Origin of the sequence: Peribacillus sp. NPDC094092 (assembly GCF_050279365.1) — a bacterium.
In the GTDB taxonomy this organism is placed as follows: Bacteria; Bacillota; Bacilli; order Bacillales; family DSM-1321; genus Peribacillus.
The window spans coordinates 1-115,343 of the sequence record NZ_JBNNUC010000005.1 but is presented as its reverse complement, the minus strand read 5'-3'; the positions used below and the strand labels follow the sequence as shown (position 1 = coordinate 115,343).

102 protein-coding genes, 1 rRNA gene, 1 pseudogene and 1 riboswitch (1 of these 105 running past the window's edge) are annotated in these 115,343 nt (G+C 40.1%); of the genes and pseudogenes, 70 read left to right on the top strand and 34 right to left on the bottom strand.

Annotation, left to right across the window (positions count from 1 at the left end; translation table 11 throughout):
• The 6 genes from ACQKNS_RS21210 to ACQKNS_RS21185 all read left to right on the top strand — a co-directional run.
• Window positions 1-2,988 carry the final stretch of an amino acid adenylation domain-containing protein gene (locus ACQKNS_RS21210; RefSeq protein WP_427645237.1) on the top strand. 4,551 nt of this gene lie to the left of the window's left edge, so the window shows 2,988 of its 7,539 coding nt (coding positions 4,552-7,539); the start codon falls outside the window, past its left edge; the stop codon is at window positions 2,986-2,988.
• An 11-nt stretch (window positions 2,989-2,999) separates the two neighbouring features.
• Window positions 3,000-3,266, top strand: coding sequence for a phosphopantetheine-binding protein (locus ACQKNS_RS21205; RefSeq protein WP_427645236.1), 267 nt, complete (start codon window positions 3,000-3,002; stop codon window positions 3,264-3,266).
• A 26-nt stretch (window positions 3,267-3,292) separates the two neighbouring features.
• Window positions 3,293-8,011 (top strand): amino acid adenylation domain-containing protein, encoded by a 4,719-nt coding sequence (locus ACQKNS_RS21200; protein ID WP_427645235.1) that lies wholly within the window; start codon window positions 3,293-3,295, stop codon window positions 8,009-8,011.
• Window positions 8,012-8,086: 75 nt separating this feature from the next.
• Window positions 8,087-15,766, top strand: coding sequence for an amino acid adenylation domain-containing protein (locus ACQKNS_RS21195; protein ID WP_427645234.1), 7,680 nt, complete (start codon window positions 8,087-8,089; stop codon window positions 15,764-15,766).
• Complete coding sequence (locus tag ACQKNS_RS21190; RefSeq protein WP_427645233.1) at window positions 15,763-18,666, top strand: non-ribosomal peptide synthetase; 2,904 nt, start codon at window positions 15,763-15,765, stop codon at window positions 18,664-18,666. The genes ACQKNS_RS21195 and ACQKNS_RS21190 overlap by 4 nt, the downstream gene beginning before the upstream one ends.
• Window positions 18,667-18,685: 19 nt before the next feature.
• Window positions 18,686-19,417, top strand: coding sequence for a thioesterase II family protein (locus tag ACQKNS_RS21185; RefSeq protein ID WP_427645232.1), 732 nt, complete (start codon window positions 18,686-18,688; stop codon window positions 19,415-19,417).
• Window positions 19,418-19,787: 370 nt separating this feature from the next.
• Here the strand turns inward: ACQKNS_RS21185 and ACQKNS_RS21180 are convergent, their stop codons facing one another.
• Window positions 19,788-21,179 (bottom strand): hypothetical protein, encoded by a 1,392-nt coding sequence (locus ACQKNS_RS21180; protein WP_427645231.1) that lies wholly within the window; start codon window positions 21,177-21,179, stop codon window positions 19,788-19,790.
• A 502-nt stretch (window positions 21,180-21,681) separates the two neighbouring features.
• Here ACQKNS_RS21180 and ACQKNS_RS21175 point away from each other — a divergent pair.
• From ACQKNS_RS21175 to ACQKNS_RS21085, 19 genes are all read left to right on the top strand, one after another.
• Complete coding sequence (locus ACQKNS_RS21175; protein ID WP_427645460.1) at window positions 21,682-21,855, top strand: DUF2283 domain-containing protein; 174 nt, start codon at window positions 21,682-21,684, stop codon at window positions 21,853-21,855.
• Between the two features lie 911 nt (window positions 21,856-22,766).
• Window positions 22,767-24,101, top strand: a complete 1,335-nt coding sequence (locus ACQKNS_RS21170) for an MFS transporter (RefSeq protein ID WP_427645230.1) — start codon at window positions 22,767-22,769, stop codon at window positions 24,099-24,101.
• 92 nt (window positions 24,102-24,193) lie between these two features.
• Window positions 24,194-25,327, top strand: a complete 1,134-nt coding sequence (gene phnW, locus ACQKNS_RS21165) for a 2-aminoethylphosphonate--pyruvate transaminase (protein ID WP_427645229.1) — start codon at window positions 24,194-24,196, stop codon at window positions 25,325-25,327.
• A gap of 158 nt (window positions 25,328-25,485) precedes the next feature.
• Window positions 25,486-26,289, top strand: coding sequence for a DeoR/GlpR family DNA-binding transcription regulator (locus ACQKNS_RS21160; RefSeq protein WP_427645228.1), 804 nt, complete (start codon window positions 25,486-25,488; stop codon window positions 26,287-26,289).
• 59 nt (window positions 26,290-26,348) lie between these two features.
• Entirely contained in the window at window positions 26,349-26,879 is a 531-nt protein-coding gene (locus ACQKNS_RS21155; protein ID WP_427645227.1) for an MgtC/SapB family protein, read from the top strand.
• A 289-nt stretch (window positions 26,880-27,168) separates the two neighbouring features.
• Entirely contained in the window at window positions 27,169-28,356 is a 1,188-nt protein-coding gene (locus tag ACQKNS_RS21150) for a saccharopine dehydrogenase family protein (RefSeq protein ID WP_427645226.1), read from the top strand.
• A 128-nt stretch (window positions 28,357-28,484) separates the two neighbouring features.
• Window positions 28,485-29,294, top strand: coding sequence for a phosphonoacetaldehyde hydrolase (phnX, locus tag ACQKNS_RS21145; protein WP_427645225.1), 810 nt, complete (start codon window positions 28,485-28,487; stop codon window positions 29,292-29,294).
• A gap of 92 nt (window positions 29,295-29,386) precedes the next feature.
• On the top strand, window positions 29,387-29,929 hold the full coding sequence (locus tag ACQKNS_RS21140; RefSeq protein WP_427645224.1) for a BMC domain-containing protein: 543 nt from the start codon (window positions 29,387-29,389) through the stop codon (window positions 29,927-29,929).
• Window positions 29,929-31,401, top strand: a complete 1,473-nt coding sequence (locus ACQKNS_RS21135; RefSeq protein WP_427645459.1) for an acetaldehyde dehydrogenase (acetylating) — start codon at window positions 29,929-29,931, stop codon at window positions 31,399-31,401. The genes ACQKNS_RS21140 and ACQKNS_RS21135 overlap by 1 nt, the downstream gene beginning before the upstream one ends.
• Window positions 31,402-31,425: 24 nt before the next feature.
• On the top strand, window positions 31,426-31,713 hold the full coding sequence (locus ACQKNS_RS21130) for a BMC domain-containing protein (protein ID WP_260287405.1): 288 nt from the start codon (window positions 31,426-31,428) through the stop codon (window positions 31,711-31,713).
• Between the two features lie 10 nt (window positions 31,714-31,723).
• On the top strand, window positions 31,724-32,509 hold the full coding sequence (pduL, locus tag ACQKNS_RS21125) for a phosphate propanoyltransferase (protein ID WP_427645223.1): 786 nt from the start codon (window positions 31,724-31,726) through the stop codon (window positions 32,507-32,509).
• 20 nt (window positions 32,510-32,529) lie between these two features.
• Window positions 32,530-33,342: a hypothetical protein gene (locus ACQKNS_RS21120; protein WP_427645222.1), complete on the top strand. Its 813-nt coding sequence runs from the start codon at window positions 32,530-32,532 to the stop codon at window positions 33,340-33,342.
• A gap of 1 nt (window position 33,343) precedes the next feature.
• Window positions 33,344-33,610 carry a EutN/CcmL family microcompartment protein gene (locus tag ACQKNS_RS21115; RefSeq protein ID WP_427645221.1) on the top strand — a complete coding sequence of 89 codons (267 nt, stop codon included), beginning with the start codon at window positions 33,344-33,346 and terminating at the stop codon, window positions 33,608-33,610.
• Between the two features lie 120 nt (window positions 33,611-33,730).
• Window positions 33,731-34,441: a GntR family transcriptional regulator gene (locus tag ACQKNS_RS21110; protein ID WP_427645220.1), complete on the top strand. Its 711-nt coding sequence runs from the start codon at window positions 33,731-33,733 to the stop codon at window positions 34,439-34,441.
• 232 nt (window positions 34,442-34,673) lie between these two features.
• Window positions 34,674-35,738: a C45 family autoproteolytic acyltransferase/hydolase gene (locus ACQKNS_RS21105; RefSeq protein WP_427645218.1), complete on the top strand. Its 1,065-nt coding sequence runs from the start codon at window positions 34,674-34,676 to the stop codon at window positions 35,736-35,738.
• Window positions 35,739-35,949: 211 nt separating this feature from the next.
• Window positions 35,950-36,240, top strand: a complete 291-nt coding sequence (locus ACQKNS_RS21100; protein WP_402842709.1) for a DUF3817 domain-containing protein — start codon at window positions 35,950-35,952, stop codon at window positions 36,238-36,240.
• 152 nt (window positions 36,241-36,392) lie between these two features.
• Complete coding sequence (locus ACQKNS_RS21095; protein WP_427645217.1) at window positions 36,393-37,160, top strand: ABC transporter ATP-binding protein; 768 nt, start codon at window positions 36,393-36,395, stop codon at window positions 37,158-37,160.
• Window positions 37,147-39,066, top strand: coding sequence for an FtsX-like permease family protein (locus ACQKNS_RS21090; RefSeq protein WP_427645215.1), 1,920 nt, complete (start codon window positions 37,147-37,149; stop codon window positions 39,064-39,066). The genes ACQKNS_RS21095 and ACQKNS_RS21090 overlap by 14 nt, the downstream gene beginning before the upstream one ends.
• A 5-nt stretch (window positions 39,067-39,071) precedes the next feature.
• Window positions 39,072-39,425, top strand: a complete 354-nt coding sequence (locus tag ACQKNS_RS21085) for a YxeA family protein (RefSeq protein ID WP_427645214.1) — start codon at window positions 39,072-39,074, stop codon at window positions 39,423-39,425.
• A 57-nt stretch (window positions 39,426-39,482) separates the two neighbouring features.
• On the opposite strand, the gene ACQKNS_RS21080 is transcribed toward ACQKNS_RS21085, so the two are convergent.
• Together ACQKNS_RS21080 and ACQKNS_RS21075 are read right to left on the bottom strand one after the other, a co-directional pair.
• The gene (locus ACQKNS_RS21080; RefSeq protein WP_427645213.1) at window positions 39,483-40,883 is read right to left on the bottom strand and encodes a sensor histidine kinase; all 1,401 of its coding nucleotides are present in this window, start codon (window positions 40,881-40,883) and stop codon (window positions 39,483-39,485) included.
• Window positions 40,880-41,590: a response regulator transcription factor gene (locus ACQKNS_RS21075; protein WP_427645212.1), complete on the bottom strand. Its 711-nt coding sequence runs from the start codon at window positions 41,588-41,590 to the stop codon at window positions 40,880-40,882. The genes ACQKNS_RS21080 and ACQKNS_RS21075 overlap by 4 nt, the downstream gene beginning before the upstream one ends.
• A 376-nt stretch (window positions 41,591-41,966) precedes the next feature.
• Here ACQKNS_RS21075 and ACQKNS_RS21070 point away from each other — a divergent pair, with 376 nt between their 5' ends.
• The gene (locus ACQKNS_RS21070) at window positions 41,967-43,142 is read left to right on the top strand and encodes an MFS transporter (RefSeq protein WP_427645211.1); all 1,176 of its coding nucleotides are present in this window, start codon (window positions 41,967-41,969) and stop codon (window positions 43,140-43,142) included.
• A gap of 71 nt (window positions 43,143-43,213) precedes the next feature.
• Here ACQKNS_RS21070 and ACQKNS_RS21065 read toward each other — a convergent pair whose 3' ends face one another.
• From ACQKNS_RS21065 to ACQKNS_RS21035, 7 genes are all read right to left on the bottom strand, one after another.
• The gene (locus ACQKNS_RS21065; protein WP_427645210.1) at window positions 43,214-43,951 is read right to left on the bottom strand and encodes an amino acid ABC transporter ATP-binding protein; all 738 of its coding nucleotides are present in this window, start codon (window positions 43,949-43,951) and stop codon (window positions 43,214-43,216) included.
• 29 nt (window positions 43,952-43,980) lie between these two features.
• Complete coding sequence (locus tag ACQKNS_RS21060; protein WP_427645458.1) at window positions 43,981-44,685, bottom strand: amino acid ABC transporter permease; 705 nt, start codon at window positions 44,683-44,685, stop codon at window positions 43,981-43,983.
• On the bottom strand, window positions 44,669-45,493 hold the full coding sequence (locus ACQKNS_RS21055; protein WP_427645209.1) for a transporter substrate-binding domain-containing protein: 825 nt from the start codon (window positions 45,491-45,493) through the stop codon (window positions 44,669-44,671). Before ACQKNS_RS21055 ends, ACQKNS_RS21060 begins: the two co-directional genes overlap by 17 nt.
• Before the next feature lie 312 nt (window positions 45,494-45,805).
• Complete coding sequence (locus ACQKNS_RS21050; protein ID WP_427645208.1) at window positions 45,806-47,395, bottom strand: S-layer protein; 1,590 nt, start codon at window positions 47,393-47,395, stop codon at window positions 45,806-45,808.
• Between the two features lie 220 nt (window positions 47,396-47,615).
• Complete coding sequence (locus tag ACQKNS_RS21045; RefSeq protein WP_427645207.1) at window positions 47,616-48,203, bottom strand: YjgB family protein; 588 nt, start codon at window positions 48,201-48,203, stop codon at window positions 47,616-47,618.
• A 260-nt stretch (window positions 48,204-48,463) separates the two neighbouring features.
• Window positions 48,464-48,934 (bottom strand): DinB family protein, encoded by a 471-nt coding sequence (locus tag ACQKNS_RS21040; protein ID WP_427645206.1) that lies wholly within the window; start codon window positions 48,932-48,934, stop codon window positions 48,464-48,466.
• Between the two features lie 440 nt (window positions 48,935-49,374).
• Window positions 49,375-49,785 (bottom strand): GNAT family N-acetyltransferase, encoded by a 411-nt coding sequence (locus ACQKNS_RS21035; RefSeq protein ID WP_283916820.1) that lies wholly within the window; start codon window positions 49,783-49,785, stop codon window positions 49,375-49,377.
• Between the two features lie 214 nt (window positions 49,786-49,999).
• Here ACQKNS_RS21035 and ACQKNS_RS21030 point away from each other — a divergent pair, with 214 nt between their 5' ends.
• The 5 genes from ACQKNS_RS21030 (at window position 50,000) to ACQKNS_RS21010 (ending at window position 53,355) form a co-directional block, all read left to right on the top strand.
• Complete coding sequence (locus ACQKNS_RS21030) at window positions 50,000-50,173, top strand: hypothetical protein (protein ID WP_427645205.1); 174 nt, start codon at window positions 50,000-50,002, stop codon at window positions 50,171-50,173.
• A 193-nt stretch (window positions 50,174-50,366) separates the two neighbouring features.
• Complete coding sequence (locus ACQKNS_RS21025) at window positions 50,367-50,909, top strand: DUF1731 domain-containing protein (protein ID WP_427645204.1); 543 nt, start codon at window positions 50,367-50,369, stop codon at window positions 50,907-50,909.
• Between the two features lie 62 nt (window positions 50,910-50,971).
• Window positions 50,972-52,168, top strand: coding sequence for an LL-diaminopimelate aminotransferase (locus ACQKNS_RS21020; protein ID WP_427645203.1), 1,197 nt, complete (start codon window positions 50,972-50,974; stop codon window positions 52,166-52,168).
• A gap of 252 nt (window positions 52,169-52,420) precedes the next feature.
• Window positions 52,421-52,693, top strand: a complete 273-nt coding sequence (locus tag ACQKNS_RS21015) for a phage holin (protein WP_063577356.1) — start codon at window positions 52,421-52,423, stop codon at window positions 52,691-52,693.
• A gap of 182 nt (window positions 52,694-52,875) precedes the next feature.
• Window positions 52,876-53,355: a C40 family peptidase gene (locus tag ACQKNS_RS21010; RefSeq protein ID WP_427645202.1), complete on the top strand. Its 480-nt coding sequence runs from the start codon at window positions 52,876-52,878 to the stop codon at window positions 53,353-53,355.
• Window positions 53,356-53,439: 84 nt separating this feature from the next.
• Here ACQKNS_RS21010 and ACQKNS_RS21005 read toward each other — a convergent pair whose 3' ends face one another.
• Together ACQKNS_RS21005 and ACQKNS_RS21000 are read right to left on the bottom strand one after the other, a co-directional pair.
• Entirely contained in the window at window positions 53,440-53,976 is a 537-nt protein-coding gene (locus tag ACQKNS_RS21005) for a GDYXXLXY domain-containing protein (RefSeq protein WP_427645201.1), read from the bottom strand.
• Window positions 53,969-55,027 carry a DUF2157 domain-containing protein gene (locus ACQKNS_RS21000; RefSeq protein WP_427645200.1) on the bottom strand — a complete coding sequence of 353 codons (1,059 nt, stop codon included), beginning with the start codon at window positions 55,025-55,027 and terminating at the stop codon, window positions 53,969-53,971. Before ACQKNS_RS21000 ends, ACQKNS_RS21005 begins: the two co-directional genes overlap by 8 nt.
• Window positions 55,028-55,260: 233 nt before the next feature.
• Here ACQKNS_RS21000 and ACQKNS_RS20995 point away from each other — a divergent pair, with 233 nt between their 5' ends.
• The 6 genes from ACQKNS_RS20995 to ACQKNS_RS20970 all read left to right on the top strand — a co-directional run bounded on the left by ACQKNS_RS20995 (window position 55,261) and on the right by ACQKNS_RS20970 (window position 64,618).
• Window positions 55,261-55,581, top strand: a complete 321-nt coding sequence (locus ACQKNS_RS20995) for a PadR family transcriptional regulator (protein WP_144527963.1) — start codon at window positions 55,261-55,263, stop codon at window positions 55,579-55,581.
• Window positions 55,578-56,132, top strand: coding sequence for a DUF1700 domain-containing protein (locus ACQKNS_RS20990; RefSeq protein WP_427645199.1), 555 nt, complete (start codon window positions 55,578-55,580; stop codon window positions 56,130-56,132). Before ACQKNS_RS20995 ends, ACQKNS_RS20990 begins: the two co-directional genes overlap by 4 nt.
• Complete coding sequence (locus ACQKNS_RS20985) at window positions 56,125-56,919, top strand: DUF4097 family beta strand repeat-containing protein (protein WP_427645198.1); 795 nt, start codon at window positions 56,125-56,127, stop codon at window positions 56,917-56,919. The genes ACQKNS_RS20990 and ACQKNS_RS20985 overlap by 8 nt, the downstream gene beginning before the upstream one ends.
• 383 nt (window positions 56,920-57,302) lie before the next feature.
• Window positions 57,303-58,265 carry a sensor domain-containing diguanylate cyclase gene (locus ACQKNS_RS20980; protein ID WP_427645197.1) on the top strand — a complete coding sequence of 321 codons (963 nt, stop codon included), beginning with the start codon at window positions 57,303-57,305 and terminating at the stop codon, window positions 58,263-58,265.
• A 313-nt stretch (window positions 58,266-58,578) separates the two neighbouring features.
• Entirely contained in the window at window positions 58,579-59,784 is a 1,206-nt protein-coding gene (locus tag ACQKNS_RS20975; protein ID WP_427645196.1) for an MFS transporter, read from the top strand.
• Between the two features lie 172 nt (window positions 59,785-59,956).
• Complete coding sequence (locus ACQKNS_RS20970; protein WP_427645195.1) at window positions 59,957-64,618, top strand: hypothetical protein; 4,662 nt, start codon at window positions 59,957-59,959, stop codon at window positions 64,616-64,618.
• A 517-nt stretch (window positions 64,619-65,135) separates the two neighbouring features.
• On the opposite strand, the gene ACQKNS_RS20965 is transcribed toward ACQKNS_RS20970, so the two are convergent.
• Window positions 65,136-66,062, bottom strand: a complete 927-nt coding sequence (locus ACQKNS_RS20965) for a hypothetical protein (protein ID WP_427645194.1) — start codon at window positions 66,060-66,062, stop codon at window positions 65,136-65,138.
• 247 nt (window positions 66,063-66,309) lie between these two features.
• Between ACQKNS_RS20965 and ACQKNS_RS20960 the strand changes: the two genes are divergently transcribed.
• From ACQKNS_RS20960 to ACQKNS_RS20940, 5 genes are all read left to right on the top strand, one after another.
• Window positions 66,310-66,540 (top strand): excisionase family DNA-binding protein, encoded by a 231-nt coding sequence (locus ACQKNS_RS20960; protein ID WP_283900766.1) that lies wholly within the window; start codon window positions 66,310-66,312, stop codon window positions 66,538-66,540.
• A gap of 220 nt (window positions 66,541-66,760) precedes the next feature.
• The gene (locus ACQKNS_RS20955) at window positions 66,761-67,780 is read left to right on the top strand and encodes an AI-2E family transporter (RefSeq protein WP_427645193.1); all 1,020 of its coding nucleotides are present in this window, start codon (window positions 66,761-66,763) and stop codon (window positions 67,778-67,780) included.
• Between the two features lie 340 nt (window positions 67,781-68,120).
• On the top strand, window positions 68,121-68,942 hold the full coding sequence (locus ACQKNS_RS20950; protein WP_427645192.1) for a basic amino acid ABC transporter substrate-binding protein: 822 nt from the start codon (window positions 68,121-68,123) through the stop codon (window positions 68,940-68,942).
• Between the two features lie 78 nt (window positions 68,943-69,020).
• Window positions 69,021-69,677 carry an amino acid ABC transporter permease gene (locus tag ACQKNS_RS20945; RefSeq protein WP_427645191.1) on the top strand — a complete coding sequence of 219 codons (657 nt, stop codon included), beginning with the start codon at window positions 69,021-69,023 and terminating at the stop codon, window positions 69,675-69,677.
• The gene (locus tag ACQKNS_RS20940; protein ID WP_427645190.1) at window positions 69,674-70,396 is read left to right on the top strand and encodes an amino acid ABC transporter ATP-binding protein; all 723 of its coding nucleotides are present in this window, start codon (window positions 69,674-69,676) and stop codon (window positions 70,394-70,396) included. The genes ACQKNS_RS20945 and ACQKNS_RS20940 overlap by 4 nt, the downstream gene beginning before the upstream one ends.
• Before the next feature lie 62 nt (window positions 70,397-70,458).
• Here ACQKNS_RS20940 and ACQKNS_RS20935 read toward each other — a convergent pair whose 3' ends face one another.
• From ACQKNS_RS20935 to ACQKNS_RS20925, 3 genes are all read right to left on the bottom strand, one after another.
• Window positions 70,459-70,830, bottom strand: coding sequence for a hypothetical protein (locus tag ACQKNS_RS20935; RefSeq protein ID WP_427645189.1), 372 nt, complete (start codon window positions 70,828-70,830; stop codon window positions 70,459-70,461).
• A 160-nt stretch (window positions 70,831-70,990) separates the two neighbouring features.
• Window positions 70,991-71,872 (bottom strand): cidABC operon transcriptional activator CidR, encoded by an 882-nt coding sequence (gene cidR / locus ACQKNS_RS20930; protein WP_427645188.1) that lies wholly within the window; start codon window positions 71,870-71,872, stop codon window positions 70,991-70,993.
• Between the two features lie 165 nt (window positions 71,873-72,037).
• A complete protein-coding gene (locus tag ACQKNS_RS20925; RefSeq protein WP_427645187.1) occupies window positions 72,038-72,499 on the bottom strand; it encodes a universal stress protein in 462 nt (153 codons plus the stop codon).
• Between the two features lie 127 nt (window positions 72,500-72,626).
• On the opposite strand from ACQKNS_RS20925, the gene ACQKNS_RS20920 reads away from it, so the two are divergent.
• The 5 genes from ACQKNS_RS20920 (at window position 72,627) to ACQKNS_RS20900 (ending at window position 77,983) form a co-directional block, all read left to right on the top strand.
• Complete coding sequence (locus ACQKNS_RS20920) at window positions 72,627-73,022, top strand: MerR family transcriptional regulator (RefSeq protein WP_427645186.1); 396 nt, start codon at window positions 72,627-72,629, stop codon at window positions 73,020-73,022.
• A gap of 74 nt (window positions 73,023-73,096) precedes the next feature.
• Entirely contained in the window at window positions 73,097-73,864 is a 768-nt protein-coding gene (locus ACQKNS_RS20915; protein WP_427645185.1) for a 3-hydroxyacyl-CoA dehydrogenase, read from the top strand.
• Window positions 73,865-73,942: 78 nt separating this feature from the next.
• A complete protein-coding gene (locus tag ACQKNS_RS20910) occupies window positions 73,943-75,088 on the top strand; it encodes an acyl-CoA dehydrogenase family protein (RefSeq protein WP_427645184.1) in 1,146 nt (381 codons plus the stop codon).
• 27 nt (window positions 75,089-75,115) lie between these two features.
• Window positions 75,116-76,267, top strand: coding sequence for a thiolase family protein (locus tag ACQKNS_RS20905; protein ID WP_427645183.1), 1,152 nt, complete (start codon window positions 75,116-75,118; stop codon window positions 76,265-76,267).
• 135 nt (window positions 76,268-76,402) lie between these two features.
• Window positions 76,403-77,983, top strand: coding sequence for a fatty acid--CoA ligase (locus tag ACQKNS_RS20900; RefSeq protein WP_427645182.1), 1,581 nt, complete (start codon window positions 76,403-76,405; stop codon window positions 77,981-77,983).
• Window positions 77,984-78,370: 387 nt separating this feature from the next.
• On the opposite strand, the gene ACQKNS_RS20895 is transcribed toward ACQKNS_RS20900, so the two are convergent.
• The 3 genes from ACQKNS_RS20895 to ACQKNS_RS20885 form a co-directional block, all read right to left on the bottom strand.
• Complete coding sequence (locus ACQKNS_RS20895; RefSeq protein WP_034306455.1) at window positions 78,371-78,553, bottom strand: YfhD family protein; 183 nt, start codon at window positions 78,551-78,553, stop codon at window positions 78,371-78,373.
• A gap of 108 nt (window positions 78,554-78,661) precedes the next feature.
• Complete coding sequence (locus tag ACQKNS_RS20890) at window positions 78,662-78,784, bottom strand: YfhE family protein (RefSeq protein WP_081088510.1); 123 nt, start codon at window positions 78,782-78,784, stop codon at window positions 78,662-78,664.
• Between the two features lie 53 nt (window positions 78,785-78,837).
• Window positions 78,838-79,758 (bottom strand): TIGR01777 family oxidoreductase, encoded by a 921-nt coding sequence (locus tag ACQKNS_RS20885; protein WP_427645456.1) that lies wholly within the window; start codon window positions 79,756-79,758, stop codon window positions 78,838-78,840.
• 125 nt (window positions 79,759-79,883) lie between these two features.
• On the opposite strand from ACQKNS_RS20885, the gene recX reads away from it, so the two are divergent.
• Both recX and ACQKNS_RS20875 read left to right on the top strand, forming a co-directional pair.
• On the top strand, window positions 79,884-80,681 hold the full coding sequence (gene recX, locus ACQKNS_RS20880; RefSeq protein WP_427645181.1) for a recombination regulator RecX: 798 nt from the start codon (window positions 79,884-79,886) through the stop codon (window positions 80,679-80,681).
• A gap of 75 nt (window positions 80,682-80,756) precedes the next feature.
• Entirely contained in the window at window positions 80,757-81,068 is a 312-nt protein-coding gene (locus ACQKNS_RS20875; protein WP_427645180.1) for a YfhH family protein, read from the top strand.
• 42 nt (window positions 81,069-81,110) lie between these two features.
• Here the strand turns inward: ACQKNS_RS20875 and ACQKNS_RS20870 are convergent, their stop codons facing one another.
• A complete protein-coding gene (locus tag ACQKNS_RS20870) occupies window positions 81,111-81,266 on the bottom strand; it encodes a small, acid-soluble spore protein K (protein WP_285768724.1) in 156 nt (51 codons plus the stop codon).
• A gap of 113 nt (window positions 81,267-81,379) precedes the next feature.
• Between ACQKNS_RS20870 and ACQKNS_RS20865 the strand changes: the two genes are divergently transcribed.
• Window positions 81,380-81,646, top strand: coding sequence for a YfhJ family protein (locus ACQKNS_RS20865; RefSeq protein WP_098370609.1), 267 nt, complete (start codon window positions 81,380-81,382; stop codon window positions 81,644-81,646).
• A 52-nt stretch (window positions 81,647-81,698) separates the two neighbouring features.
• On the opposite strand, the gene ACQKNS_RS20860 is transcribed toward ACQKNS_RS20865, so the two are convergent.
• Window positions 81,699-82,676: a metal-dependent hydrolase gene (locus ACQKNS_RS20860; RefSeq protein WP_427645179.1), complete on the bottom strand. Its 978-nt coding sequence runs from the start codon at window positions 82,674-82,676 to the stop codon at window positions 81,699-81,701.
• Window positions 82,677-82,881: 205 nt separating this feature from the next.
• Between ACQKNS_RS20860 and mutY the strand changes: the two genes are divergently transcribed.
• Complete coding sequence (gene mutY, locus ACQKNS_RS20855; RefSeq protein ID WP_427645178.1) at window positions 82,882-84,000, top strand: A/G-specific adenine glycosylase; 1,119 nt, start codon at window positions 82,882-82,884, stop codon at window positions 83,998-84,000.
• 375 nt (window positions 84,001-84,375) lie between these two features.
• Here mutY and ACQKNS_RS20850 read toward each other — a convergent pair whose 3' ends face one another.
• Window positions 84,376-84,600, bottom strand: a complete 225-nt coding sequence (locus tag ACQKNS_RS20850; RefSeq protein ID WP_427645177.1) for a hypothetical protein — start codon at window positions 84,598-84,600, stop codon at window positions 84,376-84,378.
• Window positions 84,601-84,668: 68 nt separating this feature from the next.
• Between ACQKNS_RS20850 and fabL the strand changes: the two genes are divergently transcribed.
• The 5 genes from fabL (at window position 84,669) to ACQKNS_RS20825 (ending at window position 88,941) form a co-directional block, all read left to right on the top strand.
• Window positions 84,669-85,418: an enoyl-[acyl-carrier-protein] reductase FabL gene (fabL, locus tag ACQKNS_RS20845; protein WP_063234820.1), complete on the top strand. Its 750-nt coding sequence runs from the start codon at window positions 84,669-84,671 to the stop codon at window positions 85,416-85,418.
• A gap of 82 nt (window positions 85,419-85,500) precedes the next feature.
• Entirely contained in the window at window positions 85,501-85,767 is a 267-nt protein-coding gene (locus ACQKNS_RS20840; RefSeq protein WP_427645176.1) for a gamma-type small acid-soluble spore protein, read from the top strand.
• Window positions 85,768-85,927: 160 nt separating this feature from the next.
• Window positions 85,928-86,182 carry a YgaB family protein gene (locus ACQKNS_RS20835; protein ID WP_427645175.1) on the top strand — a complete coding sequence of 85 codons (255 nt, stop codon included), beginning with the start codon at window positions 85,928-85,930 and terminating at the stop codon, window positions 86,180-86,182.
• 234 nt (window positions 86,183-86,416) lie between these two features.
• Window positions 86,417-86,947 (top strand): nucleoside tri-diphosphate phosphatase, encoded by a 531-nt coding sequence (gene ntdP, locus ACQKNS_RS20830; protein ID WP_063234823.1) that lies wholly within the window; start codon window positions 86,417-86,419, stop codon window positions 86,945-86,947.
• A 245-nt stretch (window positions 86,948-87,192) separates the two neighbouring features.
• On the top strand, window positions 87,193-88,941 hold the full coding sequence (locus ACQKNS_RS20825) for an ABC transporter ATP-binding protein (RefSeq protein WP_427645173.1): 1,749 nt from the start codon (window positions 87,193-87,195) through the stop codon (window positions 88,939-88,941).
• Between the two features lie 88 nt (window positions 88,942-89,029).
• On the opposite strand, the gene ACQKNS_RS20820 is transcribed toward ACQKNS_RS20825, so the two are convergent.
• The 5 genes from ACQKNS_RS20820 to ACQKNS_RS20800 form a co-directional block, all read right to left on the bottom strand.
• Window positions 89,030-89,950 (bottom strand): EamA family transporter, encoded by a 921-nt coding sequence (locus tag ACQKNS_RS20820; protein ID WP_427645172.1) that lies wholly within the window; start codon window positions 89,948-89,950, stop codon window positions 89,030-89,032.
• Window positions 89,951-90,234: 284 nt separating this feature from the next.
• The gene (locus ACQKNS_RS20815; RefSeq protein ID WP_427645171.1) at window positions 90,235-90,582 is read right to left on the bottom strand and encodes a hypothetical protein; all 348 of its coding nucleotides are present in this window, start codon (window positions 90,580-90,582) and stop codon (window positions 90,235-90,237) included.
• Window positions 90,583-90,595: 13 nt separating this feature from the next.
• Window positions 90,596-91,126: an NAD(P)H-dependent oxidoreductase gene (locus ACQKNS_RS20810; RefSeq protein WP_063234827.1), complete on the bottom strand. Its 531-nt coding sequence runs from the start codon at window positions 91,124-91,126 to the stop codon at window positions 90,596-90,598.
• 18 nt (window positions 91,127-91,144) lie between these two features.
• A complete protein-coding gene (locus tag ACQKNS_RS20805) occupies window positions 91,145-92,764 on the bottom strand; it encodes a DHA2 family efflux MFS transporter permease subunit (protein WP_427645170.1) in 1,620 nt (539 codons plus the stop codon).
• 40 nt (window positions 92,765-92,804) lie between these two features.
• Window positions 92,805-93,443 carry an HlyD family efflux transporter periplasmic adaptor subunit gene (locus ACQKNS_RS20800; RefSeq protein WP_427645169.1) on the bottom strand — a complete coding sequence of 213 codons (639 nt, stop codon included), beginning with the start codon at window positions 93,441-93,443 and terminating at the stop codon, window positions 92,805-92,807.
• A gap of 320 nt (window positions 93,444-93,763) precedes the next feature.
• On the opposite strand from ACQKNS_RS20800, the gene ACQKNS_RS20795 reads away from it, so the two are divergent.
• Entirely contained in the window at window positions 93,764-94,222 is a 459-nt protein-coding gene (locus ACQKNS_RS20795) for a MarR family winged helix-turn-helix transcriptional regulator (protein WP_081395760.1), read from the top strand.
• A 58-nt stretch (window positions 94,223-94,280) separates the two neighbouring features.
• Here the strand turns inward: ACQKNS_RS20795 and ACQKNS_RS20790 are convergent, their stop codons facing one another.
• The 4 genes from ACQKNS_RS20790 to ACQKNS_RS20775 form a co-directional block, all read right to left on the bottom strand.
• Window positions 94,281-95,372 (bottom strand): FUSC family protein, encoded by a 1,092-nt coding sequence (locus ACQKNS_RS20790; RefSeq protein WP_427645168.1) that lies wholly within the window; start codon window positions 95,370-95,372, stop codon window positions 94,281-94,283.
• A 320-nt stretch (window positions 95,373-95,692) separates the two neighbouring features.
• Window positions 95,693-100,165 carry a glutamate synthase-related protein gene (locus ACQKNS_RS20785; protein WP_427645167.1) on the bottom strand — a complete coding sequence of 1,491 codons (4,473 nt, stop codon included), beginning with the start codon at window positions 100,163-100,165 and terminating at the stop codon, window positions 95,693-95,695.
• A 336-nt stretch (window positions 100,166-100,501) separates the two neighbouring features.
• On the bottom strand, window positions 100,502-101,794 hold the full coding sequence (locus tag ACQKNS_RS20780) for a glutamate-1-semialdehyde 2,1-aminomutase (protein WP_427645166.1): 1,293 nt from the start codon (window positions 101,792-101,794) through the stop codon (window positions 100,502-100,504).
• 144 nt (window positions 101,795-101,938) lie between these two features.
• Window positions 101,939-102,259 (bottom strand): hypothetical protein, encoded by a 321-nt coding sequence (locus ACQKNS_RS20775; protein ID WP_427645165.1) that lies wholly within the window; start codon window positions 102,257-102,259, stop codon window positions 101,939-101,941.
• A gap of 150 nt (window positions 102,260-102,409) precedes the next feature.
• Between ACQKNS_RS20775 and ACQKNS_RS20770 the strand changes: the two genes are divergently transcribed.
• The 6 genes from ACQKNS_RS20770 to ACQKNS_RS20745 all read left to right on the top strand — a co-directional run bounded on the left by ACQKNS_RS20770 (window position 102,410) and on the right by ACQKNS_RS20745 (window position 106,432).
• Window positions 102,410-103,417: an ABC transporter ATP-binding protein gene (locus tag ACQKNS_RS20770; RefSeq protein ID WP_427645164.1), complete on the top strand. Its 1,008-nt coding sequence runs from the start codon at window positions 102,410-102,412 to the stop codon at window positions 103,415-103,417.
• A gap of 47 nt (window positions 103,418-103,464) precedes the next feature.
• Window positions 103,465-104,256 (top strand): ABC transporter permease, encoded by a 792-nt coding sequence (locus ACQKNS_RS20765; RefSeq protein WP_427645163.1) that lies wholly within the window; start codon window positions 103,465-103,467, stop codon window positions 104,254-104,256.
• 4 nt (window positions 104,257-104,260) lie between these two features.
• Window positions 104,261-105,046, top strand: a complete 786-nt coding sequence (locus ACQKNS_RS20760) for an ABC transporter permease (RefSeq protein WP_427645162.1) — start codon at window positions 104,261-104,263, stop codon at window positions 105,044-105,046.
• A 220-nt stretch (window positions 105,047-105,266) separates the two neighbouring features.
• Complete coding sequence (locus tag ACQKNS_RS20755; RefSeq protein WP_427645161.1) at window positions 105,267-105,752, top strand: DUF2975 domain-containing protein; 486 nt, start codon at window positions 105,267-105,269, stop codon at window positions 105,750-105,752.
• Window positions 105,753-105,787: 35 nt separating this feature from the next.
• Window positions 105,788-106,267 (top strand): DUF2975 domain-containing protein, encoded by a 480-nt coding sequence (locus ACQKNS_RS20750; RefSeq protein WP_427645160.1) that lies wholly within the window; start codon window positions 105,788-105,790, stop codon window positions 106,265-106,267.
• Window positions 106,268-106,303: 36 nt separating this feature from the next.
• Complete coding sequence (locus ACQKNS_RS20745) at window positions 106,304-106,432, top strand: helix-turn-helix domain-containing protein (RefSeq protein ID WP_427645455.1); 129 nt, start codon at window positions 106,304-106,306, stop codon at window positions 106,430-106,432.
• Window positions 106,433-106,604: 172 nt separating this feature from the next.
• Here the strand turns inward: ACQKNS_RS20745 and ACQKNS_RS20740 are convergent.
• Window positions 106,605-106,736: pseudogene (locus tag ACQKNS_RS20740) on the bottom strand (acyl-CoA thioesterase); the annotation flags it as partial.
• The gene (gene metE, locus ACQKNS_RS20735; protein WP_427645159.1) at window positions 106,733-109,039 is read right to left on the bottom strand and encodes a 5-methyltetrahydropteroyltriglutamate--homocysteine S-methyltransferase; all 2,307 of its coding nucleotides are present in this window, start codon (window positions 109,037-109,039) and stop codon (window positions 106,733-106,735) included. The pseudogene ACQKNS_RS20740 and the gene metE, both read right to left, overlap by 4 nt.
• Before the next feature lie 148 nt (window positions 109,040-109,187).
• Window positions 109,188-109,379: riboswitch (cobalamin riboswitch) on the bottom strand.
• A gap of 245 nt (window positions 109,380-109,624) precedes the next feature.
• Here metE and ACQKNS_RS20730 point away from each other — a divergent pair.
• From ACQKNS_RS20730 to perR, 5 genes are all read left to right on the top strand, one after another.
• Window positions 109,625-110,044: a potassium channel family protein gene (locus tag ACQKNS_RS20730; protein ID WP_034305333.1), complete on the top strand. Its 420-nt coding sequence runs from the start codon at window positions 109,625-109,627 to the stop codon at window positions 110,042-110,044.
• A gap of 62 nt (window positions 110,045-110,106) precedes the next feature.
• Window positions 110,107-110,577: a thioredoxin-dependent thiol peroxidase gene (gene bcp / locus ACQKNS_RS20725; RefSeq protein ID WP_427645158.1), complete on the top strand. Its 471-nt coding sequence runs from the start codon at window positions 110,107-110,109 to the stop codon at window positions 110,575-110,577.
• A gap of 10 nt (window positions 110,578-110,587) precedes the next feature.
• Window positions 110,588-111,697 carry an aminopeptidase gene (locus ACQKNS_RS20720; protein ID WP_427645157.1) on the top strand — a complete coding sequence of 370 codons (1,110 nt, stop codon included), beginning with the start codon at window positions 110,588-110,590 and terminating at the stop codon, window positions 111,695-111,697.
• A 148-nt stretch (window positions 111,698-111,845) separates the two neighbouring features.
• On the top strand, window positions 111,846-112,790 hold the full coding sequence (locus tag ACQKNS_RS20715) for a D-2-hydroxyacid dehydrogenase (protein WP_427645156.1): 945 nt from the start codon (window positions 111,846-111,848) through the stop codon (window positions 112,788-112,790).
• Window positions 112,791-112,946: 156 nt separating this feature from the next.
• Window positions 112,947-113,390: a peroxide-responsive transcriptional repressor PerR gene (gene perR / locus ACQKNS_RS20710; protein ID WP_427645155.1), complete on the top strand. Its 444-nt coding sequence runs from the start codon at window positions 112,947-112,949 to the stop codon at window positions 113,388-113,390.
• A gap of 100 nt (window positions 113,391-113,490) precedes the next feature.
• On the opposite strand, the gene ACQKNS_RS20705 is transcribed toward perR, so the two are convergent.
• Window positions 113,491-113,844, bottom strand: a complete 354-nt coding sequence (locus tag ACQKNS_RS20705) for a YgzB family protein (RefSeq protein ID WP_076371179.1) — start codon at window positions 113,842-113,844, stop codon at window positions 113,491-113,493.
• A 174-nt stretch (window positions 113,845-114,018) separates the two neighbouring features.
• Here ACQKNS_RS20705 and ACQKNS_RS20700 point away from each other — a divergent pair, with 174 nt between their 5' ends.
• Both ACQKNS_RS20700 and ACQKNS_RS20695 read left to right on the top strand, forming a co-directional pair.
• Window positions 114,019-114,894 (top strand): nucleotidyltransferase-like protein, encoded by an 876-nt coding sequence (locus ACQKNS_RS20700; protein ID WP_427645454.1) that lies wholly within the window; start codon window positions 114,019-114,021, stop codon window positions 114,892-114,894.
• Between the two features lie 279 nt (window positions 114,895-115,173).
• Window positions 115,174-115,343 (top strand): 16S ribosomal RNA (locus tag ACQKNS_RS20695); the annotation flags it as partial.

The window sequence follows — 115,343 nt, the reverse complement described above, 5'->3', positions numbered from 1 at the left end:
AATCATCTTCCCCAATATATGATTCCTTCTTATTTCATTAAAATGGACTCATTTCCGCTTACCGTTAACGGCAAAGTCGACGTGAAGAGCCTGCCGGATACAAAAACGGTCACGGAAAGAACCAACAATAAAAGTGCCATTAATGGAACGGAACAAAAATTGTTAAAGATATGGAAAGAGGTGCTGAATAATCAGGAAATAACCATCTTCGATAACTTTTTCGAATGTGGAGGAGACTCCATCCTAAGCATTCAAATTTGTTCACTTGCCAAGAAAGAAAATCTTTTCATTACTTCAAAAAACATCTTTGAAAAACAAAGTATCGAAGAGCTGGCAAAGGTTGTGGAATTGACTGGCGATTTAACGATAAATCAGTCTGATGTTTTTGGAAAGGCGCCATTAACACCTATTCAAAGTTGGTTTTTCACTCAACAAATAAATAATTATAATCATTGGAATCAATCTGTAACGTTAAAGGGATACCCGAAATTGAATGATGAGCGGCTGCAAAAGATCTTGGCTCATATCGTTAGACATCATGATGGGCTGAGATCAAGGTTCAATAAAAATGAAGCATTTTCAAAAGTGGAAAAGCATATCGACCCGTCTGAAAATTGGACTATGAATTACGTAAATCTATCGGATATGAATAAAGATGAACAGGAACGTGAAATAGCCAGACTCGGAACCGGTGCACAGCAGGGCATGAACATTTCAAACGGACCACTGATGAAAATTGAATGCATCAATATTGGCCAAAATGAGCATGTAATCATTTGGATCATTCATCATTTACTTGTTGATGGGGTTTCCTGGAGAATCTTGATCGAAGATTTTGACCGGCTATATATTCAGGATATCAACGATCAAGAACTAAAACTGGAAAATAAAACGACATCATATAAGGAATGGGCGAATAATCTAATCCAATACAAAAATAGCATTCCATTAGGCATTAAAGAGTACTGGCAGAATGAACATGAGGCATTAAACAAAAACGCCCTTGTCAAAACAGGGAATGTTTACGATGGAAAATCATTTGAATTGAAGCTGAATAAAGAGATTACAAACAAAATCTATAATGAAATGACAAAAGCGTATAAAGCATCTATCGATGAAATATATCTATCAATTTTTGCAACGCTAATCGGGAAGTATTTTAATAAAAAGGATATTCATTTCACTTTGGAGGGACATGGCCGCGAAGAATTATTTGCAGGTGTCGATTTGTCCAGGACAGTAGGATGGTTTACGACCATGTGCCCGGTTTATATAGAAAATAAAGAAACCATTTCGAACACGATTCAAGGTACGAAGAAAAAGTTAAGGACACTGCCTAATAAAGGGATTGAGTATGGAATCCTGACCGAATTATGTGGCGAGACACATATGAAACAAAATAGGCCGATTATCAGTTTTAATAATTTGGGTAGATTTCACCAAAGCAATGAATTGGCTGCAAAAGAGGTTATCTTTTTTAGTGAACAAGATATTAAACATAATTCCTATACCGAGCATGAAGTCGATATTGAATTGCTTGTAGTGAACGAAGAGCAGACTATAAAAATTAACTATAACAGACATTTCGTAAGAGAAGATTTTGAGAGATATATGCAACGCAATTTGCCGGGATTGTTACGGACATTGGAAGAAGAAACAAAATTGGTAAAACAGATGTACCGTCCGGAAGACTTTCCATTGTTGGATATGCCTGAAGAAGAACTAAACCAACTGCTGCGCAAAGAAACAGGAATTGTTGATATTTATGAATTGACTGCTTTGCAAAAAGGGATGTTGTACCACAGCTTGTTTGATAGTGAGAGCAGCCAGTATAAAGTTCAGCTCATATTTGATATTAAAGGTCTTCTGGACGTCGAAAAATTAAAGAATGCCATTGTGACAACATCAAGGAAACATGACATTTTAAAAACGAAATTATATTCAAGTAAAAAAGGTTTATTCTACCAATTGTTAATGGGTTCCATGGATCCCGAGATTGAATATGAAGAAATAATCAATCAACAAGTAAAGCTGGAAAAGTTGTTAGCAGATCAATATAAGATGATAGATATCGAGAACAATAGGTTGAATCGCTTCATGATCGTTAAGCTTACGGACAATGAATACCAATTAATATGGACATTCCATCATATTATTATGGATGGCTGGAGTTATTCGATGGTTATTAATGACATCCTTAATTCTTATCATTCCATACCAACATCATCATCCGGCAGTGCTTCATTTAAAGAGTATGTTGAATATATGAAAGATTATACGAGTAATAAGGAGCTGCAGGAATATTGGGCAGGGAAATTGGAAGGTGCCCGAAATTCCGGATCCAGTATAACGGGAGTGCTGGAAGGCGAAGGATACATTGAAAATAGTTACTTGAAAGTACTGGATGAGGAATTGGTTGATACCATTCAACGATTCTGTCAGGAATACAAGATTACCATGAATACTTTCTTTCTAACTATATGGCTAGCCACATTAAAAGAAGTAAAAGGTACGGAAAATGTATGCTGCGGAGTAGTGACATCCGGCAGGAATATCCCAGTCCGGAATATTGAGGCCATGGTTGGTCCATTTATCAATACTGTGCCATTTATTAAGCATATCGGCCAAGAAAAGACTTTCATTGAACTCCTCGATGAAGTTCAAAAAGAGTTTTTGGAACTAAGTGCCTATGAGAATACACCATTATCAGAGATATATGAGTGGGCTAATTTGGAGAATCATTTGTTTGAATCATTATATGCTTTTGAAAACTATCCCATGTTACTAGCCAATAATGATGAAATCAATGTGAGTTTGAAAGAAGGACGGGAAACGACCCATTATCCAATCGTCATTATCATCAACCCTGGTTCAAGTGTTCAAATTAAATTTAATGAGGCAGCGGTCAATCCAAATCTTAGGTCATCAGTCATTTCTATATTTAATCGAATCTTAAGCGAAACGTTAGAAAAAATGAAAGTTAAGTGAGGGGGATATATATGGAAACAACTATTGCTGTGAAGGAAAGGGTAATTGAGGAAAAGCTCATAGGATTTTGGAAAGAGATTTTAGAACAAGAAACGATAGGTACAGATTCCAATTTCTTTGACTTAGGAGGGAATTCCCTTTTAGCCATGCAATTCATTCAAATGGTGAAGAATAACATGGGAGTGAGATTACCAATCAAAGTGATGTTCGAACAATCAACCATCCAGGAACTATCCGTACTCATCAAACAATTGGATGATATTAATAAGTTAGGTTGAATGGAAAAGAATTGAGGTGTTTTTCTATGAACAGGATAATCAGTGAAACGGAAGATAGGCTATTAAACTTGATTTCAATTGTTATCAAACCTTTTGAAATATCACTAATGGAGAACATGAATGAGTCACTAAGCACAAATGAAAAAAAAGGTGAGTTCTTGTCTTCGATAAAACGGGAGTTTGGCATTCAATTAACATCGGAAATCATTTCAAGTCAGTGGAATATAGAAAAGCTGGCAAGTTTTCTGGACATGCTTATCAGCATGAGGGAAGTCGAGGTAAATAAGCCTTATAAACGTGGGGAAAGTGAAGGGATTCTATCTCATAATCAAGATCGAATGTATCTTTTTGACAGCCTGAATGAAAGGAGAATGCTCCATAATATGCCATTTAAATTCATTTTAAATGGCGTAGTGGACATTGATGACCTGCAACAGGCATTAGATTTCATGATTGAACGCCATGAAACTTTGCGTACCAATTTCAAGGGTGAAGAGCATCAAATCCTTCAATTCTTATCAAAAAAAAGCAGAAACATAATTGCCTATGAAGACTGTGGGGAATTAGATCCCGAAGCCAGTAATATAATGGTCACCTCCCATCTTACTGAAGAAATGGATAGATGTTTCGACCTGGAAAATGATCATTTATTTAATATGAAACTATTTCGAATTGACGAAGAAAAGCATTATTTAGTATGCAATTTTCACCATATCATTTTTGATGGAGTATCGTTTGTCACCTTTTTCGAAGAGCTAATGGAGATTTATGAAAGAATTCAAACGGGCAGGGTTGAGGATATTCCTCCTCTGGACATGCAATATTTAGATTATGCTGTCTGGCATAAAGAATGGGTCAAGGATAATACGCCAAGCCAAAGGAGGTTTTGGGAAAGTTATTTAGATCAAGAGGAAGAAGCATTGGAACTTCCATTTGACTTTCAACGTCCCAAATCCCCTTCATACTCAGGTGGAAGATTGGAAATGGCGATAACGGACGAACTTCGTATACTGATAGACAGGATTTTAAAGGAGAAGGGCACGACTTTATATGCTTTTATGATGACAGCTTATCAAGTGTTCTTAAGTCAATATACCGGGAAGAATCAAATCATTGTCGGGAGTACCGTGGCAAACCGCGGCCAGGCGGAATTTGCCCGGACAGTTGGATGCTTTGTCAATACGCTGCCATTGAAGCTGACCGTGGATGCAGCAGAATCATTTCATGAAATATTGGACCGAAATCGTAAAGTGATTTTGGAAGTATTGGAACATCAGGCCTTTCCATTCGAAAAAATAGTTGAAATCATTAATCCGGACAGGGATCTCAGCCATTCCCCATTGTTTCAAACAGCATTGGCAATGGAAGAAAGCTTTGTTGGGAACTTTAGCAATTCATTCTTCACTCTTGATCAAGATAAATTCGAAATTCCTTATTCGAATTATGACCTGACCATAAAAGTAAAAGGTTCCCAGAACCTAATCCTGGAGTTTGAGTATTCCGATGAACTTTTCAGACGGGAAACAATTGAAAGACTCATGTTGAGTTTTGAAAAATGGTTATTCCAAATTTGCAGAAATACAAATAAACCTATATGTCATTTAGAGCATTTAGATGACAATCAAATGCATCAATTGTTATTTGAGTGGCAAGGTGAGGTTTCGGATGCACATCAAAATGAGACGATCACCTCCATATTCGAAAGAATCGTTAAGAAGCATCCAAACAAATTAGCCGTTGCTGATAATGGTAAGTCGATTACCTATTCGGAATTAGATCAACGATCAAAAGTGATTGCGAAATTGCTTAGGAATAAGATCGAAAATGGCTCCAATAAGGTAGGGCTGCATGTAAACAGATCGATTGATATGGTGATAGGCATGTTGGGAATCATTAAAGCCGGATGTGCATATGTCCCGCTTGATCCTATGCTGCCAGCCGAAAGATTGGAATATATCATTAATGATTCGAAAATGGATATATGCATTACGAATCAAGCTGAGGTTCCTGCCATAAAAAAAATAGCTAAAGTGATTAATCTTGAATCCGTCCATTACGTGGATACCGAGTGGTGTAACGAATCGATTGCACCTTCCGATCTGGCTTACATAATCTATACTTCGGGAACGACAGGAAAACCTAAAGGTGTCATGTTATCCCATAGAGGAGTAGTGAATTTAATAATAAGTCAAAACAAGTACTTACAACTTGATGAGACCTCTAGGGTATTACAATTTGCCACTTTTAATTTTGACGCCTCTATCTATGAGATTTTTGGAAGCTTATTAAATGGTGCAGAACTGCGCATCGGGAATAATAAGGAGGAAATGTTTGATTTATTCGCTTTGGAAAATCAAATCAAAAGTGAAAAGTTAACTCACCTAGTATTGCCGCCTGCAGTTTTACAAGAGCTCAATATAGAGGGATCTGATGTGAAATTCGTTGGTTCAGCCGGATCTGAATGTCCAATAGCTTTGCTGGACCGCTATCGAAATGTAAACTTTTATAATGCCTACGGCCCAACGGAATATTCTGTATGGACCACGATTGAAATGTTTAAAGCGTTAGAAAACAAGGAGACGGCTAATAATAAAGTATCGATAGGCCAACCTATCTTGAATACTGACGTCTATTTACTGAGTCCGGAGCAAAGACTTGTCCCGATAGGTGCCGCAGGGGAAATATATATTGGTGGCGAAGGGTTAGCTGTTGGCTATGTGAATAATGATCATTTAACAAAAGAAAAGTTCATTGATCATCCTTTTAAAGCTGGAAAGCGTTTATATCGCAGCGGCGACCTTGCAAAATTCACGAGCGATGGTGAGCTGATTTTTCTGGGGCGTAAAGATAATCAAGTTAAAATAAGAGGTTTCCGAGTGGAAGTTGATGAGATTTCGGTCAATCTCAATGCGTATCCGCAAGTTAGTGACTCATTCATTAAGATTCAGGATCAGCCAAACTTAAATAAACAAATAATCGCCTATTTCACATCCAAACAACAAGTTGATTATGACCACTTAAAGGCATTTTTAAAAGAGAGATTACCAAGTTACATGATTCCTTCATTCTTTATGCAAGTGGACAAATTTCCGTTAAATGCTAATGGGAAAATTGATTCGGCGCTTCTTCCGGTACCCATAACTAGAAGCAATGCTTTGGAAGAACCTGAGACGGTCAATGAAAAAGTGCTTCTTCAGATTTTTAAGACTGTCTTAGGGATGGATGACATAAGTATCCGGGATAACTTTTTTGAACTTGGCGGCGATTCCATTCAGAGCATTCAAATATGTTCTCTAGCAAGGCAGGAAAATATAATCATCAGTCCAAAATCCATTTTTGAAAATCAAACGGTAGCAGAGCTGGCAGCAATCGCGAAAACCGAAAATAAGGTCATGATCCAACCTATAGCCACTAGGGGGAATGTGGAACTGACCCCTATCCAAGAATGGTTCTTTGCAGAACACACGACTTCCATCAATCATTGGAACCAATCCATTGTTTTTAGTAAAGATTACTGTGCCCAAATGGAGGACATTGAAAAAATTCTATCTCAAATCGTGGAACACCATGATGGATTGTTAACCCTATTTAAAAAACATGAAAATAAATATATCGGAAATATAGACTCAAATCATAAAACATGGGAGTTAGTCTTTAAGGATATACATCATTTAGATGAGGAAATGCGAATAAGGATGAGAGATGAATGGGAAAGCAAGGCTCAACGTTCATTGGACATAAGTAATGGACCGATCATGAAAATGCTTGTTCTAAAAGAACAAGCAAATAAGTATCGCTTCTTTTGGGTAATCCATCATTTATTGATTGATGCAGTTTCCTGGAGAATTTTGCTTGAGGATTTCAATGCTCTCCATGATCAAGCATTAAACAATCAAACAGGGAAGCTTGCTTATAAAACTTCATCATTCAAAGACTGGTCAAACTTCTTGAAAAAATATAATGAATCGTTGATGGATCCTGATACACTCCGTTATTGGGAACAAAAAACAAAAAGTGAAATAACGGATTTTAAGATAACGGAAGACTTTATAGCTAAGGAAGAAAGAACGGTGGAGAAATCATTCAGTGAAGAAGATACTGAATTTTTGATCCAGGAATTATCAAGGCAATCAAAAGCGACTGTGGAAGAAGTATTGTTGTCATTAATTGCAAAGAGTTTGAAAAAATCTTTTGAAGTGAAGAACTTGTGGGTGGAAGTAGAAGGGCATGGCAGGGAAATGGCGGACGAAACAATGGATGTTACTCGGACCGTTGGCTGGTTTACTGCGATGTATCCGATATTGCTGCATTCAGGAGAGACGTTTGATGACACTTTAAAAAACACGAAGAATGCTATAAGGGAAGTTCCAAATAAAGGTTTTGATTATGGCGTTATCAAATATTTACGCCCTGAGGTCATTAAGGAGCCGGATATCCACGTTACTTTTAATTATTTAGGAAGATTGGATTCCCAATTTGAATCATCCAATAGCAGGGATTTTGGTGAGTTTGAAAATAAACCAAAACTCCATTTCCTGGCATTGATCCAGGACGGAAAACTATTCATAAAAATCATTTCAAAATTAGCTGAAGAAAAGATGAACTTAATAATAGAAGCTATTGGTAATGTCGTCATGGAAATCAAGGGAAGTGGATTTGACCAAGCTTCTTTAATAGAAAGTGATTTTCCAGATGCGATGCTTACTGAGGAAGATTTGTTTCATATATTGAATTCCAATAAATAAGGTGATGAAGGGTTTAATAGAAGGATTGCAGTCAGCAGGTATGACACGAAGAAAATGGAATCGGGAGGCGCAAAATTGGAGAAATCTATTCAGAATATCTACTCATTAACTCCGCTTCAAGAAGGAATCCTTTATGAACTGGAAATGAACAATACAGCAGAGAACCTTTACATTTCTCAAATGCGAATCAGGATAACGGGCGCTCTTGAAGTACCTGCATTATTCCAGGCGTGGAGCCAGGTTGTAGAACGTCATGAAGCATTAAGAATGAAGGTCATCTCTAAAAATGTCGAAAACAATGTTCAGGTTGTATTCAATGCAATGGATTATCAACCAGAAATAATCGATATGACAGAGATGAGTAAACATGAGCAATTACATGAAATTCAGAGAGTGACATCCGAATCCCAGGAGATGGATGTGAATAACTCCAATTTGATGAAACTCCAGTTAGTGAAAATTGAAGAAAATCAGTATATCTTGATTTGGACTCATCACCATATAATTCTGGATGGCTGGAGTACAAGCATAGTCATCGATGAACTCTTCGATATTTACAGCCGAATTGTAGGAAAGGGCTCCAAACGCCTTATTGAAAAACCGAAGCAATATGGAGATTTTATCCGGTATATGAATAAAATCAATGCGGAAGATCTAAACAGTTTTTGGAAAGAACTGGCGAAGGATATTGAGCATCCGACAATCACATTCCCCGTTCTGAAGCATGTGGAGGAAAACCAGCAGGAAAATGATCTATTTTGGGAGCTGGATAAAAAACAGAGTGAGCTTTTAAGGGAATTTGCCGCTAAAAACCATGTAACGATTAATATATTATTGCAGTTAATTTGGTCGATCGTCTTAAAGGAAATGTCCAATCAAAATCGAATAGTCTTTGGAGTCGTAAGCTCTGGCAGGTCGAATAACTTATTCAAATCCGAAGAAATTGTTGGGCTGCTCATTAATACGATCCCGATGATAGCTGAAATGAAGGATACAGATAGCATTACTGAATTACTGAAACGGTTCCAGGAAACATTAAACAATATGCTGGATTACTCACAAATTTCTTTAGTGGATATCAAAAGGCATACGAAATTAAAGAAGGAAGATCCAATTTTCGAAACTTTATTTGTTTATGAAAATTATCCGGAAGCGAAAAATGAAGGGTTTGATATTAACTGGGAAGTTGAAGGCGGAAAAGAGACACATAGCTTTCCATTATCATTACAAGCCCAGGATAATAAAGAAACGATTAAATGCAAATTGTATTTTAATCGCTGCTTCATAGAGCGTTCACTAGTAAATGATATCCAATCAGCCTTCATGCAGATCGCCCATCAAATTACAAAAGTTCAGCAAATTGACGAAATATATGTCGATGTTGATTTTTCAAAACTAAAAAATAATGTAAGCAAGAACCAACAACCAACAAGTGACTATAAGTTCACATCCACAACCATTAATGAAGAACTTAAAGAAATATGGCAAGAGTTTTTCTTGAACAGTGAGATTAATGAGAATTCTGATTTCTTTCAATTGGGCGGGCATTCGATAACAGCCATGAAATTGGTGTCTAAAATAAATAAAAGACTTGATGCGAATATGAAATTAGCCGATTTGTTTGAAAATCCTACATTGAAATTGTTAAGTCATAAGATCTTCCCAGAAGTGAATACGCCTCCGAAAGATGAAACGGAAGCAGTTTCATATTTTGTGCAAAAGACATTTTTGGAAGTCTTATCAACAAGTCAAATCGATAAAAATGCCGATTTTTTTGAAGTGGGCGGACACTCGATTTTAGCCATGAAGTTATTGACGAAATTAAACAAAGAATACAATCAAATTCTAACGTTGAAAAATATTTTTCAACATTCAACAGTCGATTCGTTGACGGCCTTCATCATCAATGAAATGTCAGATCATGGCATAGATCAAAGTGAAGCGCAACAAAAAGATCATGTTTTATCCAGTAACCAAGAGGCTTTGTGGTTCAACGAAAAACTCAATGGTAAGACAACCAATTATAATATCCCCCAGAAATATAAAATTACTGGTGCAGTGGACACTTCAATACTGGAAAAATCGGTAAATCATGTTGTTAATAGACATGAGATTTTAAGGACCACTGTCCGTGAAAATGCCGGGAAAGGCTACCAGGAAATCAAGGAAGATTTGTACATTAAAATAAATGAAATCGACCTTTCTGCGTTAAAGCCCGAACAGCAATCGACTCGTATACTGCAAATCGAAGAAGATGTCCAATCGGAAATCTTTGAAATTGAAAAAGGCCCTCTCATGACAGTGAAACTGGTCAGATTGAGCGAAAAAGAGTCTGTTTTATTTGTGAATCTCCACCATTTCATTTTTGACGGATGGTCAGTAAGTCTATTTATAGACGAATGGTTATCTTTTTATGACAGTGAAGTGAATGAAAAGGAACTGATCCTTGAAAACGACTTTAAGCAATATAAGGATTTTGCCTTTGAGCAAAAAAACTGGTTAGAACAGAATATTAAAGAAGAATCGCTATTTTGGAAAACAAACCTATCTGGGGAATTACCTAAATTGGAGCTTCCTTTAGATGCGATACGTACAAAAGAAAACCGCTCCGATGGCAGTAGTTTCATAGTGGAACTAACAAGTGAAGAGCTCCATGGTTTAAAGCGGATGTCCCTTGAACAAAACTCGACATTATTCATGACACTGCTAACGATGTATCAGTCTTTTCTAGCTAAATATACTGGTCAAAACGATATCATCGTTGGAAGTCCTTTGGCGAATAGAATGATAGAAGGAACAGAAAAATCAATCGGTTATTTTGTCAATACACTGCCCTTTAGATTAAAGCTGGGACTTGAGGAAACATTCGAAGAGATTCTTGAAAGAAATACAAACCATATCATCGACATCTATGATCATCAGCAAATGACTTTGGAGAAAATTGTTGAAGTCATTAATCCTGAAAGAAATTTAGCGAGCACTTCATTATTTCAAACCGTCTTCATTTTACAAAATAATGCCAAAGCTTCATTTGAAAGTGAATACATAAAAATAACGCCTGAACTAATAAAATCAAAGGCGGCAAAATTCGATTTGAGTTTAGCTGCAGAGGAATATGAGGATAAGCTTTTATTCGCTTTTGAGTATAATTCAGGGATCTTCAATGAACAAACGATTCAAATACTAGCTGAAAATTTCTTAGAGTGGGTCAGGAAAATTACCTATCAGCCTGAACGATCGATTGACAAGGTATCCGTCGTGAGTAAGAGGCAGGAAAAAGTATTATTGGAAGAATGGCAGGGAGAAACCATTCGCTTTGAGGGAATCAATGACTCCATCCCAGAAGCCTTCCATAAAATTGTTGAGCGGTTTCCTGATAAGATAGCCATTGTTGATGGTCCGAGAACCATTACATATCACGAATTGAATGTTAAAAGCAATCGCCTTGCACACTATTTATTAAGCAAAGGGATTTCCAAAGAAGAAAGAATCGGAATTTATGTGAATCGATCAATTGATATGGTGACAGGGATGCTGGCAGTAATTAAAGCTGGCGCAGCGTATGTGCCTTTGGATCCTCATTACCCTGATGAGCGATTAAGCTACATGGTTGAAGATTCGTCCATTTCCTATTGCTTGAGTCACAAAGGACTTGGGAAAAATGGTTTGATTGACTCATCCAAATTAATATATTTTGAAGATATTGAAGAAGAATCGGATCTGTTAATGGAAGCGAATCTTTACATTGCGGAACAGAGAGACTTAGCATATGTGATTTATACCTCGGGAACGACAGGCAGGCCAAAAGGGGTCATGTTGGAACATAGAGGAATCATTAACTTAGTTTATAACCAAAATGAAATGATGTGTTTGGACACGTCAGCTAAAGTGCTGCAATTCGCCACGTTTAATTTTGATTCATCCGTCATAGAGATATTCAGCACACTATTATTCGGTGCCGAGCTGCATATAAGCGTAGATAAAGAAAATCAATTTGACATGAATAAACTTGTTGAACAAATTAAGCGTGAAGGAATTTCTCATATCATTTTACCGCCGGCTGTGTTGAAGGAACTGCCAATCAATGAATTGAGCACGATAAAAGTATTGGGATCAGCAGGTTCAGAGTGTCCAGTTGAGCTCGTTTCAACGTTTAAGCATATATCGTTTTTCAATGGCTACGGGCCTACGGAATATTCGGTATGTACAAGTTTTAAAATGTTTCCCCCGAATGAGGACGTTACAGATGAATTCGCTGTATCGATCGGGAAGCCTTTGACCAACACGGTTGCACTTGTGCTGGATGAAAACCGGAAACTAGTTCCGGCAGGAGCGGTTGGTGAGCTTTACGTTGGAGGAATTGGGTTAGCAAGGGGATATTTGAATAATGAGAGCCTGACAAATGAAAAATTCATATCCAATCCATTCAACCCTAACGAAAAAGTATACAGAACTGGGGATTTAGTTAAGCATAACAAAGCTGGGGAATTAGTTTATATAGGCAGGGCGGACGATCAAGTGAAAATAAGGGGGTACCGTGTTGAACTATCGGAGGTTAATGTTTCATTACGAAAAATAGCAGAAATCAAGGATAGTTATGTAACGGTAATGGAAGATGGGAATAAAAGGCTAATTGCTTATTATACGGTGAATGATGAGGTTTCGGTGGATTCAATCAGAAGAAGACTGAAAGAAACACTGCCTGATTTCATGATTCCTGCTCATTTTATGCGATTGGATAAATTCCCTTTGACGCCGAATGGAAAAGTTGATCGGAAATCCCTGCCGAAATGGACGGAACAGGTGGATGAGAGGAAAGAAAAAGTGCTGGATGTGCAAGAATTGTCAAAAACTGAAACGGAACTTCTGACAATATGGAGAAATGTTTTAAACGATCCCACTATAGGACCGGAAGATAACTTTTTTGAATGTGGCGGTGATTCAATCATCAGTATTCAAATATGCTCTGCTGCAAAAGAAAAAGATTTATTTATAACTCCTAAAGATTTATTTGAGTACCAAACGGTCCGTGAGCTAGGGGATATTGTAAATGAGCTTGAGCAAAAACAAGTGGTTCAAGAAAAAATATCAGGTGATGTACCGCTGACGCCTATTCAATCTTGGTTTTTTAATGAGAATCATGCGAATATCCATCATTGGAATCAGTCAGTCGTTTTGATGAAGGATAATGCGTTGACGACTGAACAATATAAAAAAATCATCATGAAATTAATTGATCATCACGATGTTTTAAGGACGTTATTTAAAAAACATGGTAATTCATATATTGGAAATATTTCAAATGCTGATACGGCATGCGGTTTTCATGAGTATCATGTATCAAGTTTTAAAGATGAAAAAAGCTTGAAGCAAATTAATGAGCTGGAAGAAAACGCCCAACAAAGCTTGAATATACACAATGGCCCCTTGATGAAGTTCCTTTTATTCAGGGACCAAAGGGAGGTAAGGGTTTTTTGGGTGATTCATCACCTTGTGGTTGATGGTGTTTCGTGGAGGATACTTCTTGAACATTTCGAAAGATGCTATCAACAGATAAAGAATGAACAAGAACCATCACTGCCTTTAAAAACGACTTCTTATAAACAATGGGCCGAAAAACTAAATGAATACAAGAACACTGACCTACCGGAAGAGGCCGTTCAATATTGGGAAAAGGAAATGAATGTTCCAGTTTCTCCGCTTTCGGAAGACTTAGGTGAAACGTGTGATTTTGAAAACATGTATAAAATAGAAGTGGATGAGGTCCAAACACAAAACCTCATTAAAAATACTTTAAGAAAACATAAAACGACGATTGATGAAGTTTTATTATCCGTTATCGCACATGCACTTTCCAATCGAATGGGAATCGATGAATTTTGGCTCGATTTAGAAGGACATGGCAGAGAGGATATTGAGGATGGTATTGATTTATCAAGGACGGTAGGGTGGTTCACCTCCATTTACCCGGTAAGGATTAAAGGAATGGCGTCATTGGGCTCAACTTTGAGAAATACAAAAAACATATTAAGAAATGTGCCAAACAAAGGGTTTGACTTTGGAATACTAAAGTATATTTCCAATCGGAATCATAACTATCCAGATAGCCTTGTGAGTTACAACTATCTAGGTCAGTTTAATAACACTGGTGATATGGCACAAACCACTAGCAGCAATATCGATTTGAACTATCAATTTCCATATAAACTCAATTTTGTCGCCAGCATCGTAAACAATAGACTCCTGCTGAATATCATTGGCGATAGCAACAATGAGAACTTCCGAAAGATATGTAAAGAAGTTGAAGTACACTTAAACAAAATTTTAAGTGGGAGTGCAGATTTGAATGATTCCATTGTCGTAACGGATTTTGAAGCTGAGAAAGTGGTCGATGGAAGCACGATCACCCATTTCATTAATAAGTTTACTAACATTGAAGAGATTTACCCAGTGACATCACTTCAAGAAGGAATGTTATTCCATAGTGAAGTAACCCAAAGTCCTGAATATATTTCACAGCTATCCATTGATCTAGTAGGTGATCTGGACCTGGTCAAATTAGAAGAAGCCTGGAATGAAACCTGTAGAAAATATGACGTTCTAAGATCCGTATTCAGGCGCAATCAATGGGGGGACCGTTATCAGATCATACTTAATGACATTTATTATGTGTTTAATCATGTGGATTTAACGATGTTTAGTGAAGACGAGTCAGAATCCAAGATAGAAAACCTATTGGAGCATAGCAAAAACAGACAAACGGATTTAGAGAATGGCCCGCTCATGAACATCACTTTGATCCAGCTATCGGATCATCGCTATAAATTCATATGGACACATCATCATGCTTTAATAGATGGCTGGAGCCTGCAAATTGTCATTAATCATTTTTTGGATAATTACCGAAACCCATCCAATACGGCAAAAGACAGTGATGAACATAAGATTGCTTATAAACAAGTCATGAATCATGTCAGGAATATTAATAAACAGGAAGAAGCAGCTTTTTGGAATAAAGAATTGAGGGATTTCGAACAAGTAAAAGCACTTGTGAGTAATAAAACGGATAAGGTAGCTTTTACATCGGATAAAGTTATTGAATATAGCTTACCTGAAGAGCTTACCGAAAGATTAATAGAATTATCCAAGCGGCATAGAAAGACCATTAATACAATTGTTCAAGGAGTTTGGAGCATCGTTCTATCCTATCTCAGTGAAAGCGACTCAGTATGCTATGGGGTGACAAGCTCAGGAAGGAACCTCAGCATTCCGCATATTGAATCAGCTGTAGGCTTATTGATCAATACACTGCCATTCTCTTTGAAACCCGATTGGGATGATGATTTTCAATCCTATCTAACTGATATACAAAACAAGCAATTGCAAATGAGAGAGTATGAGTTCAGTTCACTTACGGATATAAAGAGATACGCTGAAATTCCATGGGATAAGGAATTATTCCAACATATATTTGTATTCGAAAATTATCCTAGCACAGAATTGGCAGAGGATTCGCAAATCATGATCGAAAATTCAGTTGGAAGTGAATCGACCAATTTTGATCTTACGTTCTCTGCGGCTGTAGTGCAATCCAAGCTGCATTATAAAATCATTTATAAAGAAAGTAAATTCGATGAAAATGAAATTTTACGTTTTATGGATTCCATGAAGGAAATATTCCTAAAACTAACAGAAGATGAAACATTACTATCTATTGGTAAATTAATAAATCACTTGAAAGTTGGGGCCCGATGATAAGTAAATCGATGACGACGAATAAATTGATGTCAATAACTGAAGTTTTTATGAAAATCGTGGAAGATAATCAGTCGAAAGCGGCACTTTGTGAAAATGACAGGCAAATTACTTATAAAGAATTAGATATTCTTTCAGATAATCTTGCTAAAAGGATCATTGATTTGGGGATTCAAGAAGAAACAATGATCGGAATTCCAAGCAAAAGGTCCATTGAACTAATCATCGGGATGCTTGCCATAATAAAGTCAGGCTGTTGCTATGTTCCGATAGACGAAAAGAACCCATTAAAAAGATTGGAATATATGCTTGCGGATACGGATATGAAGTTCTTTTTATCGTTTAATGGCCAAGAAGGGAAGCTCCGTGAATTGGATATTGAGCCAATCCCATTTGAGATTAATGAACTAAGCAAGGAGGGGCACATTCCCGTTAACCGTTCTTCGGAGAATGGTCTCGCATATGTTATCTATACATCAGGAACGACTGGAAAGCCAAAAGGTGTAATGATAGAGCATAAGAGTGTAGTCAATTTAGTATTGAACTCTGCAATACTTGAAATAAACGAAAATAATAGGGTGGCTCAATTTTCCAACCCATGCTTTGACGCCGCAACTTTTGAGATATGGGGAGCTTTATTGAATGGCGCAACCTTATTCTTGATGTCGAATGAGTTCACTTCTTTTGATGATTGGAAAGAAGCGATATCCGTTGGAAAGGTTGATGTAGCTTTTTTTACGACAGGTCTTTTCAATGCAATGGTTGATGAGGATCCATTAATTTTTGAAGGATTAAAGAAAATTGTGGTTGGCGGAGATAAAATCTCGGTTTCCCATGTGAAAAGATTGAAGCAAACAATCGGTCATTTTTCCTTGATTAATGGATACGGACCAACTGAATGCACGACTTTTGCCATTTGCCATGAGGTCGAAGACAAAGATGCAGATGTTATTCCTATTGGAAAGCCGTTGAGCAATGTAGAAATCAAGATTCTATCTGAAGAACAAGTAGAGGTTGCGGATGGGGAGATAGGCGAGATCTACATTGGCGGACATGGAGTCATGAGAGGTTATTTAAATCAGCCGCAATTAACGGAACAAGCTTTGATCATGGATGATTTGAATCAGGCGAAGTGGTACAAAACAGGTGATCATGGCGTCCGGTTACACAATGGTGAGATCCTGTACAAAGGCCGAAAAGACAGTCAAGTGAAAATTCGCGGCTTTAGAATCGAACTGAATGAAATTCAGGAAAAGCTTGATAAATACATGAAGATTGAAAGTTCAGTAGTTGCTGTTAAAAACATCAATGGTGAGAATTATGTTATCGCTTATTACAAACATAAAGATGAAAAAGCGGAAAATGCTGAAAAGGATATTAAAGACTATCTGAGCAATGAATTGCCGAATTATATGATTCCCCATTTTTTTGTCAGAGTGGATGATTTCCCGCTTAATGCAAACGGTAAAGTGGATAAAGACAAATTATTGGAAATGGATATCATGCAAAATAAAAATTCCTTAGCCAATCAAGAGACTGGAAAGAAAAAAGAAGTATTGGAGATATGGAGAAAAGTATTAGGAAATCCAAGTCTAGGATTGGACGACAACTTCTTTGAAAATGGAGGCCATTCCATTTTAGCTACAAAACTGGTCTATGTAATGAAGGAAACCGTACTTCCTGAGGCCACTTTACAAATATTATTGGAAAATAACACAGTCAATAAATTTGTGGAAGCACTTGAAGTCGATTCAACTGGCAGCATGGAAGCAGTGATGGAGAAGGATTCCATGCTTGCTCCAGCATTGATGGAGAAGATTAGGGGAATATCCACTAAACCAGTTCAAATTGAAAAAAATATGATGATTACAGGTGGAACGGGGTTTTTAGGGGCACATCTATTAAATAAATTGTTACGTGAATTGGAAGATGTCAAAATCTATTGTTTGGTTAGATTTCCTTCAAGAAATAGATTGAAGGATACCCTGATGAAATATGGCCTTTGGCAGGATGAATTCGTAAGTAGAATCGTTGTAATAGAAGGAGATCTTAGTAAACACCAATTCGGTCTGGATGATATGACATATGAGAAATTAAGCAATGATGTTTCTCATGTGTATCATGTCGGTGCCGAAACGAATTTCTTCGAGCCGTATAGCCAATCAAAGATTTCAAATGTTGATGGTGTAGTGGAAATCATTAAGTTTGCTTCATCATACAATCGGAAAAACATTTATTATGCATCAACGCTTTCTGTCTTGACCGGAGAAAGGAAATGGGACGAGGAAGACGAATTGGTATACTCCCCTGATTTAATGATCGGGTACAGCCAGTCCAAATGGGTTGCCGAAAAATTGCTTCTTCAAGCAAGGGAACTTGGACTGACAATCGATATTTTCAGATTAGGAAGGATTTCATCTAATTCAAACGGGGTTTGGAACGAGAAGGATATGTTGTATAAGGTTTTTGAATCATTTATTGAACAAAGGATATTGCCATTTAAAGAGGAAATTCATTTTGAATTGATGCCAGTCGATTTTGTAAGTGAGTTTATTTACAAAATTTCAAGATTGAAAGAGGATCAGAAGCTCGGGATCTATCATATGTTCAATGATCAGAGAGTTTCAAGTGAATTCGTAACCGCCTTTTTCGAAAAAAATGAAATACCTTACTCCAATATGGATTTGGAAGAATGGTTACAATCTTTAAAAGAAAAGACACAATCTAACGAGATTCATTCATTAAGTGCTTTGTCCCAGTTAATAGATGAATCAACTAAATTAAAAGAGTCGGAAATCCTGCAATCCAAAACCAAGAAGGAAATGGAATGGCTATCAATGAAAATGCCGGAAATCGATTCAGGGTATGTTGAAAGCTTTATGAAGTTCATGCTGAAATAATCGATCATGGAGAAGGGGGATGGAAGGGCTGAAGAAGACACTTTTTTGTTTCCCTTATGCCGGGGGGAGTGCATCATTTTATAGAGAATGGAAATTTGATGATGATGTGATAGAGGTAATTCCACTGGAATACCCAGGACATGGAAGTAAATATAGTGAACCATTATGTGACCATATGGCGGATTTGACAGATATATTAATGAAAGAAATGGAAACGAAACATCAAATGGATACACTGGGAAGCATCTCATTGTTTGGACATAGCATGGGTGCGATCGTAGCCTATGAAATTGCGGCAAAATTAGAAGAGAGATATGCTAAAAAAGTAGAGCATTTATTCATTTCAAGTAAATCGTCTCCAAATTATAAAGTAGATCAAATCGATTGCTCTAATGCAAAACATTTAAAACAATCGCTTGAAAAAATCGGGGGAACGAACAAGGAACTCCTGGAAACCGAAGATTTCATGAATATATTCCTTCCGATAATCCAGTCGGACTTGAATGTTTTAGCCAACTATCACCATGAAAAAAAGCGCGATAAAAAGGTGGGAAATAAAGCCGTTTTGCTTTTGGGCTCGGATGATACCGTGACGAAGGAGAGTATCGAAAGCTGGAATGAATACATTGAACATATTGAAAGATTGCATATATTGAAGGGTGATCATTTCTATATAAAGCAAAACCAGGCTATCGTTTTAAAAATCATTCAAGAGTATTTACTCAATAGTCGTTGTGAAGTTCTGATTTAAGGTTGCTGACTGTCTTGAATACATCCGAAATTCGTTCCGCCAATTAGTTTCAGAAGTCAAAATCATTTAATATAACGTGAGTTTGGCATGATCCGCTTGGATAAGCATGAAACCTGGTTTATATCTAAAAAAGGACTGATTTACTCAGTCCTTTGAAACTGTAGATAAACTCAAATGAAAATTGAGTATATCTACAGTTTTTTATTGGTTTTAGCATTTGGACGTTGATTGGAACGAAGGGCACTCTCAATCCGGGGCGGTCCGCCCTCGGCTTACGACTGTTGGGTCTCCTCTAGACGCGCTATTCCCGCAGGAGGCTCGCTGCCGTTCCTCCCATGCTTTAGAATCGATAAAAATCGATGCAGATCAATTAAATGAGAAACATCGCGACTATCGTAGTCACTGCCAAACCAATGGTTACCGGAAGCAGATTCCGGCGGGCAAGTTCAAAGGGACTTACGTTACATATGGCAGCGGCTGGTATCAATGCCCAGGGAATCAGCGTACCTCCGCCAACCCAAATCGCGGTTATTTGCCCGAGTGCAGTCAAGGTGGCGGTTCCGCTTCCGATTGCCGTTCCAAATAGCTTGGCGACAGATCCGGCTAAAGAAATGCCTGAGAAGCCGGATCCATCCAAGCCAGTGATGGCACCGATGCCGGTTAATGTGACGGCGGCTATTTCTTTCGTTAAAGGAACGGAGGCCGCTAAGGCTGCACCGAGGTCATTGACGATGCCAAGTGACGTTTTTGGTAAGTAGTCACCGATGATCTGATTGAATCCAGAATCACCTAAATAGAAGAATGCGGCGATTGGAATCACAGGTCCGAATACCTTGAAACCAAATTGAAAACCCTGAATCAAATAGGCGGTTGATTTTTCAAGTCCTTGCTGTTTATGTGCGACAAGGGATAAAATCAGCAAAATGAAAACGGCTGTACCGCCAACCAACGCCGTGGCATCTCCGCCTTGCAACTTCAAAACCGACAATGCCACAACATCCAACAGAAAGGCGATCGGAATGAAAACGGCAAAAAACTTCTTTTGTCCCAGTGTGAGCAGATCTTCACTGATTGTTTGATCTTGGACGATTCCCTCATTGTCCGCCCCCTTGATTCTTCCAAGCTTCATATCCCGCTTTAAAAGGATAAAGGCGGAGAGGGTGGTGACGACCCCCATTGTAATGACAAGGGGAATGCTCGCAGTGATGACATCACCGACTGGTATGGAAGCGGCATCCCCCGTAAGTTTAGGAGCAGCCTGAATGATGAAATCCCCTGATAATGCGATACCATGACCAAAAAGGTTCATCGCCATCGCCACGCCAAGGGCAGGTAAACCAGCCCGTAAGGCAACGGGGAGCAGGACTGCCCCAAGTAAGGCAACGGCAGGTGATGGCCAGAAAAACCAAGATATTATCATCATGACGATTCCAATTACCCAAAAGGCGAGTGTAGGATTCTTAATGAATTTTGCAAACGGTGCAATCATGACATCATTAATGCCGGACCTCGTTAAAACCGTGCTCATGGCAACGATGATTGAAATGATTAAAATCGTGGACATTAATTCCGTTATTGCGAAAATGAAGCTGTTGAATATCCCGCTTACGGATGAGGCTAAACTGCCTGTAGCCACTAAGGCCAAAAGGAAAATGCCAATTATGCAGATGAGGGTAGTATCACGACGTTTTACCATAAACCCGATTATCAATGCAATAAATACAACATAAATCCAATGGAGTGCCGTTAATTCCATCTCCATGATCCGTCCCCCCCATAAATGTGCCTAGTTACAGATTATGAGGGAGATATAGGGTGGTGAGTTGTTTCAAAAATTTTAAAGGCTTATCTTATTTTCAACTTATGATGTCCGTATCGAGTTTAAGAAGCAGTAATTCCGAAGGCGGTTAACTATTGTGATTATATTAACAATTAACCATGATCATCATACTTTTACTGTGTTTAAATATAGAAAACCATGTTTTCCTTCTAATTTGTTCATTGTAGTCTATGGAATTCCATTAATCAGCAGGAGATTTATCCTCAAAAAAGACAGTAAGACTTCGAATTTATTTTTCTAATACGTTATTTGCATGTCAGTAATCGATGACAGTCAACTAACTTTCGGAATATTTTTCTGGTTTATATATCCAAGTAACATTCTACACAACATCTACTATCTATAAAAACAGCAAAATCCAAATTAAGGTGGAAGGGGATAAAATGAAATCCAGGGTTACATATGATGAAGAAGCGAAGTTAGCATATTTATATACTTTACCCTCGTCAGTAAGTATAAGATATCATCTACTATTGAATTAGAAGTAAATGAATATTTAGAGTTAGATATTGATGAAGGTGGTAGGATAGTAGGAATCGAGTTTTTTTGCCCAATAACATCAAAGTTGTCTAGAATAGCTGGAAGCAGGAAAAATTAATAAGAAAAATGGAGAGAAATTTTCATCCTCGACTCATTATCAATAATAAAGTTTTCCACAAGGGATATATCTGTATCTGGAACCTCCGTATTATTAAATTATTCGGGGTTATCAAATAAATCAACTTTCATAGCTGAAATGAAATTTTTATCACATCCACCTTAACAGCTTTTACTTGTGCAACCGCCCTGTTCCAAGAACCTTCACTACTACTAGGGGAAATAGTAACTTGATGATCTGATGTCTAAATCTCTCAAAATCAAAAATTCACCCGCATTTTTTCCTGATAAATAATTATTTATGAATAATTTACTTTTATGTTGCTATAATGAATTTATTTACAAAGTGACAAAGCACTAAAATGAATATTGTGAACTGAAAAAAGAATTGGAATAATTGAAAGTTTTTTTACACCGTGTATCTTAAAGCGTTTTGGGTTTCCTATGTTTTCATCTTATAAAAAAAGCGCTGATCTGCTCTTCAGCGCTTTTACATGTGTCCATTCCCGAACGAAGTGGTTGAGGTTCGTAAAAAGCCTTTTTTTAGTAAGATTATGCCTCTTAATTTAGTACAAAGTAATGAAAACTTGTGTTTTCGGTTATATAAGAACATTCATTGGCTTTAGACTGCCTATGGATTACATAACCGAATGAACAAGTTTCCAGTCAATAAGCTTTTAAAAGCCACGGCTATAAACGTTCATTTATCTCTTCATAAGTAAAAAGTTATAAATTTTAGTTTTCAACATACATTTCATAAAACAAATAAAAACCAACCTAAAAAAACCTTAGTGCCAATTAAATAAAAAAAAAAATAGAAAAAATATTCCCAATTGTCAGAAAATGTGATATGTTATTTTACACATTGGAAAACGCTTTCATCTTTGAGTTTTAAAAAAAAGGGGGGGTTTTATGTCGGTAAATGTTCACTCGAAAAAGATCAAAAGAAAAGCCTTGGTTGCAAGTTTGATTGGTAGTTCAATAGAATATTATGATTATTTGTTGTATGGTACTGTGGCTTCATTAGTTTTCAACAAACTTTTCTTCCCGAATTTTAGTCCAGCGGTTGGTTTACTGATCGCATTAGCATCTTTTGGGATACCTTACTTCTTTCGTCCGCTTGGAGGTATTATTTTCAGCCACATTGGAGACAAAATTGGGAGAAAAAAGTCATTAGTATATACCCTTGGAATCATGGGTGTGAGTACGGCCCTCATTGGTTTATTACCTGGTTACCAAACTATTGGGGTTTGGGCACCAGTTTTGCTTGTCACTTTAAGGTTGATTCAAGGAATCGCTGTTGGTGGTGAATGGGGAGGAGCAGTCCTTCTTGCAGTAGAATACACAGAGAAAGAAAAACGTGGTTTTGCTGGAAGTATCCCGATGATGGGAGCAGCTGTCGGAATGATCCTTGCCACCGCTACCATATCTCTTGTGAGCTTGTTGCCAGATGCCGCTTTTCTTTCATGGGGTTGGCGTATTCCATTCGTTGGAAGCTTGGCGCTAGTCTTAATCGGTTTATGGATACGGAATGGCTTAGAGGAAACCCCAGATTTTCAAAAGGCAAAAGATGAAGGCAAAGTGTCTAAACTTCCGATTGCTGATACATTAAAATACCATTGGAAAGAAGTACTTTTGATTACAGGTGCAAAAGCCATTGAGACCGCTCCTTTCTATATGTTTGCGACTTTTGGGGTCTCATACGCAACTAATACATTAAAGATGCCGGAAAGTCCGGTGTTAAATGCCGTGACAATCGGAACACTAGTTTCTCTCTTTATGATTCCTCTTATTGGTAAATTATCTGACCGAATTGGAAGGAAAAGTATATTTATTAGTGGGACGTTAGGAGTAATTATCTTCTCGATACCCTACTTCCTTTTACTCTCTAAGAAATCGGTACTTTTGCTAACCGTCGCGGTAATGATCGGGTATGCTCTTTGGTCTATCATTACTTCTGTTATGGGCACTTTATTCTCTGAAATGTTTATAGCAGAAATTCGATATACAGGAATTTCAGTAGGCTATCAACTAGGTGCCGCCCTTTTCGGAGGTACAGCACCATTAATTGCTACTTGGCTTATTGCAAAGTTTAATGGTTCGTGGCTTCCGGCTGCAATCTATCTCATGTTACTTGGTGTTTTATCATTAATTTGTGTAGTTTTACTGAAAACGATGAGCGAACGTGAAAATAGTGCATCTACAAAAAATCAACCTTATTTAGCGGACAAAATAGTTAAGAATTGAAGGGTGTCTCTTTTATTTTCATTGATCATTTATAGATCCAAACAAATAGGACATTTACAAAAATAAAAAAACTTTAAAAAGGTGGAATTAAAATGAATGTTAAAGATATTACAAACAATCCTTATTTATTACTAACTCCTGGTCCATTAACTACAACTGAAACGGTTAAATTAGCAATGATGAAGGATTGGTGTACTTGGGATGATGACTATAATAATATTGTTCAAGATATCAGGAAGACGATTGTACAACTGGCAACTGCTACAAAGGATAAGTACTCAGCTGTTTTGATGCAGGGAAGTGGGACTTTTAGTGTCGAATCTGTAATCGGAACCGTGATTCCAAAAAGCGGGAAATTACTAGTGCTAGCCAATGGGGCATATGGAAATAGGATAGCAAAAATATCGGGTATCCTTGGGATCAATACGGTTGTATTGGATAGTGGGGAGGTTAATCATCCAGACCTGAATGAGGTAAATAAAACATTGGAGAATGATCAAGATATAACTCATGTTGCTATTGTTCATTGTGAAACCACAACCGGTATGCTAAACCCTATTGAAAAAGTAAGTGAAATTGTCAAAAAACATAACAAGATTTTTATTGTAGACGCGATGAGCAGCTTCGGTGGCATTGAAATGGATATAGATACACTAAACATTGATTTTCTCATTAGTAGTGCAAATAAGTGTATCGAGGGCGTGCCTGGTTTTGGTTTTGCCATCGTCAAAATTGAAGAGTTTGTAAAGTGCAAGTCAAACGCAAGGTCCCTATCACTGGATCTTTATGATCAGTGGAAAACGATGGAAAACGATAATGGCAAGTGGCGATTCACTTCTCCTACTCATGTGGTTCGGGCATTTGCACAAGCATTAAAAGAATTGGCTGAAGAAGGTGGTATAAAGAGAAGAGCAGAAAGATATAGAAATAACCAAAGGATGCTTGTAGAAGGAATGAAAAAACTTAATTTCGAACCGTTGCTTCCCGATGAATTACAGTCACCATTTATTACGCCTTTCTACTATCCGCAAGATAAGGAATTTGAGTTTACTGAATTTTACAAAAAATTAAAAGAAAAAGGATTTGTAATCTATCCAGGAAAAGTCACCAATTTAAATACGTTTAGAATTGGTAACATCGGAAATGTACATCAAAGCGATATGGAAGCATTATTACTTGCGATTGAGCAAAGCAGCTATTGGCAGAAACCTGCATTTAATAACTAAGTCTTTCCTTAGAATGCTTGTATCTTCCATCATTGTTTCTTATACTTTTTTTTATAGATTGGATTTCTTTTTAACGGTTATTGGAAATCCCGGTTAGAATAGTAATGTAATCAAACTTATGAAACAATGATGGAAATACTAATTTTGGGGTGAAAGTCTTGTCACTAGCTGGAGAAGAAAGAAAGAGAAAAATTCTAGAATTATTAGAGGTTAGCGGAAAGGTTACGGTTAAGGATCTAGCGGGCATATTAAAGGTTTCAACTGAAACCATCCGGAAATACTTGGATGAATTACATCAAGAAGAAAAGTTAAAAAAAGTCTATGGCGGGGCTATTGAAAATTCATTTTTTAATGGGGAGCCTTCCACTGATGAAAGGGAGGTCATACATTCTGATGAAAAAAGAAGAATCGGGGAAATAGCAGTTAATCTTATTAATGACAACGATGTAATAGCCATTGATGATGGGAGCACACCATTGCAATTGGCAAAAAATCTGCGGAAAAAGAAAAACTTGACTATTTATACCACTTCAATTAATTCCCTCTCTGTTCTCATTGATTTAAACCATCAAAATATTTTTTCAGGAAAGATTATCATGTTAGGTGGAGAGATCAACACTTCTCATCATAGGGTATCTGGGCCTTTCACATTACAGATGCTGGATGGACTCTACATTGACAAGTTTTTTATCTCGGCAGATGGTCTTTCTATAAAAAGTGGGATTACCAGCTATGACTTTTCAAAAGGTATGGTGGCGAAGAAGCTAATCGCGCAATCAGAAAAGTCCATATTATTAATTGATCATTCGAAGGTAGGAAAACGCACCCATTATAAAATGGCAGATCTTCAAGATATAAGTATGGTGATATCCGATAGACAACATCCAAGTGATTGGGAAACACCACTGAGAGAAAACAATGTAAAATGGTTGGTTGCAGACACTACAATAGATGAAAAATAAAACAAGAAAATCTCTCAGTAATATAGGCGGATTTTTTGCCTATGAAGGGGGATCAGCAAATGGAGTATTTACTTGTACTTTACGAAGAACATTTTTTGCAAAATATAGAAATTTATTTAAGACTAGTAATCAGTGCTCTGCTAGGAATGTTCATCGGTTGGGATAGGAGCGCTAAAAACAAACCAGCTGGATTAAAAACATTTACTTATGTTTCTGTATCTTGCACTTTAATCACTCTTGTTTCAATTTACAGTGTTGACGTTTTCAGTCATTCAAATATAAATATTAGAATGGATCCTATGAGGCTTTCTGCACAAATTGTTTCTGGCCTAGGTTTTTTAGGGGCTGGTCTAATTTTAAAAGACGGACTTAGGGTACAAGGGTTAACATCTGCCGCTATGGTTTTTTTTGCTGGAGGTGTAGGTATTGGAATTGGTGCTGGCTTTTATGGGCTTGTATGTGCGGCTGTTTTCATTACTTTCATTTTAACAAAAATTAGTAACAACATTGAACATCGACAAGCAAAATCACAAGAAAAGAAAAAAATGCAGCATAGGATACCAAGTCGTAAGGATGTGCAAGAAGGATAGAATAATAAAATAGTTATATAGAATAGAAAGCCGGTTCTTGAGATTTGAGAACTTGGCTTTTTTTTTTCTCCTATTATTTTGGTGTTCCACATAGCTGATTGAGAAAATTTTTATCAATAAGAAAGAAATAAAGGAAATGATGAATTTGTACAAAGGGAAAATGAAACAAAAAAATAAAAACAAATAAAAACAAATAAAAAACAAGTAAAAACAAGACAAAACAATATCCATATGGTAAACTTTAAGTAACTCATAATTGAGTGAATATTTAAAAAAGAGGATGTTGCTAATGAGAGTATTCTGTTTAGGCGGAGCTGGTAGAATCTGTAGAGAAGCTGTTCTTGATCTCGTCGAGTATTCCGAATTTGATGAAATTACAATTGGTGATTTCAATGAAGCATTAGGGAAAGAATTAGTTAACGAACTAAACGACCCTCGTGTGAACTTCGTGAAAGTAAATGTAATGAATCATGATGAAACAGTTGAGCAGATGAGGGGCTACGATATAGTAATGGATGGCACTACCATTACATTAAATGGTATTTCTACGGCATGTATTGCAGAAGCGGGATGTCATGGAATCAATTTAAATGGATTTGGTGCAGAAGATGAATTTTCAGAAATTTTCATAAACAACAATAGAACTGCAGTTCCAGGCTTTGGGATGACACCAGGTGTAACTCAAATGATGGCCATGCACGCTGCCAATCAATTGGAAGAAATTGAATCCATTAGAGTAAGCCACGGGTCATTTAGGCCGATCGCCTTTTCAAAATCAATAACGGAAACAACTACTTATGAGTACGATCCAGACCTTCCTGGAAGAATCGTTTTTGAAAAAGGGGAGTTTGTGCAAGTTGCTCCATTTGCAAGACCCAGAAACATCAAACTGCCTGAGCCGTATGGTGAAACCGTTCAATATATTATTCCTCATTCTGAAACACGCACACTTGCTAAAGCGCTTTCATATAAGGGCGTACAGCTAATCGAAGTCAGGGGTACTTGGCCTAAACAAAATATGCAGTTAGTTCGTTCGCTATATGACTACGGAATCATTGCAAACCCAAAAGTGGTGGTGAATGAAAAAGAAATAGGCCTTATGGATATTATTGGTGATTACTTGCTTCAGTCAAAGGCTGGCCAGGAAACTGAATTATACGGGTATTCTCTCCATGTTGAAGTTGTCGGGATAAAAGATGGTGTTAAAAAGCGTCATGTTTTATACCATACGCACCCCTCTAGTGATGGATCCGTTAAGGGATGGGAAAAGCTAAGAGCCTATACAAGAAATGTAGGAATCCCAATGGCGATAGCTACTGAGATTATCGCTAAAGGCTTGGTGAAGCAAACAGGGGTGCTAATTCCGGAAGAAGCATTTGAACCGACAATGATTTTTGATGAACTGAAGAAAAGAGGCATTCATGTTCATGAAGAAATTGAAGTTGTTGATGTGAGTGTAGAAGAAACTACCGTATAGAGCCCATTCTAATAAGATAGAAAAATAGAGATATAGGAACCACATCTGTTAATAATAATAACAATAAAACTCCCAATCACTTAAATAGGAGAAATACCATTATGTTGTCGAAGAAGGAGGTTGGCGTTTTGAATAATCATTCTCCCCAAATTGAGGCGGTTATTTTTGACTGGGCAGGAACAACTGTTGATTATGGTTGCTTTGCACCACTAGAGGTGTTCAAAGAGGTATTTAGAAAAAGAGGAATAGAAGTGTTAGATGAGGAAGCACGGGCACCAATGGGCCTCTTAAAGTGGGATCATATTCGAAAAATGTGCGATATGGACCGAATCGCAGAATTATGGAAAAGTAAGTATGGTAATTTGCCTGAAGATAAAGATGTCGATGCTCTATATGCAGATTTTGAACCTTTGCTGTTTTCGATACTTCCTAACTACTGTACTCCAATACCGGGTGCTATTGAATTAGTTGAACGTCTGAGAAGAAAAGGGGTAAAGATTGGTTCTACCACTGGATATACAGCTGAAATGATGGAAATTGTTGCGGCAGGAGCGAAAAAAAGGGGTTACGCTCCAGATATGTTAGTAACGCCGGATGATGTGCCTGCTGGACGTCCGTTTCCGTGGATGATTTATCAAAATGCCATGAATTTAGGAGTCTATCCTATGAAGCATTTTATAAAAGTGGGAGATACAGTGAGTGATATAAAAGAAGGGATTAACTCGGGTTGTTGGAGTGTAGGCATATTAAGAGGCAGCAGTGAATTAGGGTTGAAGGAAGAAGAAGTGAATGCTCTAGATCCAGAAATTTTAGCGGAAAAACTGGAAGTAGTGGCAGAAAGATTCAAAAAAGCTGGTGCTCATTATGTTATTGATAGTATCGGGGACTTGGATCAGTTAATTCCAAAAATTAATTTGCGCCTAGCTAATGGCGATTAAATTCTATAAATAAGGTTCGTTTACAAAAGAAAAAAATTCTTTCAACCAATATGAGGAGTTTTCCTATAAACGGGAATCAAAGAGGCGGAGAGGTGAAAATATTGGTGAAAAATGCCTATGCATTAGGTCTGGTAGAAACTATTGGCTTTCCCGCAATGATTGCTGCTGCAGATGCCGCTTCGAAAGCAGCTGATGTAAAAATCACTACCTATCAAGGGGCAGATGCAGGGATCGTGACAATTTATATAGTGGGGGATGTTTCTTCCGTACAATCGGCTGTTATTGTAGGAGAAGAAGCGGCTAGAAAAGTCGGAATATTCCGTTATTCCCATGTTTTAGCGCGACCGGATGATCATGTTATCAAAATGCTCTTTCCAAAGCTTGAAGAAGAAAAAAAGGCTGTCAAAAGTGAAAAAGCAATCCAGCCAGTTGAACAGCCAAGGATCATAGCAAGTGATGAAAAAGTCGATGAAAATGTAAAAGAACTTCATAAAAAGAGCACACAAGAGTTAAGAAAGCTTGCCAATTCTTTAAGTGGCTTCCCTCTATCCCCCCAAGAAATTACAACTGCGAAAAAAGAGGAATTAATAAAATATGTAAATGCACTTCAGAATGGGAAAGGTGGGGATAAATGATGATGCTTGATAAAGATCTTGAATCGATTCAAGAAGCAAGACAGCTTCTTGAACAAGCAAAGTTAGCACAGCAAAAAATTGAAAAAATGACTCAAGACCAAGTTGATCAAATTGTTCAGAGTATGGCTCAAGCTGCTACAAAGGAAGCTGGAAGGCTTGCAGCGATGGCTGTTGATGAAACGGGGTATGGAAAGATAGACGATAAGCGGATAAAAAATCTATTTTCCGCAAGAGATATATTTGAATCAATGAAAGATAAAAAGACAGTAGGGATCATTTCTCGTAATGAAGAAAAACAAGTGTGGGAAGTAGCTGAACCAGTGGGCGTAATAGCGGGGATTGTCCCGTCCACCAACCCTACTTCAACAACCATCTTTAAAGCACTTATCTCATTAAAGTCCAGAAACGCCATCGTTTTTAGTCCACATCCAACTGCTGCAAAATGTACAAATGAAACGGTGAGAATTCTGCAAGAAGCTGCAGAGGAAGCAAATGCACCAAAAGGTATCATTTCAAGCATTACAAATCCGACACTTTCTTCGGCACATGAGTTAATTAATCATAAGTTGACGGATCTAATTTTAGCTACTGGCGGTACAGATATGGTTAAGGTTGCTTACAGTTCAGGTAAACCTGCATATGGGGTAGGACCTGGAAATGTTCCAGTTTTTATTCATTCCAGTGCAAATGTAGAAAAAGCCGTTAAACAAATCGTGCAGAGTAAAACGTTTGATTATGGGACCATCTGTGCATCCGAGCAAGCGATCATTGTAGAAAAAAGTATAAAAAGAAAAGTGAAAAAAGAGTTGGAAAATGAAGGGGCTTATTTCCTGGATGATTATGAAAAGAAAAAAATAGAGGAAATCATCATGGTCAACGGGAGGTTGAATCCTGGAATAGTGGGCAAATCCCCACAAACATTAGCCAATATGGCAGGGATATTCGTTTCAGGTGGGATTACGGTATTGATTGCAGAAGAAACGAATATCGGAAAGTCTTATCCTTTTTCAGTAGAAAAGTTATCTCCAATTTTAGCTTATTATACTGTTGAGGATTGGCAGGAAGCTAGTCATGTTTGTAATGAATTACTTAAAGTGGGCGGACTTGGCCATACGATTGGGATTCATTCTGAAAACAAACAAATTATTGAAAAGATAGGGTTGGAACAAAAAGTATCTCGAGTTGTAGTCAATTCCGGAACAACATTTGGAGGAATAGGTGCTACGACAGGGATTACACCATCAATGACACTTGGTTGTGGAACATATGGAAACAATGTATCGTCGGACAACATCGGTCCAGAGCATCTATTGAATATCAAACGAATTGCTTTTGGGGTTCGTGAAATGTCAAATGCACAAGAATCAGACGATGTTCATGCCCGAAAAGAGGAAACAGGTAGTGAGAAAACCATTTCAAGATCGGAAGTTATGGATATCGTAAAAAGTGTCCTGCAAGAACTGAAAATATAACTTTTAAATGGGGAGGCGTAAACAATGAGCGTAGAAATGGGAGCATTAGGAATGATCGAAACAAAAGGGTTAGTAGGTGCAATAGAGGCCGCTGATGCCATGTCAAAAGCTGCAAATGTAAAACTAATTGGTAAAGTACATGCAGGTGGAGGCCTAGTGACAGTTATGGTGCGGGGGGATGTTGGAGCGGTTAAAGCATCTGTAGACGCAGGAGCCGCAGCAGCTGAAAATATAGGAGAACTGATTTCCGTTCATGTCATTCCACGTCCTCATTCTGATATTGAACTTATTCTTCCGAAGTTGGAAGGATAAACAGTAGCTTATGGCAATTATAACGGAATCCAAATTAAGACGGATGTTGAAAACCGGGATTCCAAATCCATACCCTATTGGGGACGATAGACTAACTCCTGCGGCGGCAGATTTCTTAAGAGATAGAAAAATTGTCATTGGATATCAGCACCATATTAAACATTCCTTGGCGTCATTCGAAAAGGAAAAGCATAATTTAATGATTCCTGTGGGTGTTTCAAATAGGCATATTCATTTATCATCACACGATGTTGAAATCCTGTTTGGAAATAATTACGAACTAACTCCCATACGGGAATTGTCACAACCAGGACAATTTGCTGCAAAGGAACAAGTCACTTTACTGGGGCCGAAAGGGATGATCCCGAATGTCCGAATCCTTGGACCGGTAAGGGAAGATACTCAAGTAGAAATATCTAAAACGGATGGGTTTCAATTGGGAATCCATCCTCCCATACGATTATCAGGTTCAATCGATGATACGCCAGGCTTGACGCTAATTGGACCAAAAGGCTGTATAGCCCTCCATAAAGGAGTGATTATAGCAAAGAGTCATGTGCATATGTCACCTGAGAATGCTCAACATTTTGACGTTAAGCATGGAGATGGTTTACTTCTTCAATCATTAGGCGAGCGCTCTATCATTTTCTTGGATGTTATTGTTCGAGTAGCTCCGAGATACAAACTGGATTTCCATGTTGATTTAGATGAAGGAAATGCAGCAGGTTTGAAAACAGGTGACTATTTAAAAGTTGTTGGGAAAAATGGGCAATTCCTATCGCGAAAAGGGAGGTGAGGAGGATCGAAATTCGTTCAATGGTAGAATCGGTTGTACGTGAAGTTTTACAATCTATTCAAGTGCAGAAGGAAAAAGAAAATAATGGAAAAGTTTTATTTGTCTTTTGTGATAGCTCAGCACATGAGCCATTTACAGATCAGTTTATTAAATTGAAAAATGCCAATATAGCTTTTGATACTTTATTTTTAGATGGTGAAACATCATCTTGGATAGGCATGCAACAGGTTGAATCGAGCGGGGCCACCAAAGTGATTGCGGCTGATGAATATGCTCCATCGGCAATGGAGCTCCCAAAAGGGTATGATGGGATCATTATTCCTGAAATTGATTTGGATAATGCGGCAAGGGTTGCTACAGGATTAAAAGGATCAATTAAGTCAGAAATCATTTTCTCGGCGAACCTGTTGCAAAAATTCATATTAGTTGGCGAAGATGTACCAGGGATTAAACGATCGGATCGTAGTTGTTTAAAAGCCATCTCTTTACCAGCTCCATATCGTAAACGGTTTGATGAGTATATAAAGCAAATGACTGAGCTTGGCATAACGTTTTCACCGCAAAAGGATTTAGCTGATGTAATCATTAATGAACTTTGTAAAGAGCTGGAAGTGAACGGCCAAAATAAACAAGAGCCATTGGGAGAAAATCATTCTAAAGGTGATCATTTGTCCTACACCAAAAAGTTACTTACGACTGACTGGTTTGAATCAAAATCCTATAGCCCGAATGATACCATTTACCTTCAGAAGGGTACCATCATTTCTCCTTTGGCAAAGGATTTGATTAAAGCTAATAAACTAAATGTCCTGTTTGTTAAAAAGGATGTATAAGATGCTTTTAGGAAAAGTTATAGGAAGTGTTTGGACAACTCAAAAAGAAAAAGGAATGGAACATGTTAAATTATTGATTGTTCAGCCGGTAAATTCGTTGAAAGAATCAGTGGGGAATATTGTTATTGCCATGGATCGAATTGGAGCAGGTGTCGGTGAAACGGTTATTATCACACAAGGCTTACCTGCACAAAAGTTGACGAATGAAAAAAATTCTCCAATTGATGCAGCGATTATTGGCATAGTTGATTCTTTTGAAGTTAAGTAGTCAAGACATGTTTCAATCCGGTTACTTCTATTATTTTAGGAAATTGAATAAAGCTTCCTTTGTCAAACGATGAAGGGGGCTTTTTGTTCACTAATAGATCGCCTGTTTGGAGGGAATTTTATGGAGTTAGACTTTGAAAATCCAATCCCATTACACGCTCAATTAAAAACCATTTTGGAAGATCAGATTTTAGAAGGTTATTATAAGGATAAAATCCCAAGTGAAAGGGAACTCATGGACATGTATTCTGTCAGCAGGAGCACTGTACGGGAAGCTGTTTCCATCCTGGTTCGTGGAGGGATATTGGAAAAAAGGCATGGCAAGGGGACGTTCGTTTCCCAAAAACCTGTACAGGAATGGCTCCGGATGATAAGTTTCACTGAAACTACTAAAAGCATGAGAATTAAATTACTTGACCATGGCCGTGTATTGACCCCTGGAAATATTGCAGATGCAAATGGTTTTGAAGATGAGTCTTACCATATTAAAAGGCTGAGGTTACAGGGGGATGTCCCCATAGCGATTGAAATGCATTACTATTCTTTGGAACTAGGAAAAAAATTGACGAAATTCAATTTAAGTACAACAGTATTGTATGATGCGCTCGAAGAAAATCTAAACATTCACTTTAACGAAGCGGAACAAATTATTACATGCGGCTTTCCATCTAAAGAAGATGCTGAACATTTAGGTTTGAACGAAATGATGTGCGTGTTGATTACAGAACGAATGATTTTTGATTCCAAGGGTAATCTGGTCGAATACTATAAAGGTTTATTCCGATCGGATATGCATTCATTTGCCATGAAGCTGAGCCGAAAAAACAACTAATTTTATATCCACTCATCCCCATTTTGCCGCCTCTGGATATCAAGTTTAGCCAATTAATGCTGTTATCATCGTAATTGATAAAATTTCTATTCTTTTAGATATACCAGGCACAAAATATGAGTCGATCTTGCGGGAGATGTTCATTGAAATTTAAGGTTTATCTTCTTTATTTTCAACAATACTTCAAGTATCCTTAATTTGAATAGCAACTACTGTAAATGAGGGATAAGCCGTGAAGCAAATATATAGTGATGTCATACAATTTCGGGGAACACATTATGAGTTTGGATACATGCAAGGGGAGGAATTAAAAGATTCACTAACGGTAAAAAATCGTGAAGATCAGTGGAAGATCAGGCAGCCGCGGTTTACGGTTGAGGAAGAAGAGGTCAAGAAAGCAATTACACAATTCGCCCCTGGAGTTTGGGAAGAATTACTGGGGTTGCAAGAAGCGTTGAAATGGTCAATGGATCGCGTTCTGCAAGAGTTCGGTGGATACCGATTGGATTATGTTCGGTCGGGCTGCTCCATCATGACAGGCGATGATTATCTCATTCGCAATTATGATTACCACCCAAAGACCTATGAGGGACGCTATGTCTTATTCCAGCCAACCGATCAAGGGTATTCAAGCATCGGCCCGAGTCAGCGAGGGACTGGCCGAATGGATGGAATGAATGAAAAAGGTTTGGTGATAGGCTATAACTTCATGAATCGTAAGAACCCTGGTGATGGTTTCATTTGCTGCATGATTGGCAGACTGATTGTTGAATCTTGTGCGAACGTACAGGAAGCGGTCGCGATGTTGAAGGAAATCCCGCATCGTCATTCCTTCACTTACGTCGTCTATGATCAAAGCGGAAGTACCTATATCGTTGAAACCTCTCCGAGAAATGTAGAGGTGCGTACGTCAAATGCCTGTACAAATCACTTTGAAATCATGAAAAATGAGAACCGTAACCATCTTATCGATTCGAAACGCCGATTGGAGATCATCCAAGATCATGAAGGGAGACTTTCATCTGCCTACGATGCTTACAGGTTGTTCAATGATACCAATCAAGGTGTCTTCTCGGATTTATATAGCAGCTGGGCGGGAACGATTCATACTTCCGCTTATTTACCTAAGGAAATGAAAGCTTGGATTGCCTTGGGCGGGAACCAGGAGCCGACTTCAATAGATTTTGCGAAATGGCTTGAAGGGGAAAATGTTGAATTAGAACGAATCAAAGGTGTAATTGATACGGATATTCCCTTTGTACATATGGATGAGGGAGCGAATTGGTTTCGGGATTGAACGTTTGAAGTGAATTTGAACCTTACTTTCTTAAAAAGCCCAATCCTTGGATTGGGTTTCTTTTATTGTTCTATTTTTAGGAAAACCTGGTACTATTTATTAGAGGATCTGCCAGTAATATAATATGATAGAAGAACATATTTGGGATGGGGGACAAGAAGCTGGATGTCTGTTTGTGCCATGCTTGTACAATGAATAAGGGGATGTGCGAATGTTTTCTACAGCAATTGGATGGTTTCGGTTCATTACAATAATTGAGGGAATCTCATATGTTCTATTGCTTGCCATTGGTATGCCCATTAAATACATATTGGATATTGGGGAAGCAACACTCATTCTAGGCAGCATCCATGGTTTTTTGTTTGTCGTGTTTGGGCTTTTTTTACTTTATGTGAGCATCATATCAAAATGGTCCTTTTTAAAAATGGCGATGATTTTCATCGTTTCATTCATCCCATTTGGTAATTTTGTAATCGATCGCAGGCTTCTGAAGCAAAGTTAAATACTTTTACTTTAATAAATCAAAAAAACGCCTTTCCATTTAAATGGAAGGCGTTTTTTTATGATTTAAGCTTGCTGTAAGGTTGGCACAAAGATGCTGTAAGCATGAGCATGTAAAGTAAATGTATCAACAATACTGAAGAGGTGAAACAAATGGAACCATTATTAAAAGTGGAAAGTATAAAAAAAACATATGGTAAATCAAGCGCTGCCTACACAGCTTTGGAAAATATATCTTTTGACATTCATGAAGGGGAGTTTGTAGGGATCATGGGACCTTCTGGAGCGGGTAAATCGACGTTGCTCAATATGTTGGCAACCATCGATTCGCCAACTGAAGGGAAGATTTTCATGAATGATACGAGCATTCACGATATGAAAGGGGCAGACTTAACGGATTTCAGACGTGATAATCTTGGTTTCATATTCCAGGATTACAATTTGCTCGACTCATTGACTGTGAAGGAAAATATATTATTGCCACTGGCGATTGCGAAAGTTCCAGCGAAAGAAATTACTAACATGGTGAATCGTATTGCTAAAATATTTGGGATTGAAGATCTATTAGCTAAATACCCATACCAAATCTCCGGTGGGCAAAAGCAAAGAACAGCTGCTGCAAGAGCACTTGTGACAGAGCCTGCATTGATCCTGGCGGATGAGCCGACAGGTGCACTTGATTCAAAATCAGCAACAGGTCTGCTGGAAAGCTTAAGTGAACTGAATGAAAAAAATAATTCCACCATCATGCTTGTGACACATGATGCATATGCCGCAAGCTTCTGCCGACGGATCATTTTCATCAAGGATGGTACGCTTTCAACAGAAATTTATCGTCGTGGCCAATCACGTAAAGCTTTCTTCCAAAAAATAATGGATGCCCTTGCAACAATTGGAGGTGAGGTAGATGACGTTATTTAGTCTGGCGAGAAAAAATATTGCCCGTAACCTCTCCCAATATTTTTTATATATCGCATCCATGGTATTTAGCATTATCATCTACTTCACATTTGTAACATTAAAATATAGCGATACCGTGGCAGAACAAACGGCTTCATCACAGAAATTAGATTCATTGATGAGCGGTGCGGCTGTCATCCTGATTTTCTTCGTTGCCATTTTTATTGCCTATTCCAATTCATTCTTCATGAAAAAGCGTAAAAAGGAAGTGGCATTATATGCATTGCTTGGCGTACGTAATCGCCAGATCGGTTTTATGCTCTTCTTTGAAAACCTATTGCTAAGTTTTGTTTCATTGGTTGTGGGGATTTTACTTGGATTTCTTTGTTCGAAAGGGTTCATGACGATCTTGATCTATTTAATGGGCTATGATGTCATCGCCCCATTTACATTTTCGGGATCTGCAGCTTTGAACACCTCTATCGTATTTCTTATGATTTTCTTGGTGACATCATTCCAGGGCTATCGTTTGATCTATCAATTTAAATTAATTGATCTCTTCCATGCATCGAAAAAGGGGGAAGCCGCACCAAAGCCATCGATGATTGTAGCCTTTCTGGGAATTTTCCTGATTGTCATGGGTTATTGGTTGGCGATGCAAGATATTTTCACTTCTAAAGCATGGGAAAAGATCGGCTTTTTAATGACGGCACTCATTATTTTGACAACGGTTATCGCCGGTACGTTTTTATTGTTTCATAGCGTGACAGGCTTTGTGTTGGCCGTGATTAAGAAAAATGAAAAATGGCTATGGAAAGGCCTGCATCTGATGACGATTTCGCAACTGTTATATCGTATACGGGGGAATGCACGGACATTGACCGTAATTGCGGTGTTAAGTGCTACAACGGTAACGGCTGGCGGTGCGGTTTATGGTCTTTATTATAATGCGAATGACCAAGTTATGACCGTAGATCCGAATACCTTCATGTATCAGCGAACCGATGCAAAAAACGATCATCAAGTCAGCGCTGTATTGCCAAATACAAAGTATGATGAAAACGTCGAAGCACTATCTGTAACATTTAATACGGAAGAATTGAATAAGGGTTCGGCATTCGATAGCTCGGATAAAAGGATTTACACGATAATCGATGAAAGAACATATAACAAATTAGCAGAAGTGCAAGGCAAGGAAGCACTGCATGTGGATAATGAAAAAGCAGTCATTTTAGATATTGGATATGACAAAAGATTCTCACCTGAATACAAGGACAAGACCATCAGGACAGAAAACAGCACGGCAATCACATTCCAAAGCTTTAAAACACAAACAGTACTAAATGCCGGAACAGCAGGCATTGCAGTGGTCGTATCGAATGAGCAATTTAAATCATTGCAAAAAGTAGGGGAAGCGCTAAAATACCGTGTCATCGGTGTTGATCAAGCTTCCACGGATTTATCTGAAAAAATTGCAAAACAAATGCCTGAAGAAGCGCTATTTTCCAGTGCCCCTCTAGATTTCCAAACAAGCATCGAAAGTGTAGGCTCACTGCTCTTTATCGGAAGTTTTCTTGGTCTGGTTTTTTTAGCGGCAACAGGCAGTATCATTTACTTTAAAGTTCTAACGGAAGCAGAGGAAGATAAATCACAATACAATATGCTTCATAAGATGGGCGTTAACGCAAAAGAAATGCGGAAATCCATTGCATCACAAGTGCTAGTAATCTTTTTCGTTCCACTGGCAGTGGGGTTATTACACAGTGCGGTTGCTTTAAAAGCCTTCTCGGGCTTATTGATGATGAATCTAGCAAAACCTGTGTTGATCTGGATGATCGCTTATACGGTTATTTACGGTCTGTATTATATCTTAACGGCAGCTTCCTACAATCGTATTATCATACAAAATAATAAAACAGAAGGATGATCGAAATGAAGAAATTTCTTATGGTAGTTGGCATTTTGTTCATACTGGGGGCGGCAGGGGTCATCGCTCTTACTAAAATCGACTTTAACCGCATGAATGCCGATAATTATTATTTGCAAATTACAGAGGATGGGGTACAACATGAAACCAAACTGGATGATGGTTCTGTGATGACGTACTATTCTTATAAACTTGACGCCAAAAATGCAGATGGTGAAAAGATGCCGCTTGAATTCACGGCACAAAAAAATCTTCGAAAAGATGCTTACTTAAAGATGTACGTGAAAAATGGTGATGAAGTTTCGTCATATGATGAAGTGAAATTGGAAGACATTCCAAAAAAGGCTCGAACAAAATAAATAGGAAAGAAGGGCTGTCTTTAAGTTGTGGACAGCCCTTTTTCAGCAAGAAAAATATTATAAAAGTATCGTGATCGTCGTTCCCTTATTTTCAATGCTAGTCAAATCTAGTTTACCTTTATGAGCCAGGATGATGTCCCTTGCAATGGCCATTCCTAAGCCAGTCCCATGTGTACTGGCAGTATTCGTACCTCGATAGTAACGTTCAAAAACCTGTGCTAAGTCTTTGGAGGGAATACCGCGGCCATTATCTGCAATGGTAATTTGGGTATGCAGTTCAGATTGTGGACCAATATCATCAATTTGTATTTTCACAACGACATTTTCCTTGTTATGCACGAGTGCGTTATAGATAAGGTTGAATAGTGCCCGTTTCAGTAATTTTTTATCCACTTTATGTGTTGCTTTGTCCACATTTGCCACAAATTCAACCTGTTGATGACCAAATTGTGAATCATTTAAAAACTCAATCGTCATTTCCCTTATAAACCCAACGATATCAACATCTTCAAATTGCAAAGGAAGTCGTTGGTTGCGCAAACGCATCGTTAAATTCAGGTCATCCAATAAATCTTTCATATAAATGGACTGTCTATTAATAATGGATGTAAACTCATGCAATTCCTGTGGCGTTAATTCAGTGACGTTATCTTTCATCAATTCTGTATAACCATGGATGGAAGCTAGTGGTGTCTTCATGTCATGAGAAACATTGCTAATCCATTCCTCCCGCATTTGGTCGAGTTTATCACGTTCTTTTTCATACTGATCCAACTTCGCCGATAGTTCATTCATATTGCGAAATACATCTTCGTAAACGCCTTTTGGTATGCTCATTTTTTTAAAGCGACGCTCCCGAAGCTGCTGAATTCCTTCTATTAAAATGTTCAGCGGACTTGTTAATTTTTTTCCAAATATGAACCCAATGACTAATGCAATGATGACATCCACGATTAAAAACAGTACAAGTAAGATGTTAAAGTTCTTAAAAATTTTTTCATAATCGTAGGTTATTACATAGCGGCCAATTTTCTGTTCCTTAACTCCTACAAAATAGCTGTAATTATGGGCTTCGCCGACAAAAACAGTCGTCGCTGCATCAATTTCCTTATACTTATACATTTGGACGATTTCAACAGGAGAATATATGGTTTGCAAATTTTGAGGTGTATAAAAGGCTGCAACCTGCTCACCCTCATCATTCAAAAATTGAATCCAGGCGTTATTGTTCCGCAGTTGTTCCAGTCCTTCTTCATTTACGGTCGGTTTATTATCTATTAGTTCCACATATTGTGAAAATGTTCTGCTGAAGTTTTCAGCAGAAACTTCTTCTGCCTCGAAATTATGCATGGCTCGATAAAAGAGTAGGGATAAAAGTAAAATTGTATTTACGATTCCTACGATTACAACAATTGTCACAACGGATCCTAAAAATCGCCGTGTCAATTTCCACTTCATTTTGTATCACCCTTGGTTTGTAATTTATAGCCAAGCCCTTTAACGGTTAGTAAAAAGGAAGGCTTTGAAGGGTCTGCCTCGATCTTTTCGCGTAAACGGCGAATATGTACCATTACTGTATTATCAGAGCCAAAGAAATCATCGCCCCACACATGTTCAAATAAAGTTTCCTTGCTCAAAATCTGATTCGGGTGATGCATAAAACAGCTCATCAGTCCGATTTCTTTAGCTGTGAGCTCGAGCGCTTTGCCATCCTTTTTCACTTCATTTTCATTTGCGCTAAGCTCAAAAGGACCAACTTGAAATTTTTTCGGAGCCGCCTTTTCCTCTGAAAAGCCCGCACGCCTCAACTGCGCCTTTACCCGATAGGCCACTTCTTTCGGACTGAATGGCTTGGTAATATAATCATCCCCGCCAATCGCCAACCCTAGAAGCTTATCAATCTCCTCATCCTTTGCCGACAAAAATAAAATGGGCACATTCGACACTTCACGAATTTGCTTGCATAAATCATAGCCTTCACCATCAGGCAGCATAATATCAAGCAAGACCAGTGATGGATCGAACTCCTGAAACTTTGCCCACCCATCCGCAATCGTCCCCGCCGTAACAATATTCGGAATACCTTCTTTATGTAAAACTGTCTCCATGAGACGTGCCAAATCTTCTTCATCGTCAATAATTAAAATCCACTGATCATTCGACATTCTGCTACCTCCCAAACATCAATCATACCCTACAGTATAGAGTACCCCTTAAGAAAAAATAAGGGGAGGAAAGATATTTAACGAACCCATTCATTATTTTCACGAAACAAAGTGGAAAAAAGGTAAGTACCATAACCTGAAGAACTACTGTGAAGATCATGAGTCTGATGCTGGTCTTTATTTAGTTAAGGTAGTTTCGGCAAGAAGAGCGTACTTCATACTGATTTGGTAAAGGTTGTATGATAAACTGTTTAAAGTATTGTTAGGAAGATTATGCTAAGTGATATAATTAAGGAATTCGTTGCTGCTCTTTTTACCCAAACCTTTATATATAAAAGTATGCAGCGAATGCGGAAGAATAAAAGGAGAAAAAATAATGGAAACAAAAAAGGTGTTACCCGTTCTTTTTTTAGTGATGTTTTTAGTCATGGTCGGATTTGGGATCATCATTCCCGTCATTCCGTTCCTTGCCGAAAAAGTTGGTGGCAGTCCTACTGAGCTTGGTCTTTTAATGGCAGTTTATTCATTAATGCAATTATTTTTTGCCCCGATGTGGGGACGTATTTCTGACCGGATAGGACGTAAGCCTGTCATGATCATCGGGATTGCTGGACTGGCCCTTTCGTTTTTCATCATGGCCTCGGCAGATTCCTTATGGGTATTGTTTGTAGCCAGGATCATTGGCGGGATTTTGTCATCGGCAAACATGCCAACCGCAATGGCGTATGTGGCTGATATCACGACGCCGGAAGATCGGGGCAAAGGGATGGGAATCATCGGGGCCGCTACAGGGCTTGGATTCATCTTCGGACCGGCGATTGGCGGGGTATTCTCCAAATCAAGTTTGAACTTACCGTTTTACATTGCAGGATTATCTTCTTTGATTACTTTATTCTTAGTGATTGCGATACTAAAGGAATCACATACGGTTGAAAAGAGGGCCCAACAGTCAATAAATAAAGAGTCCATGTGGAAAGCCTTTAAAGGGCCTCTTAAAACCATGTTCTTTCTGCAATTGATCGTCACCCTTTCAATGGCAGGACTCGAAACGACTTTTGCCTATTTTGCAGCAAAAAAGGCTGATATAAGTCTTGTTCAATTAGGCTATATCTTCATGATCATGGGGTTTGGCAGTGCAATCGTTCAAGGTGGATTAGTGGGTAGGATGACAAAGAAATATGGGGAAGGCGCGGTTATCCGAATGGGGATCATCGTGTCGGCAATTGGTTTCATTCTCATCCTGTTCTCTTCCGGTTTTTGGACATCGGCAATCTTCCTGACTATCTTCGGATTGGGTAATGGGTTCATCCGGCCGGCAATTTCGGCACTGCTGACCAAAAGTTCCATGACGGGCCATGGAAGTGTCACTGGCCTGCTATCTTCCTTCGACTCGTTCGGCAGGGTTGCGGGTCCCCCGATAGGCGGTTGGTTATTTTCGATATCGATTGATTTACCATTTATATCGGGCGCAATCCTTTCCGTTTTTGCTTTGATCCTTTTCCAGTTATACCATGCGCGGACACAGACTGAACAGGTCCAAGCATCTCATTAATGTAATGTTATGCAAAAAGCCCCCATTTCTAGAAATGGGGGGCCGCGAACGGTGCTAGATAGCACCGTTTTTTATTGAATCATATTAAGGAATTTACGTGTACGCGCTTCTTTTGGATTTGTGAAAATTTGCTCGGGAGTTCCCCGCTCCATTATTTTTCCTTCATCCATGAAAATGACTTCGTCGGCGACTTCACGGGCAAAACGCATTTCATGGGTCACCACGATCATTGTCATGCCTTCTTCTTTCGCCAGGTCTTTCATGACCTGTAACACGTCTCCGACTAGTTCGGGATCTAAAGCCGACGTGGGTTCATCGAATAGCATGACCTTAGGCTCCATGGCCAGTGCCCTTGCTATTCCGACTCGTTGCTGCTGTCCGCCTGACAATTGAAATGGATAAAAATCGATTTTTTCACCTAAGCCCACTTTAGTAAGCAGGGCAGCAGCCGTTTCTTTCGCTTGATGTTTGGCTATGTTTTTTACAACGATGGGACCTTCCATAACATTTTCCAATGCTGTTTTATGGGGGAAGAGGTTATAGCTTTGGAAAACCATCCCTGTCAAACTGCGAAAAGAGGTTATGGCATTTTTTCTAACGGGTTTTTTGAAGTCCATAATGGTTTCATCGATTTCAATCGTCCCGTCCGTGGGTACTTCAAGGAGATTCAAACACCGAAGAAAGGTTGTTTTACCTGAACCCGAAGGGCCGATCAATACAATGACTTTACCTTGCTCCACTTCCAAATCGATGCCCTTTAATACGTCAAGGTCACCAAATGATTTATGAAGATTCTTAATGTTGATCATTTTAAAATCTCCTTTAACTACTGCGGTTCTTATTTTGCTACATAACGATTAAGTCTGTCCTCTAAACTTCCTTGAATGAAAGATAGAATGGTACAAAAAATCCAATATAAAGCAGCTGCTTCCATGTATAGAAGTAGAAATTCATAGTTTTTTGCAGCGATTTCCTGGGCTTTACGGAATAATTCCGTTACAAGAATGAGTGATGCAAGCGATGTATCTTTTAAAAGGCTAATGAACGTATTGGATAATGGGGGAATGGATACCCGTGCTGCTTGCGGCAAAATGATGCGCTTCAAAGCTTGTATATATGTCATCCCGATTGAATAGCCTGCTTCCCATTGCCCTTTTGGTATCGATAAAATGGCTGCTCGGATAATTTCCGAAGCATATGCTCCTACATTTAAAGAGAATCCTATAATAGCCGATATGAAAGGATCGATGGTTACACCTAAATTTGGAAGTCCATAGAAAATGATAAATAATTGCACAAGTAAAGGTGTCCCGCGGATGATCGACACATATACACGCGCAATTATTTGAAGAATCCTGATGGAAGATAATCTAGCCAATGCTGTGAGTACAGCGAGAATAAGGCCGAGAACGAATGTAATCAATGTTAGTGGAATCGTATGTTGAATAGCTCCCTCTATCATGGGATAGAGGGAGGTTTGAGCGATGGAAACAAGCTGGTCCATACGCTCGGGGTCGGTGAAAATATTACTTAGGAGAAACATCTTCACCAAACCATTTATCCGAGATTTTCGCGTACGTGCCGTCGTCTTCCATTGCTTTAAGTGCTTTGTTTACTTCTTCCACTAATTTGCCGCTGTCTTTTCTGAACATTAAACCACTCGGGACTCCGCTTTTTTCCTCATCAGCGACTTTGATAGGTGCATCCGGGTGTTGCTTTTTATAATCAAGGTACGATAATTTGTCATTGACCGTGGCATCTACACGTTTAGAACCAATAAGCTGTACGGATTGAGAAAACCCTTCAATGCCTGTAACTTCAGCACCATGTGATTTGGCTATCTCATTGTAATTACTCGTTAAAGATTGTGCAGAGGTCTTGCCTTTCAAATCATCGAAGGATTTAATATCCGTATTATCTTTGTGTACAAGCAATACGGCCCCTGATTGAATATATGGGTCAGAGAAATCATATTTCTTTTGACGGTCTTCATCGATGCCCACTTGGTTAGCGATCATATCAAATCGTTTAGCATCCAAGCCTGCAAACATGCCGTCCCATTGTGTTTCCTTGAATTCAGCTTTCACTCCAAGGCGTTTTGCCACTTCTTTAGCAATTTCAACATCAAACCCCGTTAGTTTATCTGAATCATCGTGGAATGTGAAAGGAGGATATGTACCTTCAGTTCCAACAGTTATTACGCCATCTTTTTTGACTTTGTCATATAGACTTTCTTGTGATGAAGATTTATTGTCGGTATCGTTTGCCTCATTTTTGTTATTGGTGCCACAAGCGGTAAGTACAACCGTGAAAGCTAACAATAGCGATAAAAGTGCAACCATTTTTTTCATTTGGGTAAACCTCCTAGTAATCTGATAGGGATTGATACTCTGTGATACTATACAAGAAAAGGAAAAAAGTCAATGAAAATAACTTACATGATTAGTGTTAATGAAACGTGGTGAATTATACGGATTTTCACACATTGAAATGAAATAATACTAAAAGAAAGGTGTATCATTAGCCGGGTAAGGATTTTAAAGAAAGGGAAGTGATCTTTAAGGATCCAAGGGGACAAAAGACCCCTCATCCACATGATTATCAGCGAAGTGGAAAAGGGGCTTTTTTGGGCCGTCCAGAACTATTGCAAGATTCTTTTTAACTTAGTGTTTATCATGATTCCGATCCTCTACGCTGACGAATATAGGGTTCGAATAGAACCAAAGGTCTTTATAGTTACGTTTGTTTATTTCCGAAAAACGCGTTTCGTTATCCTCGATTTCAGTCTTTTTATCGATCAGCGGTTCACCGTCCATCGTTTCTCCGGAGACATTTTCCCCTAGGTTCGTGCCCCGCAACCGGAAATATTGATCCTTATTTGCTTTGACTTTGTAAGTGATGGTATGAAAACCGTCGCGATCGGTTTTCCAGTCTTTACTGGTAAAGCGTTTAACCACTTTTGTCGTATCATTGGTGGCTTTATAATAAGCAGGTGTTCCAGGCACTGCTTTCCCGGTTACCTCCCCGGAAATTAGATCCACGTGATCCACCTTGACGGAGTCCCCGTTATTGTTCTTTTTAGGGCTCTTAAAACGGATGGTGATCTTGACCATCTGTCCTTCCTTCACTTTAAGGTCCCCGCCCATATCAACCGTGTTGTTTCCGTTTTTAGCTTGGAAATCAAGTGCATCGATCAAGTCACCGAAAACAGAGAAGGATTTTCCTGATCGCATGCCATCAAGGACGGATTTTATTGATGAGCCATTTACCCATGTATAATTCTTGGAATATTCTCCTGGCCAGTAACCGCTGGAGTATAGGCGGTTTTCACTGATTTCAAAATGGGAGTCCGAATTGGAAAAATTCCAGAACTTACGACCTTCCCCAAGAAGTGCATCCCATGCACCTCCTACCTTGGCAAGCATGTAATCGGATCCGCCATAAGTCCGGTTTTCCAGTGTTGCCAGATTTAAACCGCCTCGATCTGGTTCCATCTGGTTACCTGGCATACCTTCGAATCCGAACATGACATCAGGGGCGATATTGTTGAAGTCACGAAAATCAGATATGTTGTACACCCTCTTTCTTGATGGGTGGTTCAATATGGCATAACTTGTATGCTTATAATTTTTCTCAAGCCATGCCAATGCTGTTCGGGCATCCTCGGATGTCTTATTGGCTCTTTGATCCTGTGCTTCCCAGACGGCTACATCCTTAGAATCAAACATCTTTTCATCCTGGCTTGTGAACAGATATTCGAATTGATTGCCAGCTTTCAGGCTTTTAGGTGAGCCCGGCTGATCTCCTAAAATGCCTATGCCGACATGCTCGTATGTAGGCATATCCCATTCGAAGCCTGAAAAGATGACTTTATTTTTAAATTTGCCCTCTTTTTGCAGCTGTTCCATTTTCGGGGCTTGATATTGAATGATTCCCTGAGAGAGCGGTATCGGCCCGCCTGGAATCGAATGTCCCTCATCATCCCTTGAAGACATCCTCAAGTGATCGGAAATTCCCATCCAATCCAGGCCATACTTATCAAATGCGTTATTTAACAAGCTTTCAAGGCTCTGTGATCCCTCGGCATCATCGGACTGAGTGGTATGGGCATGATATTCCCCCTTCATCCATCTGCCTCCCTGATTTGCCTGATTGTCTTCTCCATCATTTGCAGCACCCGCCACCGGAAGACCTTGCGAAAGGATGGCCATGCTTAGAACCGATACTGTGAGAGCCCTGAACTTATTCATCATCTAACCGACAACCTCCATATATTGAAATAATAATGAATAAGCTAATTTTATGGTAAAAATATTAAGAATCCGTTGGGAGTGAGTATGGTTTTTGTAAATGGAGAGCCCGATTCTGGTAACAGCGCTTTTGATATTGAAAGGGAAAGGGGGAGGGGCTTGAAACAAAAAAGGTTGTAGCGTAAAATTTTCTTTCTCTGCAACCTATAGCGACTATTTGCTCCTATTTAGCTTGCAGTAGATTGATATGGTCTACAGTTCGATCTTCACCGACAATGAATTGAAGTTCATAATTTCCTGTCTTGTAGATGTAGTTGATTTCATTCGTGCTGGAAATATGGCGTATTTCGTCAGCACTGCCGAGTTGCTTTCCTAAAACTTTTGGTGTGATGCTTCCTAGATTATGATCCCGTTCTACATTTGTCCCAAAATATCGGATTTGTGAGATGGTCTTGTCATCATTATAGGCAAATGCAAATCCTGGATGCCCCATTTCTGCATGATAATAGTCAAAAGTTTCATCTGTGTTACTTGGCTCAGGGGGAGAACCGAATGTCTCAAATACATCATTTTGGGTATTTTCATTAATTTTTAAGCCCATGGCAGTATAGGGCATTTCTCCTGAAAAAGCCTTGTTGTAAATTTCATGTATGGTGGTAAGAGCGTGTTCCTTAGCTATGGCAGATGCGGAATCCATTGTGGGTGCAGCCTCAACCGGTTCTGTTATAAACGATGCACCTGCCCCTAATAGAGAACCCGTTAGAATAACGGAGCTAACCATTCTGGCCGCTGGTTTTATTAATAACACCATTTCTTATCCCTCCTATATCATTACTTTTCCACAATTTCCTAGCACGAAATATTTTCATGGTGATAATTGGAATGTTTGATATTGGTGGAGCATCATGGAATATGAATGTGTTGTCTTCTAAGGAAGCTAATTGATCCGCTCCCCGGAGTTTTCATGATGTAAAATGATTGACCGTTTTTTTCTATAATTAGATAATTATGCAGCCGAAAAAAATAAAAAGGTGCTTCACCATGATGAAACACCCTTTGAAAATGATTTGATTAATCCCAAACGCTAATTCTAGGAACTCCAGCAGTTCTTAAGTAGTCTAATAATTGACCAGTATGTACAGACTCATGATAAGCGATTCTTAGCAACATATCTCCTAGATCCCTGATATATCCCATATCGGAGCGATCGATTTTAATATTGGATAAGTCGTCCTCGCTGAAGGATATGATTGTTTCCAAAAAATCACGCCTGTAAGGTTCGGCAAAGTTCAATTCCGCTTCAACAGAGGTAAGTGGCTGTTTTTCATATGGTGATTCATAAAATTGTAGGCTGCCTTGATTTTTAATGGATAAATGATAGTAATGCTCACTCTCAAGGACATGTCTAACCATTTCTAAACAGCTCATTGCCTTGTCATCCGGTTTCCAATGGAGTGTGCTTTTAGGTATGGATGTCCATAGTTTAATGTTTCTTCTTCTAACCTCTTCCAGATTTAAGATGATTAGTTCTATTGATTTCATAATGATCTCCCCTTTTAGCAGGTATATTTTAACTATACACGATTGGACGCTGAGAATATGGGGTTATTTTGAAAGTATAGAAAATTTAGATGTGTTCGTATGTTAATCTTTGCCTATTCCTTCTATTATGTAAAGTATCGCCCCTGTTCAGGACCTGTGTATTTTACTGATTGCCTTTTTATAGGAGTTCTAAAATAGCATCAGCTGGAGAGAAATTAAATCAAGAATCAGGGTTTTAAGAGAATACAGGGAAAATGCCTATGAATCCATATAGAATTTACAGGCGATTTCATTCCCTAGTTGTTCCATTGCCTGGGGAAAAGAGAAGTTCAGTGAATGAAGCGGAAGATGAATGATTCGTATTAGTTGTACACTTATTACAAGATTTAGAATGCACTTTAATCAATCTTTCTTTCCCAATAGGTGGCAGGAGGACCTTTTTAAATGAGGGATTGAATTAGGATGTCATCATGATAAATTAAAACCGGTTTAAACCCAAGGGCTTTAAACTTTTGTAATGCTTCTGGGTTGTTTTTGTTCACAAAACCGGACACTACAAGGATCCCTTTTTTTCTCACATAAGTTACTAATTCGGGTAAAAGGGATTGTAAAATTCCTTTTCCTCTATATTTCTTGTCAAGTACTACATAATTAATATGAGCCACTTTATATAAGTAAAGATTATAACAAAGAAAACCCACTACTTTACCTTTATCATTACAAACTACCAGTACCTTATGTGACTTTTGCAATATTTCATTCACTTTATTAGGCGAAACCCGAAAATTACTTACTGTAATATCCGTTAATTTCTTGATATCTTTTTTAGGTTTCCATTCTCGAAAATACATCATGATTTCTCCTTTAACTCTATTAGATATAACAGTTTTTCAGCAGAAATATATAGCTTGTACATGTGGAAAAATAACAAAAATATTTGAAATAAGTATTAATGTATGATTAAGAAGGAAATCCTTCAGAATAATTCCATAGGAATTCCCTCTTAATCTCAAAAAAGCAATCTCTTAATCCCTTTTAAATTTCTTGATAGAAGTGGGTTGCTTGATGGAAGTAGGTTCCTTGATTGATGTACCTCTATTATTGTTTAATAAATTATTTAAGATCCTTCTCAAGGCAGACCTGCGGCTGTTATTTTCACTTCCGGAATTGCCATTACTGGAACCGCCAGTCCTTCTTAGCTTTTTGTTTGACACTGAAATCATCCCCTTTGTTATATAAATGGCCACATTACTAATTTATGTGTCATATTCCTTTTTGCTTGGACAAGTTCACCAAATGTTGCACGCGTATGTTATGTATTCGTGATACCTATTTATGTAATAAAGCGGTATACTTGTTAAGTAATTCACAAAAAGGATGGAAATGGTTATGATTCGACCTATTCACTCTTAAAAGAAAGCGGGTTGGTTATATGCTAAAGAAAGTGGTTTTAGCTGGCGGGACTGGTTTTGTCGGTCAATACTTTGAAAAGCATTCCAGGAATTTGGGATATGAGGTTAGGATCATCTCCAGGCAAACCCATACTGGCTGGGAAGATAAAGAAGGAATAAGGGAAACGATCGATCATCCATATAGGAATTTGGTTAAATTCGGAATGGGGGGCCATCAAGGATCAGGAAACCAGAAATTCAGTTGGATACATATAGAAGATTTATTTAACATTGTCCTTTTTCTGAGAAAGAATCAGGAGTTGTGCGGGGTGTTCAATTGCTCATCGCCTCATCCAGTTACAAATCGTGAACTGATGGCTCATTTGAGAAAGCTCATGAATATTAGGATAGGACTTCCCTGTCCAACACCCATGCTTAAAATGGGGGCTTTCTTTATGGGGACCGAAACGGAATTGATAGTAAAAAGCCGGTGGGTCATACCTGAGAGGCTGGAAAAGGCGGGGTATGCATTTAAATTCCATCATCTTGATGAGGCTCTGGAACAGATACTGATGAATTCTTAAAATAGTCGAGATTGATTGCTATAATGATAGATAGAAAATCATTAAGAGAGGGGAATCGTAGAATGAATATTTCACCATCTGAAAAAGTCGGAAAATTCACAACGGGAATATTTTCGGAGTTGGCGACCCGCAAGCAGGATGCAATGAAACGGGGGGTGGATGTTATCGATTTGAGTGTAGGAAGTCCGGATTTACCACCGCCTGATTTTGTAGTGGATACGCTTGTAAAATATGCGCAGGATCCCAATTCTTATGGGTATACGTTAAAAGGTACGCCTGAATTCAATGAGGCAGTTCGTTATTTTTATCGGGTGCGTTATGGAGTGGAGGTTGATGCAGAAAGGGAAGTCCTCCAACTGATGGGATCACAGGATGGCCTTGCACACTTGGCAACGGCGATGATAAACCCTGGAGATTATGTGCTGGTGCCAGATCCGGGATATCCAATTTATGAAGCGAGTGTGGAGCTTGCCGGCGGAATCATTCATCCGATGCCGCTTACTGCCGAAAATGGATTCCTGCCGCAGCTCAACGTTATTCCGGATGAAATAGTTAAAAAGACCAAAATGATGATCATCAGTTATCCAGGAAACCCTGTCACCGCCCTTGCTGATGAAGCTTTCTTTTCGGAAGTCATATCGTTTGCGAAAAAGAACGAGATCATGGTGGTTCACGATTTTGCTTATTCAGAGTTGATTTTTGATGATCATCCGCAAATTAGTTTCATGTCCATACCTGGTGCCAAGGAAGTGGGGATTGAATTTAACTCACTTTCCAAAACTTTTAATATGGCCGGCTGCCGCATTGGGTATGCGGTGGGCAATCGAGAGGCGCTGGACATTCTGGGAACGTTGAAATCACACATCGATTATGGGGTTTTTTATCCAATCCAAAAAGCTGCCGAGATGGCGCTAACTTCCAATTTTTCGCTGCTATCAGAACAGGTTAAGGAATACCAGTCCCGACGTGATGCCTTGATATCAGGTCTTGCGGAAGGGGGATGGCATGTGCCGAAAACCTCAGCCACCATGTTTATTTGGGCCCAAATTCCTGCTGGCTGGAAATCACGGGATTTTTCCTATGCATTGATTGAAAAAGCAGGGGTTACGGTCGTCCCAGGCGATGCTTTTGGGAAGCAGGGCGAAGGGTATGTTCGGATGGCCCTGGTCCAGCCGGCCGAGAGATTGAAAGAAGCTGCTGAACGGATCAAATTGTTTTTGGGGAAAAAATTGGAGTGTGAAAAATCTAGCACGCTGTAGAGTATATAGAGCTTGAGGAAGTTGTTACTTACTTGTTAAAGTGAGGCGAACTCTAGTGTTTTAAAAAAACTACTTTGAAATTTAAGAGAAGGCCCATCCTCGGATGGGCATTTTTTTGTTTATTGGAAACTAGCATGATAGATTATGAATGGAATTTCCGAACGTAAGAAGGACAAGCCGCATAATATATATAGCAAGTCCGCAACCCTCTTAAATGAAGCGGGCTTAATTTGATAGAGAGGGGGAAAAGCAATGATCAACTGGAAAGTGCGTCTTAAGAATCCTACGTTTATATTCACGGTACTCCTTCCTGGGCTTTTAATATTGGCGCAGATGGTTGCCGCGTTCATAAACAATTTCATTACCCCTATAGGCTTTACCATTACTGATGATGCATTGAACGGGGCTTTAGGCATCATCAACTTCATAGCGCTTACATTCTTTGGGGTCGGCGGTGTGGTCGATCATACAACTAAAGGTCTAAGCGACAGTGAAAATGCTCGACAATACAAGGAGCCTAAGTAACTATTCATTCACCTATTGAAGAGTAGATATACCAGATAACACCGTTACTTGCTACACAACGGCGTTATCTGGTTATTTTTTTTTTCAGAGATGATGATTGCGGAAAATGATTTTGGTCTAAAAACCGAATTGAAACATACATTTAAAATTGTGGTTCATTTTCAGTTTGGGGAGGAAAAAGAATGAGTTATAGTTTACCAGTTTCAAAATGGCTTGCAGCCATAGTTTTAATCGGGGCATTTTTGATGGCATTCATTTTCAGTCCTGCTAATGCTTCCGCCTCTATCAATTATGGTGATGAAGTTGCCGCTTTGGCAAAGAAGCAGGTTGGAAGCAAATATAAATATGGGGGGACGACTCCAAAAGGGTTTGATGCTAGCGGTCTCACCCAGTATGTATATAAAAATGCCGCAACAGAAATGAAGATTCCGAGAACGAGTGCGGAACAGTATAAAACTGGAAAGACCGTGAAGCAAAATGATTTAAAAGCGGGCGATTTGGTCTTCTATGCGACAGGTAAGAAAGGGCAGGTCTCTTTTGTAGGAATTTATTATGGAAATGGTACATTTGTCGGGACCACCACCAAAGGGGTCAAGGTGGTCAAAATGAGTGATAAGTATTGGAAGGAAAAATATATAGGGGCAAAACGGGTCATTAAGTAGCAACCTGATGTTCATATGAAAAAGTCCTGCAAAAAAGAGCATCGCAAACCGGTGCTCTTTTTGCTGGTCATATCCTAGGGCCATTCATTCAATGATGATATCGGTTAAAACAACATTGCCATTACGAACTTTTACGACAGCCACTGAAGGATTGGCCAATGCGTCCTTTTCCATTTCCTTTGCCTTTTCTTCGGATGCGAAATAATTGTCCAGACCGTATCTGATCTGAATGGTTTCAGCATTTTGCAGGTCATAGGGGATTTCCAATTCCCCTTTTAAGTAAACGCCTTTGCCGGGTTTTTCCTTCGTTACGTGATCGACAACGTATAGTCCATCAGTGTTTTGTTTTAAACGTACATATACCTTTTTATAATCACCCATATTTCTTGTATTGAACCCGGTTTTAATCGAGTCATCGACTTGTGATGGCTTAACTGATTCAATTTCGTATTTCAAAGCCACATAGCTTCCCCTAAACAAATCAGTCGGGTCGACCGGGTCTGTTTTGATCTTGATTACATCTCCTGTCATTGTTGTCCAGACCGGAGGAATCGCCAAGACTAACAGAATCAAGACTGGAATGGAAAATACGATGAATGGCCGGAATGATGGATTACTCATTGAGTTCCCCTCCTTTTTTTCGTTGATTTTCAAAGAAGAAGCCAAAACCGATAAGCATGATACCGCCAATGATGAATGTAAGCGATTTTGGCAGGAAGTCAAAGGAGTAGATGTAATATCTGAAAATCAGTGCACATATGATCACGATGCTGGTCAAACTGCCTTTTAGAATGAGATAAAGCAGAAAAACGAAGTAAGCTAAAGGAAACCAGATTGAAAAATCAAAGGTAAGGAAGAGTGCGGTAATACCATGTAAGATATGCCCTTGTATGTGTATGGTGTTCTGTAATTTCGCTCTTACCGGAATATAGGCAAGCACGATTCCCAATACAAACAAAATGGAAAGGACAATTGTATTCGAATTTTCAAAACCAAGCCTCGGCACGAATTCCATAAGAAATAAGGCAATTGTATTGATGGCTAAAGCGTTAATGAAAAAGGTCAGATATTTAGGGTAATCGAATTTCTTTAACAGAATGTATAAAGCCGGTAGAAATACAAGGATGGCAAGCGGATAAGACGTTTCATCAACGAATATACTTCCGTTAATATAAATGAAAAGCAGAAAAGATGTAAAAAGGAGAACGAAGACATCCTTCAAATAGTAACCAATGAATACAGTTCCGATCGCCCATAATAAAAAGGAACTGTTGAAATTGATGCTGATGTTAAACATCTGCTCGATTAGAAAAATCCCTGCACCAAAAATCAGAATACCTGCATAATGCAGACTTCGTGACGTTTTGGGCAAGCGTGCCTGCACCTTCACGCCAGCAAAGTTCACTCCGATGAGGCATGCAATGATAAGAAGGAATTTAACCGCTTTACTTAAATAGAACCAGTTACTGGCTACGAAGGTCAATACGCCTAAACCTAAAAGAAGTGCCCCAATGGATAATAGAATAGTGATGAAGTTCAAATTACCTTTTACATCATAGGAACCTAACATCCTCACTTTTTCTTGCTGGGAGATGACCCCTTCCTTTTCAAGATAATTAAATTCTTGTTCAAGAAATTCGAATTGCTTTTTTGTAATTTCTTTGTTGGCCAAAGTAACTCCTCCTTCCACATTTTACTATTATACATCGTATTCTCTTGCAGCTTTGAATATAATGTTAATTTTCTTCTACCCTAATTGGAATGCATGCAGTACCAAAAAAAAAAATACAGTACCTTGCAATGAACAGTACCATATGGTAAATTATTTACATAAGATGTATTGTTCGGTGTTCAGTACTGTTTATTGAACTATACTAAAAGACTCTTGGAAGGAGTGATGGTGCTATGAATGTACAATTTAAGAAAGGTGTCCTGGAACTATGTGTCCTGGTTTTACTGGATAAGCAGGATCGCTATGGATATGAACTTGTCCAAAAGATTTCGGATCAAATTGAAATATCGGAAGGGTCGGTATATCCCCTTTTACGTCGCTTGACGAAAGAAGAGTATTTTACGACATATTTACAAGAATCAACAGAAGGGCCTCCGCGCAAGTATTATAAATTAACGGACAAAGGCCGGAGATACCTTCAAGAGCTGCTGACGGAATGGTATGAATTTTCCAATGGAGTCAATCAATTAATCAAGGAAGGTGTGAACCAATGAATAAAGAACAATTTCTAAAACAATTGAATGCCTCTTTAACCAGACTTTCCTTAGAGGAACGGGAAGATATCCTTCAAGATTACGAAGAGTATTTCGAAATTGGAATGGAAGAAGGGAAATCAGAGCAGGAAATCTCCAAATCCCTTGGGAATCCTAAACAGATTTCCAAGGAACTGCTGGCATCCTATCATCTTGGTCAGGTCGAACAAACGACTTCTGCAAGTAATGTAATGCGGGCGGTTTGGGCAGTCATTGGTTTGGGATTCTTTAATTTAGTGATCGTTTTGGGACCATTTATAGCTTTGATCGGAGTTGTCATTGCAGGATGGACTTCGGCGATCGCGTTCATTCTTGCTCCGTTTGGCGTTCTTTTTAACCTTGCGATAGGCAATTTTCAATTATTCGATCTTTTCTTCGCATTGGGACTATGCGGGATTGGCATTTTTATTGCCATGGGAATGTTTGTAGCTACGAATGCCTTAACTAAAGGATTCGTTCGCTATTTAAAATTTAACGCTTCCCTTGTGAAAGGCGGTTTGAAAAATGATTAATGTAAAAAAATTATCGATCATTGCACTTATATTGTTACTGGTGGGAGTAATAGGAAGTCTGTTTACGTTTTCCCAAGTGACGAATGAGGAAACGACTACAGAGGAAAAAACGATTTCGGAGATCGTGACGGACATTCAGATCGACACGGACAATGCAGCTGTAGAAATCGTTCCAACGAAGGATAAGGAGACAAGGATAGAATTGGTTTCAAAAGGGATGGATGTTTCCAAGTTGGATTTCACTGCCGATGTGGAAGGAAAGAAGCTTTCGGTACAATTAAAAGATCGAAGTACCTTTAGCTTTGGTTTTCATATTCAATCCATACATTTAAAGGTGTTTGTGCCTGATGAATCTTATAAATCCTTTGTCGTTGAATCCAATAATGGAAAAATGCAATTATCAGGATTGAAAAGTGAAAATCTGAATGTGAAATCTCAAAATGGCCGGGTAGAATTAAAGGATATAATGACCGAAAAAGTTGAAGTGAAATCAGCTAATGGAAAAGTAGAACTGAATAATGTAGAGGGAAAACTCGTTGGTTCATCGAATAACGGTAAAATTACTTTGGTCACGAAAGACTTGGATAGGGAGATCGACTTCGAAAGTAATAATGGTAAAATCATGATCAAAACGGAGAATGAACCGACAAATACAACTTTCGATGTTCATGTTGACATTGGGAGAGTGGATATCCTTGGTAAGTATGAGGGCGATGCTGTCATTGGAAAAGGTGAGAACTTAGTGAAATTGGAAACGAATAATGGGAAAATCGAGATAACGAAATAGTCGTGAAGCATGATAAAGCCGATCCAATTGGAATCGGCTTTTTTCAATTATGCGTCCATTTCAATAATGCCAATTTAGAAATGAACCATAAACAGATGCCAATATTTATTGCAACAAAGTATGGACCGGCTGAAGAGGAATAAACTCGTCGCCGATAATAAAGTTAATGCCATTGGTTCTTCCGTTTTTCATTTTATCATAGAGTGGGCAATTTGCTGGAAGCCGTCCCCTTTCTAAGAAAATATATTAATAGTTTTCCCTTTAAGTTGCTTAGAATTATAATATGGAAAGGATAATTATGTTAAAGGTAATGAGTGTAAGTCCGCCATCAAATCTACGGAAAAGATTTTAATGAAATGACTTCAAAGTATGGGGGCTGTAGAATGAAATGCAATAAGTTGTCATTGGATATATTTAAATGTATGATCTTCACTCGCAAGAAAAGGGAAAAGGATTATCAGAAGAAAGGGTTCGAAGAGCAAAAAAGGGTTTTTAATATAGTGGAAAGTTCTAAAGATATTATCTACTGCTACGAATCAATCCCAAGCTCCAAGTTCAGGTATCTAAGTCCATCCATCAATGCACTTCTAGGTCAAGGCGTCTTGGAAGAAGCATACAATGACCCTGCCTCGCCTTTTGAAAGGATTCATCCTGATGACTTTGATATCCTAAATGAAAAGATTTACGTTGGGATTGATTATACTAAGCCAGTCATTCAACGCTGGATGGATATCGAGGGGAATTATTCGTGGTTCGAGGAATATGCTACACCTATATATGAAAAAGAGCAATTGGTAGCCGTTCAGGGAATCATTCGGAATATTGATGAAAGAGTGAAGTTCATACAGGATATGGAGTATCAAATGTCCCATGACCCATTAACGAATATCCATAATCGACAGTTTTTCGATAATATATCCGCCAAATCCAACCTTGATTTTGACACTCCGGTTGCCATGATATTGTGTGATCTGGATGAGCTGAAATTTATGAATGATACGTATGGTCATAAGATAGGGGATGAATTGATTAAAGAAGCGGCCAATCTATTGAAACGGATTTTCTCGGACATCGCCGTCGTAGCGAGAGTGGGAGGGGATGAGTTTGCCATTCTGCTGATTGATAGAAGCAAGCGAGAAGTAGAATCTCTTTGTGAATTATTAAAGGAAGAAATCCTTCTGCAAAACTCCCTAAAAAAAGGCCCTCACATCAGTATGTCATTCGGGAATGCTTACCGTTCGCATTCCAAAGGGAATATGGATAGCTTATTCAGGGAAGCGGATCAAAAAATGTTTCAAGATAAACGGCGAAGAAAAGAACAGGAACTCGTTCGGGCGGGGAGATGAAAGATAGGGGTACAAAGCTAGGGCAAGCCCACCATTCCTCACCAGCAGAATGGTTGATATAATGGAATTTTGAACTAAAACGATTCGCTGTAAGAATGATGAATAGAAAGCCTGGCGAACCTAAATCGTTAGGTTGCATAAAGAAGGTAAGTGGACGGAAACGAACATATCGGCATTTCGTTATGAAGGGGGAGCCCAGTGTCATACTGGGCTTTTATTTATATATATTTAGGTATACGAAATAAATCATTCGCTTATTTTAACCAATTTTAGTAAACTGGCATTGACTATTTTAATTAGAAGGTGAAGGGATATGAGGGAAACCTTAATGGATGAACGGGTAAGAGGCACTGATAAAATCTGGACACGTGATTTCATCATGATCTGTTTGGCAAATATGTGCATCTTCATGGGGTTTCAAATGACGATGCCGACCCTCCCGCTATTTGTTGAGCAGCTTGGCGGTGACGACCGCCTGGTGGGGGCTGTCCTTGGAATCTTCACTTTTTCGGCCTTGCTTGTTCGGCCAATTGCCGGCAGATTATTGGAGACGAAGGGAAGACGCATCGTTTTTTCAGCCGGGTTAGCCATTTTTGCATTGTCCGTGGGTTCCTTCGGGTTTATGGGGAGCATCGGCCTGTTATTCATGATGAGGATTGTACAGGGCGTCGGATGGGGATTTTCTTCAACGGCATCAGGAACGATTGCTTCCGATATAATCCCTGCGAAACGGCGTGGCGAGGGAATGGGGTATTATGGATTATCGGGTAACCTAGCACTTGCCTTCGGGCCATCATTGGGTCTTTTTCTAGTTACCGTCATACCGTTCCAAGAGCTGTTTTTGATCTGCTCATTATTAGGTTTGTTTGCCATCATTGCGGCATCACTTATTCGGTATCAAAAAGTGGAAAGTGATCCTTCGGCGGCTGTCAGGGCCAAAAGGTTTGATGTATATGAAAAAAGTGCCCTTCAGCCATCTTTGCTCATTTTCTTCATCTCTGTTACATTCGGTGGAATTGCAACCTTTCTTCCGCTATATACAGCGGAAAAAGGTGTAGATGGCATTCAGTGGTACTTTTTAGTATATGCAATGGCCCTCATGGTCACGAGATTATTCGCAGGGCGATTATATGACCGAAGGGGACATCGAGCGATATTCGTGCCTTCAACATTACTCATCATGGTTGGGATGCTGCTGCTTGCGTGGATGCCGAGTGAAGCGGTCCTTTACATTGCAGCAGTGCTTTATGGATTTGGATTCGGTTCTGTCCAGCCGGCGCTTCAGGCATGGTCGATTGAAAAGACGCCACCAAATCGGAAGGCGATGGCGAATGCAACATACTTTTCATTTTTCGATCTTGGAGTGGGCATAGGTGCCATTGTGTTCGGGCAAATAGGCTTCCTCTTCGGCTATAGGAGCATCTATATCACGGCAGCCGCCTCGATTTTCATTTCAATGATCGTTTATTTGTGCATCATCAGGAGCGAGGATAAAGTAAAATCAATGGAAAGACGTTGAATGGCTTCAATAGAAGTCATTCTTTTTTTGAGTCAGGATGAATATGACTGGCTTCCTTGTTCATCAGTGCATCATCCTTAATATATATATAATGGAAAAACTTTGTTATTATCGAAAAGAGAATATACATAAGATGATAGAAGGTCTTTTTAAAAGGAAGGGGAATCTTGGGATGAATGATTCTTCAAACGAAGAAATGACAATAGAAAGTAGGAAGCGTGTCTTCCAAGAAGAGCTGGATGTTTTATGGGAAAGGCGGCTCATCCCTAAATCAGATTATATCCGGATTAGCAGGGCATATAATCGGCATTTCCAATTAGCCCTCCATGAACAAAAGCGATTAGAGCATGAAAAAAGGAAATCCATCCAAGGGCATGAAACGATTATCGGTGAAAGTGCCGAGGTGCGTGTACAAGATAGCCTGATTGAAGAATCTTCATTGAAATTACGTGAATCCAGCAGAATGAACGATTCGATAATGAAAGATGAGAAGACCTCGTATGAAACCAAGAAATCAGCTTTGGAGGAAAGTCTTGAACCTGTCAAGAAAATCACCGATGGGAAACCTGTTATTCAAAAGAAAGTAATCAAGCGGGAAAAACCGGTAAAACCGAAGAAAACGCCTGAGCAAATCAGGGAACGGAATATCTCTGTCATCCTGCTCACGGGGGTCATATTGCTTCTGTTCGGCGGGTTGATTTTAGCAACTTCCTCATGGGGGAATCTGAATGCGGTCCTGAAAGTTTTCTTCATTGGAATGGTTTCCGTCATTTTTGCAGGAATGGCCTTCATCGCTTCAAAGCTGAAAATTGAACAGACCGCTTTTGCATTCCTGACGCTAGCGGGTTTATTCATTCCGATTACGATTTTATCCGCTTCATACTATCGGATTTTTGGAGAGTACCTTTCACTTAATGGTGGAGGGAGGGGGCTACTGGGGTTTCTAGGGGGATTACTCTGCTTAGCGATTTATTGTAAGATTGCTGACCACTTTAAGTCGAAAATATTCATTTTCATTTCGATATTCACGTTTGGCATTACCTGCTATTTCGGATTGGCCTTTTTGACTCCGACTATGGAGTGGATGTTTTTAGCGATTGGCATTCTTAATTTAATACTGTTATGGAATATTGAGGAATTGAAAAATCAACAAGCTTTAACGTTATTCAAACCATTCATTTTTCAATTCATCCAGTTTAAGATCATCGTGGAAGCCTTTGTGATCCTGACGTTATTTTCAAGTAACTTGGTGTACTCGCTTACGTTGATGGTCTTTTCCGTGTTGTTTTTAATTTTTTCGGTCAAGTTCCAAAAAAAATATTATGAAATGGCTTTTAGTGCCGTTTTCACTTATGGATATATCCATTTAATCTTTAACTCATTTTTGAGTGAATACATGGTCATTGCTTTTGCACTTGTACCAATCATTTTTACTATGCTATCAAAATATCTGGCTACATCCAAACTGACTAAGCTTTCCAGGAATTTCATGTTCACCAGTTTGATTGAGTGCGGGATCGTTTTCTTATATAGCAACGCGATGGTGTACCAGGAGAACTATGCGCAAATATTCATCGCGCTCATGATAGTTTCCGCTCAGCTTGTCCATGTTTCCCTTCAATCGAAAAATTCAAGCTTCACATACCCGGCTGTTGTTGTTTTCGATTTAGCGTTCCTGTATCTTTTCTTTGCTTTGCCAGTCTCTTTTTCTACCATTTTAAATCTTGTTTTCGTTCTTCAGGTCATTCAATACGTTGGAGTATATTTATTTAACCGTCACCCAAGGTACAGCCTTTTTAAAAAGAGTATCTTACTTATCTGCCCGATGATCATGTTAGTGATACTGTCCAGTAAATTCAGCGAAATGGATTGGCTTGCAGTTAGTGCCGCGCTCGCCACGATTTCGGTGCTTTTCTTCATCACATATATAAAAGACGAATCAAAGCATATGAAGGAAAACGCCGTATTCGGATTTCCAATCTCTTTCGTACTGGCTTTGGGTGCTTTCTATTCATATTTGTTGGAGAGTTTAGAGTGGGTCCGGTCAAATATAACGCTCAGCGTCTATTTAATGGGGGTTTCACTGATTTCCATGGGTGCAGCTTATACATTTAAAAGGGGTTATCATAAATTCTTTCCTATTTTTGCATATAGCGCACAGATTCTTTCCTTCCTTTCCTTGGCATCGATTCCATTCGATTCCTTGAAGCCTTTGGAGGAAAGCGGAGTCATTGCCATAGCTACGGCTATAAACGGCTGGTCCGTCCATATACATCGGAAGCACATATTCTGGGTGCCTGTCGTGATTACAAGTGCCAGCCTATATGCTTCCCTTTACGATGTTTTTGATTTAAGTTCAATGGCATGGAAGATTGCGTTTGTGCTGCTAGGTCCTATTATCTTTTTCCTTTTAGGAGAATGGCTTGGGAAACATTCGGAAAAAGGAAAATTGTACTTCCAATATACTAGTCACCTTGCCAATTTACTGGCTATTCCCGTTGGATATTTGCTTATTGTTCATACGGAAAGTTCACCGTTCCTATATGCTGCACAACTGGTGATTTATATTTTGAGTGCCTTAAGGGCAGATGTGAAATGGGAAAAATACGTTTTTACGTACCTAGGGTTTTCAACCCTTTTCCTACAGGTCCATTTATTTTTTGCAAACGGGGGGCAAACGGCATTCATTACATCAATATCCATGATGATAACAGCAGGGATCATAACCATTCTTTGGTCGGTTTCCAATGAGAATTGGAAAAGAGTCATGGAGTATTATCTTATTCCATTCATTCATTTAGGGATAAGCATATCCATATTGGAAACGGCAATCCGGGATTTTCCGCTTAACAGGGAATTGGTCTGGTTAGGAGTGATGACTGTACAGTTCTTGTTTGCCTGGTATCTGCTCATGAAAAGGAATTGGCGGAATTATGTTGTGTTTCCTCTAAGCCTGGCGTTCATTTTCTATAAAATGTATGTAAATACATTACCTTTGGGAATGGCGATTGTCGTATTGCTTGTATGCATGTCTGTGATGGTGATGGCAAGCAGACGCCATTTCAAAGGATTAGTCAACCAAGAGGGAACGAAAAGAGTCATTGATTATCATCGGATTTTTGGCTTCTTATATCTGTGCACGCTGAATCTGGAAGTGTTTATGAGCGATACAGGTTCTGCAATTTTGGGGATTTTTGTCTCCTTGCTGTTGCCTGGCTATTTCATCCTTATGGGAAGATTCACAATCCATATGAATGAAAAAAGCATTTACACGGGAATTGCGGCCATCATCGGACTTTTCCCGTTCATCAATATCATGGACTTTGCCCATGCACTCCCAATCAGCACGAGATTGGCGCTTCTGTTTAGCTGTATGGCAGGAATGCTGTTGTTAAGCAGGCTATATTCTAGCCGGTTACTCAAGAAAAACGGATCAGGCATCGTCAGCTTTGATCCTTTCAGGATCTATGGTTTATTCTTTTTGATCGATATGAATGTGGAGGTTTTTAATGATACTGAACATCAGTTACTCCAAGTCTTTGTATCGCTTCTGTTAACCGCTTTTTTCATTTTCCTAAGCAACTTGACAGCGGAAAATCCAAAAAGGAAAATCTATACGAATATTGCTGCACTAGTCAGTCTGTATCCCTTCCTAAACATCGTCGGCTATGCCGACAGCCTATCGCTTGAAATGGGAATGATGTTCCTTTTCGGCTGTATGTCAGGGATGCTGCTTTTAAGCCGGCGTTATTTCGATGGTTTAATCAAAAGGGAAGAAACAGGCATTTCCCTCGATGCATACAGGATATATGGCCTGCTGTTTTTACTTGCCATGAATAGGGGAATTCGAGTAACTGAAACATCAAACCAGTTACTCGAGGTTTTCGTCTCGCTCTTGATTCCGGTTTACTTCATCTTGATTGGAACTTTCACAAAGGATGTAAAGGAAAAGGGCATCTACGTTTGGCTGACGGGAATACTCAGTTTGTATCCGTATTGGACCATCATCATGTACGCGGACACATTACAGCCTTTCGTTGGAGCGGCAGTCCTTTTTGGATGTACGGCCATGATGGTACTGCTAAGCAGGAAGTTCTTTATAGGCCTACTTGATAAAGGCGGGGCGGGATTTCAATTGGATTTTTACAGAGTCTATGGTCTGTTGTTTCTCCTTGCCATGAACATGGATGTCTTGAGGGGGGAATCAGCACATTTCATTTTGGAAATCTTCGTGGCACTTCTGATTCCGGCCTATTTTATTTTGATGAGAAGCACGACTATAGGGGTGGGGGAAAGAAAATTCCAATTGGCTGCAGCGATATTGTTCAGTTTACATCCTTATTGGGTCATTGTCGATCTGCTAACGATACCTCCTGTACTTGAGGAGGAGGTGAATATCCTGCCGCTGTTCATAGTCAGCACCACCCTGCTGAGGAAAGTCTTTACTAAAGGCAAAATCACACAATATATTGAGAGTGGCATTGTTTTTCTCTTGTTTTCAGCCTTGATCATTGATGCAATGGCAGGAAACACCTTATATGATGCGCTCATTATCGGAACTGTGTCATTGGCTGCCATGCTCTTTGGATTCATGATGAAATACAAATCCTATTTCATCGTTGGAACCGGGACCATTTTATTCAATGTCTATATCAATACCAATTCGATGTGGGGCGAGATGCCATGGTGGCTATATTTAATCATCGGCGGAGGGCTGCTTATCGGAATTGCCTCCTTCTTTGAATGGAAAAAACAAAAAGACAACCGGACATCGAAGGAGGTACTTGATAAAAACAAACAAAGGATCAAGAATTGGTTCAATCGGTGGAATTAATGAAGAGGGAAGGTGAATGCTTCAGAGGCCCAATCACTTAACATTGGACGAAATATTAAAGGGGTTCGGAATATATAAATTCCGACCCCCTTTTGTCTACAAACCGAGAGAACTTAAAAGCTCTCTTTCTCTGCTTCTATTTTTTTTATTTCCTCTTCCCAATCATGAATTTCTATTTCCCACTGATCTATATTAGTTTATAAAACATTAATTAAAAATGGTGAAAGGACTTTTCTATATTGTTCTAATTCTTGAATTAATTTCACCCGATCTTCAGTTAAACCTTGCACTAATTTTTTTTGCTTTCCAAATTTGCATATACAAAAACTGGCCTGAATTTAGAATCACTCTTACTTTTTATGGAGCTGGTTTTGAAGTCTTTCAAAACATCTGGGATTAAGTTTGTGAAGAATTAGTAGAAATCCATTATGAGGACATCATCAAACTCAAAAACCACTCTGAAAGCATACTGAGTGGTTTTATCGCGTTTATTCAAATGTTTCTCCAAGCGAAAGGCTCAAGACGAACAAGAACTGCATGAAGAACAGCTTGAAGAGGAATCGGAACTGCTGTCATGGGAACCGTTATGACCACCATGATCGGCATGGCCGGATCCCGAGGAAACAGTGCTCGGTTCATTCCCGAAAATATCTTTGAAATCGCTGTCAAAGTCATCGGTGCTTGCATAAGTGAAATAGGCAGGAGCTGCGTAATCCGTTTGGTCGTACGTTTTCCGCCAATTCAATTCTGTCATGGGGCGATTTTCTTTAAATCGGGAAGTGAAAGATTCAAAGGTACGTTCCGCTTGTATACTTGTCGGTTTCCTCATATATTTCTCCTTTAACTGCTCCAGCTCTAACGTTTCATAATCGCGGAGAAGCGTTTGCCCTTTATCATGTTTGAAAAATTTTCCCCACCTTTGAATGGAATGGGAGTCCACCGTAAATAGCTGTACATAGTAAAAGTCAAATAGAGTTCGCTCTTCGGGTTTGAATACAGGTTCTGAATGAGGATTGTGCTGAATGGTCCTGCCGATGAAAGCCTGGCAAAACTCATCATATTCCCGTCTATATTTCAGCATGATATGCCACAACTCATCGATGACTGTATTAAACATTTCAACTTTTCCAAACACTGCAGCCATGATCAAGTAGCGTTTCAATTCCCGCCATGCCAGATTGACCTTTATCTGTGATTCCCGTGGATGCTTCTGGCGGAATTCAGTGTTGACTTTTTCCATATAGTCGAAATCCAGTGCTTTATTAAGCTTTTCTATCAATGCTTCTGAAACGATTTCCGTTGCATGCAGATCTAAAGTTTCAGCATGATATTTACGGAATTCTTTTTGATAGCGTTCTAATTTAGCCGGTTCACCTAGCCCTTTAACAAAATTGACCAGCAAAACAGCAAAAATTGCCGCAAGAATGACATAAAAGAAAGTCATTATTGTCCACTCCTCTTAATATATCGATATATTACTTTAACATTATCTTACATGTTATTGGGAGTGATTGTAAGTTTTTTGGCCAAAATGTTCCACTGACGGAATTCATTTAAGCTGTTGAGGTTGCATGCCAAAACCTGAATCGTTTTTGACTTTGCTTGTCATTCAAGGGATTTTCAATCAAAAACCAAGCACTTCAAATAATTCCCCATATCTAGTATAGTTAGAGGTGAAAAGGGGTGAAGGCATGTACTTGACAGTAAAAGAGACTGCGGAATATTTATCGATGCCGGAATCTTATATAGAAAGTTTGATCGTTCAAAATAAAATTCGTACCGTTCATGATGGTGAGCAGCATTTGATTTTTAAAGATCAGTTTAATATGCATCTTGAACAGATGGAGAAGTATAAGAAGGAATTAGCGGATTATTATAACGAACCCATCCCCGAAGATATCGATGTAAAGGATGAAGATTAGCATCTGCCGATTCGGCAGATGCTTTTTCATGCAGAAATGGCTTGGAATTTAAGAGGAGAATTTTCCAAAAAGGGCAAAATACATCTCCATCTGGGTCTTACTGATCATCCAAATAATTTTTGTTGTCAATGGAAGGTAATTGTAGTAGAATTCCTCAATTCCGTGTAAAATGAAAGATAAAGGAATTATAACGGCAGAACGGTAGTTAGGAGATAGGTAAGTGGTAAAAGAGTATTTGCAAAGCGAAGGTTTTTCAAGGTTAATTACATTAATTGTGTTAGTCCTCTTTTTAATAAGCATCGGTAGTATGGTTAATATCGTGCTATTCACATTTGTTTTCACTTTCCTGATGGGAAGGCTGGAGCAATTTATCATGATTCGGCTGAATAAAGTGATGCATATCAACTCCAAGGTTGTTATAAGCTTTTTATATGTAGTCGTCATTTCTTGTTTAGCCATCGTACTTTATAAATATCTACCGGTCATTACACTGCAATTCACGGAATTAGTGACACAGATCGTTTTCTTCTTTCAACATCCACCAGATAGTAGGGTCATTCAATATGCCATTAATATAATGAACGAGCTGGAATCGCCGCTCGATCTTCAAAAACAGATGAATACACTCTATCTTTATATATCCGATTTCGGTAAACTGGCATTTCAAATTTTCATTTCCATGTTGCTTAGTCTATTTTTCTTATTGGAAAAAGATAAAATCATTCGTTTCACTTCTAAATTCAAGCGGGCCAAGTTTAAATCTTTCTTTATAAACTTAAGCCACTTTGGCGTCAAATTCATCAATTCATTCGGAAAGGTGATTGAGGTCCAGTTCTTGATAGCCATCACGAATGCTGTCCTATCCGTAACTTTTTTATGGATTCTTGGCTTCCCTCAGTTGCTCGGTCTAGGAATCATGATTTTCTTCCTGGGTTTGATTCCGGTTGCAGGGGTCATCATCTCCCTCATTCCGCTTAGCATGATTGCCTATAGTATTGGCGGCATGCCCAAAGTGATTGCTGTATTAATCATGATTGTTGTGATCCATGCAATTGAAAGCTATATTTTAAATCCGAAATTCATGTCGGCAAAAACGAATCTTCCAACATTTTTCACCTTCATCATCCTATTGTTCTCCGAGCATTTCCTTGGGATATGGGGATTGATCATCGGAATACCGATCTTCATCTTCCTGTTGGATATGTTGGATATTGAAGAGGGGAATATGGAAGTCCCATAATAATCATCCGAGCAGCGGCCACGCTATTATGGCTGCTGCTTATTTTTGTTCTATTAAACCTTTTGAAAGATGGCGCTAACTTTTTCAATATAATATCCATTAATTCGAGTAAAGGGGAAAAGGGTTCATCTTTCCCTATTAGAGCATAGTTACGTTTTTGATTTACCAAGTTAATTGATTAAAATTTTATTTTACTAAAGTTATTTATCGACTTTTTATTGCATAAAAAAACAAATAAACGTATAATATTCTTAAAAGAATAAACTGAAAGTTCTCTAAAGTTAGATTTATCTGTTTTTTTAAAAAAAAGAGAGTTTACGAGAGAGAAGAGGGGATTATTTTGAAAAAGGTTTCTTTTTTAGTGTTTGCCATGGTTGCTTCTTTGTTCCTAGTCTTGACAGGATGCGGGAAGGATAAGGAAGTCTCGACAACTGGCAAAGAAGAAGAGTCCAATGGGAAAACACTCAGGGTCGTGACGGACGCCAACTATGCTCCATTTGAATATCTTGAAGGAGATAAGGTTGTAGGATTCGATGTTGATTTCATCAATGCCGTTGCAAAAGAAGCGGGTTATGAAGTTAAAGTGGAAAGTGTTGGTTGGGACCCGATCTTTGTTGAAATCGAAGGTAAGAGAGCGGATGTCGCCATATCTGCGATTACAGTGAATGACGAAAGAAAACAATCTTATGACTTCTCTGTTCCGTATTTCCTATCCACAAATAAGATTCTCGTTCCTGAGAATAGTGATATAAAATCAGGGGATGAATTGAAAGGAAACGTCATTGCCGTACAGACTGGGACTACTGGACAGGAAGCGGTAGAGAAACTCCTTGGAAAGAATCACAAGGATATCAAAAAATTCGAAAATAATAACCTGGCCATTCAGGAATTACTAAAAGGCGGAGCTTCCGCTGTCGTAGCTGATAATACGGTTGTTGAAGAATATGTGAAAAATAACCCCGATCAAAAACTGAAGGTCGTTGAAGATAGCAAAAGCTTCAATGAGGAGTTTTATGGTCTTATGTTCCCAAAAGGCAGTGAATTGAAATCGGAGTTCGATAAAGCAGTGAATGCCATTTATGAAAATGGGAAATATGCAGAAATCTATAAAGAGTGGTTTGGTACTGATCCAGATATTGAAACGTTGAAAGCACAACAATAAAATCAAATGGATAGTAAAAGATTGCGTAACTTTACGTGTGAAGTTACGCAGTTTTTTTGGTCTTAGGAGGGAAACAAAATGAGTTTTCGCTGGGATATTATTTTTGAATATGCTCCTTTCTTATTAAAAGGAACGTTGCTTACAATAGGGCTGTCGGTTTCCTCCATCCTCATCGGAACTTTTTTGGGGTTATTGGTCGGTTTAGGGAAAATCATGAGAAACAAAGTGCTGGCCTTTCCATTTTACTGCTATGTCACGGTTTTTCGCGGAACACCGCTTTTAGTTCAAATCTTTTTAATCCATTTTGGAATTGTGCCCTTTTTTACTGGGGAAACGAATGCAGTAACTGCCGGTGTCATTGCTTTATCTTTAAATGCAGCCGCATATATTGCCGAAATTTTCCGGGCGGGCATTCAATCCATCGATAAAGGGCAAATGGAAGGGGCGCGTTCTTTGGGAATGACCCATATCCAAACGATGATACATGTTGTATTGCCCCAAGCTTTCAAACGAATGATTCCCCCGTTAGGAAATGAATTCATCGTATTATTGAAGGATTCATCCCTGCTTTGTGTCATTGCAGCCCCGGAATTGATGTATTGGGGGAAAGCGATGGGGAGCCAGTACTTTAAAGTGTGGGAGCCATACTTGGCATGTGCCTTCATCTATTTATTCCTGACCCTCATTTTAAGTTTCATATTAAATAGACTCGAAAGAAGGTTGAAAACAGAATGATCAAGGTGGAAAATCTAAAGAAGTCATTTGGCGAAAATGATGTATTGAAAAATATCAATGCAATCGTTTCCCCTCGGGAAGTGGTCGTGGTGATTGGTCCTTCTGGGTCGGGTAAATCCACTTTCCTCAGGTGTATCAATCAACTTGAAACGATAACGGGAGGCCATATTTTCATTGAAGGGCTTGATACGACAGACAAGAAGGTCAATATCAATAAAGTCCGGACGGAAGTTGGCATGGTATTTCAGCATTTCAACTTATTTCCACATAAGACTGTTCTTGAGAATATCATGCTTGCGCCTATAAAGGTCCGCAAAATATCCAAAGAACAGGCTTCCCAAAAAGGGATGGAACTTCTTAAGAAAGTGGGACTTGCCGAGAAAGCGAACGCATATCCTGATTCATTATCGGGGGGACAAAAGCAACGCGTGGCAATTGCCAGGGCATTGGCGATGGAGCCCAAAATCATGTTATTCGACGAGCCGACTTCCGCTCTAGATCCGGAAATGGTCGGTGAAGTTCTTGAGGTCATGAAGCAACTGGCTAAGGAAGGCATGACCATGGTAGTTGTGACCCATGAAATGGGGTTTGCAAAAGAAGTTGGAGATCGCGTGATTTTCATGGACGAAGGTTATATTATTGAAGAAAATATTCCGAGTGAGATTTTTAATAATCCCCAGCAGGAAAGAACTAAAGCCTTTTTGAGTAAAGTGCTTTAATACACGTAAAGAAAAAAACCTTCCATTAAGGGAGGTTTTTTCTCTGAGCATATCAGGGGGCTTCATTTGATATATGAAGCCCCTAAAAGCGATTCAGGGCTTTTACCGAGCACGAGCATACTGATTTTGGCATATCCAATATTTTTAATTTGGGAGAAGGTCCGAAGTAATACCTGGATATTCGGATCATCCTTTAACTTTTGAACTTCCTCTTTATATAATCCGATAACGGAGGGCATAACGAATTCAGGGGTGTATTCGTTTGGGTTTTCATCCATGATTAAAGTGCCCATAAATTGATATTTAAATTGAAGAGCCCGTGTTAAGGCAACGACATGGAGCAGTTTAATAAATAGTTCGGGGTATGAATATCTAATTTTTTCCAGAGCTTCTTCTGTTGCCTGTAACTCATCGACACTAGATAAAGTGATCATGAATATCTCCTTTTTAGAATATATTGGATCTATCAGCTTTTACCGTACTTTTTACTTATACTAGTCTACCCCCGCCGTAACGCCTTGTAAAATGGTTAGATGTTATCATGTGCATAACCCAAATCTATGATAGTGCTTACATTAATCATTAGATGATTCACTACTTATGAGACAGCGCGTCCCTCGTATATTTCAGCCATTCTTTTGCAGCGCATGAAAGGTAATGGTCCTTACTCCATATAAATCCCAGATTCCAGCTGATGGAGGGGTTTTTAACCTTGATTGTCTTTACGCGCTCATCATGGCGGCATAAACTTTCCGGTAATAGGGCTACGCCAAGTTTACAGTAGACCATTTCCTCAATAAAATCCCAGCGTGAGCTTTCCGTGACGATATGTGGAGAAAAACCAGCTTCATTACAGGATGAAATGATGAGATCCCGAAGGACGTAATCTTTATTGAATAAGATGAAAGATTCTTTTTCCAGGTCGGCCAAATCGATTTCTTCCTTACAAGCATGCGGATGGGTGGGATGAACAATCAAGTTGATGTCTTCTTCCAAGAAAGCAAAATGATGAAAATGTGCGGTGTTGGTTGGCAGGACTATTACTCCTATATCAATTAAGTCATTTTGGACGGATTCTTCTATTTTCTTTGAACCATCCTCTACTAATTGAAAGGTAATATTGGGATAGTCCTCGTGAAAACGGCTAAGAATTCGGGGGAAGAAAGAAGCGTCGATGATCGGCGGCAGCCCAATGCGTATATGTCCTTTTTTTAAGCCTAATAAATTGTCCATTTCCGTTTCTAAATTGTGAAAGGCCTTATCAATCAATTTTGCCTGCTCTAAGACAACCCTGCCTGCATCTGTCAAGATCAGCTGCTTGCGTGAACGATCAAAGAGCTCAACGCCTAGCTCGGTTTCCAGGTTTTTAATCATCTTGCTGATGGTCGGCTGGGTAATGAATAAATGGTCGGCAGCACGAGTGAAGCTATTGAAATTAGTTACCTCTATAAAGTATTGCAAATGTTTAATATCCATTGCGTCACCTGTTATCCTCGTTAAAATTAGTTTCATTTTACCCGTAAACGGAAGTGTTTGTAAAACATGATAAGCTTTGCTTGGGCTTCATGCACGCATGAGTAAGCTGGATTCCTAAAGGGAACCCAGCTTACGACAAGACTGGAAAGAATATCCGCGTGAATTCTATTTGACCAACAAGACGGGCACTGGGGAATGTTGAACGATGTAGTGGCTAACGCTGCCTAGGAATTCCTTGAAACCACTCAATCCGCGGCTGCCCATTATGATAAGGTCACAATTCTGGGATTGTGCATGTTCCAATAAAGACGTGATGGCTGAACCCTCTACGACAAATGTTTGGGATGCATTCGGGATTTCGGATAAAAGCGCTTCCGCTTTTTTTATCACTTCCTTGCCATACTTGAGCATGGATTCTTCAATTTCCTGAAAGGCGTTACCATATATATTTGGTTTGATTGGCAATGTTACAGCGTGAAGCACCTGGATTTCGATGGCGGGATCCAGCTTCGCTAATTCAATCGCTTTTTCTAAAGATTTAAGTGCCAATTCAGATTCATCATAAGCAACTAATATCTTTGAACATAGCATGGATTGATCAGTCCCTTCTTCTAAGAATATACCCATAGTATATCAATTTAAATCTTTCATGCAGTTTCATATATTATAAATTTTGTGAATATTTATTGAAGTTTACGTTAACGTCAATGGTAGAATAAAGGTAAATAATCCCTTTGCAAAGTGTGGTTTTAACATGTATACCATTTCTGAGTTAGCAATAGAATTCGGATTGACGACAAGGACCCTCCGTTATTATGAGGAACTGGGTATGCTTAGGCCAAAGCGTACCGAAACGGGAAAAAGAGTTTATGGTAAGAAAGAATATGCACAGCTCAAAATCATAATGCGCGGTAAGAAGTATGGCTTTTCGTTAGTGGAAATAAAGGATATAGTCCTTTTATTCGATAAGGATAGGACAGGCATCAAGCAATTGGAAAAAACGATTGAAACTGCAGGACAGAAATTAAACGAAATTAATGAACGCATTAAAGAGCTGGATGGGCTGAAGCAGGATTTTGAACAGGTAATCAAAGGCTTTACCGAAACCCTTCATGATTTGAAAGTGAACGATAAAACAGGCGAGCTGTGAAATTAATCTTGAAAATAGGTTTTGATGATAGTGAGAGATGAATATATATTCTAGAAAACAAATGGGGTGGGAATTTGGAAATTCAAGAAACCATTGCGGTTGTGACAGGCGGGGCATCAGGTCTGGGAGCTGCCACAGTAAGAAACATCATTAAAAAAGGTGGAAAAGCGCTCATATTTGACCTTTCGGAAGAAAACGGCATTAAAATGGCTCAGGAATTGGGAGATTCAGTGCTGTTTATTAAAACAGATGTAACTAGTGAGGAAAGCGTATCGGACGCATTGGATGAAGGAATGAAAAAATTCGGGGGCATCAATTCGGTCATCAACTGTGCAGGCATTGCGATTGCTGAGAAGGTCATAGGCAGAAAAGGTATACATGAATTGAAAGCGTTCTCAAATGTCATACAGATCAATTTGGTCGGCACGTTTAACGTAATCCGGCTTGCTGCGGAAAAAATGGTCGAAAATGATCCGAACCAAGAGGGGGAGCGTGGGGTCATTATCAATACAGCTTCGGTAGCTGCCTTTGAAGGGCAAATCGGACAAGCCGCATATAGTGCCTCTAAGGGGGGGATTGTTGCTATGACTCTCCCGATCGCAAGGGAGCTTGCACCAAAAGGGATACGTGTCGTTTCGATTGCACCCGGTCTATTCCATACTCCGATGTTCGATTCATTGCCTGAAGAAGCTAGGACGTCATTAGGTAAAACCGTGCCATTCCCGCCAAGGCTCGGGTATCCCGAAGAGTACGCTAAATTAACGGAAAGCATCATAACGAATCCAATGCTGAATGGAGAAACCATCAGACTGGATGGGGCCATTAGAATGTCACCCAGGTAAGTTGTTAATTCCTTCAGGAAATCCATTGTAAATCTGGAAATAGAGCCTCCGACAAAGAATGGAGAGGAGAGAAAACAGATGAAGCATCCATACCTAAGTGAAGATCATGAGATTTTCCGTAAGTCATTCCGAAAGTTTTTAGAGAAAGAAGCAGTCCCTAACTATGAACGATGGGAAGAAGAGAAAATCATTCCCCGGTCATTTTGGGTGAAAATGGGGGAACAGGGTTTTTTATGTCCGGACCTTGGAGAAGATTATGGGGGTTCCGGGGTAGATTGGGGCTTTGCTGTCATAATTAATGAAGAATTGGAAAGAGTCGGTTCTGGTTTCATTGGTTTCGGACTTCACAGTGACATCACCGTTCCGTATATTTCCGCATACGGAAATGAGTCGCAGAAACAGCGCTGGCTTCCTAAATGCACGACAGGGGAAATCATTACAGCCATTGCCATGACAGAGCCTGGCACAGGTTCGGATTTGGCCAATATTAAAACGACTGCCATTTTGGATAGAGATCATTACATAATTAATGGCCAAAAGACATTCATCACAAATGGCATCCATTCCGATTTGGTCATCGTTGCCTGTAAAACGAATCCAAGTGCCGTTCCGAAACATAAAGGCGTTAGCTTGGTCGTGGTCGAAAGGGATACACCTGGATTTTCCAGGGGGCGAAAACTGAAGAAACTTGGCTTGCACAGTCAGGATACAGCTGAACTCATCTTCGAGGATTGTCGTGTTCCAAAGGAAAACCTGCTTGGTGAAGAAGGCAGCGGGTTTACTTACTTAATGGAAAAACTGCAGCAGGAACGTCTTGTGGTGGCAATTTGTGCTCAAACCGCATCCGAGGATATGCTGGCCGATACGATTGAGTACGTGAAGGGCAGGGAAGCATTCGGAAAATCCGTAAGTCAGTTTCAAAATACCCAATTCAAAATTGCGGAAATGGCAACGGAAATCAAAATGGGGCGTGCCTTCCTAGATCAATTGATCGCCAAGCATATGGCAGGTGAACAGGTTGTAACGGAAGTTTCGATGGCAAAATGGCGTTTGACGGAGACTGCCCGAAAAATATCCATTGAATGCATGCAGCTTCATGGCGGCTATGGATATATGGAGGAATACAAGATTGCCAGAAGGTATCGGGATGTACCCGTAGCAAGCATCTATGCAGGGACAAATGAAATCATGAAGAAAATCATCGCTAAGAATCTGGGTCTATAATAAAACGATGAGAAGGGGAGATAGTATATGCGGGAAGTGGTTATCGTTGAAGGGATCCGCACGCCAGTAGGCAGAAGGAACGGTGTCTTGAAAGACGTTCGCCCTGATGATCTGGCAGGGGAAGTATTGAAGAAGCTGATTGAAAAGGCGGGCATCAATCCGGCTATTGTAGATGATGTCATTTTAGGTTGTGTTTCACAGTCGGGCGAACAGGCCGGTGATATAGCAAGGGTTGCTGCACTGATTGCCGGATTTCCGATTGAAGTGCCGGGAACGACGATTGACCGTCAATGCGGATCAAGTCAGCAGGCAGTCCATTTCGCTTCCCAGGCCATCTTGTCGGGTGATATGGATGTGGTAGTGGCCGGTGGGGTGGAAAACATGTCACGAGTTCCCATGGGGTCTAATTATCAAGGTGCTGGAACAAGCCAAAAGTATATGGACTCGTATGAGGTGATCAACCAAGGTTTGTCAGCTGAGAGAATCGCCGATAAGTGGGGGATAACACGGGGAGATTGTGATCAGTTTTCCGTTGAGAGTCATGCCAAGGCAATACGTGCTCAAAAAGAAGGGCATTTTGACCGTGAAATGATATCAGTAACGGGTACGGATAAAGAAGGAAATCAAATCGAAGTTACGGAAGATCAAGGCCCAAGGGGAGGAACCACGCTAGAAGTACTTGCTGGATTGAAACCGGTCTTTCAAGAAGGCGGTTTAATCCATGCAGGGAACTCAAGTCAGATCAGTGACGGTGCTGCCGCTTTATTATTGATGGAACGCAGTAGAGCCGAAGAACTTGGATTGAAACCGCGCTTTAAAGTGCATACTCGGGTTGTTGTCGGGTCAGATCCAACCCTGATGCTTACGGGACCGATTCCCGCCACCCAAAAAGCTTTGGAAAAAGCAGGCCTTACAATTGAAGATATCGATATCTTTGAAGTGAATGAAGCTTTCGCTCCTGTACCGATTGCCTGGCTAAAAGAAACGGGGGCAGACCCAAAGAAGCTGAATCCAAATGGCGGGGCGATTGCCTTGGGTCATCCTCTTGGCGGAAGCGGGGCACGATTGATGGTGTCGATGATCCATGAGTTGGAAAGGACGGGCGGCCGTTATGGGCTGCAAACAATGTGTGAAGGCCATGGCATGGCGAATGCAACCATCATTGAAAGATTGGACTGAAGCTTACTATCCATTTATGAACATTCGTAATTCGCACGAAAGTAAAAGCTGAAAAAGGGATGAAGCCGACCATCGGCAGGCTTTGCCTGAACTCTTCCTGTTGATGGTGGTTACATGAATGAGGAGGAACATGATATGTCAGTAACGATTAAAAATATCTTTGATCAGACGGTTCAGAAATTCCCCATTAAAGAAGCTATCTACGACGTGAGAAGAAATATCCGCTATACGTACATTCAATGGAATGAGCAGGTGAATAGGCTGGCGGCGGCCCTTCAAGCGGAAGGGGTGCGAAAAGGGGATAGGGTCTCTACGTACCTATACAACAATGAAGAGCTTGCAACAGCATTCTTAGCCTGTGCAAAAATCGGTGCAATCTTTAATCCGATCAACTTCCGTTTAATGCCGGAAGAGTTGGCCTTCGTCCTGAACGACGCTGCTCCAAAGGTCGTTTTATTCGAACACGAACTGGAAACGAACGTTGCCGCGGTTGAAATGCGATTTCCGGAAATGGCTTTTTGGTATATTGATGATGATGTGCCCGGATATGCAAAAGGGTACCGCCAGAAAATGGCCAGTATCTCGTCAAAGCCAGATGAAGTGGACGTTCACGAAGATGATATCTATGCCATCATGTATACGAGCGGGACAACCGGGCGGCCCAAAGGTGTCGTTCACCTTCATAAAGACATGGTCAAACAAGCCGAGATTTTAATAGAGGCCATGAAGTACGAACGCTCTGATATCGGTTTGATCACTGCACCGATGTTTCATTGTGCCGAATTGCACTGTTCCTTTTTACCTCGAATACAGGTCGGTGCCGCAAATGTCATATTACATCAGTTTAATCCCAAAAAGGTCATGGAACTGATTGAATCCGAAGGGGTCACCAAGTTTTTTGCTGCGCCTACGATGTGGAACATGCTCATCCAGGAAAACTTGGATGAGTATAAATTCCAGAGTTTGAAGCTTGGGCTTTATGGAGCGGCCCCGATGGCACCAACACTAGTACGTGCCTGTCAGGAGAAACTTGGCATCCAGTTCATCCAAGCATACGGTATGACTGAAATGGGTCCTGCCATCACTCTCCTAATGGAGGAAGATCAAATTAGGAAAGCGGGTTCTGCCGGCAGGGCATGTTCCAATCATGAAATAATCATTGCCCGTCCGAATGACGAAGGGCCATCGGATCCCGAGGATATGCTGGAACCTGGGGAAACAGGGGAAATCCTTGTAAAGGGTCCGTGTATCATGCAGGGTTATTTTCAAAAAGATAGAGAGACCGAAAAGGCGCTTTACAAAGGCTGGTACCATTCCGGTGACATCGGTTTCCTGGATGAAGATGGATATCTGTGGGTCAAGGACCGGGTGGACGACATGATTATTTCTGGAGGGGAAAATATTTATCCACGTGAAGTGGAAGATACACTATATGAGCATCATGGAGTTCTCGACTGTGCAGTACTTGGTCAGCCGGATGATCAATGGGGGGAAAAGGTGACGGCCTTCATCGTAGCCAAAGACCCAACGCTTGCGGAAACAGATTTAGAAACCTGGTGTAAGAACAGTGTTACACTAGCGAATTATAAACGTCCCAGAAGATATATCTTCTGTAAGGAGCTGCCTCGAAACGCAAGCGGAAAGATACAAAAATTCTTGCTTCGTAAACAGTTGGAAGAAAATGTTGATGGAAAAAGTTTGGGGAACTTTCTTTAATACCATGTCAGTAGCGATACAACCACTGGGAAAGTCATTTAGTATTGCGTGGCATGCGATTATACATGGATGGAAGGAAGAAAATCAATAAAGACCGTAACAGATATAGATGAATTATTATATAAATAATAATCCAGTGGAACAAATCAAGTAGAGAGAAAAGTTATCCACAATGAAAATGCAGCGTGGTTAGCATAACATCCCTTTTATCCACATAATCCACAGGGTTATCCAGAAATAACATTATTTTCATGTTAATAAGGTGAGTTAGTTTGTCAGTATTTTCAGAATATATCCACAATATACACAAGGCTGTGGATAAGCTATGTAAAAAAAGAAAACATTAGGGGCTGATTTACAGCCCCTTGTTTGCGTTTATCCTGCTTATTAACGGCGATTATGAGCACGGCGGTCAGCCGCATTTGCCCGGGCTTGCGCCTCGATGTCTTCCTGGTCAGCCAGTTCGGAAGAATATTCAACGTCAAGTCCGTCACTTTTCAGGTTTTTAGGAACCTGAGGAAGTTTTTGTTTGTTCTTATCTCGATTATGATGTATGTTATTTCGTCCCATGTTTGCGCCCCCTAGAATAAAAAATAAGCTGGAGATGAATTCACTAATCATCTCCAGCTTATTTTGTGTTGAGTGGCTGTTCAAAATGTACGGGAAAAAACTCCAAACTTAACGACGGGATTTCTTCTCGGTATATCCACCAGCTCGGTCTGCTTTTTTAAATTCGCGAGCATAAAGAATCGCTTGGGTGCTAGTTAAGTTACTTTTTTCTTTATCGTGTTTTTTGAGCAATTAGATCATCTCCATTCCACTTGATATCCCTATTTTTTCCTAAAATGCCCCTTTCATACGTGAGATTCTTCTTTCAAGGTATTTTGTAAAGCTTCTTTAAGGGTTGGAAAGTTGAAAGTGAATCCTTCCTCTTTAAGTTTAGAGGGAAGGACATTTTGACCTTCAAGCACAAGCATGCTCATTTCCCCCAGCAGTTTCTTGAGGAAGAAGGGAGGTACGGGCAACCAATGTGGCCGGTGCAGGATAGCTCCTATCGTTTTTCCGAATGTATCCATCTGAACGGGGTTCGGTGCCGTAAAATTGACTGGACCTTCTATCCTCTGATCGTTCATGCAAAAGATGATTGCACGGACCACATCATGGATATGAATCCAGGAAAGCCACTGATTCCCTTTGCCCATCTTTCCTCCGCCGAATAGTTTATAGGGGAGGACCATCATTGGCAGTGCGCCATCTTTTTCTCCAAGGATCACCCCAAATCTTGTTAGGACCAACCTTTCACTGTAAGAGCGTGATTTAGCCGCTTCCTTTTCCCATAGTTGAACAGTACGGGCCAAGAAATCATCACCAATGGGTTCAGAGGTTTCGGTAAAGGTCTCATCGTCCGATATACCATAAAATCCGACTGCACTTGCATTAATGATGACGGACACTTTATCGGGCAGCATGGATATGATCCGGTTCATCTCTTTGGAAGCATCCACACGGCTTTCGACAATCCGGCGTTTTCGATCAGGTGTCCAACGCCCGCTGTTCAGGGATTCACCAGCAAGGTTAATGAAAACATCTAGCCCCGCCAAGTGCTTTTCCGGCTTTGCCTCTTCGGTCAACCAGCCGATATATGTCAAATTAGTCTGTTTATTAAATTTTTCGGGATGACGGGTCAATATATATATTTCATGATTTTCTTTTGATAATTCATCAATAAGGGCTGAGCCGACAAAACCGCTTCCACCAGCAATGGCTATTTTCATGAAAACCACTTCCTTTCCCTTTCTTTCCTTCACTTTAACATGCCGATGTTCTTTTTTCATTTTTAGACATGCTATATATAGAAATGGTAAACGTAAAGGGGTAAAGTAGGGGTGGGGGTGGACTTATGCCAAACATAACAAAAATAACAACCCAAAAGAAACGGAAAGATCGTTATAACATTTTCGTTGATGAAAAATATGCCTTCAGTGTAGATGAAGAAGTGCTTTTGAAATTTCAGTTGAAAAAGGGTATGGAACTTGATGACCTGCTACTGGCTGAAATACAATTCCATGATGAAATCCAAAAAGCATTTACCGATGCACTTAATTATTTATCATATCGAATGCGCTCGGAATCGGAAATTCGCCTTTATTTAAGAAAGAAGGAAACGGAAGAGCCGATCATTAAGGAAGCGATACATAAACTATACAGTTTTAACTATTTAGACGACCTTGAATTTGCCAAGGCTTACGTACGGACCCACGTAAATGGAGGCAATAAAGGGCCCACAACCCTTAAGCTCGAGCTAAAGGAAAAAGGGGTGCAAGAAAAGTTGGTTGTCGAGGCATTGAAGGAATACCCCTTTGATATTCAGATTGAACATGCAAGGAAACTTGCTGGAAAAGCGGTCAAAAAGGAAAAAAACATTTCCGAACGAGCTTTACGGCTGAAAGTTGAACAAACCTTGTTACGGAAAGGTTTCCCTAGAGATGTCATCCATGAAGCATTTGCAGGTGTGACGGTTGAGAAGGATGAAGACGAACAATGGGATTCTCTTTGCCACCATGCCGAAAAAATGCAACGCCGATATAAAAATCACGAAGGCTTCGAATATGAACAAAAAATGAAGCAGGCATTATACCGTAAAGGTTTTCCTATAGAACTGATTGAACGTTATCTTTCCAATCCTGATGGGGATTAAGTGCATCGATAGCCAAATCACTAAATTTTGTTTAATATAGAAGTAAATTAATATTTCATTTAAGGAGTCATATATATGAGCGACGTAAGATACAGCAAGTTGACCGCCTATGAACTACAACAGGAAATTGCAGCGTTGACTGAAAAAGCGAGAAAAGCAGAGCAATTGGGAATGGTTAATGAATACTCCGTATTGGAACGAAAAGTGACGATGGCCAAGGCCTATTTGTTAAATCCGGATGATTTCAAAAAAGGTGAAATTTATCAAATTGACGGAGATCCCGGAGTCTATTTCAAAATTGATTATATGAACGGTGTATTCGCCTGGGGGTACCGCTTAGGTGGTAGTGGTAAAGAAGAGGCACTTCCGATTTCCATGCTGAAATAAAAAGGAACCGGGGAAGAAACCCGATTCCGTCTAGTGTACCTGTTAATTCGATCGCTCGTTCGATGCCTTCATTCTTTCTTGAGGGTGTGTATTAATACTGCCATCTGCACGCTTTGAAGCATATCTTGCTTGTGCACGCGGCTCGCCTTGGAATTTATTATTATTTTGGTTGGGGAATCCTTTTTGTTTATTTCGCAAATTTTTCTCCTCCAAGCATCAGATTAAAGAAAGAAGCGTTTCCGCTTACAACTAGTATGGGTAAGGGACAGTATAGTTCATTCTGTAAAAATATTGGCAATGAGGTGGTTCTAATGAATGATTACCATGAAAGATTAACCAAGATACTGCTTGAGAAAAATGAACACATCACGTATGAGCAAGCTTTGACTTGGGTGGAATTATTATGGGAAGATTTCGAAGCGACCTATGCAAAGGCTGGGCATGAATATGCCGGAGAAGAAATGACATCGCGTGTTGTAAGGACCTGGATAGATAACTACGGTGAGCAATTCCATGAATTCATTGCAAAGAACCCTAAATATCGACAGTTATTAAATCAGCAGAATCGACTGCATTAAAAAAGCTGATTCCAGAGGGGTTCCCTGGAATCAGCTTTTCAATATACAGCGACTACAAAATAATATTCAATTTCTTCTGCAGTTTCGCTTCGCTAAAGATCCAGCCGGTATAAGAATTCAAGATATTCAATTCGCTGTCTAAATGGACCACTGCCACAAACGGATAATATCCATTGCTTCGGTATCTTAAATCGATAAAACGGACTTCATAATATTCTTTTATCTGTTCAATTTCAAAGCGGTAAACCGGGGAAAAGGACAGAAAGGCTGCCAAGTTGATATCCTTTTTGGCGGCATCGAGAATTTCACTTTCAGGTAATGGCACTCGATCGAACGTATCAAGAATCGTCACATATCCATTATCGGCTCGTGCCACATAATAATTCTTTTCGGTAATAACCGCAATTTTCCAGCGGTGAAAACGCATGGTAGGTGATAAAAGAATTTTCCTTGCACCAGGAATTTGCCGTTTGACCACCTTTTTTATAAAAGCTTGTTCCTTGAATCTGGAAATGTAGTAAATGACTAGTATTCCGTAAATGGAAAGAAATAAATAACCTGGAGGAAATCCAAAGCCCCATAATATCAGGCCGGCAACATGTATTCCAAAAATGAACGGATCAAAAGTATTGATGACCCCTAAAGCTACCCATTTTGATGAAATTGGCCTAAGAGCCTGGGTCCCATAAGCATTGAATATATCCACGAATACATGAAGGAATACGGCTAAAAAGGTCCAAAGCCAAAGATGAAGGTAATTTGCTTCAGGTATGATGGCGAAAAGTGTGCCGCTGATAATCAAGGGCCAAAGTAAAACAGCGGGAATGGAATGCGTGATTCCACGGTGATTTCGAATATATACAGCGTTATTCCTTAATTTTAAAACGGTGTCAATGTCTGGAGCTTGTGATCCCAATATCGTACCTGCTAAGACTGCACTTGCAGTGACTGGGCTATGCGCAATGACAGGATCTAATGTGGCAAGACCTCCAAGAGCAATTCCCATGACAAAGTGAGTACCTGTATCCAAAAAACTAACCTCCCTGCCACAATTTGAAAAAAATGGTCTTCTCTCATCATACCGTATTTATATATTAACCATCAAATGAATAAAATTTTTACTTATTTTCTGCCCGTTACAAATAAATGGATATGAACATGATATTAAAAAAAGAATGACCTACTTTAGGTATTCCCATTTTTGATAAGAGTTTAACATCTTTGGAGGAACTGATGTGAAAGAAATAACGATCCCGATAATAGAAAAAATAAAAATCGAAGAATTTCAAAAAGATTTGGTTTCCTGGTTTCTCGAAGAACAAAGAGAATTGCCATGGAGGGAAAATAAGGATCCATATCGTGTTTGGGTTTCTGAAATAATGCTGCAGCAAACGAGAGTGGATACGGTGATTCCTTATTTCAACCGATTTATGGAATGGTTCCCAACACTTGAGGATTTTGCCAATGCTGATGAAGAGAAAATCCTAAAAGCATGGGAAGGGCTGGGATATTACTCACGTGTAAGGAATCTGCATAGTGCCGTTCAGGAAGTGAAGGCATCCTATAATGGAATCGTACCGGATGAACCCGAGAAAATTTCAAAATTGAAAGGTGTCGGCCCTTATACAGCTGGTGCGATTCTTAGTATCGCATACGGCAAGCCTGAGCCAGCCGTTGATGGAAACGTCATGCGTGTTTTATCAAGGATATTGATGATATATGAAGACATAGCAAAACCAAAGACAAGAAAAACATTCGAAGTTGCCGTCAGAAAGCTGATCGATCATGAACATACCTCTGAATTCAATCAAGCCTTGATGGAGCTTGGTGCATTAATCTGCACACCAGGTAAGCCTGCATGCCTATTATGTCCCGTTCAAAGTCATTGTCTGGCATTTGAATCGGGGGTTCAGTCGGAATTGCCGGTGAAAATCCAAAAGAAAAAAACGCGGGATGTACCGATTGTGGCGGCCGTTTTAACGAATGCAAAAGGTGAATATTTAATACACAAGCGAGCACCAGAAGGATTGCTTGCAAATCTTTGGGAATATCCGAACTTCGAAAACCATTCCTCGCTTTTGCATAAGCGTGAATTCTTCGAGAGTCGGTTTCAGGAAATGTATGGCGTCAAACCCGAAATCACTGAATCGCTTGTGAAAATTGAACATGTTTTCTCTCATCTCGTTTGGAAAGTGGACACATATATCGGAGTGGTCAAAGAGGCCATCAGTGAAGAGACACTGAGAGAACAGCAACTTAAGTGGGTGAGTGAAGCAGAGATGGAGGAGTTGGCATTTCCGGTTTCCCACCAAAAAATGATGAAGGCGTATAAAGAAAAAGAACGTTTTGAATAAAGGTCTCATTTGATTAATTGGTAATATAAGGGTATCGAAGGCAAGGAAATGAGGATAGTCATTCAAGCAGCATTCATGGGATCAATCTTCATTCATGCTTTATATTTTGTGTGTGCGATAATGGTCGGGGCCATAAAAACGAGCCGATATAAACACCGGACATTGAAAATGCATGGGAACAATCAGGGGACCTCCAGAACGAAACGTATCAGTCATGTATATATTCTTTAACATTGTTGGGGACAGCCCCTTTTGCGCAATGGCTATAACGTCTTATCATAAAATTGTCGCCAGTGATATTGGGAGCGCGAAAGAGGATATCCGCTAAGATATCCTCTTCCTTTTGTTGATTTTCAAAGCCAAATCCGTATAAAATCAATCGTAAAGGGTTTTCGTTCCATGAGTATAATCGGCTTCCTGCCTGTTAAGTCCGCCCCGATTTTCGATTTCTTTGATGATTTCGCTATGGATACTCTGTCCTTCTTGGTTTAAATAAGGTACCATTTGTTGAAGGGAGTGATGAAAATAGGCAAGTTCACTATTTTCCCAATCCGATTTTTTCATCATCGACAACTCTGTCATATCACGTCCAACATACATAACAGTAACACTCCTTAAAAAAATGATTTTTATTACTCGGTGTTTACTCAGAAAGGATGAATAAACGAATGGAACAAAAAGTGGCACTCGTTACAGGTAGCAGTAAAGGTTTAGGCAGAAGCACGGCAATAAGGCTTGCAGAGGAAGGTTACGACCTCGTTATTAATTATGCCCGGAGCAAGTCAAAAGCATTAGAAGTGGCAGCTGAAATTGAAGCGTTGGGGCGTAAAGCCCTTGTAGTTAAGGCAAATGTCGGTGACGTTGCGAAAGTGAAAAGCATGTTCGAGGAAATCGATGCTTATTATGGACGTTTGGATATCTTCATCAATAATGCGGCTTCAGGAGTGCAGCGCCCGTTGATGGAACTGGAGGAATCCCATTGGAACTGGACCATGGACATCAATACGAAAGCCCTCCTTTTCTGTGCACAGGAAGCGGCGAAATTAATGGAGAGGAATGGCGGGGGGAAAATCGTCAGCATCAGTTCACTGGGGTCCATCCGCTATTTGAAAAATTATACAGCTGTTGGAGTTTCCAAAGCTGCGCTTGAAGCCCTGACAAGATATTTAGCGGTCGAATTGGCTGCAAAAAATATTTGTGTCAATGCCGTTTCAGGCGGTGTGATCGATACAGACGCCCTGAAGTCTTTCCCGAATCGGGATGAAATGCTTGCCGAGGCAGCGGAACAGACTCCGGCTGGACGGATGGTCGAGGTGGAAGATATGGTGAATACCATCCTGTTTTTAATTTCCGATGGAGCGAGTATGATTCGTGGACAAACCGTAATTGTCGATGGCGGCATCTCATTGCTTGTTTAATCTAACTGGAAAATTTTAAATGTTTTTAGTTGGATAACTCTCCTGGATAATGGTTATCTTATTATTTGTGGAGGTGATATCAATGGCTAAAAACAATAAATCACAAGCAGGTACTAATGTTCAACAAGTGAGACAACAAAACGCGCAATCTCAACAAGGTCAAGGCCAATACGGTACAGAATTTGCTTCTGAAACCAACGTTCAAGAAGTGAGACAACAAAACGCGCAATCTCAGCAAAAAAAAGGTCAAGCACAAGGCCAATTCGGTACAGAGTTTGCTTCTGAAACTAACGTTCAAGAAGTGAAACAACAAAACCAAAAATCTCAAAGCAATAAAAGCCAAGGCTAATCGCCGATGAAAAGCACCCTTCTTTTGAAGGGTGCTTTTTTTACCTTTCATTGATTTCGACAAATGTTTCGTTGTGTTTACATATTATGTCAAAGGAAAAAACGGATAAAAATAGAATATACATACTAATAGAAAAAATACAGATTAGGAAGGTGCATTCATGGAGGAATTTAACCGGCTTATAAACAACCAGTTGAAAACGATGGATAAGCTTTTACTTTTACAATCCGAAATCGAAAGATGCCAAGATATAGAGAAGCAACTCCTTTCCCTGGAAGAGGAGAGTGAAGCAGTCACCGTTCAGGAAGAGATTCAACTCAAAAAGCAGGAATTGAAAAGTATCCATGATATGTTCGAGAAGCAAACGGAAGAAGTCATCCGTTATTTTCAGCAAGGACAGGCTGCCATACGATAAATAACCGGCTAATTTCTTAGTTTAAATGGGTGGATGGTCAGACTTTTTCGACTTATTTACACATTTTCACTGGGAGATTAGCCACTTTTGTTTTAAATTTATGAATAAATCGCTATAATATAGGAATATAGGGTAAATGGAAAAAAGTATATATTTTTAAATACACACAACAACTGCAAACGGAATAGGGCACAGTACGCTGTCAGGGTGTCTATAGAAAGTAGGGAGAGATAAATGGGGATTGTTCCTGCCGAAGGAGGAAAAATCCAAATCCATAGCTATAAACATAATGGACATATCCATCGTATCTGGGAAGAGACGACCGTTTTAAAAGGGACCCAAAATCTGGTGATAGCAGCGAATGACCGTACTATGGTAACGGAATCAGATGGAAGGACCTGGATTACAAGAGAGCCGGCGATTTGCTATTTTCATTCAAAGTATTGGTTTAATGTTATTGGTATGTTGAGAGAGGACGGGGTTTATTATTATTGCAATATCAGTTCGCCGTTCACATACGAATCGGGAGCATTGAAATACATTGACTATGACCTGGACATTAAAGTATTCCCAGATATGACGTTTAATTTGCTGGATGAGGATGAATATGAAAGGCATCGGAAAGAAATGAATTACCCGGATGCCATCGATTCAATATTGAAACAGAACGTAGATTATTTGATTTATATGATACGCCAGCGAAAAGGACCATTCTCCGCAGAGTTTATTGATAGTTGGTATGAACGCTTTTTAACCTATCGATGATAGAAAAGGCCTGCTGCATAATTGGCAGGCTTTTTCATTATGTATCGTGCCTACAAATCTGATTCAATCTTTCAAGAATGCAGGAATCATTATACCCCTATAAATGAATATGAAAGTTAGTGAATGAAATCCTTTTGATAGTTAATCATCTAGAAGGAAATTATAATTGAATGGTGCATATAACATATAAGATTCCAAATGGACTGTTATCATTTGGATTTATTGATCAGAAAAGGAGGAAATCCGTGGGGAGCATTAAGAGATATTTGCAATTCGTCAAACCATATAAATGGCAGATAATCGGGACGGTACTGATTGGGTTGCTAAAGTTCGCGATTCCGCTTTTGCTTCCATTGCTCAGTAAGTATATTGTGGATGACATCATCGGAAATGCTGACCTTTCCAAAGCCGTGAAGTCCGAACGACTCTTATGGGCAATGGCCATCATGATATTCATTTTCGTTGCAGTCAGACCGCCGATTGAGTATTACCGTCAATATTTCGCTCAATGGACCGGAACGAAAATCTTATATGATATTCGTAATGAATTATTTACTCATATACAGAAACTGAGTTTTAAATATTATTCCAATACAAGGGTGGGCGAGGTCATTTCAAGGATGATCACGGATGTGGAACAAACGAAGAACTTTGTCATCACGGGTCTGATGAACCTTTGGCTTGATATCGCAACGATCATCATAGTGATCGTCATCATGTTTACGATGGACGTGAAGTTGACCATAGTATCCATCATCATGCTTCCATTTTACGCATTTTCGATTAAGCATTTCTTCGGCAAGCTGAGAACTTATACGAGGATTCGGTCCCAAGCGTTGGCGGATGTACAGAGTCACCTACATGAACGGGTTTCGGGGATGTCGGTCATCAAAAGCTTTGCAATAGAAGACAGGGAACAGGAATTGTTTTCGAAGCAGAACAAGAATTTCCTTGAAAAGGCTCTAAAGCATACGAGCTGGAATGCTAAGTCATTTGCTGTCGTGAACACGATCACGGATATTGCCCCCCTGCTCGTGATAGGATTTGCCGGTTATCAGGTCATTCATGAACAATTGTCACTTGGTACCATGGTTGCTTTCGTCGGTTTCATAGACCGGCTATATAATCCCCTCAGACGTTTAGTTAACTCTTCGACGACAATGACCCAGACATTGGCGTCCATGGACAGGGTTTTTGAGTTTGTGGATGAGAAGTATGATATCGATGACGAACCGGGGGCGAAAGAGCTAAAGCATGTGGATGGCCGAATAACCTTTCAGGATGTATCGTTTGCTTATGACGAGAAAGAAGCACCCGTTTTGAAACATATAAATTTGGATGCTAAACCAGGGGAAACCATTGCACTTGTCGGGATGAGCGGAGGCGGGAAATCCTCGATCGTCAGTTTGATTTCCCGTTTCTATGATGTAACGGAGGGAAGGGTATTATTGGATGGGGCGGATATCCGTAAATACAAGGTCCGCAGTCTAAGAGATAAAATAGGAATGGTTCTACAGGATAATATCTTATTTAGTGAATCGGTTAAGGCCAACATCCTTATGGGGCGGCCCGATGCAAGTGATGAAGAAGTATTTGAAGCGGCAAAAGCGGCGAACGCCCATGACTTCATCATGGGTCTAAAAGAAGGATATGAAACGAAAGTCGGGGAGCGGGGAGTTAAATTATCCGGAGGCCAAAAGCAGCGGGTGGCCATTGCAAGGGTATTTTTGAAAAACCCGCCAATCCTTGTACTCGACGAAGCCACATCGGCATTGGATTTGGAAAGTGAACACTATATCCAGGAGGCGCTGGATATTTTGGCGAAAAACCGGACCACCATCATCGTGGCCCATCGGTTATCAACCATCACCCATGCCGATCGGATCGTTCATATCGAGAATGGGGAAATTACGGAAATGGGAACACACGAAGAACTTATGAAAAAGCAAGGGCATTATTACAACCTATTTCAAGTGCAACAATTGGATGCTTAAGGAGAAAAGGAAAAACAATATATAAAAGAAGACCATTCCGTTAACGGGAATGGTCTTTCTTATTCTTAACCGAACCGGTGGATGAACGTTATGAAATCCTTTTTTCATGCAGCGTTTTTTTTCTGTCAGGAAGGAATTGCGGCAGACGCTTTATTCCCTCAGGCAAGGCGATGCCGACGATGATCAAGCACATCCCGAACCATTGCAGTGACGTTACCTGTTCATGCAAGAAGATGACGGAAACGACCATCGCAGAAGGCAGCTCTGCTGCACAAAGAATCGTTCCAAGCCCGACACCCACTTTCGGCAAACTGACAGCAAAGAAAAAGAAAGGAACCAAAACACCCAAAGTGCCGAGCAGCAGACCGTAGTACCATAGGTTTGTCTGGACGAGATTCGTCACAAGTGTGATAGGGTCAGTCGTGAATACGGCAGTCAGCATACCACCCGTTGCAATGAAAAACAGCCGTTTCATTGAAGATTCCCCAACTGCGAATTGAGAGTTGCAGCACATATACAGCGCAAAAAGCAACGCAGACAATAGTCCGAACGATACGCCTTTCAGACTTAGGCCGGATAGAGGCTGCCCAAAGATTGCCCCCGCCAATAATGTACCGATGAATAGAACGAAAATGGCAATGAGTTTATTTTTATCCGGGCGTCTTTTATTTAAGAAACTTTCTATAAGGACGCCTATCCAGGTAAATTGAAATAAAAAGACAACGGCAATCGAAGCGGGAAGCTCGGATACGGAAACGGCATAGGCCTTTCCGACGAAAGTGGACATCATGCCCGTGATTAAAAGTAATCCGGCACTCTTCCATGAAACTTTATATTTAAACGAAAAAAGAAATATCACGGAGACAATCAGCCAACCGACGAGGTATTGACTGCCGACCAGTTCTCCAGAAGAATGGCCATCCATGAATCCAAACTTCATCATCGTGGATAATGTGCCATATGAGATCGAACCGATTAAGACCATTATGGAATACTTCAAAAGTTGCATGTTTTTCACCCCTGTAAAAATAAAAATCGCCACCTGCCAAAAAGGCAAGTGACGAACGAAAAAAGGAAATCCTTTTAAAATTCCGTCTCTCAACAAAAGCTGAGTTTAAAAAAATGTATGTGTTGCATTACCTTAGCTTAAAGTCTTTGTGAATATTTGTCAACCAGAAAAATAAGTTAAGCCTGAAGTCGATCTTTAAGCAAAGGCCGCGGCTGAGGCCGGAAATGTTCCTTTCATGCATAGCATTTGAAAACCCAAAAAGAGGCGAATAGCCGAATGGGGGGTCAGTCACGATTTTCCTGGAAGTCTTCCAATGTACCACGATACTCCGCGTCTTTCATTTTGCGAAGATTAGGCTTTTTTTCTGCAGCTGGCTCATCATTTGGCTTTTGATTGTGAAGCTTGGAAAGAGCCAAACGATAATCATGATCTTTCATTTTCAATTCATCGTTGTCGGTTGGGGAGATGATTTCGGTAACGGAATCATCTGCCGAAGAAAAAGAGGACTCTTCCAATGAGTTCCCTTCCTCGCCCCCCAGCGGCTTATCTTCAGGTGATAAGGCTTTGATATTGAAGGTGATCAAGCCCGTAACCGCTATTATGGCAACGATGATAATTAGAATAATGGCCATTGAATCAAGCCTCCTAGAGCTCGTTTATGAATGAACGGGTGACATGGGCTACCCGTTTTCCTAATGCTTCTCCAAGCTGCAAGTCATTTTTGGTGATGTTATCATCCACACCGGGCGGACAGCTTATCCCTACTCCATAGTAGGAACCGTATAAGGCATTTTCCGGAACAGTGCCGGGTAAGCCTACAATGATCATGCCTTGATGAAGCATTGGGGTGATTAAGTTCAGCATGGTTGCCTCAAGTCCGCCGTGTACGGTGGCCGTCGTACAGAAGACAGCCCCCACTTTATTGATCAGCGCACCTTCCGCCCATAGATAACCAAGTTTATCAATCCATGTTTTCAAACTCGAACTGATGGTGCCAAAATGGCCGGGACAGCCCCAAATGATTGCATCCATTTCCTGAAGCTTATAAACATCCGCCTCGTTTACATGGTCAATGAGAACCTCAGCCCCAGGAACCGCTGCGGCTCCTTGAGCTATTGACTCGGCAAGTGCTTTCGTATGGTTACCTTCACTGTCGTAAACAACATAGATCTTCATTTTTATTCCCCCATTTAGTTAAACCGATTTTTTTACTGGTGAAGGAAGCAATGGTACATCCACATGTTCCTGTTTAGCTTTTTTCATTGCTTTGTCCTTCCGAACGTCACGCAAAAACAGTGAGAGAACGATGCCGGCAATGGCGAAGCCTGTTGCCCAAAAGAATGCATCATTGATTCCCATCACATTTGCTTGACCCTGGATTTGTGCAGAAATCAGCGACATGGCAGTTTCCTGTGCCTGTTCACTAGTTTGATTCATCGAACTCATGATGGATTGGACGATTGTTTGGAAATTCTGAACGAAACCGGGATCACTCGTACTCATTTCCGTTCCTAAAGCAGTTCCATGGAAAGAAGCACGAGTCGTATAAATGGTCGTCACGAAGCTCGTACCAATGGCTCCGGTGACTTGCTTCAGCGTATTGCTCATTGCCGTACCATGTGTATTCAAATGCTTTGGAAGCTGGTTCATCCCAGCTGTCATGATCGGCATCATCAGTAAAGACATTCCTAGTGCACGGATGGCATAGATGATGACCAAAGTCGAATAGGTCGTTTCAGTTGTCAAATTAGCAAATTCGAATGTTGTGACAGCAGTGATCGCTAAACCAAGAAGTGCTAATGGTCGAGGACCGATTTTGTCGAATAATGCTCCTGAAATGGGTGACATCACCATCATCACAAGAGCTCCGGGTAACATCAATAAACCGGATTGAACAGGTGTGAAGCCTCTTAAAGTCTGCAAATATATTGGCAATAAGAATATCCCGGTAAACATGGCCACCGTGACGATGGCGGAAATGATATTCGATAATACGAACATGTCATACTTGAATACACGGAAGTCGAGCATAGGTGTCTCCGATTTTAGCTGTTGAACCACAAATAGGGTCAATAGGGTCAGGCCGATGATGATCGTTCCCAGAACGAGTGGATCCGTCCAGCCTTTGGAACCTGCTTCACTGACACCGTATAGTAATGATGCAACGCCTAGCAAGGATAAAGAGGCGCCCAATAAATCCAATTTGATTTTCTTTGGTTCTGCTACATTACGCATGCTTAAAAGGGCAAGTATTATGACTATCATGCCTAATGGCACCATTGCGTAGAACATGACCCGCCAGCTATATTCCTGAATGACCCAACCTGATAAAGTCGGGCCGATGGCAGGGGCAAACATAATGGCCAGTCCGAATATCCCCATTCCTTTCCCGCGCATTTCCGGAGGGAAGATGAAAAGGATGATCGTCATGACCAATGGCTGGAGGATTCCGCCGCCAGCCGCCTGGATCAGCCGGCCTGTAAGGATGATGGGGAAATTAGGCGCAATGCCGCAGATGAATGTCCCGACAGTGAATAGAAACATGGCAGCAAGGAATAACATCCGCGTGCCAAACCGTTCTATTAAAAAAGCGGAAAGTGGGATCAAGGCTCCATTCACGAGCATGAATCCAGTTGATAACCATTGGATCGTAGTTGCAGCAACATTGAATTCTGCCATCATCCTCGGCATGGCGACACTAAGCAGAGTTTGATTCAAAATGACCATGAACAAACCTAGCATTAAGATTATTAACATGGGGGCAAACTGTTTCATTCCCTTGTTTTCATTTACTGAGATGGTTTGAGAAGCCATTTATTGAAAAGCCTCCTTTCTGTATAACTGTGTAGCCGGTTTATTTTGTTGAAATTTTCACTTCTGCGTTCATTCCAGGCAGAACTTTATCGGATGGTGCTTTGATGGAAATTTTAACTGGTACTTTTTGAGTGACTTTTGTATAGTTTCCGCTGCTGTTTTGATTGCCCATCACAGAAAAGACAGACGTTGTGGCATAACCGATCTGTTCCAATGTACCTTCGAAAACAGTATCGGGATCTCCATCGATGATAATATCGACGCTGTCACCTTTTTCAATATCTTTCAATTTATTTTCCTCAATATTAGCCGTTATGGACAGGTCATCCATATTGATGGTCTGAGCTAGCGTTTGACCCGCTTGAACAAGCTGCTCATCATGCACTTGTGTTTTAACGATTGTACCTTGTGCTGCAGTTTTTACTGCTTCTTTTCCATCTAAGCTGGTTACATTGGCAACTTGGACATTCTTACTTACACTGTCTCCTTCGTGTAAATCCCAATCTGCTAATTTACCGGCAGCTGGGGCAACGATGGTATACAGCTCTCCCGACACTTTCGCTTCATCCGTTTTAATGAAATTCGTGCTTTCATAATAGTAATAAGCCCCACCGGCTAATGCCGCTACTATAATAACCAAACCAATGACATTGATTAAAACTAAACGTCCTCTATTCACTTGTTTCGCCTCCAAAAATAATTGATGATGTATTCCCTTGATTAACGCTCATTCTCCAGAAAAGATACCGCCTCCTATTCTAAAGTTTATTTATTAATTTTAGTAAATATTAATTTTTGTAAGTATTAATATTATAAGTAAAGAGTTTACCAGTTTAATTATTTTTTGTCATGTAATTTATTCGGAAAAATAATGGGAAATAAATGCAGTTAAATGGTGGAATTTTGAGTTTTTTTAGTTTTAAGGATATATGGAAAGTAAATTTGACAATGGAATGGCATTTAATTAAATTTAAGAGGTAGGATTGTCCTATATAAGGAGTGAGAAGGCTGGAATTTAAATGGGAAGTAACTAATAGTATAGAAATGCAGATTTTTCGGATTCGGAAGAAGCTTAGGGCCATCGTAGCAAAAAATCTTCAGCCTTATGGATTAACGTCACCTCAGTTTTTCATATTATTGATATTGAAAAAAGAGGGGTCGATCAAATCGACCAAGCTGGCTGACTTCTTAACAGTAAAGCCAAGTGCGATTACCGTATTTGTAGATAAGCTGGTCGAAATGGATTATGTGAAACGTCAGCCCTCTGAAAAGGATCGCAGGGTCATCAATCTTGAATTGAAAGAGGCAGGGGAAGCGATTTTGGGGAGAGTCCTTGCGGATCATAACCAATTGATGGGCAAGAACTTCAACTCATTTTCAGAAGATGAGCTGCAAGATCTTTTGCAGAAATTGGATACGATTGAAAAGGCTGCTGATAAGAACCTTCTGGATGATTGAATGAGGTGCCTGCTCGAAATAGAGACAAAAAAAGACGGTTCCCGGGAACCGTCTTTTTTTAATCTTCTACATACTGGACAGATAATTCGTTGTCTTCCTTATGGAAGGACTGGAAGCTGACGATCAGCTTTTCAAGATGTTCCAATTGTTCGTCATATTCTATGACTGCAGAAATCAATGGTACAAGGCGGGCAGAGAGATGGCCCAAATTATCATGCATTTCGTCCACTTGATTTTGCTGTTCGAAAAAGTGGGCGAGCAACTCTTTACGACTTAAACAATCCTGGTCCCAATCTTCTATCTCCTCGATGGACTTGATTTTTTCGATGTGCAGTAATATCAACTGTTCATGCTTACGGATCAAGGAATCAAGCTGCTGTAAAATGCTCCGTTGGAAATCTTCAGGCATTTGATATATTTCATTCTCGAATTTGTGGACTCTCTTCAAGGTTTCAAACGCTTTTTTCGTGGTTATGATCATCTGCCGATAAACGACAAGCTTTCTTGCTTTTGCTACACTGTTCTTCTTGAAATATTCCCGTTCCTCTTTGTACATGGAATAGATATGTTCCAGGTCGAGTAACTCCGCCTTCAATCGGCTGATGTCTTTTTTCAATAAAGTGTGTTCTGTAGCATGCCTTGTGCTGATTCTGATCCATTTCAAGATGTCTTCCGTTACATCTGTAATGCGTGTATAAAGCTTTGCTTCGTACTTTGGAGGAATGAAAACCAGATTCACGATGAACGAAGAAACGATTCCAAGCAAAACGGATGAGAGACGAATAAAGGCAAAATTCAGGAATTCCCCTTCCTGGCTTTCCATGATGGCAATGACCGTCACGATGGAAAGGACAATCGTTTTGTCCATTTTCAGTTTTAAATTGATGGTTATGACGACCATCACGGCAAGACCGATTATAAAAATATCATTTCCGAACAACAAAACGAAGGAGACAGCAACCAATGCTCCGATGATATTTCCTTGAATTTGCTCCAGCACCGTTTGATATGAACGGTAAATGGTCGGCTGTATTGCAAAAATTGCAGCAATCCCAGAAAGGACAGGAGCAGGAAGATTAAGCAGTTCCGATAGATAAAGCGCTAAAACAATTGCTATTCCTGTTTTGAGAATGCGGGCACCAAACTTCATATATGGGTTAATCCTTTCTTTGTGTTGTAATGGAACGTGGTACAAAATGACTCTATTTATATATAGGCTTTTGCCTAAAGTTGTATTCTAACTTATTTGTTAGTACTTTACACTAAAATAAGAAGATGTAAACAAAAAGTAATATACAGGATTTTCCTAAGAGTTACAATAGCTAAAATCAAGTTTAATATATAAAGAAACGATAGGCAATTTCTTGCTGTGTTTTTCCATCGTTTGAAGGCTATTCCAAAGGTATTTGACTGGAAAAGGCTGATGCTCGAATTGAAGAGCATCAGCCTTTTTTTAATATATTTTCCGCATCACTCCGTGGATACGGCAGGATCCGCCTGTTCCTTAACTGGAACGACCTGTAGGAAGTGCTCTCCAGGATTTTGTAGAAGTGTCTCTAAAGAGGCCGCTTCTTCGGGTTGGCCATGATCCTTCAAGAGGGCCGTGTATTTGCCGAGAAGTTCGGCCACATCCTGCAGCCCTTTTGCGGAAAGGGGCTCAATGGAAATCTTTGCCCCTTTCGCAACCCGTTTCTTAATGACCTCTTTGGTTAATCCAGATTCAGGCTGTTGCCGTAAATAAACGACACCGCCTGTCATCCCTGCGCAAATCCATGGACCGGGATCACCCAGAACTAAACCTCTTCCATTTGTCATGTATTCAAAAGCGAATCCCTTAATATTGGAAGTTACCGCAATATTCCCGTTTTCCTTTTCAGGAAGCGGTTGTTTCAATAATCCCCCAATGATCATATCCGCTCCGGAAAGCCGGATTCCAGCCCTGGCATCCGCATCGCCTTGGGCAATGAGGAGACCATGCTGTGCACCGTAACCAAAGCCCTTACCGACGGAGCCATTGTAGAACTTCCCATCTTTTCCTGGGGATTTAAAGATGGCAATATTACCGCCAATTGCTGTTTTGCCAATGCCATCCTGGGCACCGCCATTCACGCTGATTGATATTCCCTCCGTATTGTATGCCCCAAGTCCATTGCCCGGGATGGAACCATCCTGGTAGGATAGGTGAACGGGTGGAAGTTTTTTGTATGATCCATCCAATCTGCCCCTAACGCGGTGACAGGACACCCTGCTGCCGAGTACACGCTGCTCGGAAGTGATCGAGCTATAGCTACGGGATTGCTGCAGATCATCTACATGCGAATCAAGATATTCAGCGCCAACGGCTACCTGCATGGAGCCTTCATTCAAATATGCCGCCGTTTCTTTATGGGAGAACGGTGTTATATCCAGGTTTTTCAATAAATAGGTTAAATCCAATGATTGTTGACCTTTAACTTGCTGTAGCAAATCGGAACGTCCGACGATGTCCTGAAGATTCTTCACGCCAAGTGATCCGGTCAAAGATTTGAGTTCTTTTGCAAATGCACTGAACATATTCGTTAATCCTTGAACGGCTAAATCGAATTTTCGTGGAACAAAACGGCGCAGCCCATGCTCTTTCGCCTGCGCTTCCGATTCAATTTGGGTGGCGATTCCCACATGGCAAGTATCGAGGTGACATCCGCGGCACGTTGTGCAGCCGACGGCAATCATCGAAAGGGTCCCAAAACCTACACGGTTTGCACCAAGCAGCATGACCTTCAATACATCCATCGAGCTTTTCAAACCACCGTCAGCCCAAATTTCAACATTCTGTCGGATACCTGACTCAAGCAGGGCATTATGGGCCGCTTTCACACCAATCTCAACTGGAAGACCGACATGTGCGAGTGCATGGATCCTGGCAGCACCCGTTCCGCCGTCAAAACCAGACAGCGTTATGATATCGGCTCCCGCTTTTGCGACGCCGACTGCAATCGTACCAATGTTCGGAACGACTGGTACTTTGACGGCAACTTTTGCTTTGTCATTTGCCGTTTTCAGCTCATGGATCATTTGCGCCAAATCTTCAATTGAGTATATATCATGGTTATTGGAAGGGGAGATCAAATCGGAACCGATTGTTGCATTTCGTGCTTCTGCGATTTTCGCTGTGACCTTGGAACCGGGAAGGTGACCGCCTTCGCCAGGTTTTGCCCCTTGCCCAATTTTAATTTCCAATAGATTTGAAGAGTTCAAGAGTTCTGCATTGACACCGAAACGGCCGGAAGCGATTTGCTGTCCGCGGGATTTCGGGTACTTGCCCAGCATATCCTTTATTTCCCCGCCTTCACCATTCATGCTGATCATGCCTAACCTCTCGGCAGCTTCCGCATAGGCCCGGAAAGCAATCTCATTTTGTGATCCAAAGGACATGGATGCTATGACGAACGGCAATTCCTGCTCGCCGACCGAAAGACTGACTTCTTCAGAAGGGATGGAAGAATCTGAAGTTTTTAATGATGTCAAATGACGGATCGTCGTAGGATTGGATTCTTCCTGTTCGGTGATCTTTTCACGATAAGCATCATAGTCCCCGGTCGAAGCAACTTCCCCGATGGACTTCCAAATCCTAGGGAACAGGTGGAAGGTCTTACCCATCCGTTCTTTTTCATTTCCAAAATCTTCCGCCCGCTGGATGGCATCTGCCTTGATTTTATCAAAATTATAGTCAAGATCATTCGATCCGAAGAAGTTAGCCACATTTAAATATTCGGCGATTTCCTCATGTAAACCGATGCTTGAGAAAAGTCTTCCATAACCGCGCAGTTCATGAATGCCGATGGTGGAGATGACTTTCTCAAGTCCTTTCGTCAAGGAGATATATAGATTGGTAACCCCCTTGATGTCATCTGAAGATAGGGAAAGGAACATATAATAGGGGCTGATCAAGTTGGCCCCTAGACCATAAGAAACGATGATATCATGCAGTGACCTTAGTGATGCTGAACGTAAAAGGATGGAACAATCACGGCGCTTGCCTGTGCGTACCAACGCTTGGTCGACGGCTGAAGTGACAAGGTGGGGATCAAGCCAAAGGTTGCCGTTTTGATGGGCAAGGGCATCATCCAGAACGAGCAGCGTTTTTCCTTCATCCACAGCATTGACACTTTCATCCGTTATCCTGGTCAAGGCATCCGTGATGTTTTCATCCTCTTTGAACGTGGTTGAAATGAAGTGCACAAGTTTTTGGTCTTGGTTATATTTAATGAACTGATCATAGCTTGGCTGCGATACGATAGATGAGCACTCATAACCAGTGGATCCTTCAATCAATAAGGGAGTCAGCAGCTCCGTGACTTTTCCTGCCTTATTCGCTTCGAATAGGGAAGGGCGTTTCCCGATGATGGTTCTTGTTGAGAAGTGCTCGGTTTCCCGGTCACGGTCGATCGCTGGGTTAGTTACAACGGCAACACTCTCCTTGATGAAATCAGCGATGTTGGTCCTTTGGGGGTTAAGTGCTGCCAGTGGCGCATCGTGACCAAGTGAACGAATGGGCTCAGCGCCTTTTTCGGCCATCTGTTCCACTAACTGTACATGCTCCCTTTCCCACCCAAAGGCTTTATATTGGCCATTATGAATGGCTTGCGTGTTTGTCATGGAGATAACCTTTTCAAAAACTTGGGGCTGTAAGCGGACTCGGTCATTGGAAAGGACGAAACGATCATTGAAGAGTTCAAATACTTTATCCTGGTAATCCTTGTATGTGTACAATTCAACACGGTCGCCATTCCATTTCAAACCGATTTTTTCCCCTGGACCCATCGGTTTCGGATCTCCGGTATATTCACTGGAAGGGATGATTCCTGGCTCGGAAGTGAACATATAGGATGATTCCGTTTCAATATTCCACAGTGGGCGCAAGCCTAAAGAGTCGACAGAGAACACGGCTTCATCGCCGAAACGGGAGATGATGCCTGCCGGACCTTGTGCAAAATGACCCCATGCTTCCCTTAAATACGTATATAAGTCTTGTAAGTGCTCGGGATATTCCTTGATTTCATTGATGATTGGCGGAAACATAAGATCGACGGCTTCAAATAAAGAGTAGCCATGACGGCAGATGAAAGTCTCGATCGTCTTGTTTAAATCCTGTGAGTCGCTTCCATCTTTAGCGATGGGAACTCCGATCATTTTCGCTTCATCACGCAATTTTGCGATGGTATTGATTTCGCCATTATGACCAAGTACACTGAAAGGCTGGACCCGGAAGAAGCTTGAGAGAGTATTAGTTGAAAAACGATTATGTCCCAGTGTCATGGTGGAGGCAGCCAAAGGGTCTGCAAGATCAAGATAATAGGCAGGGAGCGTATCCCCCGCACCCATCACTTTGTATACCGCATGATGCTGGCTTAAAGATGCAACATGGATGAAATCACTTTTTTCGATGGCGGAAGTCAGCTCAAAAAGAACATTTGAAAGCTCCTGGCTGTTATTGATGGTGGAGGAACAGGCAAATTGCCAGAACACTGGGTCTTCTTGAATGGCAATCGGTCCCAATGCCTCGGAACGGTAGGCTTTATCCGTTTCGAATATCAATGAGAGACCATGTTGGAGCAGTTTCTCCTTGACTTCGATTTTTAAGTCGTTAGCTTCTGTTTTTTTGCTTAAAAATAAATGGCCGACTATGAAGGAATCTTGATCGACGATGCTTGAATCGACATTTACCGCTTCAAGCTTCTTTTTCCAAAGAGCCCGGGGTATATCGATATGGATGCCGGCGCCATCGCCTTCACCATTGATGAAGCCGCAGCGATGGTTCATTTTAACCAGGGCGTCGATACAGGCAAAGATGTTTTCGTTGGTTGGGATTTTCCTTTTTTCGATGCAGGAAACGATACCACAGGCATCATGTTCTTCCTTGTGAAATTCCTTGAATGTAGCAGGTGTCCATTGTTGGGCCATAAATATGGCATGAATAAGGTTACCCTTATTCTCTGCCTTTCACCTCCTGTAGCATGTGTTTAGTGGGGGAAATATTAGTAAACCCGAACAATAGTCCAAGTTTTGATAGATTGAAAGAAAGTGTATAAATGTATATAAATGTATCCATATCATATCATTTAAATATTCAGAAATCAATTTTTTATACAATGGGATGGATGTTGTAACTGATGGGATTTATATGGGAAGTGGCCTCAAAGGCCAATATTAAAGATTTATTACAGGGAAATAAGAAACCCCCAAGATAGATGTACATCCTGAGGGTGTATAAAAAATGAATAATTATGCTGATTCGATTTATTGCATTAGGTTTTTGAATGCATGTTCAACCGCTTTTAGAGTATAAGCGATATCGTCATCCGTGTGAGCGATTGTCAAGAACCAGGCTTCGTATTTTGACGGTGCCAAATTGATTCCCTGGTTGAGCATGAGTTTGAAGAACTTGGCGAACATTTCGCCATCCGTATTTTCCGCCTGCTCATAGTTTTCGATTTTTTCTGTCGTGAAATAAATCGTCAGCGCCCCTTTAAGGCGATTGATGGTGATCGGTACATGGTATTGGCGAGCTGCTTTCAGGATACCTTCTTCAAGGATTTTCCCCAGCCGGTCTAGTTCGTCATACAGCCCTTCTTCTTTAAGTACTTCTAAGCAAGCGATCCCGGAAAGCATGGAAGCCGGATTTCCTGCCATCGTACCCGCTTGATAGGCAGGTCCCAGCGGGGCGACAGAATCCATGATCTCTTTTTTACCGCCATAGGCACCAATAGGAAGCCCGCCCCCGATGATTTTTCCAAGCGCGGTCAAATCGGGTTGAATTCCCAAGTAGTCCTGTGCCCCTCCATACATGAAGCGGAATGCTGTGATGACCTCGTCGAAAATGACGAGTGATCCGGCTTCGTGAGATATTGAAATGACTTCTTCCAAGAAGCCAGGTCTTGGTTCCACGATTCCAAAGTTGCCGACGATAGGTTCAACCAGGACGCCAGCAATTTCATTGCCCCATTTATCCAGTGCTTCTTTAAATGACTCGATATCATTGAAAGGTACCGTGATGACTTCTTGTGCGATGCTTTTTGGAACGCCGGCAGAGTCCGGTGTACCTAAAGTGGACGGGCCGGAACCAGCAGCGACGAGAACAAGGTCGGAGTGTCCATGGTAACAGCCTGCAAACTTGATGATCTTATCCCGTCCTGTGTAAGCGCGGGCAACGCGGATGGTGGACATGACGGACTCGGTTCCTGAATTGGTGAAGCGGACTTTATCCATGGATGGTATGGCTTCTTTCAACATTTTGGCAAATTTCACTTCATGTTTTGTCGGTGTGCCGTATAAAACGCCCGTTTCTGCAGCTTTAACGATGGCCTCCGTAATATGTGGATGCGCATGCCCTGTGATGATCGGGCCATATGCCGCTAAATAATCGATATATTTATTCCCATCAACATCCCAGAAATAAGCACCTTTGGCATGATCCATCGCAACCGGTGAACCGCCGCCTACAGCTTTGTAAGAACGGGAGGGACTGTTAACCCCGCCAACGATATGTTCCAATGCCTCTTTATGTAAAAGTTCCGAATTACTAAAATCCAATCTTAAAACCTCCTAAAAAATATAAACATATTTCATCTTAATCATAGCACTTTTCCGTCCGTAAATCTGGGGTCGAAGTCTAGGAAATTTGATTAGTTCCCTCATGGAAGCACTGCAACCCTGGAACATCGAGATTCAGGGCCTTCATTTTGATTGCGAACTGGGGACGGATCCCAAAAATCCGGTTATGAAAGTAAGGATGGCCAAGATGGTTTCAGGGTTTTCGATGTCGAATGATTGACGGTTCATTTCGCCCTGGGCATGGTAATAAATGAGATGGCCAGTCCCTTTCTCTTCATTAATGCAAAGATGGAAACTGATGGGGGTGCTTTCTATCGACCCGCTGGAATCCCTTTGGATGACCTGGCATAATAATTCACCGTACTCATCTTCATAAAGGAAGTCATATCGAAGGTCGAAAACGACCTTTTCAATTTGGGATAGTAATAATTTTTTGATATTCATAGCATACTCGTTTCCTTTATATATGTATCTGATACAACGATCTTTTCGCCCTGAAAATGGTATTTGGCATCCAAGCATTTTTATTGTCTAAAAAGGTTAGGTTGGATAAACTAATTCATTAGGACAAGAGATTACGGAGGATGTAACAGGATGAGTGATGCAATTCAAGTGAAACAGCTTCGGAAGGAATTTAAGTCGGCATCAAGCCGTACAGGGCTAAAGGGTGCCTTCCGGGATTTACTTACCAGAAATTATAAAATCGTCCCTGCCGTCAATGATATCAATTTTACTGTAAAAAAGGGTGAGATGGTAGCTTATATCGGGGAAAATGGTGCAGGGAAATCGACCACGATCAAAATGCTGACAGGTATTTTGGAACCGACAGCAGGTGAAATCACGGTCAATGGAATGAATCCGCATAAAGAAAGGGAAAAGTTCACTCAGACAATCGGAGTCGTATTCGGCCAGCGCTCTCAGCTGTGGTGGGATATTGCAGTTCAAGAATCTTTTCGGCTGCTAAAAAAGGTCTATAAGGTAACGGATGAACAATATAACGATCATATGGAACATGTCATCAAGACGCTCGATATCGGACCATTGCTGGACAAGCCAGTGCGTAAACTCTCACTTGGTCAGCGAATGCGCTGCGAGCTTGCGGCAGCCTTGATCCACAATCCGCCTTTGCTGTTCCTCGATGAGCCGACGATTGGACTAGATGTACTCGTGAAAATGAAGATTCGTGAGTTCCTGAAAGAAATCAATGAGAAATATAATACGACGATTCTTTTGACTACCCATGATTTAGGTGACATTGAAGCATTATGTGAACGTGTAATCATGCTTGATGAAGGACAGATCATTTATGATGGGGAATTACAGAGTTTGAAAGATAACTGGGCTGAGGAAAAACAAATCCATTTTCAATTCATCGAGCCGATCGCATTGAAGGAATTGCAATCATTGGCGCTTCCATTTACTGCTAACTGGGTTTATGATGAGAAAAATCAAACATACATTGCCTTGTTGAGAGAAGAAAATGATCATATTTCACAGCTTGTTTCGGCTGTTGTATCTCATTTTAAAATAAAGGACATCAAAATCCATGAAACGTCCATTGAAGAGATTGTTCGCAACATTTACGAAGAAGGCACTGTCTGACTCTCTTATCATTAAGAAACAACGTGTCTACAAGAAGGGGGAGGGCAATGGGAAAGTATCTCGCAATGATCCGCATGCGTTTTTTGATGATGCTTGCGTATCGAACGGATTATTATACCGGCATTTTAATTTATAGCATCAATATCGGTGCCTATTATTTCTTATGGAATGCGATATATGGGGAAAAAAGCTCCATCCAAGGACTTTCAGGAATGCAGATGACAACCTATGTAGCGGTTGCATGGATGGCGCGCGCTTTTTATTTCAATAATATTGACCGCGAAATCGCCACTGAAATTAAAGACGGCAAGGTCGCCATTGAAATGATCCGGCCTTATAACTATTTAGGCATGAAAACGATGCAAGGACTTGGGGAAGGGATATTTCGTTTCTTCTTCTTCTCGATTCCAGGAATGCTGCTGGTTGCTTTCATTTTTCCTATCGAATTGCCGCACGAGCCGGCTACGTGGGGGATGTTCGGCATTTCCTTGCTGTTCAGCTTCATCATCAATACACAAATTAATTTATTGACCGGAATCACTACCTTTTTCTTATATAATAATGCCGGATTGATCCGGGCTAAAAGGGTCATCATTGATTTATTTTCCGGTCTGCTGCTGCCCATCAGTTTCTATCCGTTATGGGCACAGGAAGTGATGAAATATTTACCCTTTCAAGGGATCAGCTATGTACCAAGCATGATTTTTACGAACGGGTACAGTTCAGGCGAAATTGGCATGGCGCTTTTACAGCAGTTAATTTGGTGCATCATTCTCATAATACCGATTCAGCTTTTATGGATAGTCGCAAAAAAACAGCTGATTATTCAAGGAGGTTGACGGGATGTTTTATGTATCGATGTTTTTTCAATATGTGAGTCAATATATGAAGACCAGATTGCAATATAGAGCCGATTTTTTCATGGAAATCCTTTCTGACCTGCTGAATCAGGTCGTGAATCTGGTATTTATCTTAGTCGTGTTTGGGCATACTCAATTTTTAAGCGGCTGGAGCCGTGAAGAAATCATATTCATTTATGGATTCTTCCTCATCCCATTTGCTCTTTTCTCTGCCTTTTTCAACATCTGGGATTTTAATGACCGCTATATTGTCAAAGGGGAAATGGATCGGATATTAACAAGACCGATACACAGCCTGTTTCAAGTCATTTTAGAAAGAATCGAGCTGGAAGCGTTATTTGGTGTTGTGACCGGTTTGATCATTATATTTTATTCGGCGATTTCATTGGATCTTCATCTTGCGTGGTATGACCCGATTCTTTTCATCATTTTTGCAATAGGCGGGGCCCTTGCTTATGCAGCCATATTCGTCGCGATTGCAAGTATTGGGTTCTGGTCGGATGCGAAAACTTCCATCATGCCAATGATGTACAATATCGGGAACTACGGGCGCTATCCAGTTGATATTTATAATAAGATCATTCGTTTTGTCCTTACATGGGTGCTGCCATTCGCGTTTGTTGGTGTTTATCCGGCATCCTATTTCCTAAGAAAAGAAGAGTGGTATGCATATGCATTTGCCACACCTGTAATCGGGATTGCCTTTTTCGTGATATCCGTTTTCATATGGAATCAGGGAGTGAAGAGGTATCGCGGGGCAGGGAACTAAAAAAACCCCTTCAACAGCATTCATGTTGAAGGGGTTTTTATTTAGTTAAGTGGAAAGTAAGAGCATTTCTTTGTAATGAGAAATGCTTTTCATTGTTGTTGAAATTAAAAGGATATTTCAATAACAATAATAATATAATAATAAACAATACTAATTTATTGTTAATCGATAAATAATTATGCTAAAATCAGGTTGTCTCTAAATAAGTGAGGTGTTTTAAATGAATGGTAAACGAGGCTCAACCACTTTCTTAAAGGTAATTATTTTCCTAGCTGGAATTGCAGTGCTTGCTTTATGTATCTATTGGTTGCCTAAGATAGCCATTAAAGATGCAAAGGTACATCCAGATACGGCTTATTTCCTAATCCCCTTTTTAGTATGTGCATATGGATTCTGTATTACGTTTTCTGTTGCGTTGTATCAAGCATTTAAACTACTAACCTATATCGAAAAAAACAATGCTCTCTCTGAATTATCCCTTAAATCTTTGAAGCTTATAAAAAAATGTGCTTTTACAGTCATTTTCCTCATTCTGTTAGGAATAGTAAGCTTAAAGGTGCTTTCTAAAATCACAGGAGACGACCCAGCAGGTCCTATATCACTAAGTTTAATGGGTGTTTTAGCAACAAGTATCATCGCAGCCATTGTGGATGCACTTCAAAAGCCATTAAAAAATGTCCCATATATTAAGTCGAAAAATGATTAACGGTTTGAGAAAATTTAATTAACGAGGTACTTTTTATGAAACAAGTTACGACATTCTTTTTAAAGCTAGCTGTTATTTTTATAGGAATCCCAGTTCTTGCATTGTGTATATTTTTAGTTCCCCATATGGCGAATTTCGCAGCAAAAATGTTTCCAAATATTGCCCCAATGAAATATCTCGTTTTCATCGTGATGTATGGAGCGGCTGTGCCTTTTTACTTTGCTCTCTATCAGGCTTTCAATCTTTTACGGTATATTGACGTGAACACAGCGTTCTCGAAATTATCTGTAAAGGCGTTAAAGAACATAAAGTGCTGTGCGATTACAATCAGTGGTTTGTATGTATTAGGTTTGCCACTCTTTCATTTAATAGCGAAGAAAGTTGACCCTCCTATTGGATTAATGGGACTCATCATCATTTTTGCCTCGTTGGTTATCGCTGTTTTTGCTGCTATCCTCCAACGGCTTCTACAAGAAGCGATTAACATAAAATCAGAAAATGATTTGACGGTCTGAGGTGGGGGATATGGCAATGATATTAATATTGATGTGATGTTAGCAAAACGAAAATTGAGAATGCAAAAAGCGGTTCGTTTTTCAACATTAGAAGCGATATGTAAGACTTTGGGTTGTCAGCCAGGTGAGATTTTGGAGTACAAAAGCGACGAAGACACTCAATAAAAACAGATAACAAATTTATTAACTAACGGGAGTGGATAGAGAATTTAAGGGATAGCCATTAATCTATCCCTTCTTTGCGTTTATTGATGTTTTTTACTCAGAGAATTCCATTGAGAATTGCATTGATATTAGTGACAAAAAAATATGATGTGATTTGCAATTTTTGCACCTCAGCTATTTTATCAACATAGGCCATTACTTTTCCGCCAAAGATGGTATTGTGATGATTTGTATCCGGTGGAAAAACAAGGTCGGTTAAAAAAGTCCGTGACTGCTGTGGATGGGCAACGTCCTTTTCAATCATTGGCCTGTTTGTTTGGCTAAAAGGTTTTCGCGGACGATTTTTGCTGCTTCGACCATGTTTTTCAGGGAAGCGATGGTTTCCGGGATACCCCTTGTTTTCAGGCCGCAGTCGGGATTGATCCAAAACTGGTCTTTATCCAAAACCTTGATGCCCCGTTCAATCATATCGACCATTTCTTCCACTGCCGGCACACGCGGGCTGTGAATATCATAGACGCCCAGGCCAATACCTTTTCCATATGTCTTTTCCTCGAATGCGGAAGCAAGCTCTCCGTGACTACGAGATGTTTCGATGGAAATTACATCGGCATCCAGGGAGGAGATGACATCCATGAAACTGTTGAAGTCGCAATAGCACATATGCGTATGAATTTGGGTTGTTTCCTCCACGCTAGATGTGGATATCAAGAATGAATTCACAGCCCAGTTCAAATACTCGTCGCGATCGCTTTTTTTCAATGGCAGACCTTCTCTAAGTGCAGGCTCATCAACCTGAATCATTTTAATTCCAGCAGATTCCAATGCAATGACTTCTTTTTCCAAAGCGAGCGCCAGTTGATAACAAACATTCTCCCTGGAAATATCATCACGGACAAATGACCAATTCAAAATCGTAACAGGACCTGTAAGCATTCCCTTCACCGTCTTCTTTGTCAGTGATTGTGCGTATACACTTTCCCTGACTGTCATCGGTTCGATGAAATGGATGTCGCCGTAGATGACTGGTGGTTTCACGCAGCGGGAGCCATAGGATTGGACCCAACCCTTTTCCAGAAAGACGAAACCGCCTAACTTATGGCCGAAGTATTCAACCATATCCGTCCGTTCGAATTCCCCGTGAACGAGAACATCCAAACCGATTTCTTCCTGGATCTCGATCCACTTGCCGATTTCTTCGTTAACGAAATTTTCATATTGCTGAGCGGTCCAATCTCCTCTTTTGAATTTTCCGCGTGCTTGTTTAACTTCGAGTGTCTGCGGAAAGCTACCGATCGTAGTCGAAGGAAGAAAAGGCAATTTGAAAAATTCCTGTTGTTTTTGGTAACGCTCTTTAAATGGAATGTGACGGCCGGCGGTCCTGGTTTTAACCTTTTCGACTTTCGATTGTACAGCCCCATGATTCCGTGCATTTGAACTTGCTAACATTTGCACCGTAAATTTATTGGCATCGACTTTTTCAGCGATTGCTTCAAAGCCTTGATTATTCCCTTTGACCAAGAGTGTGATTTCCTCAAGTTTCTCATCTGCGAAAGCAAGGGCCTGTTTCACTTTCTTTGAAAGTGCGGATTCATTGCGAACGGTCACTGGGACATGAAGCAGGGAACAAGATGGCTGAAGCCAGATTCGGTCTTCGGCTACCATTGTCTTTAAAGTCTCGATCAATTTAATTTTCTTCGATAAATCAGATAGCCAAATGTTTTTACCGTCAATCACACCTGCTGCAAGCACTTTGTCCTTCGGGAAGCCGAATGCTTCAAGATTACTTAAATTTCTCCCTTTATCATGTACAAAATCAAGACCGATTCCTTGGACTTGTAATTCGATGACTTCTTGGTAATGTTCCACGGCATCAAAGTATGTTTGTAGCATGATGTTCAGGTTTGGTGCTGCTTCATTCAATTTTTCATAGAGGAAAGTAACAGTTTGCATATCATCTTTGGAAATGGATGAAACTAGTGAAGGTTCGTCCATTTGAACCCACTCCACGCCTTCTTGCTCCAACTCCCGCAGGACTTGCGTGTATAGGGGAAGCAAGCTCAGGATGATGCCAGGGATCTCTTGTTTATTGAAGCCTTTGGAAAGAGAGAGGAAGGTATAAGGCCCGATCAACACGGGCTTCGTTTCAATCCCTAGATTTTCCTTGGCTTCCCGATATGCTGCAAGTGGTTTATTTTCTGTTAAAGTCAGCTGTGGCACTTTTAATTCAGGGACAATATAGTGATAGTTCGTATTGAACCATTTCGTCATTTCGGAAGCGACTTCATCATTGTTCCCGCGAGCCATTGAATAATATACGGAAAGGGGAACGCTATCGCCTTCATAGGCTGAATAACGTTCAGGAACAAGACCGAACATGACGGACATATCGAGCATTTGATCATAGAAAGTGAAGTCGTTGACAGGAATGAGATCAATGCCCCGTTGTTTTTGTTTTTGTAAGTTTCCTAAACGGATGGCTTTTAGTTGTGCCGTAAATTCCGCTTCATCGATTTTACCTGACCAGTAAGCTTCCAATGTACGTTTCCATTCACGATCTTCCCCGATTCGAGGGTAACCCAAACTACTGCTTTTCAAAATTCCCATCCTCCTACATTCATTTGATTGAGCAATAAAAAAAGCATTTCTAACCGTCAAAGAAGAAAGTTAGAAATGCTTAAAATAAAGAGGCATGCAAAAAATGCCACTTACAATTATAAGGTCCCTAACACCTCCCTATCTCCCGTAGGTTAAAACAGTGTTGTCGAAATAGGCAGGTCTCCTGACTTAGGGATTAACATTTGCGGCGGGCCTTCCCGATCGTTGATCAGTGGCATATTGGATGGCGCTAACACTCCCATTACAGTGGCGGGACCGTGCCGGAATTACACCGGACTTCCCTTTTAATCCTAATTTAAAATTAGGAACCTATTCCCACATATGAAATTTTGCAAAACCTGCCTTTATAAACTGTTTGCAGGCTAAAAATTTATAAAATAAAAATTATTATAAAAATTTAGATAATATTAGCATATCCGACCAAAAGGGTCAACATGATAAAAAGATTCGGAAAAAGTATCGGTTTATTATGTGTGTGGGTGATAAGGATGAGGTCTGTTCCTAAAAAAGAATATATTGTTTGGACATGGAGTATGTATAGATGGAGTGGCGTATTGAAATGGGGCGTGGGGGATGACTTTCTACATCTTGATTGCAGGAATCATTTTTTGCATGGTGATGAGCATTCGTACGTTATTTCTTGTTGAGTCGGGAGGAAAGAAGTTTTCTCTGGAGGATATGCTATGGCTTGGCAATTTATATGCGACGATATTGGTTGGATTTGCACTGATTTATTTATTATACGAGCTTCAGAATCATTCGGTGATTCTTGATATGGGCAATCGGTTGGATGGTACTTTCTATGAACAGTTGAAGACATCTTTTTACTTCAGTGCGATGACGATGTTTTCTGTAGGGTATGGAGATATAGCCCCGATTGGCATGGGCAGGATGATAGCCACCATTCAGGCTTTCATCGGATATACACTGCCGGCAGCGTTCGTGATTCGGACAGTTATCGATCTGGAGCAGAAAGATAGGAAGGATAAATGAAAGTTGTGTTTCTTTCGATTATTGGGTACTCTTACCATAATGAAAGAAAAGGAGGGTTCAATATGACTGTTAAAATTGGAGAAAAAGCACCTGATTTCAAACTCCCTGCAAACAATGGTGAAATGGTTTCCCTATCGGATTTTAAGGGGAAAAACATTGTTTTATATTTTTATCCAAAAGACATGACGCCAGGTTGCACCACGGAAGCCTGTGATTTCCGGGACCATAATGAGCAATTCGAGGAATTGAACGCGGTCATCATTGGTATTAGCCCAGATCCAGCGGCGCGTCATGAAAAATTCATCGAAAAACATGGATTGCCTTTTCTGCTGCTGGCTGACGAAAATCATGAAGCGGCTGAATCATTTGATGTGTGGCAATTGAAAAAGAACTTCGGCAAGGAGTATATGGGGATTGAACGTTCAACTTTCCTGATAGATAAGGCTGGTAAGGTAGTCAAAGAATGGCGTAAAGTAAAAGTCAAAGGCCACGTCGAAGAAGCGCTTGAAACTCTTCGCGCCCTCGAAAAATAAGGACAGGCAGATGAAGGATGAGCGAATAAAGAAGCTTGCAGCCAGGCTGATTCATCATTCGATACAAATACAGCCAAAAGAGAGAATCCTCATACAGGGACATATCAACACGAAACCATTATTGAAAGAGCTGATCGATGAAATATACAGAGTGGGTGCTTATCCATATGTAGAACTCGAAGACGATGAGATAAGCCGCCACCTGTTACAAGGCAATGTGAAGGAACAACTTGACACATCTTCGCAATGGGCTCTGAAGAAATATACGGATATCGATGCAGTCATCATCATCACAGGGGAAGAAAACGATGTGGAAATGACTGATGTTCCCATCGAGAGGCACCGTCTTCAAGGGGAGGCCATGAATTCCCCCACACTTTTCTATGTAAACAATCGACGTTGGGTTTTACTTAATTATCCCACCAACGCATCAGCGCAAAAAGCCGGCATGACCTTAAACACGTACCAAGACTTTCTGTTGAATGTATGCACCATGGATTACGGGAAAATGGAGGCGGCCTTGAAACCGTTGAAGCAATTGATGGAACGGACTGACAAAGTCAGGATCGTTTCACCAGGGACGGATTTGACCTTTTCCATTAAAGGTATGCCGGCCATCATATGTGCCGGAAAAAAGAATTTACCGGATGGGGAAGTGTTTACGGCACCGATAAAAGATAGTATCAATGGAAGGATATCCTTCAACACACCCACAACCTATGAAGGAATCACCTTTAGTGATATAGAATTAAGCTTGGAAAAGGGAAAAATCATTAAAGCCACTTCCAATCGTGACTCTGAAATGAATCGAATTCTGAATATTGATGAGGGGTCCCGGTTTATCGGGGAGTTCGCAATTGGAATCAATCCATACATATTGGAACCTATGGACGATATATTGTTCGATGAGAAAATAAGCGGAAGTCTGCACTTGGCTATTGGGCTAGCCTATGAAGAAGCGGATAATGGAAACCGTTCATCGATACATTGGGACATGGTCTTGATTCAGCGTCCCGAATATGGGGGTGGTGAGATCTATTTTGACGACGTCCCGATCAGAAGGGATGGCGATTTCATTTTGCCGGAATTACATGCATTAAACCCAAATTCTTTAAAATAAAGCCTTTTTTAATAAGGGTAAGGCTTTTGTCCAACTCAAAAAGGGGACACTTGAATATGCTTTATTAAGGGAATACCTCCTCAGAGAAAGTTGCGCGGGACACATAGAGCCCGTGTTTTTTTATGTTAATTAAAAGGGAGAGATGAACATGTTAATACTTTCTACTGTCATTCCAAGTGAAGGCATTCAAAAGAAGATGATGGAAGCTTTTCCTGATTTGAACTTCATTTATCAAAAAGGATGGACGGAGGGGCCGCTTCGTGAAGCGGAAATCCTAATTACATATGGTGAAGACATGACTGAAGAAATCATTGGGAATGCAGCGAACTTGAAATGGATCATGGTCATGAGTGCAGGGATGGAATTAATGCCATTTAAAGCTATTGAGGAACGTGGCATTCTGGTGACCAACGCGAGAGGCATTCATAAAATCCCAATGGCCGAGTATACGATAGGGATGCTTTTGCAATATGAAAAGAAATTGAAACTGCTTATGAAGAATGAAAAGGAAGAATTGTGGGATAGAAAGATTGAAGTAGGGGAATTGAATGGCAAGACTATGCTCGTTATTGGTGTCGGTGCAATTGGAGGGGAGGTGGCTCGTCTTGGGAAAGCCTTTGGGATGATGACTGTGGGAGTGAACAGGAGCGGGAAGCGAGTGGAATCCATTGATCACCTTTATACTCTGGATAATTTATTGGAAGCGATACCGGGAGCCGATTATATCGTGTCGGTCCTGCCAAGTACAGTTGAAACGAAGGGCTTTCTGAAAAAAGAGCACTTTAAGGCAATGAAAGAATCTGCAGTATTCGTGAATATTGGCCGCGGCGACCTGATGAACGATGAAGTGTTGATCGAAGCACTGGATGCCGGGGAATTGTCTCATGCCATCTTGGATGTATTTGATCCGGAACCTTTGGGAAAAGGGCATCCGTTTTGGAGGATGGAGAATGTCACGGTCACACCCCATCTATCTAGTAAAAGCGGAGAATATTTACCAAGAACCTTTGCCATTTTCGAAAAAAACATGCGTGAATACCTGAAAGATGGAAAAGACTTCATCAACGTAATCGACTTATCTAGGGGATACTAAACTCAATGCATAAATGGTATAGGTTCAATGTGTTCATGAATAAACTAAAAAAGAATGGTTAAGCCATTGAATTATTGACAAATTCAACGAATAAAAGGTACACTATTTATAAATATTACAATTTAAGAATTCATACTTAATGAGAAAAAGAGGTGGATGACGGTGTCTGAAGTTCAGTTAAAAGAAGCATTGGATTCCTTGAAAGATACCGGTGTAAGAATAACTCCTCAACGCCATGCGATACTTGAGTATTTGATAAGCTCCATGTCCCACCCTACCGCTGATGATATATATAAAGCGCTGGAAGGCAAGTTTCCGAATATGAGTGTGGCAACGGTTTATAACAACCTGCGCGTGTTCCGTGAGGTAGGTTTGGTAAAAGAACTTACGTATGGTGATTCTTCAGCAAGGTTTGACTTTGTGACGACGAATCATTATCATGTAATTTGCCAAACTTGCGGAAAAATTGTGGATTTCGATTATCCAGCATTGGATGAAGTCGAGCATTTCGCGGCACAAGTCACCGGTTTCAATGTTAGTCACCATCGGATGGAAATCTACGGCGACTGTGCGGATTGTGCGAAAAAAGAATCGCATTAAAAAAAGTTCCTCCACTTGGTTGGAACTTTTTTTCATGTTATCAAGAAATGATACAATTGTTAATGACTTCTTGAAAGGGGATTCAGCTAGCGGAATTCCTTTAGTCATGCAGGCTTTTCCGGTTATATTTTTCGTTGAACTCTTCGCCTTCCAACTTTTTGTCAAGTGTCAATGGTTCTTCACAATGCATGCAAATATCTACACGCCCTAGTATTTTTGTAGGTTTGCTGCAGTTAGGGCAGACAACCTGGATCGATTTTGTAGAAAGCATTCCAATCCAAAAATAAACCCCAGTGCTTGCGATGATGAATAATAGGCCCAGTCCCATGAAAATCGTCATGACAACAGGATTCGTTTTGAAGAAAAGCCCAAGGTACATTACGATGAAGCCAATGAAAATCAAACTCAAAGCAAAAGTACGTATTTTATTGATTTTGCTAGAATATTTAGCCATGGATTGTCCCTCCTAAAATATAACTTTAACTATAACATAACAATGGATGGAACAAAAAAGAAATAAAGGATACATATTACTTTTGAATTGAAATAGTTTGGGGTAAGGGTAATAAGCAGGAATTTGAAGAGTTTTGTCGAAAATCTAAAAAAAAAGGTTTTGGAGGAATTTATGATGGAAGATATCCTTCGCCCGATTTATCAAGAGCGAGCAAGTTTAAAATCTACACTTGGAATCTTATTAATAGAAAAAAGAGAAGATAATAGCCCGATCACCGATACATTTGACTACATCCTTTTTGTAATTGCAGACGAAGCCGAAGAGGCCGTGTTTTTAAAACATTACACTTACCAGGATAAAAAGGCAGCCTTGCATATCGTAAAGGAAGACCAGTTAAAAGAATGGCTCCTATTAGGCACGAACCGCAAAGTGGTTGAATGGATATATAACGGGAAGGTCCTTTTTGACAGGAATGAATATTTGGATCGTTTGAAAACCGAAATCCGCGAGTTCCCCTTCTATGGAAGGAAGTTAAAGATGGGGATGGAATTCGCAAAGTTAATTCGCAGGTACATGGATGGGAAAAGTTTCTTTGAGAAAGGCCATCATCTTGAGGCATACAACCATATCGTTCATTCCCTGCATCACTTGGCCCGCTTGGAGATAATTGAGCAAGGCTTTTATCCGGAGGTTACGGTCTGGAACCAAGTAAAGCATATGGAACCTGAAATATTCAAGTTGTATAAAGAATTGATCAGCAGTGAGGAAACTCTTGAAAAAAGATTGGAGCTTCTATTCCTTGCGAGTGAGTTTCTTATTTATTCTAGGACGAATGCGGGTTCACAGCATTTGGTTGAAATAATGGGGACGAAAGAAGATCCTTGGACGATTGCGGAGCTAATGGAGCATCCGGAAGTGAAGTTTTATTCAGTCGACTTAGGTGTTTTATTGGAATATTTGATAGAGAAAAAGGTAATCGACGTCATCAAAGCGGAGACAAAAGGGCACGAGGTATATCATCGTTTTTATCGCGTATCAAAAAACTTTTAAAAAAATGCGATTTTGTTGTTGACCATTAATAATATAGGTGTTATATTAATACATGTCGCTGCGGGACATCAGCTTTCGCAGCTTCATCAAAACGAAAGTAACTAAAAAAAATAAAAAAACATGTTGACAACGAGATTGGAAACATGGTAAGATGTAAAAGTCGCTTACGAGGTAAACGACAACGAAATTGCTCTTTGAAAACTGAACAAAACAAAGCGCCAACGTTAAATTTTAAGTGAGCACACACTATCAAAAAAGCGAATGAGCAAGTCAAACATTTCTTCGGAGAGTTTGATCCTGGCTCAGGACGAACGCTGGCGGCGTGCCTAATACATGCAAGTCGAGCGAATCGATGGGAGCTTGCTCCCTGAGATTAGCGGCGGACGGGTGAGTAACACGTGGGCAACCTGCCTATAAGACTGGGATAACTTCGGGAAACCGGAGCTAAT

Bases quoted from the DNA above. Each gene is read 5' to 3' on its own strand.
- ACQKNS_RS20865 (WP_098370609.1), top strand. From the start codon at position 81,380: ATGAATGATTACCATGAAAGATTAACCAAGATACTGCTTGAGAAAAAT.
- ACQKNS_RS20835 (WP_427645175.1), top strand. From the start codon at position 85,928: ATGGAGGAATTTAACCGGCTTATAAACAACCAGTTGAAAACGATGGAT.
- ACQKNS_RS20715 (WP_427645156.1), top strand. From the start codon at position 111,846: ATGTTAATACTTTCTACTGTCATTCCAAGTGAAGGCATTCAAAAGAAG.
- ACQKNS_RS21045 (WP_427645207.1), bottom strand. From the start codon at position 48,203: ATGGTGTTATTAATAAAACCAGCGGCCAGAATGGTTAGCTCCGTTATT.
- ACQKNS_RS20970 (WP_427645195.1), top strand. From the start codon at position 59,957: ATGAATGATTCTTCAAACGAAGAAATGACAATAGAAAGTAGGAAGCGT.
- ACQKNS_RS20925 (WP_427645187.1), bottom strand. From the start codon at position 72,499: ATGGGTATATTCTTAGAAGAAGGGACTGATCAATCCATGCTATGTTCA.
- ACQKNS_RS20840 (WP_427645176.1), top strand. From the start codon at position 85,501: ATGGCTAAAAACAATAAATCACAAGCAGGTACTAATGTTCAACAAGTG.
- ACQKNS_RS20700 (WP_427645454.1), top strand. From the start codon at position 114,019: ATGGAAGATATCCTTCGCCCGATTTATCAAGAGCGAGCAAGTTTAAAA.
- ACQKNS_RS21120 (WP_427645222.1), top strand. From the start codon at position 32,530: ATGGTAGAATCGGTTGTACGTGAAGTTTTACAATCTATTCAAGTGCAG.
- ACQKNS_RS21115 (WP_427645221.1), top strand. From the start codon at position 33,344: ATGCTTTTAGGAAAAGTTATAGGAAGTGTTTGGACAACTCAAAAAGAA.
- ACQKNS_RS20940 (WP_427645190.1), top strand. From the start codon at position 69,674: ATGATCAAGGTGGAAAATCTAAAGAAGTCATTTGGCGAAAATGATGTA.
- ACQKNS_RS21110 (WP_427645220.1), top strand. From the start codon at position 33,731: ATGGAGTTAGACTTTGAAAATCCAATCCCATTACACGCTCAATTAAAA.
- ACQKNS_RS20820 (WP_427645172.1), bottom strand. From the start codon at position 89,950: ATGCAACTTTTGAAGTATTCCATAATGGTCTTAATCGGTTCGATCTCA.
- ACQKNS_RS21180 (WP_427645231.1), bottom strand. From the start codon at position 21,179: ATGGAGATGGAATTAACGGCACTCCATTGGATTTATGTTGTATTTATT.
- ACQKNS_RS20980 (WP_427645197.1), top strand. From the start codon at position 57,303: ATGAAATGCAATAAGTTGTCATTGGATATATTTAAATGTATGATCTTC.
- ACQKNS_RS20935 (WP_427645189.1), bottom strand. From the start codon at position 70,830: ATGATCACTTTATCTAGTGTCGATGAGTTACAGGCAACAGAAGAAGCT.
- ntdP (WP_063234823.1), top strand. From the start codon at position 86,417: ATGGGGATTGTTCCTGCCGAAGGAGGAAAAATCCAAATCCATAGCTAT.
- ACQKNS_RS20875 (WP_427645180.1), top strand. From the start codon at position 80,757: ATGAGCGACGTAAGATACAGCAAGTTGACCGCCTATGAACTACAACAG.
- recX (WP_427645181.1), top strand. From the start codon at position 79,884: ATGCCAAACATAACAAAAATAACAACCCAAAAGAAACGGAAAGATCGT.
- ACQKNS_RS21060 (WP_427645458.1), bottom strand. From the start codon at position 44,685: ATGTTTCTCCTAAGTAATATTTTCACCGACCCCGAGCGTATGGACCAG.
- ACQKNS_RS20900 (WP_427645182.1), top strand. From the start codon at position 76,403: ATGTCAGTAACGATTAAAAATATCTTTGATCAGACGGTTCAGAAATTC.
- ACQKNS_RS21010 (WP_427645202.1), top strand. From the start codon at position 52,876: ATGAGTTATAGTTTACCAGTTTCAAAATGGCTTGCAGCCATAGTTTTA.
- ACQKNS_RS20730 (WP_034305333.1), top strand. From the start codon at position 109,625: ATGACTTTCTACATCTTGATTGCAGGAATCATTTTTTGCATGGTGATG.
- ACQKNS_RS21190 (WP_427645233.1), top strand. From the start codon at position 15,763: ATGATAAGTAAATCGATGACGACGAATAAATTGATGTCAATAACTGAA.
- ACQKNS_RS21100 (WP_402842709.1), top strand. From the start codon at position 35,950: ATGTTTTCTACAGCAATTGGATGGTTTCGGTTCATTACAATAATTGAG.
- ACQKNS_RS21090 (WP_427645215.1), top strand. From the start codon at position 37,147: ATGACGTTATTTAGTCTGGCGAGAAAAAATATTGCCCGTAACCTCTCC.
- ACQKNS_RS21200 (WP_427645235.1), top strand. From the start codon at position 3,293: ATGAACAGGATAATCAGTGAAACGGAAGATAGGCTATTAAACTTGATT.
- ACQKNS_RS20705 (WP_076371179.1), bottom strand. From the start codon at position 113,844: ATGGCTAAATATTCTAGCAAAATCAATAAAATACGTACTTTTGCTTTG.
- bcp (WP_427645158.1), top strand. From the start codon at position 110,107: ATGACTGTTAAAATTGGAGAAAAAGCACCTGATTTCAAACTCCCTGCA.
- ACQKNS_RS21055 (WP_427645209.1), bottom strand. From the start codon at position 45,493: ATGAAAAAAATGGTTGCACTTTTATCGCTATTGTTAGCTTTCACGGTT.
- ACQKNS_RS21030 (WP_427645205.1), top strand. From the start codon at position 50,000: ATGGAAGTAGGTTCCTTGATTGATGTACCTCTATTATTGTTTAATAAA.
- ACQKNS_RS21080 (WP_427645213.1), bottom strand. From the start codon at position 40,883: ATGAAGTGGAAATTGACACGGCGATTTTTAGGATCCGTTGTGACAATT.
- ACQKNS_RS21020 (WP_427645203.1), top strand. From the start codon at position 50,972: ATGAATATTTCACCATCTGAAAAAGTCGGAAAATTCACAACGGGAATA.
- ACQKNS_RS20945 (WP_427645191.1), top strand. From the start codon at position 69,021: ATGAGTTTTCGCTGGGATATTATTTTTGAATATGCTCCTTTCTTATTA.
- phnW (WP_427645229.1), top strand. From the start codon at position 24,194: ATGAATGTTAAAGATATTACAAACAATCCTTATTTATTACTAACTCCT.
- ACQKNS_RS20985 (WP_427645198.1), top strand. From the start codon at position 56,125: ATGATTAATGTAAAAAAATTATCGATCATTGCACTTATATTGTTACTG.
- ACQKNS_RS21170 (WP_427645230.1), top strand. From the start codon at position 22,767: ATGTCGGTAAATGTTCACTCGAAAAAGATCAAAAGAAAAGCCTTGGTT.
- ACQKNS_RS20805 (WP_427645170.1), bottom strand. From the start codon at position 92,764: ATGGCTTCTCAAACCATCTCAGTAAATGAAAACAAGGGAATGAAACAG.
- ACQKNS_RS20770 (WP_427645164.1), top strand. From the start codon at position 102,410: ATGAGTGATGCAATTCAAGTGAAACAGCTTCGGAAGGAATTTAAGTCG.
- perR (WP_427645155.1), top strand. From the start codon at position 112,947: ATGACGGTGTCTGAAGTTCAGTTAAAAGAAGCATTGGATTCCTTGAAA.
- ACQKNS_RS20885 (WP_427645456.1), bottom strand. From the start codon at position 79,758: ATGAAAATAGCCATTGCTGGTGGAAGCGGTTTTGTCGGCTCAGCCCTT.
- ACQKNS_RS20905 (WP_427645183.1), top strand. From the start codon at position 75,116: ATGCGGGAAGTGGTTATCGTTGAAGGGATCCGCACGCCAGTAGGCAGA.
- ACQKNS_RS21035 (WP_283916820.1), bottom strand. From the start codon at position 49,785: ATGTATTTTCGAGAATGGAAACCTAAAAAAGATATCAAGAAATTAACG.
- ACQKNS_RS21050 (WP_427645208.1), bottom strand. From the start codon at position 47,395: ATGATGAATAAGTTCAGGGCTCTCACAGTATCGGTTCTAAGCATGGCC.
- ACQKNS_RS20975 (WP_427645196.1), top strand. From the start codon at position 58,579: ATGAGGGAAACCTTAATGGATGAACGGGTAAGAGGCACTGATAAAATC.
- ACQKNS_RS21075 (WP_427645212.1), bottom strand. From the start codon at position 41,590: ATGTCGAATGATCAGTGGATTTTAATTATTGACGATGAAGAAGATTTG.
- ACQKNS_RS21085 (WP_427645214.1), top strand. From the start codon at position 39,072: ATGAAGAAATTTCTTATGGTAGTTGGCATTTTGTTCATACTGGGGGCG.
- ACQKNS_RS21130 (WP_260287405.1), top strand. From the start codon at position 31,426: ATGAGCGTAGAAATGGGAGCATTAGGAATGATCGAAACAAAAGGGTTA.
- ACQKNS_RS20750 (WP_427645160.1), top strand. From the start codon at position 105,788: ATGAAACAAGTTACGACATTCTTTTTAAAGCTAGCTGTTATTTTTATA.
- ACQKNS_RS20910 (WP_427645184.1), top strand. From the start codon at position 73,943: ATGAAGCATCCATACCTAAGTGAAGATCATGAGATTTTCCGTAAGTCA.
- fabL (WP_063234820.1), top strand. From the start codon at position 84,669: ATGGAACAAAAAGTGGCACTCGTTACAGGTAGCAGTAAAGGTTTAGGC.
- ACQKNS_RS20775 (WP_427645165.1), bottom strand. From the start codon at position 102,259: ATGAATATCAAAAAATTATTACTATCCCAAATTGAAAAGGTCGTTTTC.
- ACQKNS_RS20895 (WP_034306455.1), bottom strand. From the start codon at position 78,553: ATGGGACGAAATAACATACATCATAATCGAGATAAGAACAAACAAAAA.
- ACQKNS_RS21040 (WP_427645206.1), bottom strand. From the start codon at position 48,934: ATGAAATCAATAGAACTAATCATCTTAAATCTGGAAGAGGTTAGAAGA.
- ACQKNS_RS21065 (WP_427645210.1), bottom strand. From the start codon at position 43,951: ATGATCAACATTAAGAATCTTCATAAATCATTTGGTGACCTTGACGTA.
- ACQKNS_RS21185 (WP_427645232.1), top strand. From the start codon at position 18,686: ATGGAAGGGCTGAAGAAGACACTTTTTTGTTTCCCTTATGCCGGGGGG.
- ACQKNS_RS20785 (WP_427645167.1), bottom strand. From the start codon at position 100,165: ATGGCCCAACAATGGACACCTGCTACATTCAAGGAATTTCACAAGGAA.
- ACQKNS_RS20760 (WP_427645162.1), top strand. From the start codon at position 104,261: ATGTTTTATGTATCGATGTTTTTTCAATATGTGAGTCAATATATGAAG.
- pduL (WP_427645223.1), top strand. From the start codon at position 31,724: ATGGCAATTATAACGGAATCCAAATTAAGACGGATGTTGAAAACCGGG.
- ACQKNS_RS20990 (WP_427645199.1), top strand. From the start codon at position 55,578: ATGAATAAAGAACAATTTCTAAAACAATTGAATGCCTCTTTAACCAGA.
- ACQKNS_RS20790 (WP_427645168.1), bottom strand. From the start codon at position 95,372: ATGAAGTTTGGTGCCCGCATTCTCAAAACAGGAATAGCAATTGTTTTA.
- ACQKNS_RS21095 (WP_427645217.1), top strand. From the start codon at position 36,393: ATGGAACCATTATTAAAAGTGGAAAGTATAAAAAAAACATATGGTAAA.
- ACQKNS_RS21155 (WP_427645227.1), top strand. From the start codon at position 26,349: ATGGAGTATTTACTTGTACTTTACGAAGAACATTTTTTGCAAAATATA.
- ACQKNS_RS20850 (WP_427645177.1), bottom strand. From the start codon at position 84,600: ATGTATGTTGGACGTGATATGACAGAGTTGTCGATGATGAAAAAATCG.
- ACQKNS_RS21070 (WP_427645211.1), top strand. From the start codon at position 41,967: ATGGAAACAAAAAAGGTGTTACCCGTTCTTTTTTTAGTGATGTTTTTA.
- ACQKNS_RS21150 (WP_427645226.1), top strand. From the start codon at position 27,169: ATGAGAGTATTCTGTTTAGGCGGAGCTGGTAGAATCTGTAGAGAAGCT.
- cidR (WP_427645188.1), bottom strand. From the start codon at position 71,872: ATGGATATTAAACATTTGCAATACTTTATAGAGGTAACTAATTTCAAT.
- ACQKNS_RS20920 (WP_427645186.1), top strand. From the start codon at position 72,627: ATGTATACCATTTCTGAGTTAGCAATAGAATTCGGATTGACGACAAGG.
- ACQKNS_RS21025 (WP_427645204.1), top strand. From the start codon at position 50,367: ATGCTAAAGAAAGTGGTTTTAGCTGGCGGGACTGGTTTTGTCGGTCAA.
- ACQKNS_RS20745 (WP_427645455.1), top strand. From the start codon at position 106,304: ATGTTAGCAAAACGAAAATTGAGAATGCAAAAAGCGGTTCGTTTTTCA.
- ACQKNS_RS20995 (WP_144527963.1), top strand. From the start codon at position 55,261: ATGAATGTACAATTTAAGAAAGGTGTCCTGGAACTATGTGTCCTGGTT.
- metE (WP_427645159.1), bottom strand. From the start codon at position 109,039: ATGGGAATTTTGAAAAGCAGTAGTTTGGGTTACCCTCGAATCGGGGAA.
- ACQKNS_RS21205 (WP_427645236.1), top strand. From the start codon at position 3,000: ATGGAAACAACTATTGCTGTGAAGGAAAGGGTAATTGAGGAAAAGCTC.
- ACQKNS_RS21135 (WP_427645459.1), top strand. From the start codon at position 29,929: ATGATGCTTGATAAAGATCTTGAATCGATTCAAGAAGCAAGACAGCTT.
- ACQKNS_RS20755 (WP_427645161.1), top strand. From the start codon at position 105,267: ATGAATGGTAAACGAGGCTCAACCACTTTCTTAAAGGTAATTATTTTC.
- ACQKNS_RS20965 (WP_427645194.1), bottom strand. From the start codon at position 66,062: ATGACTTTCTTTTATGTCATTCTTGCGGCAATTTTTGCTGTTTTGCTG.
- ACQKNS_RS20720 (WP_427645157.1), top strand. From the start codon at position 110,588: ATGAAGGATGAGCGAATAAAGAAGCTTGCAGCCAGGCTGATTCATCAT.
- ACQKNS_RS21005 (WP_427645201.1), bottom strand. From the start codon at position 53,976: ATGAGTAATCCATCATTCCGGCCATTCATCGTATTTTCCATTCCAGTC.
- ACQKNS_RS20765 (WP_427645163.1), top strand. From the start codon at position 103,465: ATGGGAAAGTATCTCGCAATGATCCGCATGCGTTTTTTGATGATGCTT.
- ACQKNS_RS21015 (WP_063577356.1), top strand. From the start codon at position 52,421: ATGATCAACTGGAAAGTGCGTCTTAAGAATCCTACGTTTATATTCACG.
- ACQKNS_RS20810 (WP_063234827.1), bottom strand. From the start codon at position 91,126: ATGAAGATCTATGTTGTTTACGACAGTGAAGGTAACCATACGAAAGCA.
- ACQKNS_RS20960 (WP_283900766.1), top strand. From the start codon at position 66,310: ATGTACTTGACAGTAAAAGAGACTGCGGAATATTTATCGATGCCGGAA.
- ACQKNS_RS20815 (WP_427645171.1), bottom strand. From the start codon at position 90,582: ATGGCCATTATTCTAATTATCATCGTTGCCATAATAGCGGTTACGGGC.